Source organism: Meinhardsimonia xiamenensis, assembly GCF_900102905.1.
Taxonomy (GTDB): domain Bacteria; phylum Pseudomonadota; class Alphaproteobacteria; order Rhodobacterales; family Rhodobacteraceae; genus Meinhardsimonia; species Meinhardsimonia xiamenensis.
In genome coordinates this window covers 328,451-439,895 of sequence record NZ_FNFV01000002.1, presented here as the reverse complement: position 1 = coordinate 439,895, position 111,445 = coordinate 328,451, and the positions used below count along the sequence as shown (strand labels likewise).

Sequence of the window (111,445 nt, the reverse complement as noted above, 5' to 3'; positions counted from 1 at the left end):
GCCCGCTCGGCGAAGAAGGCATGGATGAGCGCGGCGCGCTGGGGGCTGTCGATGCATTCGAAGAAAAGCGCCCGCTCGCGCTTGAGCCCCTCGGCGAAGGGAAGGCCGGTTGCCGCCAGCGCCTCCACCGCCCTTTCGCGTGCAAAGAGATGGGGCCGCGCATGGCGGAAGCGCTCGGCCGCCTCCGCCAAGGCCTCGTTGTCGGGCGTGATGGGAAGCTCGCCCGTGCGCCGGGTCGGCAAGGCTCCCGCGAGCGCCTCGCGCGCGGCGCGCATGGCGATTTCGCGCGGCGCGCCATCCTCGATGCGGTCGATGAGGCCGAGCTCAAGCGCGCGCTTCGCGTCGATCCGCTTGCCGGAGGTGACGAGATCGATCGCGGCGGGGATGCCAATGAGCCGAGGCGCGCGCTGGGTGCCACCGGCGCCGGGGATAACGCCCAGCGTCACTTCAGGAAACCCTACGGTCGTGCCCGGCAGCGCGATGCGCGCATGCGCGGCCAGCGCCACCTCGAGCCCGCCGCCGAGCGCCACCCCATGCAGGACCGCCACCACCGGCTTGCCGCAGCCCTCGATGCGGTTGCACACCTCCGGCAGCCAGGGTTCCGCCGGCGGCTTGCCGAACTCGCGGATGTCCGCTCCGGCAATGAAGCTGCGTCCCGCGCCGTAAAGCGCGATCGCCTTCACCTGCGCGTCGGCTTCGAGCGCGTCGATCGCCCGCACGAGCCCCTCGCGCACCGCCCGGCTGGCCGCATTCACGGGCGGGTTGTCGATCTCGACGAGGCCAACCTCCCCTTCCCGGCTGATCCTCACCGCAGCCTCGGAACCTGTGGTCTCCTGCATGGCGCTACCTCGCGGCTGTGTTCCTCGTTCAGCCTTGTGTTTGCGCCAGGCCGTTCACGGCCACAAGGGCCGGGCGCGTTCACATCAGCCGGCCGACGAACTCCACGATGTGCAACGTGAGCCGATCGGGCAGGAGCAGCGCGGCGGCGGTGGCGCCCAACTCGCCGGCCTGCGCAAGCGGCTCGAGCATGCGCCCGTAGCCGACAATTCCCTTCTCGAGGATCACCGCGATCCGGAAGCAATAGAGGATCCCGGCCAAGGCCAGGATTATCTTGAGCGGAACACTCGGGCCGACGTGGCTCAGCCACTCCCGTTTGCGTCTGAGCGGAGCCCCACGCAGCTGCTGGCGGGAACGAGCAGAGGGCGACTGGTAAAGCAGCATGGTCTCACCTCTCAAGCGGGCCCCCACCCGAAATGCGGCAATCGTGGGAAAGGGTGCGGCACAAATGGGGCGGGCGCAACACGAGCGTCTCAATCCGGCCCGATTCCGGCCATGATGGCGATCGGCTGCGGCCGGGAACGGGACAACGCGGCCTGTCGGCCAGAATTGTTTCCACAGCCCGAGTTCGCTCTCGGCACGCGAATCGGCCCATCGCCCGGCACAAGGCGCGGACGGGCGAAAGAGAAGCGTCGCGGGGACGTCGCCCTCAATCAGGGCAGCCCGGGAGCGGTGCATAGGACAAGCGCCCGCCTCGGGTCGGGCAGCGTGGCTCATGGCCACTCCCGGCCCCGCAAGAGGGGCAAATTCGGTTCGACGCGGCGAGGTCTAGGTAAGAGGCTCGATCAGCGCGACCAGCATGATGGTCAGGCGGTCGGGCATGAGCAGCTCCGCGGCAAGATGGCCCGAGGGGCCGATCTCGCGAAGGGGGTTGAAGAGCGCCGAATAGCCCACTGTTCCGTATTTCAGCACCAGCGCGAGACGGAAAAGCCAGACGGCGATCACAAACGAGGCCAAAAGGCGCAGAAACCGCGCGAAAAAGCCTGCGCGCTCCACTTTCTCGGCGTGCTCGGTCTGAAGCCGCGCCGCCATGATGGGCGCCCCACGCCGGGTCCGCCCGCGCGCAAGTTCCGCCTGCCGCTGTCTGAAGAATTCCGAGGGAGGCATCGCCGGATTTCCTGCCTCAACATGTCCTTGAAGGCCGCGAGCATGGCAGAAAAATGTGGCGAAGTTTCGGCGCCGCGCCGCCCGCAACAACCTCAGCCGGGCTGTCGCGCCAGCGTCAGCGTCGTCCAGTCGCCGAGCGCCCGGCGCGCGAGCTCCTCGAAGCCCTCCGCGGCATAGGCGGCGGCGACCTCATCGGCCTGCTCGTTGAGGATGCCCGAAAGGATGACCCGCCCGCCCGGCGCCATGGCGGCGGCGATGTCGGGGGCAAGCATCACCAGCGGCCCCTTCAGGATGTTGGCGAAGACGAGATCAAAGGGCGCGGCCGCGGCGATCTCGGGGTGATCGAGCCCCGCGGCCTCGACGCAGCGCACGCGGCCTTCCATACCGTTAGCGGCAAGGTTGGCCTCGGCCACCTCCACCGCCACCGGGTCGATGTCGGAGGCGATCACCTGCGCCTCGGGCCAGACGCGCGCCGCGGCCATGGCGAGAACGGCCGTGCCCGCGCCCACATCGATCACGCGCCGGGGCGCAAAGCCCGAGGCGAGGAGATCGTCAAGCGCCAGAAGGCAGCCCTGCGTGGTGCCGTGATGGCCGGTGCCGAAGGCCATGGAGGCCTCGATGAGAAGCGGCACCACGCCCTCGGGCACCCGCTCGGCATCATGGCTGCCGTAGACGAAGAAGCGCCCGGCCACCACCGGCTGCAACTCGCGGCGGACATGCGCCACCCAGTCGGTCTCGGGCAGCTCGGAGACGGTGAAGTCACGCGCCCCGAAGGCCGCGGCGAGCAGCGCCAGGCCGGTCTCGTCAGGCGCCTCGGTGAAGTAGCCTCCCACTTCCCAGAGGCCCGAGCCATCCTCGATCTCGAAGACGCCCACACCGGTCGGCGCAGGCTCGAGCCGCTCCATCGCCTCGCCGAGGGCTTCGGCGGCCTCCTTGCCGGTGAGCGTCGTCAGCGCCGTCCAGGTGGGCATGCCATGTTCCCCTGTGCAGATGTGGCGCGGAGTTAGGCCCTCGCCCGCGCGCGGTCAAGCGGTGAGGGGGGCAGGCGGAGGGCGGCTCAGCCCTGCCCGAAAAGGCCCGAGAGCGCGCGCCGCACCAGCGATGTGACCGAGGGGCGCGGCGAGGCGCGGAAGGGCAAGGGGCGGCAGACCTCCATGGCCGCGACGCCGACGCGCGCGGTCAGCGCCCCGTTGACGATGCCCTCGCCGAAGCGGCGCGAGAGCTTCGAGACCACCCCGCCGCCGGCGATCGAGCCCAGCATGTCATCGCCCACCGCCACGGCGCCGGTGGCCACCAGATGGGCAAGCACCGAGCGCGCGAGCCGCCAGCTGCCGAGCGCCCCGCCCCGCCCGCCGTAGATTTCGGCCACGCGGCGGATCATGCGAAGATTGGCGACGAGCGCGGCGGCCACATCCGCCAGCGCCAGCGGAACGATCGCGGTGACGGTGGCCACCTGACGGGCGGCGGCCTCCACCTCGGCACGGGCGGCGGCATCGAGCGGGGCGAGAAGCTCGGCCTCGGCAAGCTCGAGCAGCGCATCGGCATCGAGGAGCTCGCCCTTGCGCTCGTCGAGGCGGGCGCGCGCCCAGGCAAGATCCTCCCGCCCGCGGTAGAGACGCTCGAGCCGGCCGACCACCGCGCGCGCCTCCTCGAGCGCTGCCGAGGCAAGCGCGGCATCGGCCGCGCGCCGCAGGCTGTCGAGGCGCGCGAGGCGGGCGACACCGGCGAGCTCGCGCAGCGCCATGCCGAGCGCAAGGAGAAGAAGCAGCCCCACGAGCCCGGCCGCCGCCCAGCCCAGAAGCGGGTTTCGGGCCAGAAGGCCGGTGACAAAGTCCCACGCTGTCAGCGACAGGATGAGGGCGAGCGTCGCCCCGAGCACACCCCAGAACCAGCGCGCGAGCCGCGCCGGGCGGCGCGCGGCGACGCGGGCAAGGCGCTGCATCGCCGCGGCATCGGTAGCTCCAACGCTGCCGGCCGGCTCGGGCACCGGCGGAGCCTCGGCCGGCGAGGCGGGCGCGCGCCCTTCCTCAAGCTCGATCACCACCGGGCCCTTGCGCTCGCCCATGCCGCGCCGTTCCGCCATCAGCCTTCCTTCCGCCACTCAAGCCTGATCTCGGGCAGGCCTTGGTCGTTGCCCGCGCCATCGCCCCGCCCGATCTCCCGAAAGCCTTGGCGCGCGTAAAACGCCCGCGCGCGCCAGTCCGCCGGGAAGACCCAGAGAAAAAGACGGGGCGAGGCAGCCTGCGCCGTGGCCATGAGGCGCGCGCCATGGCCACGTCCTTGGGCGGAGCGCGCGAGATAGAGCGCCTGCACCTCCTCGCCCTCGCGCGCGATGAAGCCAAGCATGCCGCGCCAGCCGCACAGACAGGTCACCTCGGCGCGCGCCAGGAGGCGGGCCATCGCCTCCCGGTCGGCCTCGGGTGTCGTGGCCCGCGGCAGCCAGTCGGTCCCGGCCGCCCATTCGGCGATGATCCCGACGAGCGCCGGCACATCCTCGGGCCGCGCCGGTCTGAGCCGTGGTGCGGGCCGCAGGAAGCTCACAGCCGGTCTCCGATGAGAAACTGCGCGGCGCGGTCAAGGCGGATGTGCGGCGGGCCCTCGCCGGGGCGCAGGGTGAGCGGGGCGGGGGCGAAATCCATGATCCCGAAATCGCCGTCGAGCCAGCGCGCCTCCCCCGCACGCGCGGGCTCGAGGATGAGGCGCGGATCCTCGGGCAGCTCGCCGGCCCAGAAGACCGCCTCCCGCCCCGTCGTGCTGAGCCGGCCGCGCACGCAGTCAAGCCGCCGGCCCTCATGGGTGATCGTCTCCTCCACCGTGGCGCGCAGCGCGGCAATCGACATGGCCGCAGTCTCGGCCCCGGCGAAATCGGCCCGCGCGCGGGCGTCGCTGACCAGCGCCTCGGTGATGGCGGTGAGCCGTGCGTGCTGGGAATGGTGCAGATAGTCGGCCTTGGTGGCGGCGAAGAGGATCTTCTCCACCCGCCGCCCGCGCAAGAGCCGCGCCAGAAACGGGTTGGTTCCGGGGCGGAAGGCGACAAGGATGTCGGCCAGCGCGCGGCGCATGTCCTCCACCGCCCGCGGCCCGGCATGGATCGCGCCCATGACATCGACAAGCACCACCTGCCGGTCGATGCGGGCGAAGTGATCTCGGAAGAAGGGTTTGACCACCTGCCGCCGGTAGGCCTCAAAGCGGCGCTCGAGCTCGCGCCAGAGCGCGCCGCGCGGCACGCGCTCGGGCCGGGGGACGGGCGCGAAGGTCAGCACCGGGGAGCCCTCGAGATCGCCGGGCAGCAGGAAACGGCCGGGCGTGCAGTCGGAATAGCCCGCTGCGCGCGCGGCCTGAAGATAGGCTGTCCAGGCGCGGGCGAGCCCCTGCGCCGCGCCTTCCTCGAAGGGGGCGGCGGCATCCACCGAGCGCAGCGCAGCGAGATAGGCGGCGGCCTCTGGCCGGGCCTCGATGCGCCTGAGCGTCGTTTCGGACCATTCGGCAAAGTCGCGGTCGAGAAGCGCAAGGTCCAGGAGCCATTCGCCGGGATAATCGACGATATCGAGATGCAGCGTGCGCGGCCCGCGCAGCCCGGCGAGAAGCCCCGCCGGACGGACCCGGAGCGACAGGCGCAGCTCGCTGATACGGCGGGTCGATTCCGGCCAGTGCGGCGTGCGCGAGGTGAGCGCGGCGAGATGCGCCTCGTAGTCGAAGCGCGGCACCGTGTCGTCGGGCTGGGGCTGGAGAAAGGCGGCGAGAATGCGCCCCTCGGCGGCGGCGGCGAGCTGGCCCATGCGCCCGCGGTCGATGAGGTTGGCGATGAGCGAGGTGATGAAAACCGTCTTGCCCGAGCGCGCAAGCCCGGTGACGCCAAGCCGGATCACCGGCTCGAGAAATGCCTCGCTGAGCTGGTCGCCGACCTCCTCGACCCCACGCGTCAGCGCATCGGCAATATCGCCAAGGATCACCTGCCCGCTCCCGCCTTGCCTTCTCCAGAGGATAGGCCCCTGCCTGCCGAAGGGCCAGAGCTCACGCGCGGGGTCACGCGCCCGCGCGTCGCGTCGGCGCGGAGGGCGACCGTTGACTAGCCGCCGATCCCGAGCCAGGCGGGCAGATGGCCGATGTCGGGCAGCACCGCTTCGGCCAAGGGGACCAGCGTTCCGGCCTCTGCCACACCGGTGAGCACGGCCACGGCGCGCATCCCGGCGGCGGCGGCGGCCTCAAGGTCATGGGTGCTGTCGCCGACCATCAGCACTTCTGAAGGCTCGAGCGCCACGCCGCGCGCGAAGGCAAGACACATGCCGGGCGCGGGCTTGGCGCCGTGGCCGCTGTCGCAGCCGAGAATCAGGTCGAAGGACTCCGCCACGCCGCTGCGACCGAGATGGGCCCGAGCCACCGCCTCGGCGTCATTGGTGGCCACTCCGAGCTTCAGTCCCGCGCGTCGCAGCCGCGCCAGCAACGGGGCAAGCGGCACCGCCTCGGCAAGCTCGACGGCGGCGGCGATGGCGTCGATCCGCGCCAGGAGCGCTTCGGGCGTCATGCCCGGCAGCGCCGGCAGAAGGGCGCGCGCCGCCTGCTCGGGCGTTCCGGCAATCACCGGGCTGTCGGGCCGGAAGCGCCGGGCCAGGGGATCGAACCTGATGGCCTCGGCAAGGCGGGCCGCGCGCTCGGCATTTCCCCCGCCCAGTTCGTCGAGAAGGCGGACGGCCCATTGCGACCAGGTCGCCTGAAAGTCATAAAGCGTGCCGTCCTTGTCAAACAGCACCGCCCGAACCTGTCTTCTCACGCGATTTCCTCCCGAACCCGAACGCCTCTGCCCGCGGCCACCCGCGTCCGCTTGCCACATCGGCGAGCCCGTTGACAGCCCCTGCGCAACACCGGAGACTTTCCCCATGCCTCAGGATGCCGCAACAAGACCCGACGCCATTCCCGACTATCGCCTGCACCGCTCGCTCGGCTACAAGCTGTCGATCGCCTCGCGCCTTCAGGAGCGCCGGCTTGACGAGGGCCTGCGTCGCCTTGGCCTGACCCGGGTGAGCTGGTGCGTCCTGCTCGCTGTCGGGGTCGAGGGACTCGGGCGGCCTTCCGACATCGCCCGCTTCGTGGGCATCGACCGCACCGCCACCTCGCGCGCGCTGCGCCAGATGGAGGCGGCCGGACTCGTCACGCGCGCCAGCGGGGCGAAGGACCGGCGCACCACCCAGGTCACCTGCACGCCCAAGGGGCGCGCGCTGATGAGCGCCGCCGCGCCGCTGGCCGTAGCCAACAATGCGGCGATGGAGGCCAAGCTGACCGCCGAGGAATGCGAAACGCTGCACCGCCTGCTCGAGCGGCTGCTCGAGGGCGAGGATCTGGCGCTGCGCGGCCTGTGAAGCCTCAGGTCCAGTGCAGCTCGGCCCCGCCGGGAAGCGCGCGGCGTGCCGCCGCCGGCGTCTCGTAGGAAAGCCCCTCGGCATCGCAGAAGGCGGTGATCCAGGCGTCATCGAGAAGCAGGAAGTCGAGCACGGCGACGAGGAATTCCGGCTCCCCGGCCCGCGCCGCCAGGTCGGCAGGGCTGGCGCCGCTCGCGCCGAGAAAGACGCGCAGAAGATCTTCCTCGCCGGCCAGCCAGGCCAGCGCGCGCAGCGCCACTGCTTCTGCCTCATCAGCCCCCATCATCCGTGCTCCGCAACCCTTCGTTAACCACGCCGCGCCTAGAGTCCGTCAACCACCGGAAGCGATGCAAGGGTCTCGGCGCATGGGCAAGCGAATTCTCCTCGTGGAAGCCGCAGCAAGCAGCCGCATCCTGTGGACGGTGCGCCTCGCCGAAGCGGGTCTCCTTGTCGCGCAGGCCAGCGGCATGAACGCGGCGCTGGCCACGGCGCGGCGCGAGCCGCCGGCGGTAGCGGTGATCGATGCCGATCTGGTCGAGGGCCAGCCCATAGGGCTTGCCCGCGCTCTGCGCGCCCTGCCCGGCCTGTCGCGGTTGCCGGTGCTGATGCTGGCGCACTGTCCGGGCGCGGCCTTCCGGCTGGCCGCGCTGGCCGCCGGCGCGGCCGAGGTGCTCGAAAAGCCGATCGCGCCGGATTGTCTTATCGCCTGGATCCGCCATCTCCTCCGCGCCAGCGCCCGTGAGGCGGAATTCACCGAGATCGGGCCGCTTCCCGCGCTCGAGGAGCCCGCGGAAAGGCAAGCGCCCGAGCGGCCGGGCCAGATTGCGCTGGTTGGCGCCGAGGGGCGCGCGGGCGACTGGGGCGGGCTGGCCGGGGCGCTCGCGCCGCATCCGTGCCAGCGGACCACCCCGGCCCGTGCGGCGGATGACTTGGCCGCCCTGCAAGGGCTGGAGCTGGTCGCGATCGAGGCGGCGGGAATGAGCGAAGACGGGCTCGTCGATTGCCTTGCGCGCCTGCATTGCCTGCCGGCGTGCCGAGAGGCCGCCTTCGTGGTTTTCGGCGCCTCTGGCGGGGGCCGGGCGCCGGTGCGGCTGCTGGAAATGCGCATTGACGACCTGCTGCCCCCCGGCGCCGGACTCGCCGAGCGGCGCTTGCGCATCCTGCGCGCGCTTGCCGCCCGGCGCCGTCGGGCGGAGCGGCGCGCGGCGCTGCGCCGGGGGCTCGAGCTTTCGGTCACCGATCCGCTCACCGGACTGGCGAACCGCCGCCTAGCCCTGCACCGGCTCGCCGAGCTTGCCGCCGCGGCCACTGCCGCGGAGCCGCTCGCGGTTCTGATGATCGACATCGACCATTTCAAGCGGGTCAATGACAGCCTCGGTCATCCGGCGGGGGATGCGGTGCTGCGTGAAGTGGCGCGGCGCATGCAGGCGGCGATGGCCGAGGGCGAACTTCTGGCCCGCGTGGGCGGCGAGGAGTTTCTGGCCATCCTGCCAGGCACCCGCGGCGGGGCGGCCAGAGACCGGGCCGAGGCCTTGCGCGAGGCGGTGGCGGCGCGGCCCATAGCGGTTTCCCCGCGGGTCGAGGCACGGGTGACGCTGAGCATCGGGCTTGCGGTGCACGCCGGTGAAGCCCGCACCGGCCCGGACAGGGCAGCCGGGGCCGCAGCCGAGGTCATGGAGCGGGCCGACCGCGCGCTCAGACGCGCAAAGGCCGCAGGCCGCAACACGGTGACGCTGGCGCGCCGCGCGGCCTGAGGCGGGCGCGGCAACGGGCAACGTCCGCCGCGTGCCAGTCCGCCGGCATCCGCCCCGCGCTGCGACGGCCCCGCTCCCGAGGCGGGCTCGCGCCTCTTCCGGCACCGGTCAGCGCCGGCCGTCGCGGCGCTCGCGCTCCCGCAATGGCTTGCGCAACAACGCTTCGAGCCGATCGGCATAACGGGCACGCTCGGCCGGGCTCATCGCCGAGAGCCGTTCGATCAGCAGCTCAAGCGCCAGTGCGCGACGCCGTGTTATGGCGGCATCCTGCTCGGCGAAGAGCGCGCGCAGACGGTCGGCCGCGAAGGGCTCTGTGCGCACCGCCTCCAGAAGCGAGCGAAGCTGGGCCCGCAGCGCCGCGCGCTCGGCCTCGAGTTCGGCCCGCCGCGAGGCCAGCGCCTCGGCGATGGCGCGGCGCTCATCATCCGGCAGGGCGTGATAGAACGGCCCGAGTCCGGGATCGCGCAGGAGTCCGCCGGCGCGCGGGCCCTCCTTCCATGGCACGCCACGGATGAGCGCTCCGACGACCACGCCCGCGACCAGCAGGTTGAGCGCAAGGCTGATCACCAGGGCGATCCGCGTCAGCCGCAATGCGCGGCGGCCGATCTCGCCGCCGTTCCGGGGCGTGCCATTATCCGTGTCAGGGGTTTCGGCCATCTAGCCTTCCTCCCACAAGCTTCCGTACCCGGCCCAGCCGTCGGCGAGGGTCTCGAGCGTCCATCCGGCCGCGGCCTCGCCGCCATCGCTGAGCACCGCAACCGCGACGCCCTCCACCGTTTCGGGCGCGCCAAGACCGATCGCCAGCCCCGCCACCGCCGCCGCCGACAACCCGGCCAGGGCCGGCCAGCCGCCCAGAACCCGCCCCACGAGCGCGGGGAGCGACGGGCGGCGGCGCGTGGCTCGGGCCGCCGCGGGGGCGGCAAGCGCGCCTTCGGCATCGGCGAGGATACGCGCCATCAGTCGCGAAGGCGGCTCCGGCGCCTGCGACCGGGCCGCCTCGAAGAACAGCTCGAGCTCGGCCTCGCCAAGCGCACGTCCCGGTGCGCGGCCGGAGCTGCCGCCGATGGAGCTCCCGGCCTCGCGTCCGTTCCGCCTGTTTCCATCAGACATCCTCATATCCCAACTCCTCGCGCCGGTCGGCCAGGATCCTGGCGAGCGCGCGCTTTCCCCGCGCCAGAAGACTCTCGACCGCCTCGACGCTGATGTCCATGATCTCGGCGATCTCGGGGTTGCCGAGTCCCTCGATATGGCGCAGCAGGACCGCCATCCGCTGGCGCTCGGGCAGCTCCGCAAGCGCATCGGACAATGCCCGTGCGCGTGCCTGATCCAGAAGCCTGCGCTCCGCACCGGGCCGTTCGTCCTGCGGCTCGTCGATCCCGTCGAGTCCGACCCCGCGCCGGCGCCGCAACCGATCGGTGCACAGGTTGACCACCACCCGGTAGAGCCAGGTTGAAACCCGCGCCTCGCCCTGCCGCCATTGCGGCGCGATGCGCCACAGCCGGAGCATCGCCTCCTGAGTCACATCCTCCGCCTCGGCCGGGTCGGCGAGCATCCGCACGGCATGGGCATACAGGCGCGGCGCAAGGCGCAGGGTGAGCGCCCGCGCCGCCTCCCTGTCGCCATTGCCGTAGGCGACGAGCAGCGCCTCGTCGGTCACATCGCTCAGACAGTCCTGCGCGGGCTCCATCATCCCCTCTGGCTATCGCGCATCGCCCCGTGACGGCAAACGGCACCTCGAGGCGGCGCGCCCCTCCGGCGGGTCCGAAGGCTGAGAGGCGCGCCGCCATCGGCCCGGCCCTGGCTCAGTTCTGGGCGGGCGCCGTGCCGGCGTCGCCCCAGAAGCCGCCAAAGCCGCCATGCCCGTGCTCCCGGCCGTGAGCGCCGCGAAGCCTCTTGCCATGGCGGCCGCCGTGAGCATGGGCATGCCGGCCCATCGCCAGCCGCGCCTCGTTCTGCGTGATCACGCCGTCACCGTCGACGTCGAGCCGCTCGAACAGGCGCGCCGAGCGGCTGGCCTGCAGTTCCTCGGCACTGAGCAGACCGTCACCGTTCTGGTCGAGCGCCTCGATCATGCGCGCGGCGCGGGCCGCCATTGCCTCGGTCCGGCGGGCCTGCTCGGCGGCCACGAGTTCCTCGGCCGAAAGCTGACCGTCTCCGTTGGCATCGGCGGCGGCAAACCGCGCCTCGGCCGCTGCGCGCGCCTCCTCGGCGGTGATGCGGCCATCGCCGTCGGCGTCGATCTCGGCGAAGATCGGAAGCGAGCGCGCTGTCGCTGCGCCGCGGTCGTCGGCGGCGGCGGGCAGCGTGGCGGCGAGACCGCCGGAGAGAGCCGTGGCGAGGACGAGCCCCGCAAGCATGGAGTGGCGTTTCATGTTCGTTTCCTTCTCTCGATGTAGCTTTTTTCGAAGAGAGGGCGCTCTCTGCTGCACTCTCGCAGGCTTGAACGCAGCGCGCGGCGGTTTCCGTCGCCACGGGCCGCGGATTTCCGCTTTGGCCCTGCCTTCCGCGCGACACGGCGCCGCGGGGCAATCTGTCAGGCTTTCATCGCCGGGGCCGCGGGCTAGATTGCTCGGGTGCAATCACCCCCGACCACCGGGTTGCGAAAGTATGACCGAGCTTGCCGTGAACGACGCCGAAGCCCACCGCCCCGCCGCCGTGCCTGCCGCCGTGCCCACCGAGGACCGCGCCGTATGGCCCGCCATCCGCCGGGGCTTGCGCCGACGCTGCCCGAGCTGCGGCGCCGGGCCGATGCTTCAGGGCTATCTGAAGGTGCGCGAAAGCTGCCCTGTCTGCGGCGAGGATCTCAGCCATCAGCGCGCCGATGACGGGCCGGCTTATCTGACCATCCTGATCGTCGGGCATGTGATGGCACCGCTCCTGATGTGGGTGTTCACCGCCTTCCGCCCCGAGCCGCTGGTGCTCGCCTCGGTGTTTCTCGTTGGCACGGTGGCACTGTCGCTGTATCTCTTGCCGCGATTGAAGGGGATGATCGTCGCCATCCAGTGGGCCAAGCGCATGCATGGCTTCGGGGGCGAGCGCTGACGCCACCCCCCGCGGGAGAGCGATGACCGACAAGAGCCGCATCCGCGACGCCGCCACGGTGATCGTCCTGCGCGATGCCGAAACGCGCCCCTCGGTGCTAATGGGCCAGCGCGGCTCCGGCGCGGCCTTCATGCCGAGCCGCTTTGTCTTTCCGGGCGGCGCGCTCGATGCGGGCGACGCGGCGGTGCCGCTGGCCGCGACCGTGGCCGAGCCCTGCGCCTCGCGGCTCGAGGAAGCGGCGCCTGCAGGCATCGCCAATGCGCTCGCCGCCTGCGCCATACGCGAGCTGTGGGAGGAGACGGGGCTCGTGCTCGGCGTGCCCGGCCGCTGGCCCGGTGCGCCGCCTCCGGACTGGGCCGGTTTCGCTGCCACGGGGCATGTGCCGAGCGCCGAAGGGCTCACCTTCGTCTTCCGCGCCATCACCCCGCCGGGCAGGCCGCGCCGGTTTGATGCGCGCTTCTTTCTCGTCGATGCGGAACGGATCGCCGGCGATCCTGACGATTTTTCGCGCGCCTCCGACGAGCTGTCGCACCTGCAGTGGATCCCGCTTGACGAGGTGCGCAACTTCCACCTGCCCTTCATCACCGAGGTGGTGCTGGCCGAGGTGGCCGCCGCGCTGCCCCGCCTCGGCCCGCCTGACGCGGTACCCTTCTTCCGCAACACCGAGGAAGAAAGCCTGTTTCTGCGGCTGGGCGGTGCGCGCCCGCTCGACGCCGTCACACGAAGAGGATGAGGCCCAGTGCACCGGCGCCCAGGAGCGCCATGCCGGCAAGCTCGCGCGCGCGGATCGGCTCGCGGAAGACGAGCGCCGTGACACCGATGCCGAAAATGAGCTCCACCTGCCCGAGCGCCCGCACATAGGCGGCGTTCTGCAGGGTGAAGGCGAGAAACCAGCCGAGGCTGCCGATCATCGAGGTGAGCCCTACAAGCCCCGCCACGCGCCAGTCGCGCAACACCGCGCCGATCTGGCCGGGCTCGCGCAGCGCAAGCCAGGGCGTCATTGCCACGGTCTGGAAGGCGGTGACGACGGCAAGGGTGGTCGCCGCCCGAAGCGCCGCATCGCCTGAGCCGAGCGCCAGCGAGGCGCCCCGATAGCCCACCGCCGAGATCGCAAAGAGCGCCCCCGCGGCAAGCCCGAGCGCGGCGGCGGGGTTGAGCACCCGCCGCCAGAGCGCCCCGGCGCTGCCCCCCGGCGGGTCGGAGAGCAGGATCACCCCGAGAAAGCCAAGCCCGATGGCGATGGCGCCCGCAAGCGCCACCCCCTCGCCCAGAAGCACAAGCCCGATCGGCACGGTCAGCAGCACCTCGGTGTTCTTGAGCGTCAGCCCAACGGCGAAGTTGCGGAGCGAAAACAGCGCCATGACGCACACCGTGGCGAGGATCTGCGCGAGCCCGCCCGTGAGCGCGAAGGCCCAGAAGCGCGCGCTCATGGCCGGAATCGCCTGCCCCGACGCCTGCGCCCAGGCGAGCGCCACGCCTGCGGCAAGCGGAGCGGACCAGACGAAGCGGGCAAAGGTCGCCCCCGCGCTCGTCAGCCCGGTGCCCTTCAGCCGTTTCTGCAGCGCAAAGCGAAGCGTTTGTGCCGCCGCCGCGCCGAGGGTGGCGATGATCCACAGATCCATGCGCCCCTCATCGCATGGGGCCCGCGGCAGCGCCAGTGGCCGCAAACCGGCAGACGCGCCCTCTTTCCCTTGCCCGCGACTCCGGTCTAGCCTCACCGCGATCACAGACCAAGACGAAGGGTCAGGATGTTCATTGCCAGCAGCCCCGAAGAGCTTGCCGACCGGGAAACGCTTCTCTCCATGTCGGGGCTCGAGTTCATGCGCGCCATTCTCGCGGGCCGGGTTTCCGCGCCGCCGATCACGGGCCGCCTCGGCTTTGCCCTCGAGGCGGTGGAGGAAGGCAAGGTCAGTTTCACGGGCGCGCCCGTCTTCGAGGTCTGCAATCCGATGGGCACGGTGCATGGCGGCTGGTATGGCACGCTTCTCGACAGTGCCATGGCCTGCGCGGTGATGACCATGGTGCCGAAGGGCAGCCTCTACACCACGCTTGAATACAAGGTGAACATCACCCGTCCCATCCCGCTCGGCACCCGCGTGCGTGCCACCGGTCGCGTCCAGCACACCGGGCGCAGCACCGGCGTCGCCGCAGGCGAGATCACCGGCATCGAGGATGGCCGCCTCTACGCCACCGGCTCCACCACCTGCCTGATCATGCGCGCCTGATCAGCCGCTCGCCGCGGGCTCGGCCATCTCCAGCCAGGGCTGGTTGAGGATCACCGCCGCCACCTTGCGCCCGCGCGCGCTGGGGTGGATCTGTTCGGAGGGATCGCGCCCCACCACGCGACGGCGCCGGGCAAGGAACAACCTGCCCCAGCCGCGATTGACGCCAACGGCAGGGGCATCAGGGTCGGTGGGAAAACGCGCCCGCCAGCCGCGCGGCAGGGGCAGGTCGCAGCCCGCGGCCTTCTCGAGCATCCAGACAAGCGGAATGTTGGAGAGCGGGCGGGCGGCATGAAAGCCGCCGAGCTGGCCGCCGATGTCGCCATGCGCGCCGCGAAACCACATCTGGACGACCTCCTCGCCGGGCCAGCCCGCCCAGCTTTCCCACAGCACCGGCGCGAAGGCCTCGCGGGTCTCGTCAAGGGCGAGCGCGTGGTAGCCGTGCCGGATCGAGGGTCCGAGGGCGTGGTTGTGGAACAGATGCCGCCCCTCGGTCAGCCGCCACAGGAACGGAGCGCGAAAGCCCAGCGCCTTGACCGTATCGAACACGCCGACCATCTCGATCGGCACCCGCTCGTGACAGTAGAGGCGGCGGAAGGCCGCGAGGCCACGGGCTGGCGCCTCGGCCGGATCCCGTCCCGCGTCCCACACCCGGTAATAGCGGTAGGCGAGGCGCACGTTGCGCTCAGTGGCGTGTTTCGCGCGAAGAAGACCCACCGTGTCGATCACGCCGGCGAGGGAGCGCGCGGCATAGGCCCCCCGCGAGTAGCCGAAAAGAAAGATGCGGTCGCCGGGCCGGTAGCGCGAGGCGATGAAGCCGTAGGCGCGCTGGATCTGGCGGTTGATGCCGCGCCCCTCGATCACGTTGAGCGTGTCACCCCAGCTCTCCCACTGCACGCCAGCCTCGTAGCGCAGCGACAGCCGCGCGGTCGGCGCCACCTCGCACAGCAGCTTGTAGATCAGGCCGATGTTGGTCTCGTGCCCCGGTCTGAGCGTGGACATGGTGCCGTCGAGCAGGACGACATGGTCGATCCGCCCGCGCGGGGTGGGCTGCGGCGTGGTCTCGACCCGGGGGCCGAGACCGAGCCAGCGCCTGAACGTCCTAGCGAGCCTGATCGCCTCCACCGTTCAGCATCTCCCACACCTTGAGGGGCGTGAAGGGCGGCGCCACCTGCCGCACACCCAGCTCCCACACGGCATCCTGTACCGCGTTCGCCACGGCGGCGAGCGCGCCCACGGTGCCAGCCTCCCCGCAGCCCTTCATCCCCATGGGGTTGTTGCGGGAAGGAACCGGCTCGAACTCCACCGTCATCATGGGGAAATCCTTGGCCCTTGGCATGGCATAGTCCATGAACGATGCGGTGAGCAGCTGCCCGCCCTGGTCATAGACCACATGCTCCATCATCATCTGCCCCGCGCCCTGTGCCACGCCGCCATGCACCTGCCCGCGCGCGAGCATGGGGTTGATGAGGTTGCCGAAGTCATCAATCACCGTATAGCGCTCAAGCGTTACGATTCCGGTATCGGGGTCGATCTCCACCTCGGCCACATGTGCGCCGTTGGGATAGCTGCGGCCCGGCAGCTTCGCCTTCTCCTGAAACTTCAAGAGATCGGTGCGCCCCGCCGCCCGCGCCATCTCGGCCGCCTCGAGGAAGGTCGGCGCCAGGTTCGAGCCTTCGGCGCGGAAGCTGACATCGTCGAAGGTGACGTCCTCGGGCTTCACGCCCATCTGCGGGGCGAGGAACTCGGCATAGGCCTTCACCATGTGCTGCACCGCAACCAGCGTGACATTGGTCTGCACCGTCACCGAGCGCGAGCCACCCGTGCCCCCGCCCTCGCGGATACGGTCGCTGTCACCCTGGATGACGCGGATCTTCTCCATCGGGATGCCGGTCTGGTCGGACAGGAAGCTTGCATAGACGGTTTCATGCCCCTGCCCGTTCGACTGCGTGCCGACATAGAGCGAAACGGTGCCATCCTCCTCGAACTCCACCGTCACGCCCTCGGACGGATCGCCGAGGATCGATTCGATGTAGTAGCAGAGCCCCAGCCCACGCAGCCGCCCGCGCGCCGCCGACTCCGCCCGCCGCGCGGCAAAGCCGGCACGGTCGCTCTCCTCCTCGACGCGGGCGAGAAGGCGCGCGAAGTCGCCCACGTCATAGGTCTCGCCGGTGATGGTCTTGTAGGGAAAGCGCGCCGGCGGGATGAAGTTGCGCCGCCTCAGCTCGAAGGGGTCAAGCCCGAGGGTCCGCGCGGCATTGTCCATCGAGCGCTCGAGCGCATAGATCGCCTCGGGCCGGCCCGCGCCGCGGTAGGCGTCGACCTGCGTGGTGTTGGTGAAATAGCCCTTCGTGTTCATGAAGGCGGCGGGGATGTCATAGACCCCCGTGAGCACCCGGCTGAAAAGCTGGGTCTGGATCGGCTGGCCGAACTGCGAGTTGTAGGCGCCCATGTTGGCGTGGTTCTCCACGCGATAGGCGAGGATCCGCCCCTCCTCGTCAAACGCCAGCTCGGTGATCGACAGAAGATCCCGCCCGGCATTGTCCGACATCATCGCCTCGCCGCGCTCCGAGTACCAGCGCACCGGCCGGCCGAGCCGGCGGGCGGCCTCCGCAACCATGAAGTATTCGGGATAGGCCATCGCCTTCATGCCGAAGCCGCCGCCCACATCAGGGGTGGTGACATGCACCTTCTCCTCGGGCAGACCGAGCACGCGCATGAGCTCCTTCTTCAATCCCCACACGCCCTGCCCGCCGAAGCTGAGGTGCAACCGCCCGCCCTCCTCCAGCTCGGCCCAGGCGCCGCGCGGTTCCATGGAGTTGACGATCACCCGGTTGTCGGGCACCTCGGTGCGCACCACATGGGCGGCGCGCGCGAAGGCCTCGGCGACTGCCTCCTCGTCGCCGATCACCCAGTCGAAGGCGACGTTGTCGGGCGCCTCATCATGCAGTGCCTCGCCGCCCGGCGCGAGGTCGAGCTTCACCGGAAGCTCCTCGTAGTCGATCCCGACAAGCTCGGCGGCATCGCGCGCCGCCGTACGGCTTTCGGCCACGACGAAGGCCACCGGCTCCCCCACGAAGCGCAGCTTGCCCCTGGCGAGAATCGGGCGCGTCGGGGCGGCGCCCTCGCTGCCGTCGCGGTTCTTCACGGTGGTGAACTCCATGCCGAGCTCGAGCCCCGCCGCGAGCCAGTCCTCGGCCGACATCGCCAGATGCACGCCCGGCACAGCACGCGCCTCGTCCAGATCGACGGCGAGAAGCCGCGCATGGGCCACCGGCGAGCGCACCACGGCAAGATGCAGCGCCCCGGCCGGTGCCTCGTCATCGATGTAGCGGCCATGGCCGGTCAGAAACCGCAGATCCTCAACGCGCTTCACTGGCTGGCTGCGCCCGAACTTCTCCATGCCTGCACTCCCTTGCCCGCAGTCTTTGTCTCGTCCCGAACCTCGCGGGAGAGTATCCAGCGCATCGGCGGTGTCCAGTCGATCGCGGCGGCGCCACATCACCCGCGCGGCGGCTTTCCCGCCCTTTCCCTTGCCGGCCGCTTTCGCTAGTGAGGCGCCGATTGCGGACAAGCGGCAGGGAGCTCAGGGCCATGCCCCTCGACAAGAAATTCGACGCGCGCGCGGCCGAGACGCGCATCTACGAGGCCTGGGAGAAGGCCGGCGCCTTCCGCGCCGGCGCCAACGCCTCGCGGGACGAGACCTTCTGCATCATGATCCCGCCGCCCAATGTCACCGGCTCGCTGCACATGGGCCACGCCTTCAACAACACGCTGCAGGACATCCTCGTGCGCTGGCACCGGATGCGCGGCTTCGACACGCTCTGGCAGCCCGGCCAGGACCATGCCGGCATCGCCACGCAGATGGTGGTGGAGCGCGAACTGGCCAAGGAAGGGCTCGACCGCCGCGAGATGGGGCGCGAGAAGTTTCTCGAGCGCGTGTGGGCGTGGAAGGAGCAGTCAGGCGGCACCATCATCAACCAGCTCAAGCGGCTCGGGGCCTCCTGCGACTGGTCGCGCAACGCCTTCACCATGGACGAGACCTTCCAGCGCGCGGTGATCCGCGCCTTCGTGGAATTCTACCGCAAGGGCTGGATCTACCGCGGCAAGCGGCTGGTCAACTGGGACCCGCATTTCGAGACCGCCATCTCCGATCTCGAGGTCGAGCAGGTCGAGGTTGACGGCAAGATGTGGCGCTTCCGCTATCCGCTCGAGGATGGCCTGAGCTACCGCCACCCCGTCGCCTTCGACGAAGAGGGCAACCCCACCGAATGGGAGGAGCGCGACTATCTCGTCGTCGCCACCACCCGCCCCGAGACGATGCTGGGCGACACCGGCGTTGCCGTTCACCCGGAGGATCCGCGCTATCGCGAGCTGATCGGCCGCCATGTGATCCTGCCGATCGTCGGGCGGCGCATTCCCATCGTCGCCGATGAATACGCCGACCCCGAGAAGGGCACCGGCGCGGTGAAGATCACCCCCGCCCATGACTTCAACGACTGGGAGGTCGGGCAGCGCTGCGGGCTGCGCGCCATAAACGTGATGACGACCCGCGCGGCGATGTGGCTGAAGGACAACCCCGATTTCGCCGAAGGCTGCCCGCCTGACGACGTGGCCCGCGCCATCCAGCTTCTCGACGGGCTCGACCGCTACGAGGCGCGCGATGCCATCGTCACGCTCGCCCGCGACGAGGGCTGGCTCGACGGCATCGACGAAGACCGGCACATCGTCCCCCACGGGGACCGCTCGAAAGTTGCCATCGAACCCTACCTGACCGACCAGTGGTTCGTTGACACGAGCAAGATCGTTCAGCCCGCCATCGACGCGGTGAAGACCGGCGAGGTCGAGATCCTGCCCGAGCAGGACAAGAAGGTGTATTTCAACTGGCTCGAGAACATCGAGCCTTGGTGCATCTCGCGTCAGCTGTGGTGGGGGCATCAGATTCCGGTCTGGTACGGGCCGGGCCGCACCGCTGACGGGCGCATCGACTATTCCGCCCGTGCCGAGCACGCCTTCTGCGGCGAGAGCTTCGAGGAGGTCGCGGCCGAGGCGCGCGCCTTCTACGGCGTCGACGAGGTGCACGAGAAGACCGACATCGCCGACGCGATCGAGGATCAGCTCGAAAGCCTGAGCCACGACAGCCGCGCCATCACGCTCTGGCGCGATCCCGACGTGCTCGACACCTGGTTCTCGTCCGGTCTCTGGCCCATCGGCACGCTGGGCTGGCCGGACGACACGCCGGAGCTGCGCAGGTATTACCCCACCGATGTTCTGATCACCGGCTTTGACATCATCTTCTTCTGGGTCGCCCGGATGATGATGATGGAATACGCCCTTGTCGGCCAGAAGCCCTTCTCGACCGTCTACGTCCACGCGCTGGTGCGTGACGAGAAGGGCAAGAAGATGTCGAAGTCGCTCGGCAACGTGCTCGACCCCTTGGAGCTGATCGAGGAGTTCGGCGCCGACGCGGTGCGCTTCACCCTCGCCGCGATGGCCGCGATGGGGCGCGATCTGAAGCTCTCAACCTCGCGCATCGCGGGCTACCGCAACTTCGGCACCAAGCTGTGGAACGCGGTGCGCTTTGCCGAGATGAACGGCGTCTACGAGGTCCACCGCGACGGGGCGGCGATGCCTGAGCCCCGCGCCACCGCCAACCGCTGGATCCTCGGCGAAACCGCGCGCGTGCGCGAGGAGGTTGACGCCGCGCTCTCCGCCTTCCGCTTCAACGATGCGGCGAATGCGCTCTACGCCTTCGTCTGGGGGCGGGTCTGCGACTGGTATGTGGAGTTTGCCAAGCCGCTTCTGGCGAGCGAGGACGCGGAGCTTGTCGCCGAGACGCGCGCCACCATGGGCTGGGTGCTCGACCGCTGCCTTGTGCTGCTGCACCCCTTCATGCCCTTCATCACCGAAGAGCTGTGGGGCGCGACGCTTCCGCGGGCCAAGATGCTCGTTCATGCCGACTGGCCCGAGACGCTTTCGGCGGCAGAGGTGGTCGATGCGAAGGCCGAGCGCGAGATGCGCTGGGTGATCGCGCTCATCGAGGAGATCCGCTCGGCGCGGGCGCAGATGCGGGTGCCGGCGGGGCTGTGGATCCCGATGCTTGAGCTCGAGCTTGACGCGCATGGCCGCGAGGCGCTTGCCTGCAACGAGGCGCTGATCACCCGCCTTGCCCGCATCGGCTCGATCGAGGAGGCCGAGGCAGCGCCGAAGGGCTCGGTGACGGTGGCGGTGGAGGGCGGCAGCTTCTGCCTGCCGCTCGAGGGCATCATCGACGTGGCGGCCGAGCGCGCGCGGCTCGAGAAGACCGTGGCGAAGCTCGAGAAGGAGCTCGCGGGGCTCAAGGGGCGGCTTTCCAACCCGAAATTCGTGGAAAGCGCCCCCGAGGAAGTGGTCGAGGAGACGCGCGAGAATGCCGCGGCGCGCGAAGAGGAACTCGCCAAGCTGCGCGCCGCGCTCGAGCGGCTGACGGAAGCGGCGTGAGGCCCGCGCCGGCTTTCGCCGCCGCCTGTGGCGCGCTGGAGAAACGCCCATGACCGGACCACGCCTCACGCCTCTTTCCGCCTCCCTGCCCTCGACCGTGCCCTTCGTCGGGCCCGAGGCGCAGGAGCGCGCGCGCGGCCGTCCTTTCCGCGCCCGGCTCGGCGCCAATGAATCCGTCTTCGGCCCCTCGCCTGCCGCCATCGAGGCGATGGAGCGCGCCGCCGCGCAAGTCTGGATGTATGGCGACCCCGAAAACCACGACCTGCGCCACGCGCTCGCCGGGCGGCACGGGGTGAAGCCCGAGAACATCGTGGTCGGCGAGGGCATCGACGGGCTTCTGGGCTATCTCGTGCGGCTGCTGGTGGCGCCCGGCGATCCGGTGGTCACCTCGGCCGGCGCCTATCCCACCTTCAACTACCATGTGGCGGGCTACGGCGGGGTGCTGCACACCGTCCCCTACCGGGATGACCGGGAGGATGCGCTGGCGCTTGCCGAAAAGGCACGCGAGGTAGATGCAAAGCTCGTCTATCTCGCCAATCCCGACAACCCGATGGGCACATGGCTGAGCGCGGGCGAGATCGCCGCGATGCTCGAGGCGCTGCCCGAAAGCACGCTTCTGGTGCTCGACGAAGCCTATGTGGAGTTCGCCCCTGAAGGCACGGCACCGCCGATTGACGCGGGCGATCCCCGGCTCATCCGCATGCGCACCTTCTCCAAGGCCCATGGCATGGCCGGGGCGCGGGTGGGCTATGCGATCGGGGAGGCCGGGCTGATCGCGGCCTTTGACAAGGTGCGCAATCACTTCGGCGTGGGCCGCATCGCCCAAGAGGGGGCGCTTGCGGCCCTTGGCGACAAGAGGCACTTGGCTTGGGTCATTGCGGAGGTGGAGCGCGCCCGCGCGCGCATCGGCGAAATCGCGCGGGAAAACGGCCTCACGCCCCTGCCCTCGGCCACGAATTTCGTCACCATCGACTGCGGCGGCGATGGCGACTTCGCCCGCGCCGTGCTGAAGGGCCTGATCGCGCGCGACGTGTTTGTGCGCATGCCCTTCGTTGCCCCGCAGGACCGCTGCATTCGCGTCACCGCCGGGCGGCCTGCCGATCTCGACATCTTCGCCGAGGCCCTGCCGGGCGCGCTTGCCGACGCGCGCCGCGGCTGAGGCTCAGCCTTCCGCCACCCCCGCCTCGGCGAAGGTCGCCATGCCGGAATGGCAGGCGAGGGCACCTTTCAGCACCTGAATCGCCAGCGCCGCGCCCGAGCCCTCGCCGAGCCTCAGCCCGAGCCGCAGCAGAGGCTCCTTGCCAAGCCGCGCGAGAAGCCGCGCGTGGCCCGGCTCCTCCGAGACATGCCCCGCCACCGCGTGATCGAGCGCACCGGGCCGCACGGCCTCCAGCGGTGCGACGGCGGCGGTGCAGATGAAGCCGTCAAGGATGACCGGGATGCGCGCCTGCCGCGCGGCGAGAACCGCGCCGGCCATGGCGGCAAGCTCGCGCCCGCCCAGCCGGCGCAGCACCTCGAAGGGGTCGGAAAGCGCCTCGGCGTGGCGCGCAAGACCCGCGGCCACAACCTCCCGCTTGCGTGCAAGCCCCGCGTCATCGACCCCCGTGCCGCGGCCGACCCAGTCCTCCGCCTCGCCGCCGAAGAGCCCGGCCGCAACCGCCGCCGCGGCGGTGGTGTTGGCAATGCCCATCTCGCCCACCACGAGGAGATCGGACGCGCGATCGACGGCCTCCCAGCCGGCCATCAGCGCGGCAAGAAACTCCGCCTCGCTCATCGCCGGCCCTTCGGTGAAATCCGCCGTCGGGCGGTCGAGGTCGAGCGCCACCACGTCAAGCCGTGCCCCGGCGAGCCCCGCAAGCTGGTTGATCGCGGCGCCACCGGCCTTGAAATTCGCCACCATCTGCACGGTCACATCGGCCGGAAAGGCGGATACCCCGCGCGCCGCCACGCCGTGGTTGCCGGCAAACACCACCACCTGCGGCCGTTCGATGCGCGGGCGCGGGTCGCCGCGCCAGCCGGCATACCAGATCGCCAGATCCTCGAGCCGCCCCAGCGCCCCCGGCGGCTTGGTCAGCTGGCCGTTGCGTTCCCGCGCCGCCGCGACCGCTTCTGGATCCGGACCGGGCAGATCCTTGAGAAGACTGCGGAAATCATCGATCGCGCGGGGTGCATCCAGCATCGTCCCTGCCCCTCTCCCGGTTGTCCCGCCGTTCGTTATCGCGCAAGCTTGGGCAGCGACAAGGCCAAAAGGGACACATCATGGCAATCGGCGACACGCACAGGCCACGAATGGAGGACATTGGCGCCGCACTGGGGCTTCTGACGCGCCTGCCGCTGCCCGCGGGGCTTGCCGATGGTCGCGCGCGGGGTGCGGCCGCGGCCTGGGCCTGGCCGCTCGCCGGGCTCGTCGTGGGGCTGATCGCGGCGCTTGCGGGCGCGCTTGCGCTCGCGCTCGGCCTGCCCGCGGGACTGGCTGCTGCGGCGGCGCTCGGCGTGCAGGTCATGGTGACGGGGGCGATGCACGAGGACGGGCTTGCCGACTGCGCCGACGGCTTCTGGGGCGGCTGGAGCCGCGAGCGCCGCCTCGAGATCATGCGTGACAGCCGCATCGGCAGCTTCGGGGTACTGGCCCTCGTGCTGACGGTCATCGCCCGCTGGTCGGCGCTTGCCGCGCTCTTCGCCGCCGGCAGCGTGGCCGCGCCGCTCCTTGCCGCAGCGGCGCTTTCGCGCGCTGCAATGGCCGCAATCATGGCGCTCCTGCCGGGCGCGCGGAGCGACGGGCTCTCGGCCTCCGTCGGCCGGCCAGCCGCGCGAATCGTATGGTGGGCGCTCGGCGTGGCCGCGCTCGCCGCGGTGCTCTTCACGGGCCTCTCGGGCCTGCTTGCCGGCGGGACTGCGGCGGCGCTTGGCGCCGTCGGCGTTGCCGCGCTCGCCCGGGCGCGCATCGGCGGACAGACGGGGGACGTGCTCGGCGCGGGGCAGCAGATGAGCGAGCTTGCTGCCCTCGCCGCCTTCGCCGCCCTCTTCACCTGAGCGCCAAAGGAAAACCGCCCGCACCTTGCGGCACGGGCGGCGCATTCTGTTGGCCGTATCGGCTTCAGGCGGCGGCGCGGCTCGTCAGCACCTCGTCCACCTGCGCCGCGGCGGTCGCCTCGTCAAAGCCCGAGACGGCCGCAATCTCCCGCGTCAGGCGCTCGAGCGCCGCCTCGTAGAGCTGACGCTCCGAATAGCTCTGCTCGCGCTGCTCGTCGGTGCGGTGCAGGTCGCGCACCACCTCGGCGATGGCGATGAGATCGCCGGAATTGATCTTCTGTTCGTATTCCTGCGCCCGGCGCGACCACATCGCTTTCTTGACGCGGGCCTTGCCCTTCAGCGTGTCCATCGCCTTCGACACGATGTCGGGCGAAGACAGGGTGCGCATCCCGATCTGCGCGGCCTTGTCGGTGGGCACGCGCAGGGTCATCTTGTCCTTCTCGAAGGAGATCACGAAAAGCTCCAGCTCGATGCCGGCGATCTCCTGCTTTTCGATCGAGACGATCCGGCCCACCCCGTGGGCAGGATAGACGACGAAATCATTGGGACGGAATTCGGGTTTCTTCGCTTTGCTCATGCAGACTTCCTCGCAAGGATCCCCTTGGCGGCAGCGACAGGATCCCGCCGGGAAACGTGCATTTCCCTTCGGCCTGTCGTATGTCGCAGCTTTACTCCCCGCGGGCGGCACACCCGCTGGCGGCATCAGGTTTCCGGTGTCGTTGTATCTGCATATATAGCAGAATCGCGGGCGATTTCCAAGCGCCCGCCTCTCCGATAGATCTTCGCGCCGCGATCATTCACGATCACCGACCAATCGGGAAGACTCCCAGAGCGTTGTCCATGGCGCCCCAGGCCGCGCCGCCATGCACCAGCGCCCGGCCGATTCGGCGCCCCTCAGCCACCCGGCCCCGGGTTGGGCGAGAAGTATTTCTCGAGCTTCCCTTCCTCGCCGTCATGCTTCTCGGCATCGGGCATCGGATCCTTCTTGGTCACGATGACCGGCCACTGTTCGGCGTACTTGCGGTTGAACTCCACCCAGAACTCGGTGCCGGGCTCGGTATCGGGGCGGATGGCATCGGCAGGGCATTCCGGCTCGCACACACCGCAGTCGATGCACTCGTCGGGGTGGATCACCAGCATGTTCTCGCCCTCGTAGAAGCAGTCCACGGGGCACACCTCCACGCAGTCGGTGTATTTGCACATGATGCAGTTGTCGTTGACGATATAGGTCATCTGGTGATCCCAACCGTTTGCACTGGCGCTCTAGCTAGTCCGATCGAAAGGATCATTCAAGCGCCGATCCGCCGCGCTGCGGCATCGCCCGCCGGGCCTTCTTGGTCGGGCGCCCGCCTGCCTCGCGGTGCGGCGCGCCGGCAGGCTCGACCGATGCCGGCGGCGAAAGATCCTCATAGAGCGCGCGCGCCTCGGAAGCGGGACCGCGGCGCTCGCCCAGCGCCAGGATGCGCACGACGCGGATCGCCCGGGCCTGTGGAAACGTCAGCGTGTCGCCAGGCGCCACCGACTGGGCCGGCTTGGAGACCTTGCGGGAATTGACCCGCACATGACCCGCCGCCACCACCCGTGCCGCGAGGCTGCGCGTCTTGAAGAAGCGCGCCTGCCACAGCCACTTGTCGAGGCGCAGTCTTTGCGGTGTCTCTTCCACCTGTGCCGACTAGTCTCCGCTCTTCAACGCCATGAGCGCCGCGGCAAAGGGGTTGTCGGGGTCGATGCCCTTTTCCTTCTTCGGCGGGCGCGCATGCCAGCTTGCGGGCTTGGCTGCACGCTCCTTGCCTGTGCCCTTTTGCCCCTTGCTGGGGCCGCGACCGGGCTTGGCACCCTTGGGGCGCCCGCCACCCTCGGCCCTGCCGCGCCCATCGCGCCGACCGGCCGAGCGCTTCCGCCGCGCCCAGGTGAAGGTGTAGAAGACTTCCGTGACCGGCGGCTCGCCTTCCGCGGGCGTCGCATCCCCGGCCATGCCGTCGTTCGGCGCGTCCTCGGCTGTCTCCGCCGTGATCGGCGCGTCGGGCCGCTCCGGCGCTGTCCCGGCCAAAGTCGCCTCTTCCGGCTCGGAGCCGTCCGCCTGCGGCGCGGAAGTCCCCTCCGGCGTGACGTCAGCGCCGCCTGCGCCCGGCGCGCCATCGGCTTGCGCAAGGGCGTCCTGCGCGCGCGCAGGCCGCGCCTTGGGCCGCTCGCCGCGCTCGGCGCGATAGCCGAGCCCTTCCATCAGCCCGGCGAACTGCTCGAGCGTGAGCCCGGTGATCGACAGCATGTCGGGCGTTGCCTCGAAACCGGCGCGGCTGTCCTGGCCGCGCAGCATGTCGGCGAGCCGCTCGAGCATGTCGATGCGGATCGCCCGCGCCCCGGCCGGACGGTAGCCCGACATCAGAAGCTGCTCCTCATCCGCACCCGCCGGCACCGGTATCGTCACCAGGCCCGGCGGCGGGCTCGAGGGAAACTCGTCAAGGCCCTTGCCAAGCGCCCACAGCAAGAGCCGCAGCCGCGTGGGCGCGGGCTTCAGCAGCGCCGGCAGAAAGATCGTGTATTGCCCGAAGCGTACGCCGTGACGGCGCAGACTCGCCCGGGCCTCCTGGTCGAGTTCCCGCACCTCGCCCGCCACGCGTTCGCGCGGGACGATGCCGAAGCCCTCGATCAACCGGAAGGCAAAGCCGCGCGCCAGCCCCGTCAACCCCTCATCCCGGGACATGGCAATCAGCGGCTCGAAGAGCGTGGCGATCTTGCGGTCAACGAAGTGCTGCAGCCGCCGCTCCACCTTCTGCGCCACGTCCGGCCCCGCCTCCTCATCAACGAAGGCCTCCACCCGAGGCTTCAAGGGCTCGGGGCCGGCAACGAGCTTGCCCACCGCATGCTCGCCCCACATCAGACCGCCCTGTTCGGTGAAGTCGATCTCGGTGTCGGGAGCGTTGTAGAACCGGTCGGCGCGCAGGTGGAATTCGGGCCTCAGCGCCTTTTCGCTCGCCTGGCGCAGGGTGCGCGCCTCCTCGCCGCGTGCGCTCGGATCCTGAATGAAGCGGAAGCCCTCGAGGCGTCCCGCGAACTGCCCCTCGACGCTGACCTCGCCCTTGTCGTTGACCTCGGCCACCAGGCTCTCCTTCTGCTTGAGCCGGCGCAGGAGCACGCTGGTGCGCCGGTCCACGAACCGTTGCGTCAGACGCTCATGCAGCGCGTCCGACAGACGATCTTCTACCGCGCGCGTCTCGCCGCGCCAATGACTTTCATCATCCACCCAGCCGCGGCGCTGGGCGACATAGGTCCATGTGCGGATGTAGGCGAGGCGCTTGGACAGCGTGTCGATGTCGCCGTCGGTGCGGTCGATGCGCCGGATCTGGCGCGCGAGCCAGTCATCGGGCACCTGCCCTCCGTCGTGCAGAAACCCGTAGATCCGCTCGAGGAGCCCGGCATGTTCGGCCGGCGAGATGCCGCGGAAATCGGGGATGCGGCAGACGTCCCACAACAGCCGGACTGCCTGCGGCCCGTCAAGGCGCGCCCGCACCTGCGGCAGCGCGGCGAGCGTTCTGAGCGCGACCAGATCGTCGGCTTCCCGCGCGCGGGTGAGCCAGGGATTGTCGGTGGTCTGCTCGAGCGAGGCGATGAGCCGGTCGGCCGAGCCGAAGTCGAGCCGGCTGTTGCGCCATTCCAGCTTGCGGATCGGGGTGAAGCGGTGGTTCTCGATCGCGTCGATCACCTCCGGGCCAAGAGGCGGTGCCTCGCCGGTGGTGCCGAAGCTGCCCGGCCGCATGTGCCGCCCCGCGCGCCCGGCGATCTGCGCAAGCTCGTTGGGCGCGAGCGGCCGCAGCCGGCGGCCGTCGAACTTATTCAGACCCGCGAAGGCGACATGGTCGATGTCGAGGTTGAGCCCCATGCCGATGGCATCAGTGGCGACCATGAAGTCGACATCGCCATTCTGGTAGAGCTCCACCTGGGCGTTGCGGGTGCGCGGGGAAAGCGCCCCCATCACCACCGCCGCCCCGCCCCTGAGCCGCCGGATCGCCTCGGCGATGGCATAGACGCCTTCCACCGAGAAGCCGACGATGGCCGAGCGCGCCGGCATGCGGGAGATCTTCTTCGGCCCCACATAGCTGAGTTGCGAGAAGCGCTCGCGGCCCAGAAAACGCACGCCCGGCACCAGCCCCGCGATCGCCCCGCGCATGGTGTCGGAGCCCAGAAACATCGTCTCGTGGCGGCCGCGGGCGTTCAGGAGCCGGTCGGTGAAGACATGGCCGCGCTCGGGGTCGGCGCAGAGCTGGATCTCGTCCACCGCCAGAAAATCGGGGTCGAGCCCGACAGGCATCGCCTCGACGGTGCAGACCCAGTAGGCCGCGCGCTCGGGCACGATGCGCTCCTCGCCGGTGACGAGCGCAACCACCGAGGGGCCGCGCAGACGCACGAGCCGGTCATAGACCTCGCGCGCGAGAAGCCTCAGCGGCAGGCCGATCACCCCGGTGCGGTGTGCCAGCATCCGCTCGAGAGCGTAGTGCGTCTTGCCGGTGTTGGTGGGGCCGAGAACGGCCACGATGCGCGACTGCCCCGCCATCGCTCTCTCGCCTCCTGCGCCGCCTCTTCCCTGCGCCAGCCCTTCGCCGCCGCCTCAGAGGGCGGTGCCGGCCGTGGCCTTCTCCAGCCGCTCGAGGGCCTCTCGTAGCTGCGGATGGTGGGGATGTATAGCCTCGAGCGCGCGCCAGGCTTCCAGCGCCGCCTCCTGCATGCCGATCTCCTCGAACATCACCGCAACCCCCACCAGCGCGCCGAAGTGGCGCGGGTTGAGCGCCAGCGCCCGTGCCAGATCGTCGAGCGCGGGGCCATGAAGCCCCTTGTGGAAATAGGCCAGCGCCCGGGCGTTGTAGGCTTCCGCGAAATCCGGAGCATGGTCGATCAGCGCGGTCAGATGCTCGATCGCTGCATCAAACTCCTCGGCCTCGAGCGCCTTGCGCCCGCGCTCCAGCAGAAGATCCATCGCCGCCGAGCCGGAACGTGACCAGATTGCCTCGATCTGGCGTTCGGTCGCCTCCCAGTTGGCGTTGTCGGGGTCGGCGAGTTCCTCGAGCAGCCGCTCCACGTCACGTTCCTGGGCCGCACCCCCGAACGGGACGAGCGCCAACACTGCGGCAAGAGCTGCCGCGACGACAGGTTTGAGAAATGCCGGGCGAGTATCCATACTGCGAATATAACCTCCCCCGGGAGGATTTCGACAGGCTGCAGAGCAGCCACCCGTCACAGGATCGAGAGAGTGTGAGATGAGCGATGTGATCGAGGCCGCGGTTGCGGCGCTGAAGGAACGGCTCGGCGAGGGATTCGACGGCTCGGTGAAATTCGTCATCGAGGGCGAGGGCGCGGTGGTGGTCGATGCCGCCGGCGTGCGCGCCGCCGACGAGGAGGCCGATGTGACGCTGACGGCCGATGCCGACACCTTTCAGGCGATGCTTTCGGGCGATCTGAACCCGACTGCGGCCTTCATGTCGGGCAGGCTCCGCGTCGATGGCGACATGGGCCAGGCGATGAAGCTCGGCGCGCTTCTGGCCTGAGGCCGGCCGGTGCCCGAGCCTGCGCCCTTTCTCGCCGACATCGCGGAGGGGCCGGCGGGGGGCCGCGCCTGCTGGCTCCGCGCTGCCGACGGCGTGCGGCTGCGCGCCTGTGTGTGGCCCGAAGGCGAGAAGGGCACCGTTCTGCTTTTCCCCGGCCGCACCGAGTATATCGAGAAATACAGCCGCCCCGCCGCCGAGCTTGCCGCGCGCGGCTGGCGCAGCGTGGCCATCGACTGGCGCGGCCAGGGGCTCTCGGCGCGGCTTCTCGATGATCCGGCCATGGGCCATGTGGTGCATTTCCGTGACTACCAGAAGGACGTCGCGGCGCTCAGCGAGTTCATCGTCGCAGAAGACCTGTCCGGCCCCTTCTTTCTCATCGCCCATTCCATGGGCGGGGCGATCGGGCTTGGCGCGCTGCACGAAGGGCTCGCCGTGCGGGCGGCGGCCTTCTCGGCGCCGATGTGGGGCATCCACCTCACCGCCCGCCAGCGGCCCATGGCCTGGGCGCTGGCGCTTGCGGCGCGCGCGCTCGGCCTTGAGCACCGCTATGCGCCGAGCACGAGCGCGGCAAGCTATCTCGCCGAGGCCGATTTCGCCGGCAACCTGCTCACCAGCGACCCCGAGAGCTGGGCATGGATGCAGTCTCATCTGAAGGCGCATCCCGAGCTCGCGTTGGGCGGGCCCAGCATCGGCTGGCTGCGCGAGGCGCTCTTCGAGACGCGGCGGCTGATGCGCCTGCCCGCCCCCGATGTGCCCGCGCTCGCCTTTCTTGGCAGCGAGGAGCGGGTTGTTGACCCCCGGCCCGTGATCAGGCGGATGCGCAGCTGGCCACGGGGCCGGCTTGAACTGGTGGAAGGAGCGCGTCACGAGATCATGATGGAGCGCCCCGAGATCCGCCGGCGCTTCTTCGACGAGGCGGACGCGCTGTTTTCGGCGTTCCTTTGAGAGGCGGCAGGACGCCGTCCTAGTTTTCTTGCCTCAGCGCCGCCACGGTCGCCCGCGCCGAGGCGGCCATGAACTGCAACTCGGAGGCGATGAAGAACATGCTCACCCCGTGCTTGCGCCAGGCCTCGGCCGCCGCGGCATCGGCAAAGAAGCTCATGTAAGTCTTGCCCGCCTTGCGCGCGGCCTCGCCGATCCGCGCCGCCGCCCGCTCGAGCGCCTCGCTGCCAAGCTGCGTCTCGCCCAGCGCAACGGTCATGTCCGCCGGCCCGAGGAAGAGCCCGTCGATCCCCTCGACCGCGGCGATCTCGTCGACCGCTTCGAGCCCCTCCGGCTCCTCGATCTGGGCGATGACCACCGTCTCGCGCCGCGACTGCTCCAGAAGCTCGGCCATCGGCCGCCCGCCGAGCCCCGCCCAGCGCGTGGCCCCGGCAAAGCCGCGCCCGCCGCGCCCGAAACGCGCCGCCGCCGCCGCGCCCTGCGCCCGTTCCACACTCCACACATGCGGCACGACCACGCCGACCGCGCCCGAATCGAGCGCCTGCAGGATGTCCTGCGGGGTGAAGGCGGGCACCCGCACAAGCACCGGGAAGTCGAGCGCGCGGGAGATCGCAAGGCAGGCATCCATCCGCGCCCGATCGAAGGCGGAGTGCTCGGCATCGAGGCAGACGAAATCAAGGCCGGTGCGCGCGAGCGTCTCGGTCACCTCGATCGCGGGGGTCTTCTGGAACGTGCCAACCAGCGACTCCCCTGCCCGCATGCGCTCGCGGAACCTCGCAATCTTCATCCGTAACTCCTCTGCAAGACGGTGCCCGGGCGCCAGCCTAGGCAGCCGCCTGCCATCCGCAAGCCGAAACTCACAGCGCGATCACCATTCCGTCCTCGGCGCGCTCGGCAGCGAGCGGGCCGGAGTGGGAGAGCATCTCCGGCCCCATGTGCACCAGAAGGATGCGCCGCGCCGACAGGCGGGGAAGCTCCGCGGCAAGCCGCTCGTGGCTCATGTGCCCGCCCTCGCCCGGCCCCGACCACAGGTTGCACTCGCACAGGAAGAGATCGGCGCCCTCGGCAAGCGCCACAAGGCTCTCGCACCAGCCCGAGTCGCCCGAGAAGGCGATCACCCGCCCGTCCGTTTCGAGCCTCAGGCCGGTGGCAGGCTCGGCCCCGGCGTCGTGGTTGACCGGCAGGCTCGTGATCCGCCGGCCGCCGCGTTCCATCGGCTCGCCCGGCGCAAGTTCCACAAGCTCCAGCGGAAAGCGCCACGCCGTGCGCCAGCTGCCGGGGTACATGGCCTCGTGCAGCGCACGCAGCCGCGCCGGCATGCCCGGCGGGCCGATCACGGTCAGCGGGTGGGCGGGATCGCCGTGAAATTCGCGCCAGAGCAGAAGGACCGGGAGCGCGCCGAAGTGATCTCCATGCAGGTGGCTCAGCACGATGGTCTCCACGCTGTCGGGCGCGATGCCTGCGCGCTGCAGCGACGTCAGGGCCGTCAGCCCGAAATCGAGCATCAGACGCCCCGCCCGATCCTCGACGAGATAGGCGGAGGTCATCCTTCCGCCGTCGGAAAAGGCATCTCCGCAGCCCAGAACGGTCAGTCTTACGGTCATCTGCGCCCCTCATGTGCCTGCAGCAACACGCGCCGGCGCCCCCTGGCCACGCATGGCGGCAACCGGCGCTTTCTCGTTACGCCGAAGGCGCCTATACTGCCACGCGAAACCCGCGCACAGGCAAGGACTGCGGGACGGGGACGAGTGGAAATGGCAGGCAAGCGCAAGACGGCAGGCAGGAAGCGTGTGCCCTTCAACGTGGCGATCGTGGGCCAGAAGGGGCGGCTTCAGTATGAGGCCGGGCTCTTTGTCGCCAGCCTGCGCCATGCCGACCCCGATTTCGCCGGCCGGCTGATCGTGCTCGAGCCGCAGCCGGGGCCGAGCTGGTCCTTCGACCCGCGGATGGACGATGCGGAGCTGCGCGCGCTGCTGCTCGATCTCGGCGCCGAGATCGTGCCTTTCGAGAACCGCCACTTCGGCGAGAGCTACCCGCAGGGCAACAAGATCGAGGGGCTGGCCGCCCTGCCCGCGGGCGAGCCTTTCGTCTTCTTCGACACCGACACGGTCATCACCGGACGGCTCAGCGAGGTGCCCTTCGACTTCGACCGGCCCTCCGCCTCGCTCCGGCGCGAGGGCACATGGCCAAAGATCGAGCTTTACGGCCCCACCTACCACCAGATCTGGAAGTCGCTTTACGACCGTTTCGGGCTGGACTTCGACTCTTCCCTCGACCTCTCCCAGCCCGAGGAATACTGGCAGCGCTTTCTCTACTTCAACGCCGGCTGGTTCTTCTACCGCGACCCGGCAGAGTTTGGCCGCCGCTTCACCGAATACGCGGTCTCGGTGCGCGATGACCCGCCGCCCGAGCTCGTCTGTCAGGAAATCTATCCTTGGCTTGACCAGATCGTTCTGCCGCTTGTCATCCACGGGCTTGGTGGGGGGCGGCAGACCATTCCGCCGGGGCTTCTTGACGGCTCGGTAAGCTGCCACTACCGGGTGTTTCCTCTGGCCTACGCGCGCGAGCCCGACCATGTGATCGACACCTTCGAGACGGTGATCTCGCCCAATCGCATCAAGAAGGTGCTCAAGCGTCACGAACCGATCCGCCGCTTCGTGCTGCAGGGCAAGGGTCGGCGCGCGCGGGCGCTGTTCGATCGCAACGACCTGCCCCCGCGCGAGCAGATGATCCGAAACCGATTGCGGCGCGAGGGGCTGTGGATGCGCTGACGGCTGCGCGCTGGCGCGGGGTCGGGGGCGCGCGCGGATCCGCCGCGGGCCATGGAGCAAAAGGGTGACGTCATGCGAAGACTTCGGCAAGGCGCTCTCTTCCTTCTGGCGCTTGTCCTGCCGCTGTTGGCGGCGCTCGCCGGGTCGGCAAGGGCCGAGCCGCGCGTTCCCGACAGCCGCGCCGAGATCACCCTGAGCTTCTCGCCGGTGGTCAAGGCCGCCGCGCCCGCGGTGGTGAACATCTACGCCCGAAAGATCGTGGAGACGCGCGTTTCGCCCTTTGCGCGCGATCCGTTCTTCTCGCAGCTCTTCGGTCTTGGCCCGACACGCCCGCGGGTGCAGAACTCGCTCGGTTCGGGTGTGATCGTCGACCCTGCGGGCATCGTGGTCTCGAATTACCACGTGGTGGGCGAGGCCGATGCCATCCGCGTGGTGCTCAATGACGGGCGCGAATTCGACGCCCATCCCCTCGTCGCCGACCGCGAGAACGATCTCGCGGTTCTGCGTCTCGAGGGCGCGCGCAACCTGCCCGCGCTGGAACTTGCCGATTCGGACGCGCTTGAGGTGGGCGATCTCGTTCTGGCCATCGGGAACCCCTTCGGCATCGGCCAGACGGTGACATCGGGCATCATCTCGGGGCTCGCGCGCTCGGGTCTGGCCGCCGGCAATCGCGCCGCCTACTTCATCCAGACCGACGCGCCGATCAATCCGGGCAACTCGGGCGGGGCGCTGGTGGACATGGCGGGCCGACTGGTCGGCATCAACACCATGATCCTGTCGCGCTCCGGCGGCTCCAATGGCATCGGCTTTGCCATCCCCTCGAACCTGGTGAAGCGCTACATCGAAGCTGCGCGCGCCGGCCAGAGGCGCGTGATCCGCCCCTGGCTCGGCGTCACCGTGCAGGATCTCGACGCCAGCCTTGCCGAAGCGCTCGGGATGGCCCGGCCGCAAGGCGTGCTGATCACCCGGCTCCACGCCCAGAGCCCGCTCGCCGCCGCCGGGATCAAGGAGGGGGACGTTCTGCTCGCCATTGCCGGCCAGCCGCTCGACTCGCCGGCGGCACTGGGATTCCGCCTTGCCGTGCTCGGCGTGGGCGGCAACGCGCGCCTCACCTATCTTGCAGATGGCCAGGAGCGGCAGGCCGAGATCACCCTCGCACCGCCCCCCGAGACGCCGCCGCGTGAGCGGATCGCACTGAACGCGGGAGGCATTCTGGACGGGCTGGTGATCTCCAACATCAATCCTGCGGTCATCGACGAGCTCGACTTGCCGCTCGACGCCCGCGGCGTGGTGGTCGAAGAGGTCCGCGGCCGCTCGGCGCGCACCGGACTCATGCCCGGCGACATCCTCATCGCCGTCAACGGGGTGGAGATCCGCGCGACGCGCGCACTCGAGCAGATCGCCCGCAGCCGCCCGAATGGCTGGGAGATCCTGTTCGAGCGTGGCGGTCAGCGCAGCCTGATCCGCATCCGCGGGCGCTGACGCGCGATGAGCGCCGGTTGCCGAGCCCGACCGCGCCGCGTAATCCTTGTGCCCGATTGTCATCAGGGAGAATCCCATGTCAGAAGGCCCCGCCTACGGTTTCGACACGCTGCAGATCCACGCCGGCGCCCGGCCCGATCCGGCCACCGGCGCGCGACAGGTGCCCATCTACCAGACCACGGCCTATGTGTTTCGCGATGCCGAACACGCCGCCGCCCTCTTCAACCTTCAGGAGGTGGGCTACATCTACTCCCGCCTCACCAACCCCACCGTTGCCGCGCTGCAGGAACGGGTGGCCACGCTCGAGGGCGGTCAGGGCGCGGTGTGCTGCTCCTCGGGCCACGCCGCCCAGATCATGGCGCTGTTTCCGCTGATGGCGCCGGGGCGCAACGTGGTCGCCTCCACGCGGCTCTATGGCGGCACCGTCACCCAGTTTTCCCACACCATCCGCCGCTTTGGCTGGTCGGCGAAATTCGTCGACACCGAGGATCTCGACGCGGTGCGCGCGGCGATCGACGATGACACCCGCGCGCTCTTCTGCGAGACCATCGCCAACCCCGGCGGCTACATCACCGATCTCGACGCGCTGGCGAAGATCGCCGACGAGGCCGGCATCCCGCTGATCGTCGACAACACCTCGGCCACGCCCTACCTCTGCCGGCCGATCGAGCATGGCGCGACGCTGGTGGTGCATTCGCTGACCAAGTATCTCACCGGCAACGGCACCGTGACCGGCGGCGCCGTCGTCGATTCCGGCAAGTTCGACTGGTCGGCGTCGGACAAGTTCCCCTCGCTCTCGGCGCCAGAGCCGGCCTATCACGGGCTCAAGTTCCATGAGACCTTCGGGCCGCTGGCGTTCACCTTCCACGGCATCGCGGTGGGCCTGCGCGACCTCGGCATGACGCTGAATCCGCAAGCCGCGCATTACACACTGCTCGGCATCGAGACGCTCAGCCTGCGCATGAAGAAGCATGTCGAGAACGCGGAAATCGTCGCGCGGTGGCTCGAGTCCGATCCGCGGGTCGAACACGTCACCTACGCGGGTCTCGAGAGCTCGCCCTACCACGAGCGGATGGCGCGGATCTGCCCCAAGGGGGCGGGGGCGCTTTTCACCTTCGCGGTGAAGGGAGGCTACGAGGCCTGTGTCAAGCTCGTCGACAGCCTGCAGATCTTCAGCCATGTCGCCAACCTCGGCGACGCGCGCTCGCTGATCATTCACTCGGCCTCCACCACGCACCGCCAGCTCACGCCCGAGCAGCAGAAGGCGGCCGGGGCGGAGCCGAACGTGGTGCGCGTGTCGATCGGGCTTGAAGACCCCAGCGACCTCATCGCCGATCTCGATCAGGCGCTGACGGCGGCCACCGGCGAGACGCGCTGAGAGCGCAGGCGCTGAACCTCGGTTCGAGGGCGGGCGGCGCGCCCGCCCGCTCAGCCCTGCTCGAGGGCGAACACCATGGTCACGGTGACCGACACCGTCACCTCCCCCGCGGCCACGGGCGCGCCGGGTGCGGCGGTACGCATCATCTCCATGGCCACCGGCGCGCCGCCGGAAGTCTCGGTGACGGAAACGACCGGACCAAGCCGCACCCCCGCCGCCTCGGCAAGCACCTGCGCGCGGCGCATCGCATCGGCCACGGCCAGCCGGCGCGCCTCCTCGGCGAGTGTCCCGGGCGCGTCGAGGCCGAAGCTCAGCCCGCGAAAGCTGTTCGCCCCGGCGGCAAGCACGGCGTCGAGCACGGCGCCGGCGCTTTCCACCGCGCGCAGCCGCACACGCAGCATGTTGCGCGCCTCGAAACCCGTGATCTCCATGTCCTCCGCGTCGCGCCCGCGCGCAATGCGGGGCTCCAGCGTGATCTCGCTTGTCTGCACATCGCGTGGTTCGACGCCGGCAGCCGCCAGGGCCTCGAGGATCGCGGCGGCGCCTTGAGACGCCGCCGCCATGGCCGCGCGCGCGGTCGGCGCGAATTCCTCGACGCCCAACGTCAGGTGCACGGTGTCGGGAGCGGCGCTCGCCTCGCCGTGGCCGGAGACGGTGATGGTCGCACGTTCATCTCCCGCCAATGCCGGCGCGGCGAACCAGAACAGCGCGAGCAGCGCGGAAAGCAGTTGTCGATGGTTCATGGGAAGTCCCTTGCCGTTGCAGATTGCATCAGTGGTCATCAGGGAGCAGATGTGGCCTCCGGACGGGCATCCCAACAAGGGGTCGGGTCGGGTTTTCTTTGCGTCGGCAATTTCATGCTGTACGATGGCGCGGATCTGGGGGCCTGACTCCAACTTGCTGAACGCGCTGTGCTAGACGGGAGCGATGACGCCCAATTTCGCCCTGAACCTCAGCCATGAGGGCATCACGCTTCTGCATCGCACCGGCGCGGGCTGGATGCGCGTGGGCGAAGTCGCGGTCGATGCACCCGATCTGGGCCGGCAGCTGCAGATGCTGCGCCGCACCGCTTCCGAGCTTGAAAGCGGCGGCATCACCACGGCACTGATCCTGCCCGACAGCCAGATCCTCTACACCGAAATCCACGCCCCCGGCCCGGGGGACGCGGCGCGCGAGGCGCAGATCCGCGAGGCGCTCGACGGCATGACGCCCTACGCGCTCGACGAACTCGTGTTCGACTGGGCGGGCGAGGGCGAGGTGGTCAAGGTCGCTGTCGTGGCGCGCGAAACGCTGGAGGAGGCCGAAAGCTTTGCCGTGGAGCATCGCTTCAACCCCGTATGCTTCACCGCCGCACCCGACCCGGCGAAGTTCCCGGGTGAGCCCGACTTCGGCCCCACACGGCATGCCGCACGACTGAGAAAGCCGGCGCAGGCCGCCGCGTCGCAGGTCGCGCCCGCAGCGCCCGCTGGCGCAGGCGCCGTCCCGCCCGGGAGCGAGGAGCCGGGCAGCACGGACACTGCCCCGCCCCCCGAGCAGGCAGCGCCTGTGCCGGCCGTGAGCTTCTCCGCCCGTCATCGAAAGGGCGGCGGCGACCGGCCGGCGGCCACGGGTGCCGGGACGCCGCCGAAGCTGTCGGCGCAGGCAAGGCTTTCCGTCGGCGTGAGCAACGCGCATCTTGGCCAGAAGCCGCCGGGGGATGAACCGGGTGCATCCTCCGGCACTGAGGTGTCTTCCCCATCCGTGGCGGCCGCACCGGGCCATGAGAATGGGAAGGCAAGGGATCAGCGCCCCGAAGCCGCCCTCGAGGAGACCACGCCTCCCGCGCCGCGGCTCGAGCACGCCAGGCCGCGCCTCGGCCCCGTCATCCCTGCCGGGTCCGGCCCCGCGCTCTCGGGGCGTTCCGGAAAGGCGGCGGAGACGACGGACAAGCCCGCACGCCCCGGGGGCCGGACGAAACCACGGGCTGCGGCCCCGAGCCGTGTGACACCGGCCGCATCCGCGACACCGGCCCCGCCCGTGTCGGCCAAGGGGGAGACTGCCCGTCCAGGCAAGCAGAAGCCCTCCGGCCCGAAAGAGGCAACGCGCAAGCCGCGCGGCCCTGCCGCAATTCTCGCTGGCTGGCGCGAGCGGCTCTTCCGCCCTGCCGGCCCGGACCCGAAAGAGGCGGAGGCGCTCACCATCTTCGGCGCGCGCGGCAGCCCACAGGCGAGCGCACGCGACACGGCCCGAACCATCGGCATCGCCATTTCCGCGACACTTGTCGTGGTGCTGCTTCTCGTCGCCGCCATCGCCTTGCTGAGGCGCGACGGCGGAGAGACCGTGGCGCCGGAAGGCGCCGAGGCGCCAACACTCCTGCCGGCAGCCCGCGAAGAGACGCCGGCGGCGGAAACGGCGACGGTGTCGCTGCCGGACTTTGACATCGCGCTGAGCGCGCCACCTTCGGAAGAGGGCTCCGGCGGCCTCGTCGGTGCCGACGAGGGCCCCCCGCGCGGCGGCGACGAGGGGGGCACGCCCGCGTCGCGCCTTTCCGAAGCGCCGACGCCAGAGGCGGAGATTGCGCTCGAGACGACGCCGCCAGCTCCCGCGCCCGGGGGCGCGGGCGCGCCAGTCGTGCCGGACGCGCCCGACGGCACGGCAGGCGGTGAGAGCCGCCCCCTCGACGTCGCGCGCCTCGACGACCGAGCGGCGCTGGATGCCGCGAACCCCGAGAGCCCCGACGTGTCTTCCGGGGCCGTGCCGCCGGCCAGCCTCATCCAACCGATGAGCCGCGAGCTGGCCGAGGCGCATTACGCCCGCACCGGGATCTGGCCGCTTGACCCGGATCCCGGCGTGAGCCCTCGGGGAGAGGCGCTTGACGAGCTCTACATCGCCTCGATCGACACGCGCATCGAGATGCTCGATGCCTACGCGCTGCCCGAGGCGGGGCTGCCCCGGTCCGATCAGCGCCCGGCGACGCCGGTGCCACCGCCACCGCCGGGCACGAGCTTCGAGCTTGACGAGCGCGGGCTCGTGCTTGCCACTCCGGAAGGCACGCTGACCCCGGAAGGCATCATCGTGCGCGCCGGCCGCCCCGTCGTGGTGCCGGTTCCGCGCCCGGAGGGGCTCAGCGGCCCCGCGCGAGTCGCACCCGATCTCGAACGGCTGCGGCAGGTGCGGCCCGTGCCGCGGCCGGCCGACCTCGTCGAGGGCAACGAACGCAGCCGGCTGGGCGGGCGCTCGCTGCGCGAGCTCGCGGCGATCCGGCCGCAATTGCGCCCCGACTCGCCGCAGGACTTCGCCGAAGAGGATGAGGATGAGCCGACCGCCCTCGCCGTGGCCGCCTCGGTGGTGCCGCAGGCCCGCCCCGGAGACTTCGCGCGCATCGTGGAGGAAGCGCGCGCGCGCCTGACGGTTGCCCCGCCCGCGCCCGATGTTGCGCCACCGGACACCCCTTCCGTGCCGACCCGGGCCAGCGTGGCGCGCGAGGCAACGCTTGAGGACGCGATCAACCTGCGGCGGGTCAATCTTATCGGCGTCTTCGGGACGCCTTCGAACCGGCGGGCGCTGGTGCGGCTGCCATCGGGACGGCTTGTCAAGGTCAAGGTCGGCGACAGTCTCGACGGCGGCCGGGTCGCCGCCATCGACGACGATGCGATCGTCTACGTCAAGGGCGGGCGCACGCTGACGCTCAGAGTGCCGAGCGGTTGAGCGCCGCGCGCGCCCCCTGCGCCCTCACGCAGCGTCTTAGGCCTTGAGCACCCCCCGCGCGATCTGATCGGCCTCGATCGACTCGAAGAGCGCCTTGAAGTTGCCTTCGCCGAAGCCCTCGTCGCCCTTGCGCTGGATGAACTCGAAGAAGATCGGGCCGATCACCGTCCTCGAGAAGATCTGCAGCAGGATCTTCGTCTCCCCGCCGCCGACGACACCCTCGCCGTCGATCAGGATGCCGTGGCGGGCGAGCTTCTCGATCGGCTCCTGATGGCCCTTCACCCGGTCATGCGACATCTCGTAGTAGGTCATGGGCGGCTTCGGCATGAAGCGGATGCCGTTCTCGGCGATCGTATCGACCGAGGAGTAGATGTCCTCGGTGCCGATGGCGATGTGCTGGATGCCCTCGCCGTTGTAGCGGCGCAGATATTCGACGATCTGGCCATTCTCCGAGCGGTCCTCGTTGATGGGGATGCGGATGCGCCCGCAGGGCGAGGTGAGCGCGCGCGAGTAGAGCGCGGTGTACTTGCCCTCGATGTCGAAGAAGCGGATCTCGCGGAAATTGAAGATGCGCCCGTAGAACTCGAACCACTTGTCCATGTTGCCGCGATGGACGTTGTGGGTGAGGTGGTCAATGTAGTAAAAGCCCGCCCCTTGCGGGTAGGCGGTGTCGATCCAGTCGAATTCGGCATTGTAGGGCGAGGCTTCGCGGTAGCCGTCGATGAAGTAGATCAGGCTGCCGCCGATGCCGACGATGGCCGGCACATCCATGGTCTTGCCGGAGCCTTCATAGGGCGTCGCGCCCTGGGCCACAGCGTGGCGAAAGGCGTGTTCGGCATCGACCACGCGCCAGCCCATCGAGGGCGCGCAGGGGCCGTGCTCCTCAATGAAGCGCGCGGCATGGCTGCCGGGCTCGGCGTTCAGGAGAAAGCTGATGCCGCCCTGCTGCCACAGCTCGATCGCCTTCGTCTTGTGCGTGGCGGTGTGGGCGAAGCCCATCTTCGCGAACAGCTCGCGCAGCTTCTCCGGCTCGGGATGGGCGAACTCCACGAATTCGAAACCATCGGTGCCGGCGGGGTTTTCCGGCGAGATCTCCGCCGGCGGTGCGTTGTGCGGGAATGGTCCCATGACTGTTCCTCCCAGGGCCTGAGAACTGATGTCGCAATTCTTGCGCGTCTCTGCCGCGTATTGTGCGCGAAATTGCACCCTTATCGCTTTTCGCATGCATGATGGTTGCATTTCATCTAAGGGACATGCATCTTTCCCGCATGAAGATCGATGCAACCGACCGGGCCCTCCTGGCTGCTCTTCAGCGTGATTCGACCCTCACGGCGGAAGCGCTGGGGCGCATGCTCAACCTGTCGCCAAGCCAGGTGGGGCGGCGGCGCCAACGGCTTGAGGCTGCGGGGCTCATCCGCGGCTACGGCGCGCGGCTCGATGCGCGCCGCGCGGGTCTCACGGTGCAGGCCTTTGTACAGGTGCAGATGGCCACCCACGCCCCCGACAAGGTGAAGGGCTTCATCCGCCTTGTGGAAACGCGCCCCGAAATCACCGCCGCCTGGACGCTGACCGGCGAGGCCGACTACCTCTTGCAGGTGCATTGCGAGGATCTGGCGGCGCTGAACCGGCTCATCCACGAGGCGCTGCTGCCCGATCCCGCCGTCGCCCGGGTGCAGAGCCAGATCGTGATGAACGTGCTGAAGGCTGATGCACCGTTGCCCGTCTAGGAGCGGGTTGCGAGCCGGGGACACAGGCCCGATACTTCACGAAATTCCGACGGGAGCGCGTGCGAGCATTGGAAGCCTTTCTCTTTCAGGCGACGATCTACCTCGGCGCGGCCGTGATCGCCGTCCCGGTCGCGGCGCGGCTCGGGCTCGGCTCGGTGCTGGGCTACCTCGCCGCGGGCGTGATCGTGGGGCCGGTGCTGGGGCTTGTCGGCGAGGAGGCGCACGACCTGCGCCACTTTGCCGAATTCGGCGTCGTGCTGATGCTGTTTCTCATCGGGCTCGAGATGCAGCCCGGCGTGCTGTGGGACATGCGCCACCGGCTTCTGGGGCTGGGCGGACTTCAGATCGCGCTGACCACGGCGGCGGTGGCGGCGGGAGCGATGGCGCTGGGCCAGCCGCTGCCCGCGGCGGTGGCGCTCGGCCTCAGCCTTGCGATGTCGTCAACGGCGATCGTGCTGCAGACGCTGAGCGAGAAGGGCCTGATGAAGACGAGCGGAGGGCGCTCGGCCTTCTCGGTGCTGCTCACCCAGGACATCGCCGTGGTGCCGGTGCTGGCGCTGATGCCGCTTCTGTCGCTGGGCGGCACCGAACCCATGCTGGCCCCCGATGGCTCCATCCGCCGGGCGTCGGAGCTCGAGAAAGCCGCTGAGGGCGCGCATGGGGCGCTGTCGCTGGTCGATGGCCTGCCGGGATGGGGCGTGACCCTTGTCACGCTCGGCGCGGTGGGGCTGGTGATCCTGGCGGGCGTCTATCTCGTGCAGCCGCTGTTTCGCTACATTCACGCCACGCGGCTGCGGGAGATGTATACCGCTCTCGCACTGTTTCTCGTCATCGGCACTGCCTTCCTGATGACGCTGGTGGGGCTCTCGCCCGCGCTCGGCACCTTTCTTGCCGGGGTGGTGCTCGCCAACTCGGAGTTCCGCCACGAGCTGCAGTCGGACATCGAGCCGTTCAAGGGGCTGCTTCTGGGGCTCTTCTTCATCACCGTCGGCGCGGGGATGGATCTGGGGCTGCTCGCGGACCGGCCGGGGCGCATTCTCGGTCTCGCGATCGGCCTCGTGGCGCTCAAGGCACTGGTGCTTCTCGCCCTCGCCCATCTTTTCAAGCTGAAGGGCCGCAGCCGCTGGATCTTCACGCTCGGCCTCGCGCAGGCCGGCGAGTTCGGCTTCGTGCTCATCGCCTTTGCCGCACAGCTCGGCATACTGGGCCAGCGCATGGCGCAGGAGACGCTGCTCGTCATCGCGCTCACGATGCTTTCGGCACCGCTGATGTTCCTGGCCATGGACTGGCTGGCGCGCCGGCAGAAGGATCATGCCCCACGCGAGGCGCCCGACGAGAACATCGACAGCGAGGGCGAGATCATCATCGTCGGCATCGGGCGCTTCGGGCAGGTCGTCAATCGCATGATCGAGGCGGCGGGCATGAAGGCCACCGTGCTCGACAACGATCTTCAGAAGATCCAGCTGATGCGCCGCTTCGGCTTCAAGGCCTATTTCGGCGATCCGACCCGCCCCGAGATCCTGCAGGCCGCGGGGCTCGACAAGGCGAAGGTTCTGGTCATCGCTCTCGACAACCCGGAGGCCGCGGTCAAGATCGTCCGGCTCGCCCGGCGCGCACGCCCCGATCTTTTCATCATCGCGCGCGCCCGTGACCGCGCCCATGTCTTCGCGCTGCACCGCGCCGGCGCCGACAAGATCGTGCGCGAGGTCTTCGACAGCTCGCTCAGGGCCGCGCGCTATGCGCTCGAGAGCATGGGGCTTTCCGAGTTCGAAGCCGCCGAGCTGGAACGGACCTTCTACCAGCACGACCGGCATGCATTGAAGGAACTGGCCGAACTCTGGGTTCCCGAGGTCCCGGTGGATCGCAACCCGGCCTACGTCAAGCGCGCCCAGGAGCTCGACAAGGCCCTCGAGACCGCGCTCATGGCGCGCGACAAGGCCCCGTTGAAGCTGGAGAGCGAAGGCGACGAGCCAGCGCGACCGCCGCGCGAAGAGGCCCCACCCCCGCGCCCGCGCGGCGGGCTCGGCTGAGTGGGCACGGCCCCGAAGCCGACGCGCCGGAGACGACGCCCCGGCGCAGCTTCCCCGAAGCGGCACGGTCGGCTAGCATGAATTCGCCGGCATCCCGTGTCGCCAGGTGGTTACGTAAGGGGACGGAAGGCGCGGACGATGGGCCACCGCCGCGACGACGATGACCTGCCCGGTGCTGGCCGGGTGGAGGATTACACCCTGCCCTTCCTTGTCACGGCGGGCTTCGTGATCTTCATGTCGCTGTGCGTGCTCTGGGCACTCTGGGGCCTGCCGGCCCCGATCCTCGCCGGGCTTGCCGCCGATCTCCTGCTGCCCCGCCGCTGACCGCCGCGCCTCAGCGCACCGCGCAGACCGCCGCAGCCGCCTCGAGCGCCCCTCGACCGTGGTCGATGCCAAGCGCGCGCATCCCGGCCTCGATCGCACCCAGCGTGCCGAGCACCATGTGCGCGTTGACATGCCCCATGTGGCCGATGCGGAAGAAGCCGTGCCAGGCAGGATCGCCCGGCGGCGCCATGCCAAGGCCGATACCCAGCGTAACCCCGGCATTCTCCGTCAGCCAGTCCCTGAGCGCGGTGCCGTGGGGCGCACCGAGCCGCAGCGAGGTGACCGCATGGCTGCGCTTCCACGGATCGGCGATGTTGAGCCGCAAGGGCCCGCCCTGCCCCCAGGCCTCCGCCGCCGCCCAGATCGCGCGCGCCAGCTGCGCATGGCGCTGCCAGACATGCTCGATCCCCTCCTCCGCGATCATGTCGAGCGCGGCGCGCAGGCCGAAGATGTGGTGGGTCGGCGCGGTGCCGCAGAAGAACTGGTAGTATTCCTGCGGATCGACACGCGGCTTCCAGTCCCAGTAGGGGCTGACCCGCGCCATCGCCTCGCGCGCCGCCGCCGCCCTCGGCCCGAAGAAGACGAAGCCGAGCCCCGGCGGCGTCATCAGCCCCTTCTGACAGGCCGCAACCATCACGTCGACGCCCCACAGATCCATCTCGAAACGGTCGCAGGCGAGCGAGGCGATGCAATCGACCATCAGAAGGGCCGGATGCCCGGCGGCATCGAGCGTGGCCCTGAGCCCGGCAATGTCGTTTCTGACCGAAGTGGACGTGTCCACATGCACCGCCATCACCGCCTTGTAGCGGTGCGCGCGGTCGGCGGCGAGAAGTTCGGCCACGCGCTCAAGATCAATGTCGGCGTCCTTGCCGAAATCGACGATTTCGGGCTCGGCCCCGAGCCGCCGTGCCACCTCCGCCCAGCCATGGCCGAAACGGCCCGTGGCCAGCACCAGCACCCGGTCGCCGGGGGCGAGAACATTGGCCACCGCCGCCTCCCAGGCGCCGTGACCGTTGGCGATGTAGATCGCGACTTCATGCGCGGTCCGGGCGATGGCCTTGAGGTCGGGAATGAGGCTCCTCGTGATCTCGATGAGCTCGCCGGCATAGATGTTGGGCGCGGCCCGGTGCATGGCCTGCAACACACGGTCGGGGATGACCGAGGGGCCGGGAATGGCGAGATAATGGCGTCCCTGGGCAAGCGACATGAAAGGTCTCCGCGTTGGCTGCGCGCGGCCCTCGCTACGCCGCGGGCGCGGGGCCGTCAACGGCGCGCGGCATAGCGCCGGGCGAGGCTCTCGGCGTCCGTGCCGAGCAGGAAGGAAAGCAGGGTCGACAGGTTGCGCGCCCCCCGGCGCAGCCACCCCTCTGCCTCGTAGCGCGCCGCCGAGGTCAGCGCCTCCGCATCCAGGGCCCGCAATCGCCCTCGGCCAAGCGTGCGGGCCAGCGCGACATCCTCCATCAGCGGAATCGCCGGAAAACCGCCGACGCTCTCGTAGAGAGCCCGCGAAATCAACAGGCCCTGATCTCCGTAGGGCAGGCCGAAGAGCCGCGAACGCAGGTTTGCCCAACCGGCCACAATCCGGGGCGCAGGGCCGCGGGCGCGAAACCGGAGGCGAAACCACCCGGCCTTGCCGGCGTGATGGCGCATGTGCGCAACCGCCGCCTGGGTCCATCCCGGCGCAAGTTGCGTGTCGGCATGAAGGAAGAGAAGCCACTCTCCGCCGGCTGTCGCCGCGCCGCGCGCAAGCTGTCCTCCGCGCCCCGGCGGACCCTCCACCCAGACCGCGCCGGCCGCCTCGGCGATGGCGCGCGTGGCATCCCGTGAACCGCCGTCGGAAATGATGAGCTCGCGGATCAGCCCGGCTTCCAGCCCTTCGCCGAGCGCGGCAAGGGTCGGCGGCAGATCGTCTGCGGCATCGAGCGTTGGAATGACGATGGACACTGGCGCGCGCATGGGTTTCTCTCCGGCCTGTGCATCACGCTATAGAGCGAGGCCAGAGCAGGGGAAACCGCAGCCATGACCGCACAAGACGACCGACAGGTCATCGCCGTATCGGGAAAGGACCGCGAACGCTTCCTGCAGGGGCTCGTCACCAACGATGTCGCGCGGCTCGCGCACGGCCCGGTCTATGCCGCACTCCTGACACCGCAAGGCAAGTATCTGGCGGACTTCTTCCTCGTGCCGGACGGAGAACGCATCCTCATCGATGTCGCTGCCGCCCTCGCCCCCGATCTCGCCCGCCGGCTGACCATGTACCGGCTGCGCTCCGATGTCAGCATCACGCCGACCGACCTTTCCGTCGCGCGCGGCCTTGAGAACGCCCCCGAAGGCGCCTTAGCCGACCCCCGGCACCCTGCCCTCGGCTGGCGCTGGATCGGCCCGGCCGATGAGGCGCGGCGTCTCGACCGCTCGGCCGGAGTGGATTGGGATGCGCTCAGGGTGGAACACCTCATCCCCGAGACCGGCGCCGAGCTCATCCCCGGCGAGAGCTACATCCTCGAGATGGGCTTCGAACGGCTTGGCGGGGTGGACTTCCGCAAGGGCTGCTATGTGGGCCAGGAGGTCACGGCGCGGATGAAGCACAAGACCGAGCTGCGCAAGGGGCTCACCCGCGTGACTCTCGAAGGCGCGGCAGAACCCGGCACGCCGATCACCCGCGAGGGGCGCGAGCTGGGCCGGCTTCATACCGTGTCGGGAGACCGGGCGCTGGCCTATCTGCGCTTCGACCGCGCCGGAGACGACATGCAGGCGGGCACCGCGCGGGTCATCTGGCCCGGATAGTTCCATCATCCTGGTCCAAATACCCGCGCCGCAGGCACGCGCGCGGCACGCGCGCGTCAAACCCGCCTCAGGCGCGCTCGGCGTATTCCATCGTCTCGGTGTTGACGACGATGTCCTCGCCGGGGCCCACGAAGGGCGGCACCATCACCCGCACGCCATTGTCGAGCACCGCCGGCTTGAAGCTGTTGGCCGCCGTCTGCCCCTTCACCACCGGCTCGGTTTCCACGACCTTGCACACGACCTTCTGCGGGAGGGTCACGCTCAGCGCCTCGTTCTCGAAATACTCGACCTGCACCATCATCCCGTCCTGCAGGAACGGCCGGCGTTCGCCGAGAATTTCGGCCGGAAGCTCGATCTGCTCGAAGGTGTCCATGTCCATGAACACCAGCATCCCGTCCTGTTCGTAGAGAAACTGCTGGTCCTTCTGCTCGAGCCGCACCCGCTCGACCTTGTCGGCCGAGCGGAAGCGCTCGTTGAGCTTGGAGCCGTTGCGCAGGTTGCGCATCTCCACCTGGGCATAGGCGCCACCCTTGCCCGGCTTCACATGCTCCACCTTCATCACGCTCCAAAGCCCGCCGTTGTGCTCCAGCACATTGCCCGGACGGATTTCGTTGCCATTGATCTTCGGCATCTGGAAAACCTTGAGAAAAGTTTGATCGGATTTGACGCGCCGCTATATCTCGCATGGCGCGCCGGAGCAACCTCAACAGATGCTGCGGGCGCCCGTGATTGGCCATGCACAGGGCGCATATGTGGTATTCCGATTCTGCATTCCCGAATCGGTCACATATCGTCATATTGGCCGCCACGCGAAAAACACAAGAGCAATAATGCAAAGGAAGCCGGTATGAAGGATCTCGTTGACACGACCGCTTACAACTATGAGCAAGGTCAACGGGCCCGCAAGCTGTTTGCCGCCGTCGTACTCGCCGCGCTGGACGACGCCATCGCCGACGACAAGAAATACGGCAACGGGCCGGAACAGATCGCGCGCTGGGCGCGTTCGCGCGACGGTCGCGAGGTGCTGACCTGCGCTGGCATCGACCCCAACGAGCGGGTGGTGCAGGGGCTGATGGAATTCGTCCGCAAGGGCGTGCGGACGTCGGTCGCACTCTCCCGCGAGGAGAGCGAGCGGCGTCAGGCCGCGGCGCAGTCGGCACAGGAAGCCGCCTGAGGCAAACGGCGCGATACCCCGAACAGGAACCACGAAAGACGCGTCCTGTGATCAGGACGCGTCTTTTGTTTTCCGCTTCACCGCCCCCCTTTCGCGGCGCTGCGCAAGCGGATAGGCAGGCAGTCTGAAGAGCAGCAATGGTAACGTCTCGACCCATGGCGCGGGCGATCATGATTCAGGGCGCGGGCTCGAATGTGGGCAAGTCGCTCATCGTGGCCGGGCTTGCCCGTGCCCTCGCCCGGCGTGGAGTGCGGGTCGCGCCCTTCAAGCCGCAGAACATGTCGAACAACGCCGCGGTCACGGTGGATGGCGGCGAGATCGGGCGGGCACAGGCGCTGCAGGCGCGGGCCGCGCGGATAGAGCCGGTGGCAGACATGAACCCAGTGCTGCTAAAGCCAGAGACCGATACCGGCGCCCAGGTCATCGTTCAGGGACGGCGGGCGGCGACGCTGAAGGCGCGGGACTATGGAAAGATGAAGGCACGGCTCCTGCCGCGCGTTCTGGAAAGCTTCCATCGCCTCGCCGCCCATGCCGATTTGGTTCTTGTCGAAGGCGCGGGCAGCCCCGCCGAGACCAACCTGCGCGCCGGAGACATCGCCAACATGGGGTTTGCGGAAGCCGCCGGCATTCCCGTGGTGCTTGTGGGCGATATCGATCGCGGCGGCGTGATCGCCCAGCTCGTCGGGACCCACGCGGTTCTCTCCCCGGCTGACCGGGCACGGATTCGCGGCTTTGCGGTAAACAAGTTTCGCGGCGAAGCGGGGCTTTTCGCCGAGGGCATGGCCGAGATAGCCCGGCGCACCGGCTGGCCGTCGCTCGGCCTCGTGCCCTGGTTTGACGATGCCTGGCGCCTTCCGGCCGAGGACGTGATGGATCTGGCCCGCCCCTGCCCCGTCAATCGCGCCGACGGCACCATCAGGATCGCCGTGCCCCGCCTGCCACGCATCGCCAATTTCGACGATCTCGATCCGCTCCGCGCCGAGCCAGGCGTGCAGCTCGAGATGATCCCGCCCGGCCGGCCGCTGCCCGGCGATGCCACTCTTGTCATCCTGCCGGGCTCCAAATCCACCGTGGCCGATCTTGCCGCCTTCCGGGCCGAAGGCTGGGACATCGACCTTGCCGCCCATCTGCGCCGTGGCGGGCATGTGCTTGGTTTGTGCGGCGGCTATCAGATGCTCGGCCGCGAAATCCGCGACCCCGAGGGCATCGAGGGTGCGCCAGGCGATCATCCGGGCCTCGGCCTTCTCGATGTCGTCACGGTCATGGCGCCCGAAAAGCGGCTGACCCGTACGCAGGCCACCGAGATCGCATCCGGCGAGGCCGTTTCAGGTTACGAGATCCACCTTGGCCGCACCGAGGGTCCGGACTGCGCGCGCGCCTGGCTTCGGATCGGCGAACGCCGCGAGGGCGCGCAGAGCGCCGATGGCCGGGTGCGCGGCACCTATCTGCACGGCATCTTCGGTGCCGACGGCTTTCGTCGCCGCTACCTGCGGGGTCTCGGCGCGACGGTTGCCGAGGGTCCGGGTCACGAGGCGCAGGTGGAAGCCACGCTCGATGCGCTCGCAGCACATCTCGAGACGCATTTCGACATCGACGCGCTGATGAAACTCGCGGCCCCGATCAGCCACTGACCGCCGGGGCGGCTGCGGCAGGCTCAGAGCCCCGCATCGCGCAACGAAAACGCCCGCTGGATTTCGCGCCGCACCAATCGACGGATGTTGCGGGTGATGCGCTCGCCCAGCACGCCCTGCAGTTCCTCGCGCACGATCTGCGCCACCATTCGCCGCAAGGTCTCCTCGTCGATGACGGCGTCGTCCTCGAGGGTCATCGCGCCACGGGAAGCCGCCACCGCCTCGAACCAGCTTGCCGGCTCGCCGCCCTCCGCCTCGTCCTCACCGGCATCGTCGCCGCCCTGGCGGGCGGAAACTCCTGCAGATCCCATATCGGTCTTTCCCCGGCGCGCCTCTGCATCCGGGGCTCCGTGGACGGCGGACGAATCCGGCGCGCCTTCCTCTGGCGCAAGCGCCTCATCGTCGCCTGCCGCCGTTTCCGCCCCGGCCCCGGCCGCATCGCCCCCCGCATCGCCCCGGACCGGCCCGCCATCGCCCCCTGGGGAAGCGACGCCTTCGGCCTCTTCGGCATCGCTCATCGCATCGCCGATCTCCGCGGCGGCTGGTCGGCTCGGCCCGGAACGAAAGAAGCTTGCCACATCGTCGCCCTCGCCTGCGCCGTCCTCCAGAGGCCCGCAATCCTGCACGGGAGAAAAACGCGGCACACCCGCGCCCTCGACCGGGCCATCCGCGCGGCCCGCGCCCCGAAACAGCGGCTGCGCCGCATCATTCTCGTCAGGCTCTTCGCTGCCGTCGGGTTCCCAGTCGCCGGCGGCCTGATTGATCGCCGCCTCGAGCTCGGCGATGCGCCTCTCGAGCGCCTCGTCAAACGCCTCGGATTCCCGCGGGGCGGATGGCGCTGAGGTCGAGTCAACGGCCACCGCTGCGTGGCTCGCCCACGCGTGACCCGTCTCGGAGGCTGTTTCGGAAACAGTCGGCGCGTCACCAGGCGGGCTGTCTTCCGCCCCACTTCGGGCATCACGCGAATCAGCGCGCTCCTCAGGCTCCGCCACCCGATGCGCCGGGGTCAGAACGAACTTTCCCCCGTTCTCCGGCGCGTCGGCCGCGGGGCTTCGGCGGCCGCGATCCTTGGCGACGAGCCGCCTGATCGAAGACAGCACATCCTCGATTTCGGTATTGGTGACGGGATCCGACATCTGCCTGCCTTCGCTTGTCCGGCCTGATCGGCCATGTCCTGCACTTGGACGCAATGGTAGCAGTGCCACGGTTTTCACACAACCGAAGCGGCCTGCGGAACGCCGTTACTTGCCGTAAACTTCCTTGAGAATGCGATCGAGCTTTCGGCCCTCCGGGCTGACGGCGCGTGAGGGCGCATCCTTGACCACATTGTAATAGGCTTCGGGGTCATAGGTGGCGACGCCGAGACCCAGATGCTCGACGGTCAGAAGCCCCATCGCAGACAGGAGCGCATAGTGGGCCACAAGCTGATCGGTACGGGCTGACACCTGGGCGACGCGGGCGTCGAGCAGTTCCTGTTCGGCATCGAGCACGTCAAGCGTGGTGCGCGCTCCGAGGCGGGCCTCCTCGCTCACGCCGCGATAGGCGACCGTTGCCGCCCGCACCTGCCGGTCGGTTGCCTCGAGGCTCGCGGTGGCGACCGCCAGCTGCGCCCAGGCATTGCCCACCTGCTGGGCAACTTGGAGGGTGGTCTGCAGAAGATTGGCGCGCTCAGCGTCACGCAGGGCGACGGCGCGCCGGTAGGCCGAACTCAGCCCGCCGCCGGCATAGAGCGGCACCGTCAGGTTGATGCCGGCGCTGTTCTGCCACGGCCCGAGGCTGTCGACCTGGGTGGAAAGGCTGCCGGTGATCCGCGGCTTCATCGCGGCGCGCGCCCGTTCGATGTTGAGTTCGGCCGCGGCCACGCTGTGCCGCACCTGCGCGATGGCCGGATGTTCGCGCTCGGCAATCGCCTTGGCCGCCTCGAGCGTGCGCGCCTCGAGCGGCTTCATCGAGGGGCTCGCCAGCTGCCCGGGATAGGTACCGATCGCTGCCTTGTAGGCCTCGCGCGCGACCTGCAGGTCACCCTCGGCCGCGGCAAGCGCCGAGCGCGCCGCAGCGAGTCGGGCCTCGGCCAGCGACACCTCCGTGCTGGTGATCTCGCCAACTTCGAAACGGTCGCGCGCGGCGCGCAGCTGTTCGGCGATGACGCGCACGTTGTTCTGACGCAGCACCACGAACTCGCGGGCGCGGATCACGGCCACATAGGCCTGGACGGCGCCCAGCAGCACGTTCTGCTCGATGAGCCTGAGCGCCTCGCGGGTGGCAAGCACCGTTTCCTTCGCCGCCTCGACAGCCAGCCTGCCGGCACCGGAGTCGAAGAGCGTCACGTCAAGCGTGATGCGCGCGCTCGAGGTGAGCGAGTCCGTCGCCGCGTGACGGATGGCGTAGCTGGAGCCGGCGACGAAATTGATCACGGGCCGAAGCTGGGCCACGGCGCTGGCAACGTCCTCGTCCGCGGCACGCAGCAGGGCGCGGTTCTGTGCCAGAAGATTGGAATTGCGATAGGCGAGCACCAGCGCATCGGCCAGCGTCTCCGCCGCGCCCGGCACCGGCGCGGCGACCAGCGCGGCGCCCAGCGCCACCGCCTTCACCCCGAGGCCGACGCGCCGCAGAAGGCGGCCCTTGCGCAGCTTACTCAAGCCCGTGCGAAGCTCCATCCGCCTGCCTCCCGCTGTGCGCGACCGCCGCGCGCGCTCTCACAATGCGAATTCGGGTTGTCGCTCGAAACCGGCCAGAACCGGCGCGGCAGCGTGGAAGACCGGCCGCCAGGCCAGCACCCCGGCCCGCTTGTGGCCCACCCGGCACTCGCCATACTCACCATCCATGAAGATCGCACAGATGCGCCCGCCTTCCTTGAGCTGATCGACGAGCGCCGCCGGGATCTCCTCCACGCCGCCCTCGATGATCACGGCGTCATACGGGCCATGCCGCGGCGCGCCGGACGCGGGCTCGGCGGTGATCACCGCCACATTGTCGGCGCCGGTCTGGGAAAGAATCCTCTGGGCCTCGGCGGCGAGTTCGGGATCGGCCTCCACTGCCACCACGGCTTCAGCGAGCCGGGCAATCACTGCGGAAGAATACCCCAGCCCCACGGCGAGATCGAGCACCAGCTCGTCGGGGCCGATGTCGAGCGCCTCGAGCATCTTGGCAAAGGTGCGCGGCTCGAGCAGATAGCGCCCCTTGGCGATCTCGAGAGTTTCGCCGGCATAGGCCGCCTGACGAAGGTTGTCAGGAACGAAGAGCTCGCGCGGCACCTCGAGCATGGCCTCGATGATGTCGAAGGACGTAACGTCGGAGGGCCTGACCTGGGTGTCGACCATGATCCGGCGCTGGGTGGCAAAGTCGATCATCGGCTGAACTCATCAGTCTGTTTCGCAAGCCCTCTTGCCACAGAAACCCTCCCCCGACAACTCACGCAGGCTGCATTCGGCGCAGCGAAGCAGGTGCCATTCATGCCGGCTCGTGGCGCGTGGCTCGAGAGGGCGATCGGGCCGGGCAGGCACCGCCCCTGCCCGATCTTTCGAGGCGGCCGCCGTCGGCTGCCGGCCGGCTCAGAAGGCCGCCACGTCCGCGAAGCGCTCGGGCAGTTCGCGTTCGGGCACGTTGACCAGATCCTTGGCCACCTCGGCGTAAAGCGCCTCCTTGAGGGGCCGGTCGAGAAGCTCGCGCACCAGACCCAGCACCTTGGGCGGCGCCGCGATCACCAGGCGGTCGAAATTGCCCTTCTGCCAGCGCTTGGAGAGATGCGCCATCGCCTCGCGCAGCCAGCGGTCGCGCTGCTGTTCCTCGACAGATTTCTCGGGCGACATCGCATGGCGCATCGCGCCAACCGATTCGAAGGACCGGCCGGGCTGGTCGGAGTACTCCAGCGCCTCGGCTTCCTTGCGCGAGAATTCGGCCTCCTCAAGCGGCTGAAGCCCCTTTCCGACGCCGTGGTTTTCCAGAAGCTTCATCTTTTCGTCGTCAATCAGCACAACGAGCGTTCGAACCGGTTTCATGGCCGTCTCCTCATTCCGTTTCCCGCCTCACATAAGGAGGGCTCAATCTGCCCGCAAGCTGAAGCCGGCCGCCTGCACACGCCTTGATCTGCCGCAAGCAAGGCGCCGCTCCGCGCCTCAGCCCGGCCGCCTGCCGGCCTTCTCCCAGACCATGTCGATCATCGCCTGGGTGCCGCGCGAAAATTCCAGCGGGCAGGGATAGGGCTTGCCCTCGCGCACCGAGCGGCAGAAGGCCTCCACCTGCAGCACATAATGATTGGCACCGGGAAAGCGCTCGGTCGTCACCGTGAGATTGCCGCGATGAAGCTCGATCTCCGCCTGCCCGAAGACCAGCGGATTGAACGGCGCGGTCAGGCGCATCACGCCCTCCTCGCCGTGAAAGGTCATCACCTGGCGGGGATGCATCCGCATCGAGGTGCCCGCCGAGAAATGGAAGGAAGGGAAGGCCGCGGTGAGGGAGGCGAACACATCCACCCCGCCTTCCCATTCGATGCGGGCCGAAAGGATCTCCTGCGGCTCCTCGCCGGTGACGAAACGGGTCGAACCCATGGTGTAGACGCCGATGTCGGGGATCGAGCCGCCGCCCGTGTCAGGCCGGTTGCGGATGTTGCCGGGATCGGCGCGGTTGTCATAGCTGAAGAAGCCGTCCACCTGCCTGAGCCGGCCGATGGCGCCCTCGCGGTAGAGCTCGCGCGCCCGCTGCCACTGCGGGTGGTGGACGATCATGAAGGCCTCGGCGACCACGAGCCCGCTCTCGTCGCGCAGGGCGATGAGCTCGTCGATCTCGCTTGCGCGCATGGCGATGGGCTTTTCACACAGCACATGCTTGCCCGCCGCAATCGCCTTTTTCGTCCATTCCACGTGCAGCGTGTTGGGCAGCGGGATGTAGACGGCGTCAACCTCGGGGTCGGCGAGCAGCGCGTCATAGCTGTAGTGCACGTTCAGCCGCGGCTGAAGGGCGCGAAAGGGCGCGGCCTTGTCCGAGGACGAGGTGGCAAGCGCGACGAGCTCCGCGCCGCGCGCAAGGTGGATTGCCGGCGCCATCTGCTCGCGGGCGAATTTCGCCGCCCCGAGAATGCCCCAGCGAACCGGATCGGTGGACATGAGCAAGACCCTCCTGACACTGTCGGCGCCACTTTAGAGGCCGGGCCGGCACTGGCAAGGCGGTGGCGGTTGAAGCGGCCCGCCGCGCACACTACCGTCAGGGCGAGGCCGGCGGCCGCCGGCTGTCCGCCCCCAAGGTCAGGAGAGCATGCGCATGAGGGATCGTGCCCCCCAGCCCGTCTATCTGAAGGATTACCGCCCGCCGGCATGGACGGCGCGGCACACGGCGCTGACCTTCCGCCTGCACCCGACGGCCACGCGGGTCATCTCGCGGATCCGCCTTGCCCCCGGCCCCGAGACGGCCGCGCTCCTCGCCGAGGGCAAGCCGCTGCCGGACCTGCGCCTTGACGGCGAGAAACTCACCCTCATCCGCGCCGCCATCAACGGCGCGCCGCTTTCGCCTTCCGACTTCATCCTTGACGAAACCGGCCTCACCGTGCCTGCGGCGCGCCTTCCGGCCGGCGAGTTCACCTGGGAGGCGGAGGTGGAGATCAACCCGGAGGCCAATACCGCGCTCGAGGGGCTCTACATCTCGCGCGGCATGTATTGCACCCAGTGCGAGGCCGAGGGCTTCCGTCGCATCACCTACTACCCCGACCGCCCCGACGTGATGGCGACCTTCGATGTGCGCATCGAGGGCGATGAGACCACCCCGGTTATGCTGTCGAACGGCAACCCGGTGGCGCGGGGCGAAGGCTGGGCCGAGTGGCGCGACCCCTGGCCAAAGCCCTCCTATCTCTTCGCGCTGGTCGCGGGCGATCTCGTCGCCCACCGCGACCGCTTCACCACCCGCTCGGGCCGCAAGGTCGATCTCGCCGTCTGGGTGCGCAAGGGCGACGAGAATCGCTGCGGCTATGCCATGGACGCGCTCAAGCGCGCCATGCGCTGGGACGAGGAAGTTTACGGGCGCGAATACGACCTTGACGTGTTCAACATCGTCGCCGTGGACGACTTCAACATGGGCGCGATGGAGAACAAGGGGCTCAACATCTTCAACTCGAAATATGTGCTGGCCAGCCCCGAGACGGCGACCGACGCCGACTACGAGCGCATCGAGTCGATCGTCGCGCACGAGTATTTCCACAACTGGACGGGCAACCGCATCACCTGCCGCGACTGGTTCCAGCTCAGCCTGAAGGAGGGGCTGACGGTATTCCGCGACCAGCAGTTCTCGGGCGACCAGCGCAGCCATGCGGTGAAACGCATTGAGGACGTGATCGCGCTGCGCGCCCGCCAGTTCCGCGAGGATGCGGGGCCGCTCGCCCACCCGGTGCGCCCCGAAAGCTACATCGAGATCAACAACTTCTACACCGCCACCGTCTACGAGAAGGGTGCCGAGCTCATCGGCATGCTGCGCCGGCTGGTGGGCGCGGAGGGCTACCGAAAGGCGCTCGATCTCTACTTCGAGCGCCACGACGGGCAGGCCGCCACCATCGAGGACTGGCTCAAGGTCTTCGAGGACGCCACTGGCCGCGACCTCTCGCAGTTCAAGCTGTGGTATTCGCAGGCCGGCACCCCGCGCCTGAAGATCACCGAGGACTGGGACGGCGAGACCTTCACACTGCGCGTCGAGCAGTTCACCCCGCCCACCCCCGGCCAGCCCGAAAAGAAGCCGCTGCACATCCCGCTCGCGCTGGGGCTTCTCAACCCCAACGGCGACGAGGTGATGCCGACGACCATTCTCGAGCTCAGGAGCGCGCGGGAGGAGTTTCGCATCCGCGGGCTCAACGCCCGGCCCATCCCCTCGATCCTGCGCGGCTTCTCGGCCCCGGTGATCGTGGAGCGCGAAAGCACGCCCGAGGAGCGCGCCTTTCTCCTCGCCCACGACACCGACCCCTTCAACAAGTGGGAGGCGGGCCGCGCACTCGCCCGCGACGTGCTGGCCAGCATGGTGCGCGACGGCTCCCAGCCCGGCCCCGCCTATCTTGACGCGCTCGAGCGCGTGGCCCGCGACGAGAGCCTCGATCCGGCCTTCCGCGCGCTGGCGGTGCAGCTGCCCTCCGATGACGACATGGCGCAGTGGCTCTTCGACCACGGCACAACGCCCGACCCGATGGCGATCCGCACCGCGCGCGAGCGGCTCAAGCTCGCGCTTGCCCGCAAGCTCGAGCCGCAGCTTTCCGCGCTCTACGAGTCCATGCGCGTGCCCGGCCCCTACACCCCCGATCCCAAGGCCGCGGGCTGCCGCGCGCTGCGCTCCACGGCGCTGGCGCTGATGACCCGGCTCGACGGCGGGCGCACCGCCGAGCGCGCCTTCCGCGAGGCCGACAACATGACCGAGACGCTCGCGGCGCTCTCGGCGCTGCTCGACATCGGCAAGGGAGAGGAACAGCTTGCAGAGTTCTACCGCCGCTGGGCCCATGACCGGCTGGTGATCGACAAGTGGTTCGCCCTGCAGATCGCCCACGCCCAGCCGCTCGATGCCGCGGTGCGGGCCGAGGAGCTCACCCGCCATCCCGATTTCGAGTGGAAGAACCCCAACCGCTTCCGGGCCGTCTTCGGCGCGCTCGCGGGCAATGCCGCTGGCTTCCACGCGCCGGGCGGCAAGGCCTACGAGCTCATGGCCGACTGGCTGATCCGGCTCGACCCCGTGAACCCCCAGACCGCGGCGCGGATGACGACCGCCTTCGAGACCTGGCGGCGCTACGACGCCGGGCGGCAGGCGGCGATGCGCGCCGCGCTCGAGCGGATCGCCGCCACGCCGGGCCTGAGCCGCGACACCACGGAAATGGTGGGCCGCATCCTCGCGGGCTAAGCGAAGCCGCAGGCCGGGCGGATGACCGCCGAACCCGGACCTTGCCCGCGCTGGACTGTCATGGCACGGTCATGGCAATCTGCAATCACAAGCCGATGCGAGACCGAATCGACCCCCTGATCGCCGAGAGGGCCCCATGGCTCTTCTCCGGCCGCCCCGGAACCCGCCTGGCGCGGGCCGTTCTCGAACGGCTGCTTGGATATCCGCGCACCCTTGAACTCGGCGAATATTACCGCGATCGCCCCAGCGAAGAGATAATGTCGGGCATGGCCGCGATGCTAGCGCACGATGTCCAGGCGACCGGCCTCGAGCATGTCCCCGCCGAAGGCGCGGCTCTGATCGTGGCCAACCACCCCACCGGGATCGCCGACGGCGTCATGCTGTGGTCGGTGCTCGCCCCGCGCCGGCCCGACCTCTACTTCTATGCCAATTCCGACATCCTGCGGGTGCTGCCGCAGATGGCCGATCTGGTGCTGCCCGTCGAATGGCGCCCCGAGAAGCGCACCATGGCCAAGACGCGAGAGACGATGACGCTCACGCGCCGCGCCGTCGAGGCGGGGCGGCTGGGCGTGATCTTCCCCTCCGGCCGGCTCGCCAAGCGCCGTGGCCTTCGCCTCCATGAACGGCCCTGGATGCCCTCGGCGGCGATGATCGCGCGCAAATACAACCTGCCGGTGGTGCCGCTCAACATTCGCGCCCGCAACTCGGCGCTCTTCTACCTCTTCGACCTCATCCACCCCACCCTTCGCGACATCACCCTTTTCCACGAGATGCTCAACAAGGACCGCCAGCCCTTCCGTCTCACCTTCGGCCCGCCCATACCGGCCGCCGCCCTGCCGGCGAAATCCGAAGACGGGATCGAGATGCTGCGGGCGGCGACGCTGGCGCTCGGCGGCCGCCACGCACCCACCGTGAGCCTCATCGACACCACCCGCCGCCCGGCCTGGGCGCGCCGGCTGGCGCCCCAGTCCTGACCTCCTCCCATCATCCTGGTGCAAATACCCGCGCCGCAGGCACGCGCCCGCAAGGGCGCGCCCATGCCCGGCCTTGCCCCGCCGCGCGCCCTCCACTAGAGAAGCGCCGGTCCCCCGAACCGGAAGGCAGGGAAGATGCTAGATCTCAGCTTTGAAGCCCCCAAACCCAAGGTCATCGCCGGCGCGAAACACGACTGGGAGATGGTCATCGGGCTCGAGGTTCACGCCCAGGTCGCCTCGAAAGCCAAGCTGTTCTCCGGTGCCTCCACCCAGTTCGGGGCCGAGCCCAACTCGAACGTCTCCTTCGTCGACGCCGCCATGCCCGGCATGCTGCCGGTGATCAACGAGTTCTGCGTCGAGCAGGCGGTGCGCACCGGGCTCGGACTGAAGGCGAAGATCAATCTCTGGTCGGCCTTCGACCGCAAGAACTACTTCTACCCCGACCTGCCGCAGGGCTATCAGATCAGCCAGCTCTACCACCCCATCGTCGGCGAGGGGGAGGTGATCGTGGACATGGGGCCGGGCATCGCGCGGCGGGTCAGGATCGAACGCATCCATCTGGAGCAGGACGCGGGCAAGTCCATCCACGACATGGACCCCAACTACACCTTCGTCGATCTCAACCGCACGGGCGTCGCGCTGATGGAGATCGTCTCGCGCCCCGACATCCGCGGACCCGAGGAGGCGGCGGCCTATGTCGCCAAGCTGCGCCAGATCATGCGCTATCTCGGCACCTGCGACGGCAACATGCAGAACGGAAACCTGCGCGCCGACGTCAACATCTCGGTCTGCCGGCCCGGCGACTACGAGCGTTTCCTCGAAACCGGCGATGCCAGCCATCTCGGCACCCGCTGCGAGATCAAGAACATGAACTCGCTGCGCTTCATCCAAGCCGCCATCGAGTTCGAGGCGCGCCGCCAGATCGCAATTCTCGAGGACGGCGGCGAAGTGGTGCAGGAGACCCGCCTCTACGATCCCGACCGGGGCGAGACGCGCTCGATGCGCTCCAAGGAAGAGGCGCATGACTACCGCTACTTCCCCTGCCCCGACCTGTTGCCGCTGGAGATCGAGGAGGAATGGGTGGAGGCCATCCGCGCCTCGCTGCCCGAGCTTCCCGACGAGAAGAAGGCCCGTTTCGTCAGCCAGTACGGCATCACCGAATATGACGCGGGCGTGCTGACGGCCGAGCTCGCCAACGCCGAGTATTTCGAGGCGGTGGCGCAGGGGCGCGACGGCAAGATCGCCGCCAACTGGGTCATCAACGAGCTCTTCGGCCGTCTCAACAAGGAAGGGCTCAGCATCGAGGAGAGCCCCGTCTCGGCCGAGCAGCTTGGCGGCATTCTCGATCTGATGGCCAAGGGCGACATTTCCTCGAAGATCGCCAAGGAGCTTTTCGAGATCGTCTGGACCGAGGGCGGCGATCCGGCCGAGATCGTCGAGGCACGGGGGATGCGCCAGGTCACCGACACCGCCGCCATCGAGGCAGAGGTTGACCGGATCATCGCCGAGAACCCCGCCCAGGTGGAAAAGGCAAAGGCCAACCCCAAGGTGGCCGGCTGGTTCGTGGGTCAGGTGATGAAGGCCACCGGCGGCAAGGCCAACCCCAAGGCCGTCAACGAGATCGTGGCGAAGAAGCTCGGGCTCTGAGCGGGTGAGGCGGACTTGCGTCCGCCTGCCTTCGGCGAGGGTATTTGGCCCAGGGTGAGGGGTGCTGGGGCGCTCAGCCCGAGGTGAGGCGCCTTGCGAAGCGCGGCAGGCGGGCAGCCTTGAGCATCGCGCGCATTGGCATTTCCGCCCCCATCAGCTCCGTGACGGTCTCGCGGGCGTCCTCGGCGGCCTGTCGAAGCGGTTCTTCGTCCCACGCCAGGCGCTCGGTGAGAAAGGCATCGGGATGGAGGGCGATGAGCCCGTGCGGCGCCAGCGCCGCGCGCGGGAAGTCGCGGGTGTTGAAGGTGATGATCGTCTGCGCCCGGCCGGCGATGGCGGTGGCGAGCACATGCACGTCGCTCTCATCCGGCAGCCAGTAGCGCGCCTCGAGATCGGGGCGCGGCGGCACCTCGCCCTCCGGCCAGCGCATGCGCATCACGACAGCGTCCGCCTCGGCGGCGGCGGCATCGACGGCGCCGCGCCGCTCGGCCACCCGGCGCCATTCCTCGAGAAGTCGCTGAGACCAGACGGGCTCGATGAGGCCCGAGGCGGCGAGCGAGAGGAAGATGAGCCGCGGCACCAGCGGCACGAGCACGCAGGCATCGAGGACGGCGCGCATCAGTCCAGACGGAAGAACAGCGCCTTCAGATAGCCCGATTCGGCCAGCTGCGGCAGTTGCGGATGATCGGGGCCTGCAAAGCCCACATGAAGGAGCTGTGCGGCGCGTCCTGCCCGACCAATGCCGCGGATCGAGGCGGCCGAGAAGCGCGTCAGATCGGCCGCGTGCGAGCAGGAACAGAGCACGAGAAAGCCGCCTCCCGAGACCAGCGGCGCGGCGAGCCGCGCGAGGCGCTCATAGGCCCGCAGCCCCCTCTCGAGCGCCTGCCGCGAGGGCGCAAAGGCAGGCGGATCGCAGATGACCAGATCGAAGCGCGCGCCCTCCCCGCCGATGGCGGCAAGGGCCTCGAAGGCATCGGCGCGCCGCGTGGTCAGCCGGTCGGCCACGCCGCTGGCCTCTGCGCCTCTCGCAGCGAGGTCGAGCGCGGCCTGCGAGCCGTCGATGGCGAGCGCCTCTGTCGCGCCGGCCACCAGCGCGGCGAGCGCGAAACCGCCGACGTGCGAGAAGACGTCGAGCACGCGTCCTCCCCCGGCCAGCCGGGCGGCGAAGGCATGGTTGTCGCGTTGGTCGTAATAGAGCCCGGTCTTCTGGCCGCCCATCAGATCGGCGAGATAGACGGCGCCGTTCATCGGCACCTCGACCGGCCCATCGAGCACGCCGCGCAGCAGGCGCGCCGCGTTTTCGAGCCCCTCGAGCCGGCGCGCGCGCGCCATGCCGTTCATCACCACGGTCTCGACACCGGTTAACTCAACCAGCGCCTCCGTCAGAGGCTCGATGAGCCGGTCCGCCCATGCGGCGTTGGGCTGAATCACCGCGGCCTCGCCGAATCGGTCGATGACGACGCCGGGCAGGCCATCGGCTTCGGCGTGAACGAGCCGGTAATGTGGCGTCGGATAGAGGCGCGCGCGCAGCTCCTGCGCCCTGGAAAGGCGCGCCGCAAACCATGCGGGGCCGACTTCGGCGGATGAATCGCGGTCGAGCAGGCGCGCGGCGATCTTCGAGGCCGGGTTGACCGCCACAAGCCCGAGCGGGTTGCGTTCACTGTCCTCGAGAACGGCAAGGCTGCCGGGCGGCAGCGCGCGCGTGCGCCTGTCCAGCACCAGGTCATCGGCGTAGGCCCAGGGATGGCCGTGGCGAATGTCGCGGGCGCGTGACTTCGGCCTCAGCCGGACAACGGGAAGGGAGGGATCGCTCATCCCTCCCTCCTATTGCGCATTCAGGCGAGGGTGAAGACCTCAGCCCTGATTGAGAAGCCCGATGATGCCGGTATTCTCGGCGTGATAGCCTTCGGGCCGGGTGAACTCCTGGCGGATCACCTCTGCCAGATGACGGGTGATTCGCACTTTCTGCGTGATGCCCTGCGCCTCGGCGGCCACGGCCGCCTGTCCGCCAAGCGCCTTGAAATCGGCCTTGATGAAGCGCCGCTCGACGATTGGCTCGCCGGTCTCGGCATCAAGCACGGTCAGGTAGAACTGGATCGCATGCACCCCGCCAAAGGTGTAGCGGGCCTTCTTTGTCAGCGCGTGGAACCGGGCCACCTCGACCAGGAGCTTTACGCCGCGCGGGCCGTTGAAATCCTTGACACCCTCGGCAAGGCCAGCCAGCACGATGCCGGCGACCTGCTCGTAGCGGTCACCGGGGGGATCCTCCTGCCAGACAATGTCGCCGCGCGGCAGATAGCTGTTGCGTTCCGAAACCTTGAGCGTGCGCGGCACCTTCACGTCGATCTCGGTGACGTGCACGGGCACGGCAACCTCGCTCGCCGGTTCCACCCGCGGGGTTGCGATGGGTCCGGCGGGGTCGAGTGCGCGGCTCACCGGCGGGGCGGTGCCCGCACTGTCGATGCTCGCGCAGGCCGAGAGCGAAAGCGCGGTCAGGGCGACGAGCCCGAGGCGCAGAATGGTTGCAGTCTTCGCCATCTTGTCCACCTCCGGGGCGGTTGTCTGTGATCGGTCACAGAACCTCGCCCCGGAATGTGGCACAGTTGCGGACAATTCGGCGCAAATCGTTGACGATCAGTCAACAGCGCCCGCGCACAAAGGCGTCAGGCGTGGCGATGGGCGCCAAAGCCCGGCAGGTGAGACGCGGCCCGGCGCAGTTGCCGGCCGATCCACCGGGATGCGGCGCGCAGGCCGGCGGCGGTCGTCTCGGCGCGCAGCTTGCGGGCGCGGGCCTCGATCTCGACCGGGTCGTAGGTGAGGATGTCTTCGCGGTTCATGGTGGTTGCTCTTCCGTTGGAGTTGTCAACTCCTCCCGGCCTCGAACGTAGGCGCTGCTGCCCCCGATGAGCACCGCCAAGCCTGCAAGCCCGGATTGCGCCTGTGTAATGGCGCCATTCTTTCCTCAACCCTTCGCATCCCGGCCTTGTTAGCGCTAACAAGGGCTGCTAAACGGGGGCCGGGCACCAAAGCCGGGAGCATGCCATGGGCCTTCACCCCGAGATCGAAGCCGTCACCGAACGCATCCGCGAACGCAGCCGCGAGAGCCGCGCCGCCTATCTGGAGCGCGTTGCCCGCGCCGCCGAGGAAGGGCCGCGGCGGGCGCATCTGTCATGCGGCAACCTTGCCCATGCGGTGGCGGCGGCGGGCGATGACAAGCCGCGGCTCGCGGAGGGGCGGGCGCCGAACCTCGGCATCATCACCGCCTACAACGACATGCTTTCGGCGCATCAGCCCTTTGCGGCCTTTCCCGATCTCATCAAGGCGGCCGCGCGGCAGGCGGGCGGCACGGCGCAGGTGGCCGGCGGCGTCCCGGCGATGTGCGACGGGGTCACGCAGGGGCGCGTGGGCATGGAAATGTCGCTCTTCTCGCGCGACGTGATCGCGCTCGCGGCGGGGGTTGGGCTTGCGCATGACTGCTTCGACGCGGTTGCCTATCTCGGCGTGTGCGACAAGATCGTGCCGGGGCTCGTGATCGCGGCGGCGACATGGGGGCACCTGCCGGCGATCTTCCTGCCCGCAGGCCCCATGCCCTCGGGCATCCCCAACGACGAGAAGGCGCGCGTGCGGCAGGCTTACGCCGAAGGCAAGGCCACGCGCGAGGAGCTGCTCGCCGCCGAGATGGCCAGCTACCACGCGCCCGGCACCTGCACCTTCTATGGCACCGCCAATTCCAACCAGATGCTGATGGAGGTGATGGGGCTGCATCTGCCCGGCGCCTCCTTCGTGCCGCCGAACACGGCCCTGCGCGCGGCGCTCACCGCAGAAGGCGTCCGCCGCGTGCTCGAGATCACCGCGCTCGGCAACGACTACACGCCGGCCGCGGAAGTGCTCGACGTGCCCGCATTCGTCAACGGCATCGTCGGGCTGATGGCCACGGGCGGATCGACCAACCTCGTCATTCACCTGCCCGCCATGGCGCGGGCGGCGGGCATTCTGCTTGATGTCTCCGATTTCGACGCCATCGCCCGCGTGACCCCGCTTCTGGCGCGGGTCTATCCGAATGGCCTTGCCGACGTGAACCAGTTCCACGCCGCGGGAGGGCTGCAGTTTCTCATCGGCGAGCTTCTCGACGCGGGGCTTCTGAACCCCGATGTGCGCACGGTCGCCGGCCCCGGCCTCGAGCGCTACCGCCAAGAGCCGCGCCTTGAGAACGGCACGCTCGTCTGGGGCGAGGGGCCGCGCGAAAGCCTTGATGCGCGCATCCTTCGGCCCTTCGCCGAGCCTTTTCAGCCCACCGGCGGGCTGATGGAGCTGTCGGGCAATCTCGGCCGCGCGGTCATCAAGGTCTCGGCCGTTGCGCCCGAGCACCGTGTCATCGAGGCGCCGGCGCGCGTCTTCGACAGCCAGGAGGCGGTGCGCGAGGCTTTCCGCGCCGGCGAATTCACCGAGGATTGCGTGGTGGTCGTGCGCTTCCAGGGGCCGCGCGCCAACGGCATGCCGGAGCTGCACGGGCTTACGCCGATTCTCTCCTCGCTGCTTGCGCGCGGGCTGAAGGTGGCGCTTGTCACCGACGGGCGCATGTCCGGCGCCTCCGGCAAGGTGCCCGCGGCGATCCACCTCTGCCCCGAGGCGGCGGCAGGCGGGCCGATCGCCCGGCTCAGGGATGGCGATGTGATCCGGCTTGACGCGACCGCCGGAACGCTCGAGGTTCGCGGCGCCGATCTCGCCACGCGCACGCCGGCCGCCACCCCGGCAGGCACCGGCGCGCCGGGCATGGGGCGCGAGCTTTTCTCCGCCTTCCGCGAGCGCGTGGGCGATGCCACCGACGGCGCGGCCGTGATCGTGTGAGATGCGCAAGGGAGCCTGAGCCATGCCCATCACCCCCCGTGAGGCCAGCACGCGCACGCTGGAAATCTGCCGCCTCGCGCCGGTCATCCCGGTGCTGGTGATCGAGGACGCGCGCCTCGCCCGCCCGCTCGCCGAGGCACTTGTCGCCGGTGGCCTGCCGGCGCTGGAAGTCACGCTGCGCACGCCGGCCGCGCTCGAGGCGATCGAGGAGATGGCGGCGGTGGAGGGCGGGATCGTCGGCGCGGGCACGCTGCTCACGCCCGAGGACGTTGCCGCGGCAAAGGCGGCCGGCGCGCGTTTCGGGGTCTCGCCCGGAGCGACCGACCGGCTTCTCGAGGCGGCCGAGGCCGAGGGTCTGCCGCTTCTGCCGGGGGCGGCCACGGCGTCAGAGGCGATGGCGCTTCTCGAGCGCGGCTACACGGTGCAGAAGTTCTTTCCCGCCGAAGCGGCAGGCGGCGCGCGCGCGCTCGGCGCCTTTGCCGCGCCGCTGCCCCAGATCACCTTCTGCCCCACCGGGGGCGTCTCGCCGCAGAACGCGCCGGACTATCTGAAACTGCCCAATGTCATCTGCGTCGGCGGCTCCTGGGTGGCGCCGAAGGCGATGGTCGCCGCCCGCGACTGGGCGGGCATCGAGGCGCTGGCCCGCGCGGCGGCCGCGCTGTCAGCCTGACCGCCGGCGGCCGCCCCGCCGCCGCGGCCGCGCCGGGGGCGCAAGACCGGCCCTGAGAATCGCCGTCATCGGGTGGTCGGGCGCCGCCTGCCCGTGGCGGGCAAGGAGCACGGCAATCGCCTCGCGCTCTTCGATGCCCGCAGGCAGGCGCAAGGCCCAGTCAAGAAAGATCGACCGGCACTCGGCCTCGCCGATGCCCTCGATGCGGTAGGCCTCGCGGATGAGCCCGACCGGGTCAACCTCACGCTCGTCCTGCATGCGTCATCTCCTGCAGCCGCGCCAAAGGCTAGCGGGGAGATCGGAAACCCTCAACCGCATGCCCTCGCCGGGCCGGGCAGTGATTCCCGGCCGCCTCACGCTGTCGCCAGATCCGATGCGCTCCAAGGTGAAACCGGGGACATGCGGCCGCCTGGGTGGGCGGGCGCATGCCCGGCGTGACGGCCGGTCGGCTCGGCCGATGACAGGCAAGAAAAAGGGCCCCGAAGGGCCCAGTTTCGCTGATCAGGTTCGTTCGTGATACCGCCCGGTTTCCGCCTGCGACCTGATCCGCGTCTGGGGCGAGCGCACCCGCCCCGTGAACTATTACGCAGCGCCTCATGGACATATTATTAAGGAGGTGAAAAAACCTTCATACTTCAAGTCAGGAAAAAACACTCCACAGATATTCGACAATTTTGCGAGCGACCTCCTTAGCGGACGCGTCATAAAAAGGTCTGAGTTTCTCCACTAGAAAGAGTATCGCCTTCGATTTTTTTCTGGGAACGTTGCTCACGATCCGATCTATATCCTGGGCCGAAATAATAGAAAGCTCGGGAACGCACTTCAATAATTCGGCATAATCATAGCGCATTCTCTTCTGGGCTTTGATGTCCTCAGCATTTACATTCTCGCAATCATTCGCTTCGATGGAATGATCGAATCCGACCGTAGTGATTTTTTTGAGGGTAACTCCTTTGCACCCGTCGAGCTTTATCGCAGCTGTCGCCATCGTTGGTCTCCTCAACTACACCCCGAGGTCGCACCGCAGGTGTTGCACTTCAGGCAGGTGCCGTTTCTGACCAGCGTGTAGTTGCCGCATTCGCCGCAGGGATCGCCCTCATAGCCCTGCATCTTGGCCTTCGTCCGCGCATCGACGGCAACGCTGCCGGTGGCAAGGGCGGTCTGGCTCTCGACGCTCGCGCTCACCATCGTGGCCACACCTGCCTCGGGACTGCCCGCGGCACCGCCGCCGGTGCGGGCCGAGACCCCCTGCCCGCCTTGCAGCACCACGAGCTCCTGCGGCACGCGCTTTCTCAGATAGCCCGAGGAGGAGATCTGCTTGAGCACCTCGATGGGGCTTGCCGCGGTGCTCTCGGGCACCTCGGTGAAGTTGCGCTTGCCTTCCTCCTCGCCGCGCCCGAGCTCGGCCCAGGGCGTGCCCTCGGGCTTCACATGCGCCAGATCGGTGCGGTCGAGATAGCTGATCGCAAGCTCGCGGAAGATGTAGTCGAGGATCGAGGTCGCGTTCTTGATCGAGTCGTTGCCCTGCACCATGCCCGCGGGCTCGAAGCGGGTGAAGGTGAAGGCCTCGACGAACTCCTCGAGCGGCACGCCATACTGGAGGCCCACCGACACGGCGATGGCGAAGTTGTTCATCATCGCCCGGAAGCCGGCACCCTCCTTGTGCATGTCGATGAAGATCTCGCCAAGCGTGCCATCCTCGTATTCGCCGGTGCGCAGGTAAACCTTGTGCCCGCCGACGATGGCCTTCTGGGTGTAGCCGCGGCGGCGATGCGGCAGCTTGCGCCTGAGCCCCCGCTCGGCCTCGCGCACCACCTCGCGGACGACGACCTTCTCCACCACCTTCTCGGCCAGCGTCGCGGCCTTCTCGGTGGGCGTGCCTGCGGCGAGCACCTCCTCGGCCTCCTCGTCATCCTCGATGAGGCTCGCGGCGAGCGGCTGGCTGAGCTTGGAGCCGTCGCGGTAGAGGGCGTTGGCCTTCACCCCCAGCGACCAGCTCAGCTCATAGGCGGCGAGGCAGTCCTCGATGGTGGCGTCGTTGGGCATGTTGATGGTCTTGGAGATGGCGCCGGAGATGAAGCTCTGCGCCGCGGCCATCATGGTGATGTGGCTCTCCACGCTCAGGTAGCGCCGGCCCTTGCGCCCGCAGGGATTGGCGCAGTCGAAGACGGGCAGATGCTCGGGCTTCAGATGCGGTGCCCCCTCGAGCGTCATGGTCCCGCAGACATGATCGTTCGCCGCCTCGATCTGGGCACGGGTGAAGCCCAGGTGCCGCAGCATGTCGAAGGTGGGGTCGGCGAGCTTCTCGGCCGGAATGCCCAGCGTCTCGCGGCAGAAGGCCTCACCCAGCGTCCACTGGTTGAAGACGAAACGGATGTCGAAGGCCGAGGCAAGCGCGGCCTCGATCTTCTCGATCTCGGCAGGGCCGAAACCGTGGCCCGCGAGGCTCACGTGGTTGATGTGCGGGGCGTTGGCCAGCGTGCCATGACCGACAGCGTAGGAGACGATCTCGTCTATCTGGGAGGAGGAATAGCCGAGCGCCTCCAACGCCGCCGGCACCGAGCGGTTGATGATCTTGAAATAGCCACCGCCCGCCAGCTTCTTGAACTTCACCAGCGCAAAGTCCGGCTCGATGCCCGTGGTGTCGCAGTCCATGACAAGGCCGATGGTGCCCGTCGGCGCGATCACGCTGACCTGCGCGTTGCGAAAGCCGTGCTTCTCGCCCAGCGCCAGGGCCTCGTCCCATGCCGCCGCCGCGATGCGGGCGAGCGACGGGTCGGGGCAGTTGGCGTGATCGAGCGGCACCGGCTTCACAGCGAGCCCCTCGTAGCCATCGGTCTCTCCGTGCGCGGCGCGCCGGTGATTGCGGATGACCCTGAGCATGTGCGCCGCGTTGGCCTCGTAGCGGGCGAAGGCGCCAAGCTCGGCGGCCATCTCGGCGGAGGTGGCGTAGGCGGTGCCGGTGAGAATCGCCGTCAACGCCCCGCACATCGCCCGGCCCTCGGGCGAATCATAGGGAAGGCCCATGGTCATCAGGAGCCCGCCGATATTGGCATAGCCGAGCCCAAGCGTGCGGAAGTCGTAGGAGCGCTGCGCGATCTCCCTCGAGGGGAACTGCGCCATCAGCACGCTGATCTCGAGCGTCAGCGTCCACAGCCGCACCGCATGCATGTATTCCTCGACCTGGAAGCGCCCGTCGCGCCAGAAGGCGAGCAGGTTGATCGAGGCCAGATTGCAGGCGGTGTCATCAAGGAACATGTACTCCGAGCACGGGTTCGAGGCGCGAATCGGCCCGTCCTCGGGGCAGGTGTGCCAGGCGTTGATGGTGTCGTGAAACTGGATGCCGGGATCGGCGCAGGCCCAGGCGGCATGTCCGATCTGCTCCCACAGCTCACGCGCCTTGACGACCTTGGCCACCTTGCCGTCGGTGCGGCGGATGAGCTCCCAGTCGGCATCCTCGCGCACCGCCTTGAGGAAGGCGTCGGTCACGCGCACCGAGTTGTTGGAATTCTGCCCCGAGACGGTGGCATAGGCCTCCGAATCCCAGTCGGTGTCGAAGACGGGAAACTCGATCGAGCTGTAGCCCTGGCGCGCGTATTGCAGCACCCGGTTGATGTAGGTCTCGGGGATCGCCGCCTTCTTCGCCGCGCGGATCGCCGCCTTCAGCGCCGCGTTGGCCTTGGGGTCGGTGGCGTCCTCGGCACGCCCGTCCCAGCCGCGGATGGCCGCGAAGATGTCGTTGAGCCGCGCCTGATGGATCTTCGAGCCCGCCACGAGCGAGGCAACCTTCTGCTCCTCGCGCACCTTCCAGTTGATGAATTCCTCGATGTCCGGGTGGTCGGCATCGACGATCACCATCTTCGCCGCGCGCCGCGTGGTGCCGCCCGACTTGATCGCGCCCGCCGCCCGGTCGCCGATGCGCAGGAACCCCATCAGCCCCGAGGACTTGCCCCCGCCCGACAAGGGCTCGCCCTCGGCGCGCAGGCTGGAGAAGTTGGTGCCGGTGCCCGAGCCGTACTTGAACAGCCGCGCCTCGCGCACCCACAGGTCCATGATCCCGCCCTCGTTGACGAGATCGTCCTTGATCGACTGGATGAAGCAGGCGTGCGGCTGCGGATGCTCATAGGCCGACTTCGACTTCACCAGTTTCCCGGTGCGGTAGTCGACGTAGTAGTGACCCTGACCGGGGCGGTCGATGCCGTAGGCCCAGTGCAGGCCGGTGTTGAACCACTGCGGCGAGTTCGGCGCAGCGCGCTGGGTGGCCAGCATGAAGCGCATCTCGTCGTAATAGGCGCGCGCATCGGCCTCGGTGGAGAAATACCCACCCTTCCAGCCCCAGTAGGCCCAGGCGCCGGCGAGGCGGTCGAACACCTGCCGCGCGCTGGTCTCGCCGCCGTAGCGCTTGTCCTCGGGAAGCTCGGCGAGCGCGGCCTCATCGGCCACCGATCGCCACAGGAACTCGGGCACGCCCTTCTCGCGAACGCGCTTCAGCCGCGCCGGCACACCTGCCTTTCGGAAGTACTTCTGCGCGATCACGTCGGAGGCCACCTGGCTCCAGCGTGCCGGCACCTCGACCTCGTCGAGGCGGAACACCACCGTCCCGTCGGGGTTGCGGATCTCCGAGGTGGTGGTGGTGAACTCGATACCCGCGTAAGCGTCTTCCCCCTCGCGCGTGAAGTGGCGTTCGATCTTCATCTGGCGTCTTCCCGTCCTTCGTTTTCCCTGCCCCGAGCGCGCCCGTCTTCGCGCGGGCCGCGCCGGTTCCTCAGCCGCCGGAACAGGACAGGGACCACCGGCCGGGCGGCGCACAGCGCGGTCGCCCTTGGTCCCGCAGCGGCGGGCAGTGCCTGAAGGTGATCCGTTCCTGCCCCGTCCAGGCCACAACATCTAGTGCAGCGCTGGCCGGCCCCTACAAACTGAGCCATCTCGGCCCCGCCGGTCAAGCGAAGAATTCACCCTTCGAGCGACGAATTCGGCTTGACGCAGGCGGACGCTGCGGCCGCGCAATCCGCGCGATTGATTCACCCCTGCGCGCCGCTTCCGCCGGCCCCGACCAACGGCAAGGCATAATCCCTTGCAGGCCAAGGGCATTGCCGCCTTGCCGCGCGTCGCCAAAGGCGGCTCAAACCTCATTCGCCGTTGTGGACAACTTCTGCGCCGCAGCGAATCCGGGGCTGCATTTCGCGGCCGCATATTGCGACGACGCAACATGTCGGGCGCCGGGAGAGGGCCCTGCCAGGCCAGGCACCGACCATGGTGCCATCACCCTGGTTCAAATACCCATGCGGCGCAGCCGCCAGCGCCGCATCAACGCCTGAATCCTGGCCGGTGGTCGGGGCGGCGAGATTCGAACTCACGACCTCCTGTACCCAAAACAGGCGCGCTACCAGGCTGCGCTACGCCCCGACACGGCGCCACGAATAGCGCGCGCGGCCGACAGAGAAAAGCGTCATCTGCAGGCTCTCACCCGCATGGCCATGCCGCCAGCCGCGGGTCGATGGCGGGATGGCGCATTTCGCTGCCGGGCCCGATTCCGAGCCGTGCCGCAAGTCCGCCGTTGATCTCGAGCACGAAGCGGATGTCATCGCCGCCGTGAACCGGCGTCTCATCGAGCGGGCGCGCCATGTGGTGGACCCTGCGCACCACGCCGTCGGCCCCGGCAAAGATCATGTCGAGCGGAATCAGCGTGTTGCGCATCCAGAAATACACCGTCTGCGGACGTGGATAGACGAACAGCATGCCCGCCCCCGAGGCGAGCCGCTCGCGATGCATCAGCCCCTGCGCCCGCGCGGCCGGCGTGTCGGCCACCTCAACCGTGAACCGCGCGCGCCCCCAGCCGCCGCGGAGCTCGACCACATGCCATCGACAGGCCTCCTCCGCCCGCGCCAGCGCCGGAAGTGCGACGAGCCCCGCCAGCACCGCCCTGCGCCTCACGGCCGGTGCTCCCGTTTCATCGCGCTCTCCCAGCTGAGCACCTGCACCGCCATCCGCCCGCGCCGCCCCTCGGCCACCCGCAGCACCACCGCCTCGCCGGGGGCGAGATCGGAAAACCCCGAGCGCCGCAAGATCTCCATGTGAATGAACACGTCACCGTCGCGCCCGAAGAGATTGGCAAAGCCGAAGCCCTTGCCCTTGTCGAACCACTTCACCCGCGCCGGCTCCAACGGCAGCGAGGCGATGTCCGGCACGGCGCCATCGGCAAGCTCGCCGGCGAGGATGCCGTCGGGATCCGGCTCGGGAGGATCGATGGCCAGCACCTCCACCGCCTGCACGCCGCGCGGGGTCTCCTGCACGGCCAACTCGATGCCCGCACCGTCAGCGACCGTGCTCTGACCGAAATTGCGCAGCACATTGGCATGCAAGAGCACGTCTCCGCCACCGTCATCGGGAATGACGAAACCGTAGCCCTTCGCGGGATCGAACCATTTCACCCGCCCCCGGACGTGCCGGGGTGTCGCGTCGCCATCGATCATGCGCTCGCACCTTGGCCGCCCATTCGCGCGGCCTCTTGCGCGAGGGTCAGCTCTTTCCGGCCATCATGCAAGACAATTCTCGCGCCACACGCTCAGGGGTTGAGCCGCATCACCTCCCATGGCGCACCGGGCGCCTCCCGCCGCCACTGAAAACGGTCGTGCAGCCGAAAGGCGCCATCGGCCCAGAACTCCACCTGCAGCGGAATGATGCGGTAGCCACCCCAGAAGGGCGGACGCGGCGGGTTCAGCCCCTGCTCGGCGGTCACCCGCGCCACCTCGGCCAGAAGCGTGGCGCGGCTTTCGAGGGGCTGGCTCTGGCGCGAGGCCCAGGCGCCGAGCCGGCTTTGCAGGGGCCGGCTCGAGAAGTAGGCATCGGCCTTTTCGTCCTCGACCCGCTCCACGAGGCCGCGGGCGCGAATCTGGCGGCGCAGGCTCTTCCAGTGCATCACGAAGGCCGCCTTGTGCGTGGCCTCGATCTGCCGGCCCTTGGCGCTTTCATAGTTGGTGTAGAAGACAAAGCCGCCACCCTTGCCCGTATCGGGTTCGATCTCCTTCAGGAGCACCATGCGCGCATCGGGCATGCCCGTCTCGTCGACAGTGGCAAGCGCCATGGCGCTGGGGTCGTTGGGCTCGGTGCGGGTCGCCTCGGCCAGCCATGCGCGGGCGATCTCGAAAGGGTCGTCGCCGGCGAAAATCCCCGTTCTGTCCGCCATGGCCTGTTCTCCCTGCGCTGCCTGCCCATCCGCCGCGCCAGCCTTGATGCGGCGCGGGCTTTGCCTTATGCGACGCATCCAAGGTGGCGATAGTCAAGGGGTGGTGCTGCGATGGAGCTGATGGCGGGAAAGCGTGGCCTGATCATGGGCCTTGCCAACGACAAGTCCATCGCCTGGGGCATCGCCCGCGCGCTGCACGGCGCCGGCGCCGAGCTTGCCTTCTCCTACCAGGGCGAGCAGCTGAAAAAGCGGGTTGACCCGCTGGCCGCGCAGGTCGGCTCGCAGCTCGTCATCCCCTGCGACGTGGCCGAGGATGACAGCATCGACGCGCTGTTCGAGCGGCTCAAGTCCGAATGGGGCGGGCTCGACTTCGTCGTGCACGCCATCGGCTTTTCCGACAAGAACGAGCTGCGCGGCCGCTATGTCGACACGAGCCGCGCCAATTTCCGGCTGACCATGGACATCTCCGCCTATTCCTTCACGGCGGTGATGCAGCGCGCAGCGCCAATGATGAAGGAAGGCGGCGCGGCGCTGACGCTGACCTATTACGGCGCCGAAAAGGTGATGCCGCACTACAACGTGATGGGCGTGGCCAAGGCGGCGCTCGAGGCGAGCGTGCGCTATCTGGCCGAAGATCTCGGCCGCGACGGCATCCGGGTGAACGCCATCTCGGCGGGCACGATCAAGACGCTCGCCGCCTCCGGCATCGGCGATTTCCGCTACATCATGAAGTGGAACGAGTACAACTCGCCCCTGCGCCGCAACGTCACCCAGGATGAGGTGGGGCGCGCGGCATTGTTCCTTCTGTCCGAACTCGGCAGCGGCGTCACCGGCGAGGTGCTGCACGTGGATGCGGGTTATCACGTCGTGGGGATGAAGGCGATCGACGCCCCCGACATCACCAAGGGTTAACCGCTCCTCGGCGTGCGGGCTTTTCTTTGCCGGAACCCTCGGCTAATGGCAGGGCAAAACCGGGGGATGGCGCCATGACCGACCGCTTGCCGCACGAGAAAGGCTTTCACGTCAGCTGGGACCAGATGCACCGCGACAGCCGCGCGCTCGCCTGGCGGCTCGATGGCAAAGGTCCGGGCGAAGGCGGCACCTGGCGTGCCATCGTCGCCGTCACCCGCGGCGGCATGGCCCCGGCGATGATTGTCGCGCGCGAGCTCGACATCCGCATCGTCGACACGATCTCGGTGAAAAGCTACAACCACCAGGAGCGCAGCGAGGCGGTGGTGTTGAAATCGCCTGACCGCGAGCTGATGGGCGACGGCGAGGGGGTGCTGATCATCGACGACCTCGTGGACACGGGCAAGACGCTGGAGCTTGTCCGCAAGCTCTACCCCAAGGCCCATTTCGCCACCGTCTATGCCAAGCCCGCAGGCCGCGAGCAGGTTGACACCTTCATCACCGAGGTGAGCCAGGACACCTGGATCTTCTTCCCCTGGGACATGGCGCTGCAATACGTCGAGCCGTTCCGCGGCTCCTCCTGAGCGCGGGCGCAGGCGAGCGGAAAATGAGCGCGCCCGTCAACCCCAACATGGCCCGCACTGCGCGCCCGCCGATCATGGAGGTGCGGCGCTGGCTTGCCGAAACACCCCTGCCCCCCGGCCTGCCGCTTCTCGATTTCAGTCAGGCCGCGCCTGCCGACCCGCCGCCCGAGCCGCTGCGCGCGGCCATGGCCGAGGCGGCACTTCACGAACCGGCGGCGCATCTCTACGGGCCCGTCCTCGGCCTTCCCGCGCTGCGCGAGCGCATCGCCGCCGCGTGGAGCATGGCCTATGGGGGGCGGCTCGGGGCGGACAACGTCGCCATCACCGCCGGCTGCAATCAGGCCTTCACCGCGGCGCTGGCGACACTGGCCGCGCCGGGTGACGAGGTGATTCTCGTCAGCCCGTGGTATTTCAACCACCGCATGGCGCTCGACATGGCAGGCGTCCGCTGCGCCGCCCTGCCCACGGGCGCCGACATGCTGCCCGACCCCGACGCGGCCGCGGCGCTGATCGGCCCGGCCACGCGCGCGATCGTTCTCGTCAGTCCCAACAACCCGGCCGGGGTGGAATATCCGCCCGCCCTCATCCGCGCCTTCTTCGAGCTGGCCCGCGCGCACGGGCTCGCGCTCGTCCTCGACGAGACCTACCGGGACTTTCACGCCGGCGAGGGCGCCCCGCATGATCTCTTCACCGATCCCGGCTGGGGCGAGACGCTGATCCAGCTCTATTCCTTCTCCAAGGCCTACCGCCTCACGGGTCACCGGGTGGGCGCGCTCGTCGCCGCGCCCGAGCGGCTTGTGGAGGTGGAGAAGTATCTCGACACCGTGCAGATCTGCGCCCCGCAGATCGGCCAGCGTGCGGCGCTGTGGGGGATGGAGCATCTGTGCGAATGGCTTGCAGGCGAGCGCGCCGAAATCCTCGCCCGCCGCGCGGCGATGGAAGCGGCATTCGCTCCGCTCGCAGGCTGGGAGATCGCCGGCATCGGCGCCTATTTCGCCTGGGTCCGTCACCCCTTCGCGGGCGACGACTCCGAGACCGTCGCCCGCCGCCTTCTCGCCGAGGCTGGCGTGCTGGCGCTGCCCGGCGCGTGGTTCACCCCGGCAGGTGATGCCGAAGGCGCGCGGGCGCTCCGCGTGGCCTTCGCCAACACCGGCGCGGCGGGCATCGGCGAGCTTGCGCGGCGGCTTGAGCCGCTTGCCCGCTGAGGCGGGCGCTTGCAGGCTGACACGGCCCCGCGTAGAGGTGGGCGCGAGCGTAGGACAAGCACCAGCGGGGCGGGAATGGCCGGCAAGAGAAAGTCACGCGAGACGGCGAAGGCAGCATCCGGTGAGGAGACCGGCCGCAGGAAGGGCGGCCTTTCGCGCGCCGTCGTCTGGATTATTCTGGCGCTCGTGATCGTCGGCCTCGGCGGCTACGGCGCGGTGAATTTCGGCGGGCGCATCGAGTCGATCGGCAAGGTCGGCGACACGCCGATTCCGATCGAGCGATACGCCCGCGCGCTCAACGAGGAGATGCGCGCGCTTCAGGCGCAGACCGGGCAGAACTTCACCCTTTCCCAGCTTCAGGCCTTCGGGCTCGACCGGGCGATTCTCGCCCGCGTCGTGGGCGAGGTGGCGCTTGAGGACGAGGCCGCGCGCGCCGGCATCTCGGTGGGCGATGTCGAGCTTGGCCGCCAGCTGCGCGAGATCGGCGCCTTCAAGGGACTCGACGGCAATTTCGACCGTCAGGCCTACGAGTTCGCGCTCGACCGGCTGGGGATGAGCGCGCGCGAGTTCGAAGAGCAGCTGCGCGCAGAGATCGCCCGCACGATTCTTCAGGCCGGCATCGTCTCGGCCATCGAGACGCCACCGGTGCTTGTCGATACCCTTGTCGCATGGCTCGGGGAGCGGCGCGACGTCACCTGGGCGCGCATCGGGCCCGAGGACATCGAGGGCGAGATTGGCCTGCCCACCGAGGAAGACCTCAAGGCCTATTACGAGGAACACGCCGAGCGCTACACCCTGCCCGAGACCAAGGTCATCACCTATGCCTGGTTGACGCCCGACATGCTGATCGACCGCATCGAGGTGGACGAGGCGGCGCTGCGCGAGCTCTACGAGGCGCGGCGCGACCAGTACGACCAGCCCGAGCGCCGGCTTGTCGAGCGCCTGGTCTTTCCCGATGCCGCAAGCGCCGAGGCGGCCCGCGCCCGGCTCGATGCAGGCGAGATCACCTTCGAGGAACTCGTTGCCGAACGGGGGCTGAAGCTCGAGGACATCGACCTTGGCGATGTCACGCGCGAGGATCTCGGCGAGGCGGGGGACGAGGTGTTTGCCCTGAGCGAACCCGGCATCGTGGGGCCGGTGGAAACGCCGCTTGGCCCCGCGCTCTTCCGCGTCAACGGCATTCTGCCGGCGCAGAAGGTGGGCTTCGAGGAGTCGCGCGAGGAGCTCCTTCAGGAATATGCAGCCGATCAGGCGGCGCGACTGGTCGGCGAGCAGATCGAACCCATATCCGACTTGCTGGCCGGCGGCGCGACGCTGGAAGAGCTGGCGCAGGAGACGGACATGGAGCTGGGGCACATCGCGTGGACACCGCAAAGCGAGGACGGCATCGCCGCCTATGAGGCGTTCCGCGAGGCGGCTGCCGCGGCTCAGCCGGGCGACTTTCCCGAGGTCCGCGAGCTTGACGATGGCGGCATCTTCGCGCTGCGCGTCGACGAGATCCGCCCGCCCACTCTGCCGCCGCTCGAAGAGGTGCGCGAACAGGTGATCGCCGACTGGCAGCGCGATCTGCGTGCCCTGCGCATGGCCGAAAAGGCCGCGGCACTTGCCGACGCCATCGAACGCGGCGCCGACATGGCCGCGCTGGGGCTTGAGCTCAGCGAGGAGAAGGGGCTCAAGCGCGATTCCTTCCTCGAGGGCGTGCCCGCGGATTTCACGCGCACCCTGTTTGCGATGAAGCCCGGCGAGGCGCGGGTGGTGCGCGGCGAGGACGCGGCCTTCCTGCTGCGGCTCGATGCGGTGCACGCGGCCGATCCCGACGACCCTGATCTCGCCGCGACCCGCGAGCGCATCAGCGAGCGCTACGCCCAGGCCGTGGCCCAGGACGTGCTGGCGGCCTTTACCGAGGCCGTCGAGGCCGAGGCCGGCATCTCTCTCGACACCGCGGCGATCAACGCCGTTCATGCCCAGTTCCCGTGAGGAACCCGCCGAACAGATGAAGCTCACTCCAGATTTCGAAACCTTCGCCGCCGGCTACGAGGCGGGGAAGAACCAGCTTGTCTACGCGCGCCTCGCCGCCGATCTCGACACGCCGGTGTCGTTGATGCTCAAGCTCACCGATGCCGGGCCCGACAGCTTCGTGCTCGAATCGGTCACCGGCGGCGAGGTGCGCGGGCGCTACTCCATCATCGGCATGAAGCCCGATCTCGTGTGGCGCTGCCGGGGCGAGCGCTCATGGGTTAACCGGCAGGCGCGTTTCGACCCCGAAGCCTTCGAGGAGATGGAGGGCAGCCCGCTTGCCGCGCTGCGTACCCTCATCGCCGAGTCGCGCATCGATCTGCCCGATGAGCTGCCGGCGGCCTCGGCCGGGCTCTTCGGCTATCTCGGCTATGACATGGTGCGTCTTGTCGAGCGGCTGCCCGGCGGCAACCCCGACCCGCTCGGCCTGCCCGATGCGCAGCTCATGCGCCCCTCGGTGGTGGTGGTGCTCGACGGGGTGAAGGGCGAGGTGATCGTCGTGGCCCCGGCATGGGCGGGTTCGGGGCTGTCGGCGCGCGCGGCCTATGCCCAGGCTGCCGAGCGGGTGATGGACGCCGTGCGCGACATGGAGCGCGCGCCCGCCGCCTCCACCCGCGACCTCGGCGAGGCGGCAGAGGCACCCGAGCCCGTGTCGAACTTCACCCGCGAGGCCTATCTCGAGGCGGTGAAGAAGGCCAAGGAATACATCGCCGGGGGCGACATCTTTCAGGTGGTGCCTTCCCAGCGCTGGGCGCAGCCCTTCACCCTGCCCCCCTTCGCGCTTTACCGCAGCCTGCGGCGCACCAACCCTTCGCCCTTCATGTTCTACTTCAACTTCGGCGACTTCCAGGTGATCGGCGCAAGCCCCGAGATTCTCGTGCGCGTCTTCAAGGGCGAGGTGACGATCCGCCCCATCGCCGGCACCCGCCCGCGCGGCGCCACGCCCGAGGAGGATCGCGCCCTCGAGGCCGAGCTGCTGGCCGACCCGAAGGAGCGGGCCGAGCATCTGATGCTGCTCGATCTGGGCCGCAACGACGTGGGCCGGGTGGCGAAGATCGGCACCGTGCGCCCGACCGAGCAGTTCGTGATCGAGCGCTACTCCCACGTCATGCACATCGTCTCCAACGTGGTGGGCGAGCTGAGGGAAGACGAGGATGCGCTCTCGGCGCTCCTCGCCGGCCTTCCCGCGGGCACCGTCTCGGGCGCGCCGAAGGTGCGGGCGATGGAGATCATCGACGAGCTCGAGCCCGAAAAGCGCGGCGTCTATGGCGGCGGGGTGGGCTATTTCTCCGCCGGCGGCGACATGGACATGTGCATCGCGCTCCGAACGGCCGTGGTGAAGAATGACACCCTCTACATCCAGGCCGGCGGCGGGGTGGTGCATGATTCCGACCCCGAGGCCGAGTATCAGGAGACGGTGAACAAGGCCAAGGCGATCCGCGCCGCCGCCGCCGAGGCGGGGCGCTTCGCCGGCGGGCGCGGCAACCGCTGAACGGCAGGTCAGGCGCCTCCGGCCAGAGCACCATGGGGTCGAGGTGGAACGGCCGGCTGCGCGGCATCGCGACCGTCCAATCGCTGCGTTCTCGCGACGAGGGCGGCGTCCGGCCCGAGGGTGGGCGCTGCGGAGCGCCCGCCCTGGGGGCGGGGCGGGCGCTGCCCGGCATCACGGCCGGGCGGAGAAGCGCGGCGCTGCGCCGCCTCTGCCGACGCAACCCGTCCTCATCTTGCGCTAACCCCCTGCCCCGGCCCTGAGCACCGCCGAGACCGGCGCCAGCGCAAGACTCGCTGCACGGTTGCCCAGCGCCCATTCGACGAGCGCGGTCAGCGTCTCGGGCCGGGCATGGCCGACGACGATTACCGCCCCCTCCTGCCGGGCGCGGAAGGCCGCCTGATCGAGAAACCGCTTCATCGCCGCCACGTCCCGCTTGCCGTCATCGAAGGCGCGGAAGACGGTTGCGGCAGGCAGATCCTTCTGGCGCGCGACCTGCAGGGCGGTGTTGAGCCCCCGCTCCCAGGTGACAAGGCCCCGGCCGTCGCGGGCGAGAATGTCGACGACCTGAACCGCGCGCGGCCGGCTCGCCTGCAGCGCCGCATCCTCGCTGTCGAGCACCGCCACCGTCTCGGGCAAAGCGGTGAAGAACCCCTCGAAGGCCACTTCCACATCGGCGGGCGAGGCCTCCTCGGGCAGAGGCGCCAGGACCAGAACCTCCACGCCGGCGGCGCGATAGGCGGCCATCGCCGCTGCTGCGCCTTCAGACGTGGGGTCGAGCGCCACGCTCACCGGAAAGGGCAACGACGCGATCTGCGCGGGATTGAAGGCGCCCTCGCGGTCGATGAGCACCACCGACATCAGCGGCGTCACACCGTCCCATTCGAAGGGCGCGGCATGGGCCTCGAGCGCGGGGCGCGCGGGCTGCGCCTCGTCTTCCGCCGCCGGGGCATCGGCGCGGCCGGGAAGGCGCGGCACGCCAAGTTCGGCTTCCGGTACCGGCAGGCGGATGGGCCCGATCTCGTCGGCCACCTCTACCCGATCGCCTTGCGCCTCGCCCGCCGGCGCGGTCGGCGTGGCTTCGGCAGCAGCCGGGGGGCGGGGCGCGGCCGGCTCTCCGGCAGCTTGCGGCCGCTCGGGCATTGCTTCGCCCGCACTGTCACGCGGCGCGGCGTCGCCACGCTCGAGCTCCGCCGGAGCCGCTGGCGGAGGCGCGGGCGCGGCTGTCGGCACCGGTGCCTGGCCTTCCCCTGGCTCGGCGCCTGAAGTGGCGCCGGCTTCCTCCCCGCTCCCCGGTACCATGGTCGGAGCCGAGGCGGTGGCGGTTTCAGGCCGCGAGGGCGCGGCGGGCAGCGAAACGGGCGGCACGTCGGTCTCCGGCGGGGCGATCTGCGGCGCGACACCACCGGGCGTGTCCTCCAGCCCGCGCGCCGCAAGCTCGGGCGGATCCTCCGCCGCAGCCGCCTCTGGCGGGGCAACCGGCGCCGGCGGCTCGGCCTCGGGCTGCGGCGCCACGGCCGGCGCCGTATCGGCGCGCGGCGGGGCGAGCGTCTCGTCCGTCTCCTCGGGCGGGGCGGGGCGCGCCGCCTGCGGCACCTCCGGAGGCGCCTCGGGCGCGGGCACTGCCGGATCGGTTTCCGCCGGCGGGCGGGCAAACTCCGACCCAGGCGGCGCCTTTCCCGCCTCGGCATCGGGAGCAGGCGGGCGCGCCATCTGCTGCGCCAGCCACGACACCGTGGCCAGCACCGCCAGCGACACCAAGGTGCCCCAGATCAAGCCAGACAAGAAACCCCGGCCCATCGCGCCTCTCCCGCTCATTCCGGCAAACTGCTCCCCGATCGCCCACGTCTCGCGCAACAACGGCGTTGCGGCAAGACCGCGCCCGGCCGCCCTTGACCCGCGCCATTGCCTCGGCCCATGTATAGCGCGACGGTCATCGGGGGTGCACCCCCCGAGACATCCTGGCGGACGCGAAAAGGGCGGATCGGGCGTGCTCCTGCTTATCGACAACTACGACAGCTTCACATTCAACCTCGTCCACTACCTCGGCGAGCTGGGAGCCGAGGTCGAGGTGCGGCGCAATGATGCGCTTGGCGTGGAGGACGCGCTGTCCATGTGGCCCGAGGCGATCGTGCTCAGCCCCGGCCCCTGTGACCCGGACCGTGCCGGCATCTGCCTTGAGCTCACCCGCGCCGCGGCCAAGGCCGGCGTGCCGCTCCTTGGCGTCTGCCTTGGCCATCAGACCATCGGCCAGGCCTTCGGCGGGCGGGTGGTGCGCGCGGGCGAGATCGTTCACGGCAAGCTCGGGGAGATCCACCATCGCGGTGCCGGTGTGTTCGCCGGTCTGCCCTCGCCGCTCCATGCCACGCGCTACCATTCGCTGGTGGTGGAGCGCGACAGCCTGCCGGACGTGCTTGAGGTCACCGCCGAACTCGCCGACGGCACCATCATGGGGCTGCGCCACCGCGAACATCCCATCGAGGGCGTGCAGTTTCACCCTGAATCCATCGCCTCGGAGCATGGCCACACGATGCTGAAGAACTTTCTCGACATGGCCCGCAGTCGGGCGCCGGTGCCGGCATGAGCGACGCACTCAAGCCGCTGATCGGTGCAGCCGCAGACCGGCCGCTCACCCGCGAGGAGGCCGAACGCGCCTTTACCATCCTCTTCGAAGGCGAGGCGACGCCAAGCCAGATCGGCGGCTTTCTGATGGCGCTCCGCACCCGCGGCGAGACGGTTGACGAATTCGCCGCCGCCGCGGCGGTGATGCGCGCCAAATGCCATAAGGTGCGCGCGCCCCGCGGCGCGATGGACATCGTCGGCACCGGTGGCGACGGCAAGGGCACGCTCAACATCTCCACCGCCACCGCCTTCGTCGTGGCCGCGGCCGGCGTTCCGGTGGCCAAGCACGGCAACCGCAACCTCAGCTCCAGGTCGGGCTCGGCCGATGCGCTCACCCAGATGGGGATCAAGGTGATGGTCGGGCCGAAGGTGGTGGAAGCCGCGCTCGACGAGGTCGGCATCGGCTTCATGATGGCGCCGATGCACCACCCGGCGATGGCCCATGTCGGCCCCACCCGCGCCGAGCTCGGCACGCGGACGATCTTCAACATCCTCGGGCCCCTCACCAACCCCGCCGGGGTGAAGCGCCAGCTCACGGGCGCCTTCTCGCCCGCCCTGCTGCGCCCCATGGCCGAGACGCTGCGCGAGCTCGGCTCGGAGACCGCCTGGCTCGTGCACGGCGGCGATGGCACCGATGAGCTCTCCATCGCCGCGCCCTCTAAGGTGGTGGAGCTCAAGGGGGGGCAGATCTCCGAGCGTGAGGTTGCGCCGGAGGATGCCGGGCTGCCGGTGCACCCCTTCGAGGAGATCCTCGGCGGCACGCCGGAGGAGAACGCCCGCGCCTTCGCCGCGCTCCTTTCGGGGCAGAAGGGCGCCTATCGCGACGCGGTGCTGTTCAACGCCGCCGCCGCGCTTCTGATCGCCGAGCGCGCCGCCGATCTGCGCGAAGGGGTGGAGATTGCGGCCGAGGCCATCGATTCGGGGCGCGCGCTGCACAAGGTGCAGGGGCTCGCGCGCGTCACCTCCGCCGCGGCCTGATGCGCCCCTCGCGCGAGGGGCTGGGCGAGTGGCTGTCCCTGCCCTTCTTCCGTGACGGTCACGCCGACGCCATCGAGGCCCGGCTCGAGGCCGAGGCGGTCGCGTGGCTGCCCGCGCCCGATCGCGTCTATGCCGCGCTGAGGCTCACCCCGCCCGAGGCGGTGCGTGTGGTGATCCTCGGGCAGGATCCCTACCCCACGCCGGGCCATGCCAACGGGCTTGCCTTTTCGGTGAATCCGGATGTGGCGCCGCTGCCGCGCTCGCTCGCCAACATCTTCCGCGAGCTCGGTGAGGACATCGGGGCCGTTCCAGGCACCGGCGATCTTTCCGGCTGGGCGCGGCAGGGGGTGCTTCTCATCAACACCGCGCTCACGGTTCCTGCCGGAGAGGCAGGCGGGCACGCCAGGCTTGGCTGGGCGCGGCTCGTCGCGGATGTGCTTGGCGCCCTTGACAGGGCGCCGCGCGCCTTCCTGCTCTGGGGGCGGCAGGCGCAGCAGGTTGCGGCGGCGCGGCTTGCCAATCCCGACCACCTGCGCATCGAGACCGCGCACCCATCGCCGCTTTCCGCCCGGCGCGGCTTCTTCGGCTCCCGCCCCTTCAGCCGCGTCAACGACTGGCTCGTGAGCCGCGGCGAGGCGCCTATCAATTGGGCCGGGGGGTAAGCCGACCGCTCAGGCGGCAGCGATCAGCCCGGGCAGCGACGCCTCGAGGCGGGCCATGCCGCCGGGCCGCCAGCCCAGCGCCCTTGTGGTGGCGCAGTCGAGAAGGCTGAGGGCGGAGGCATCGGCCGCCTCGGGCAGCGGGTGGCGGCAGCCGGTCAGCCGGGCCACGCGGGCGAGAAGATCGCGCCGGTCAAGCACGATGTCGGAGACGTGCCACGGCCCCCGCGCGCCCCGCTCGATGAGCATGAGCGCCGCGCGCGCAAGATCGGCGCCATGCACCTCGCTGCCCACGCGCGGCGCGATCGGCCGGCCGGCGAGATAGTCGGCGAAAAGCCCCGCCCATTTGTTCCGCCGGCCGGACCCGGCCGGGCCGTAGACGCCGGTGGCGCGCAGGCTGGCCACGGCAAACCCCGGCGCGACGAGCGCAGCGAGGCGCGCCTCCGCCTGCGCCTTCACCCGGCCGTAGAGTGTGGTCGGGCGCGGCGGCAGCTCGGGGGCGAGCCGGGTGCCGGGCGGGTAGCCGTCGAACACCGCACGGGAGGAGAGAAACAGCGCGCGCTTCACGCCCGCGCCCTCCGCTGCCGCGAAAAGCCGCAAGGTGCCGTCGAGGTTGAGCCTTGCGAAACCCTCGGGGTCGCTGCCCTCCCCGCCGCGGTAACGCCCCGGCAGATGCGCAAGCGCGGCATGAACGAGTCCGTCGCACCCCTCGAGCCCCGGCGCCTTGCCAAGACGCCATGCCCGCCATTCCACCGGCGCGGAGAAAAAGCCCTCGGGCGGCGGTGAGGGAGCAAGCAAGACAACTTCATGCCCGGCCGCGAGCGCGGCCTCGACGATGAAACGGCCCACAAGCCCCGTGCCGCCGGTGACGGCAAGCCTCATTGCGCCTTCGCCCCCGGCGGGGGTGGCAGATCCTCGGGCCGGGGCACCGGACCGTCGCCGGCATGGGCGCGCCACAGCGCGATCAGCGGCGCGAGCTGCCGGGCCTTCGCGTGATCCGCCCAGGGCTTTTCATACTGGAAATGCAGGATGCGGATCGATCCCCAGTCCCACAGTTCGGGCAGGTTGAACCACGCATATTGCAGCATGTTGTCGAACACCGGCAGCCCGTGCCAGTCGGGGAAGAAATGCTGCAGGAAGCTCTGGTCGGTGCGCCGCCAGAAGACGCCGGGGCGGTCGAGTGCGGCGAGCATCGCCGAGAAGGTGGCCTGCGCGGGCCGCGCGGTGAAGACGCCGGAGTTCATCCGGTGAAAGTCGCCAAGGCTCTCGTAGACATTCGGCGCGGCACAGAACTCGGGATAGTCGAAGAGCCGCTCGCAGGGCTTCAACATCAGCGCATCGGCGTCGATGAAGACGACGCGCTCGTATTCGACGAGCTGCCAGAGCCTGAGCTTGACGAAGTTGTCGAGCGGTGTGTGAAAGGGCGGCTTCTCGCCCTTGGTGAAGGGCGCCGCGGCATGGAGCGCGCCGCGGGCGTGGGTGGCGTTGAAGGCGGGCGAGGTGGGCAGAAGCCCGGTGTGCACGATGCGCGCGCCAACGGCTCTGAGCCGGGCGAGCGCGCTCTCGGGCACGGCCCCGGTGACGAGCACGACGCGATCGGCGGTCGAGCCCGTCCGCGCGATCGAGCGCAGGAGCGCCTCCGCCCCCAGCGCGTAATCGGCGTTGGTCACAAGCGTCACCCACGCCCGGTCGCTCTGGGCGGGGCGCTCGGCCCGCAGGGCGTCTTCGGGCGCCTCGGCCTTCGCCATCGCTTCAGGAGACCGACTTCAGCCGCCGCTCGGGGTCGCGCTCCACGCGCTGGGCGATCTCCTTCGTCCAGGCCGAGACGGCGGGCACGCGCTTGCGGTCGATGCGGTGGGCGTATTTGCGCGCGACATCCACGATCTCCTCCATCAGCCCCTGAGAAAGCGTGATCGGCTCGAGCCCGAGCGCAAGGAACTTCTCGTTTTCCACCACGAGCTCGTTCTCGTCGGCCTCCTTGCGCGGGTTGGGAAGATAAGCGATTTCGGCACCGGTCATGTCCGCCACCATGTGCGCCAGATCGCGCACCCGGTGCGTCTCGGTCATCTGGTTGAAGATCTTGACGCGCTCGCCGCGCGCGGGCGGGTCGGAAAGCGCAAGCTCGATGCAGCGCACGCTGTCCTGGATGTGGATGAAGGCCCGCGTCTGCCCGCCGGTACCGTGCACGGTGAGCGGATAACCGATCGCCGCCTGAATGAGGAAACGGTTGAGCACCGTGCCGTAATCCCCGTCGTAGTCGAAGCGGTTGATCAGCTGGACGTGAAGGCGCGTCTCGGCCGTGTGCGTGCCCCAGACGATTCCCTGATGCAGGTCGGTGATCCTCAGCCCGTCGTTCTGCGCGTAGAACTGAAAGAGGATCTGATCGAGGCTCTTGGTCATGTGATAGACCGAGCCGGGGCGCGTGGGATAGAGAATCTCCTGCCGCGCGGGCCCGCCCTCGAGCGTGTCGATCTGCACCTCCAGATAGCCCTCGGGAATGGCGGCACCCACCGTGCCGTAGCCATAGACCCCCATGGTGCCCAGATGCACGAGATGGGCGTCGATCTCCGTCTCCACCATCGCCGCCAAGAGGTTGTGGGTGGCGTTCACATTGTTGTTGACGGTGTAGACCTTGTGGCGGTCGGACTTCATCGAATAGGGCGCGGCGCGCTGCTCGGCGAAGTGGATGATCGCGTCGGGGCGGTATTCGGCCAGCCATGCCTTGAGCCGCTCGTATTCCTTCGCCAGATCGAGAAGGTGGAAGTGGATCCGCCGCCCCGTCACCTCGTGCCAGATGCGGCAGCGCTCCTGGATCGAGTCCATGGGCGTGAGCGACTGCACGCCAAGCTCGGTGTCGATCCAGCGGCGCGAGAGATTGTCGAGGATGTGCACCTCATGCCCCCGGTTCGACAGATGCAGCGTGGTCGGCCAGCCCACGAAGCCGTCGCCGCCCATGATCGCGATGCGCATGATTCTCTCCTTCTCTCCGGGCGCGCCGAGTCCAAGACGTGCCAATGGCATAGCCCGCTTGGTCCGTCGTGTCGAATGAAACAATTGCAACCCACGCGAGCATGAACCCGGCCCGGTTCCGGCCCGGTCGCGGCCCGGCCCCGTCCTGCGCGCGGCCGAGGCGCAAAACATTGCCGATCGGCGCTCTGCATTGGCGCCTGACTTGATTTTGCGCTAGCTTTGCGCCGGAAGGCCGCGCAAGACGGCTTCGGCGCGGGAACGCCGCGCCAGTGATGGCACCGGGGCAAGAGCAGAACTCATGGAAACCGAAACCCTCGTTCTGGCGGAACAGCTGGACTTCTCCTTTCTCGCGCTCTTCTGGCGCGCGACGCTGACCGTGAAGCTGGTGATGATCCTGCTGATCCTGGCGTCGGTCTGGGCATGGGCAATCATCATCCAGAAATTCCTCGACTTTCGCCGTGTCCGGCGGCAGGACGCGAGCTTCGAGGAAGCGTTCTGGTCCGGAGAGCCGCTCGACGAGCTGTTCGAGACGCTGGGCCCCGAGCCCGAAGGCCCGTCCGAGCGGATATTCGCCGCCGGCATGCTCGAGTGGCGCCGCAGCCACAGGCGCGACGGCGGGCTGATTCCCGGCGTGCAGCAGCGGATCGACCGCGCGATGAACGTGGCGATCACGCGGGAGACCGAGGCTCTGGGCCGCGGCCTTCCCTACCTCGCCACCGTCGGCTCCACGGCCCCCTTCGTGGGCCTGTTCGGCACCGTCTGGGGCATCATGCATGCCTTCGTGGAGATCGCCCGGAGCCAGAATACCAACCTTGCGGTGGTGGCTCCCGGCATCGCCGAGGCACTGCTGGCCACCGGGCTTGGGCTTCTGGCGGCCATTCCGGCGGTGATCTTCTACAACAAGCTGTCCGCGGACAGCGACGAGATCACCGCGGGATGGGAGGCCTTCGCCGACGAATTCTCCACCATTCTATCGCGCCAGCTGGACGGCTGAGATGGGGATGCAGACGAGCCAGGAGCCCCGCGCGCGCCGCCGCCGCGGCGCGGCCCGCGCGCGGGCGCGGGTCATGGCCGAAATCAACGTCACGCCCTTCGTTGACGTCATGCTGGTGCTGCTGATCATCTTCATGGTGGCCGCGCCGCTGCTGACCGTGGGCGTGCCGGTGGAGCTGCCGGAGACCGCCGCCGAGGCGCTGCCGGTGGACACCGAGGAGCCGCTTGCCATTACCCTGACGGCCGATGGGCGAATCCTGATCCAGACCACCGAGACGCCCGAGGACGAACTCGTCTCCCGCCTGCGGGCGATCGCCGGCGAGCGTCGCTCGGACCGCATCTATCTCAGGGCCGATGGCGCCATCCCCTACGCGCGCGTTGCACAGGTGATGGGCGCGCTCAATGCCGCAGGCTTCCGCAACATCGGGCTCGTGACCGACACCGGCGGCCCGCGGCTTGACGGCGGCCCGGTCGGCAACGGCGGATAGCGGAGCGGCCCCTTGCGCACCGGGCTCAAGATCTCGCTCATCGGCCATGCGGGGCTGCTTCTGGCCATCCTCTTCGGCGAGTGGCCGGCCACGCGCACCACGCCTCCGCCGGATACGGTGGATGTCGCCCTGATCAGTCAGGAGGAGTTCGCCGCGCTGACGGCCCGCCCCGAGCCCGAAGCGCTGGCCGAGCTTGCCGCGCTCGCCCCGCCGCCGACCGGGTCGCCGCCCGAAACCGCCACCGCGTCCGAGGCGGCACCGCCCGCCCCGCCGCGCCCTGTGGCGACGGTCGCGCCCCAGCCGCCCGAAACGGCGCCCGACAGCGCGCCCGTGGCGCCCGCTGCTCCCGCCCCGCAGGCCGAAGTGGAGGCTGCGGCACCCGAACCCCCGGTTCCGCCTTCCTCCGCCCCCGAAGCCGGTGCGCCGGATGCTCCTGCGCGCGCCGATCCGGCTCCCCGCCCCGCGCCGCGCGTCGCGCCGGTGCCCGCACCGCCGCCACCGAGCCCGGCGAACGCCCCGGACAGCGCCCCCGCCGTGGTGACGGCGCCCGCGCCCGAGGCGCCACCCGCGCCGGCACCCGCCCCCGCCAATCGGGAAGAAGCCGCCCCGGAAATCGTGACCGAAGCGGAGTTGCCGGCACGCGGGGCGCCAAGCACCAGTCTGCGCCCACCAGCGCGCCCTTCCGCCTCGGCGGCGAGCAGGCCGCAGGCACCGGCGCAGAACTCCCGCGCCGAAGCCGTGCCCGTGCCACAGCCCGCGCCAGAACCCGAGCCAGAACCCGAGCCTGAGCCCGCGCCGCGCGCCGAAGATCCTCTCGCAGCGGCCTTGGCCGAGGCGCTCGGCTCGGCGGCCGAGGCGCCGGCGGCGCCCGCACCCCTCGGCCCGCCGCTGACCCAGGGCGAACGCGAAGCGCTGCGCGTGGCCGTCTCGCGCTGCTGGAACGTTGGCTCGCTCAGCTCCGAGGCGCTCGCGACAACGGTGGTGGTTGCCGTCGGGATGCGCCCCGACGGCACGCCCGACGCCGCGACCATCCGCCTCGTCTCCTCCGAAGGGGGCGCCGGGCCGGCGGTGCGTCAGGCCTTCGAGGCCGCGCGTCGGGCGATCATCCGCTGCGGGGCGCAGGGATTCCCACTGCCGGCGGAGAAATATGACCGCTGGCGCGAGATCGAAATGACCTTTAACCCTGAAGCGATGAGGATCCGATGAACGCCACCGCCGCCATGGGTGCCATGAAGCTCGCCTTTCTCCTCGTGCGCAGCGCGCCGCTTGCGCTGAGCCTGCTCGCCGCGGCCGTTCCGGCGGCGCTTGCCCAGGAAGCCCGCGGCCCGCTCCGGATCGAGATCACCGAAGGGGTGATCGAGCCCCTGCCCTTCGCAGCGCCCGTCTTCGTTTCCGAGACGCCGGGGGCGGAGACCTACGCGCGGGACATCACGCGCGTCGTGGTCGATGATCTCACCTCCACGGGGCTCTTCCGCCCTATCCCCGAGAGCGCCTTCATCTCCCGCATCACCAGTTTCGACAGCCCGGTGCAATACGCCGACTGGAAGGCGATCAACGCCCAGGCGCTCATCACCGGCTCGGTGGCCATCGCCGGTGACGGGCGGCTCGTCATCCGCTTCCGGCTTCACGATGTGTTTGCCGAGGCGCCGCTCGGAGAGGGCCTGCAATTCGTCGCCCCGCCCGCGATCTGGCGGCGCATCGCCCACAAGGTGGCCGATGCCGTCTATTCGCGCATCACCGGCGAGGCGCCCTATTTCGACAGCCGTGTCGTCTTCGTCGCCGAGTCGGGTCCGAAGGACGCGCGAATCAAGCGGCTCGCGGTGATGGATCAGGACGGCGCCAATCTCGAGTTTCTCACCGACGGCTCGGCCCTTGTCATCGCGCCGCGTTTCTCGCCCGATGGCAGCCGGGTGCTTTACACCTCCTATCAGACGGGCTTTCCGCAGATCTATCTGCTTGACCTGGCCACGGGCCAGCGCCGCGCGCTCTCCAACCAGCCGGGCACGATCACCTTCGCCCCCCGCTTCTCGCCCGACGGGCGCACGGTGGTCTATTCGATGTCCTCGGGCGGCAACACCGACATCTACGCCATGGACATCGCAACCGGCACCATCCGGCGGCTCACCGAAACGCCCTCCATCGAGACCGCCCCGAGCTTCTCGCCCGATGGCCGCAGTATCGTCTTCGAGTCCGACCGTTCGGGCACCCAGCAGATCTACATCATGCCGGCCGCGGGCGGCGAGGCGCGGCGGATCTCGTTCGGCAAGGGCCGTTACGGCACGCCGGTGTGGTCGCCGCGCGGCGACCTCATTGCTTTCACGAAGCAGAACGAGGGGCGCTTTCACATTGGCGTGATGCGCACCGATGGCTCGGAGGAGCGGCTGCTGACCGCCTCCTTCCTCGACGAGGGGCCGACATGGTCGCCCAACGGGCGGGTGATCATGTTCACCCGCCAGACACGCGGCGCGGCCGGCGCGCCGGCGCTCTACACGGTGGACATCACCGGGAGAAACCTGCGCCGCGTGCCCATCGACACCGCCGCCTCCGACCCCTCATGGGGACCGCTTCGGCCCTGATGAGCAGGTCGGGCACATTTCCAAGCGTGGTGTGAAATGTTAATGTCCGCGAAAGCAAACCGAGAACAACAACCCCAAGGCTGAGGCATGACCCCCATGAGCACCCTGACCCGCATTCTGGCGCTCGCCGCCTTCTCGCTTCTTGCCGCCTGCACATCGCCCGGCGGCTTCTCCGGTTACGGCGGCGCAGGCGGCGCCGGTGGCGCAGGCGCCACGGGCGGCATGCCGGCGCCGGGCACGGTCGCCTATTTCAACGAGATGGTCGGCGACAGGGTCCACTTCGCCGTCGACGAGTCCGCGCTCTCGGAGGAGGCGAAGAGCATCCTGATCGCCCAGGCGCGCTGGCTCAATGACAACCCCGAGTTCAACGCCATCATCGAAGGCCACGCCGACGAGCAGGGCACGCGCGAATACAACCTCGCCCTCGGCGACCGCCGCGCCAATGCCGTGCGCGACTTTCTCATCGCCCAGGGCGTGGCGCCGCACCGGCTGAGGACGGTCTCCTACGGCAAGGAACGGCCCATCGCCATCTGCTCGGAGGAGGCCTGCTATGCGCAGAACCGCCGGGCGGTGACGGTGCTGATCGCGCCGGGCGCAACCAGCTGAGGCAGGAGCAATGCGCCAGGGAGCTCTTGCCGCGGGGCTGGCGCTGGCGCTGCTCGGCGCCGCGCCCGCACACCTGACCGCCCAGGAGACGCTTGCCGACCTGCGCCAGGAGCTGCAGGTGCTGAAGGTGGAACTGATGCGCCTCAACCGCGAGCTTGTCACCACCGGCGGCCCATCTGCCGGACTTGCGGGCAGCTCGTTGCCCGAGCGCGTGGCGCTGATCGAGCGCGAGCTCAGGCGCCTCACCGCCAAGACCGAGGAGCTTCAGCACCGCATCGAACGCATCGTGGCCGACGGAACCAACCGCATCGGAGACATCGAGTTCCGCCTCTGCGAACTCGACCCGAAATGCGATATTTCCACCCTGGGCCAGACTCGCCCGCTCGGAGGAGCGCAGATTGCCCCGGCCCCGGTGAGCCCACCGGCCGCGCCGCCGCCTTCGGGCGCGAGCGAGCTTGCCGTCGGCGAGCGGGCCGATTTCGACCGTGCACTCGCCGCCCATGAGGCAGGGGAACATGCCCGGGCCGCCGAGCTTTTCGCCGCCTTCCTCGAGACCTACCCCGGCAGCCCGCTGGCCACCGAGGCGCTGCTGTGGCGCGGCCAGGCCCTCGAGGCCGAGGGACGCAGCGCCGAAGCCGCGCGCGCCTATCTCGAGGCTTTCTCGTCGGCGCCCGAAGGGCCGGAAGCCGACGAGGCGCTTTACCGTCTCGGCCTGATGCTCGACGAGCTCGGTCAGCGCGAAGAGGCCTGCGTGACGCTCGGGGAGGTGGTGCGGCGCTTCCCCGACACCGAAGCCGCGGGCGAGGCGGAGGCCGCACGCGCGCGCATGGCCTGCCAGTGACGCTTGCCGGACGCTTCGGCAAGGCATTGGAGGCCCTTCTGCCGGCGCCCGATCTGCCGCGCCTCGGGCTTGCCGTCTCCGGCGGTGGGGACAGCATGGCGCTCATGCACCTCGCAGCGCGGTGGGCCCGGGCGCGCAGGCGACCGGACCTCTTCGTCGTGACCGTCGATCACGGGCTTCGGCCCGAGTCCGCCGCCGAGGCGGCTCAGGTGGCGCGCGCGGCGGCGGCACTTGGGCTTTCGCATGACACCCTGCGCTGGGAGGGCTGGGAAGGCCGCGGAAACCTGCAGGATGCCGCGCGTCGGGCGCGGCGGCGGCTCATCCGCGAATGGGCCGAGGCGCGGGGCATCGAGGCCGTCGCCACCGGCCACACGCTCGATGACCAGGCCGAAACGGTGCTCCTGCGCCTTGCGCGCGGCTCGGGGGTGGACGGGCTCGCGGCGATGGCCCCGGTCAGGCGCGAGGCAAGGCTGAGCTGGCTACGGCCACTTCTGGACCTTCGTCGCGAGGAGCTGCGCGACTGGCTCAGAGCGCGCAATCTCGGCTGGATTGAAGACCCCTCGAACGAGGACATGCGTTTTGACCGCGTGCGGGCGCGGCGGATGCTCTCGCCACTCGCCGAGCTGGGGCTCACTCCCGAGCGGCTGGCGGCCACCGCGCGCCACATGCAGGCCGCGCGCGAGGTGCTGCAGCAGGCGGCGGCGGCGCTCGCCCAAGAGGCGGTGCGCGAGGCGGCGGGCGCGCTCTTCCTCGACATCGCGCGTTTTCGCGCCGCCCCCGAAGAGACGCGCCACCGGCTGCTTGCGGCTGCCCTCGGCTGGGTCTCGGGCGCCGAATACCGCCCCCGCCATGAGCCGCTCGCGCGGCTGGCGGAGAGCCTTGAAGGCACGCTGCACGGCGCAAGGGTGGTCCGGCGGCGCGGCGAGGCGATCGTGCTGCGCGAAGCGGCGGCGGTCGCATCATGCCGGATCCCGCCACCCGGGCCCTGGGACGGGCGCTGGTGGCTCGAGGGGCCGGCCGAGGAGGGCCTCGTCATCGCCGCGCTGGGTGAACGGGGGCTTGCGGCGGTCGAGGACTGGCGCGCCACCGGCCTGCCCCGCGAGGTGCTCGAGGTCACCCCGGCGGTGTGGCGCAACGGTACGCTCGTTGCGGCACCCTTGGCGGGGCTCTCGGCGGGATGGCGCGCATCGCTCATCGATGGGCGCGACAGTTTCGTATCCGACGCGTTCAGCCGTTGAAGATGCGGGCTGCGGGTTTATGTTAGGGCCACGCTGCCCGCGGCGCGCCAGAGGCGCCACGGGTGCATCGCGATGGAAGGAGGCCTCCTTGGGCAACGCACGCAACATCGCCTTCTGGGTCGTTCTGTTTCTTCTGATCCTAGCGCTCTTCAACCTCTTCTCCGGCGGCCAGTCGACGCTGTCCACCCGCTCGGTGAGCTATTCGGATTTCATCGCCCGCGTGGAAAGCGGCGATGTCTCCTCGGTCACGCTTGACGGCGAGCGGGTCTTGTTCCGCGGCAAGGACGGGCAGGACTACATCACCATCATGCCCTCGAACACCGACATCACCGACCGGCTGATCGACCGGGGCGTGACGGTGCGCGCCGAGCCGCAGGAGCAGTCGGGCTTCACCACCGTGCTGATGACCTTCCTGCCCTTCCTGATTCTCATCGGGGTGTGGATCTATTTCATGAACCGCATGCAGGGCGGCGGGCGCGGCGGCGCGATGGGCTTCGGCAAGAGCCGCGCCAAGCTTCTGACCGAGAAGCACGGGCGGGTGACATTTGACGATGTTGCCGGCATCGACGAGGCCAAGGAGGAGCTTGAAGAGATCGTCGAGTTCCTGCGCAACCCGCAGAAATTCTCGCGCTTGGGCGGCAAGATCCCCAAGGGCGCGCTTCTGGTCGGCCCGCCGGGCACCGGCAAGACGCTTCTGGCCCGTGCCATCGCTGGCGAGGCGGGGGTGCCCTTCTTCACCATCTCCGGCTCCGACTTCGTCGAGATGTTCGTGGGCGTCGGCGCGAGCCGCGTGCGTGACATGTTCGAGCAGGCCAAGAAGAATGCGCCCTGCATCGTCTTCATCGACGAGATCGACGCGGTCGGCCGGTCGCGCGGCGTGGGCTACGGCGGCGGCAACGACGAGCGCGAGCAGACGCTGAACCAGCTTCTCGTCGAGATGGACGGCTTCGAGGCGAACGAGGGCATCATCATCATCGCCGCCACCAACCGGCCGGACGTGCTCGACCCCGCGCTTCTGCGCCCCGGACGCTTCGACCGGCAGGTTCAGGTGCCGAACCCCGACATCAAGGGCCGCGAGAAGATCCTCGCCGTCCACGCCCGCAAGGTGCCGCTGGGGCCGGACGTGGACCTGCGCATCATCGCGCGCGGCACGCCGGGCTTCTCGGGCGCCGATCTGGCCAACCTCGTCAACGAGGCCGCACTGATGGCCGCGCGCGTGGGCCGGCGTTTCGTGACCATGGAGGATTTCGAGAACGCCAAGGACAAGGTGATGATGGGTGCCGAGCGGCGTTCGATGGTCATGACCGAGGACGAGAAGAAGCTCACCGCCTATCACGAGGCCGGTCACGCCATCGTCGGGCTCAACGTTCCCCAGCATGACCCGATCCACAAGGCCACGATCATTCCCCGCGGGCGGGCGCTGGGGCTTGTCCTCAGCCTGCCCGAGCGCGACCAGCTTTCGGTGACCTACACCAAGTACAAGTCCAAGATCGCCATGGCGATGGGCGGGCGTGTGGCCGAGGAGCTGATCTTCGGCAAGGAGAACGTCACCTCGGGTGCGGCCTCCGACATCCAGCAGGTCACGCGCATCGCGCGCGCCATGGTCACCCAGTTCGGCTTCTCCGAGGAGCTCGGCATGGTGGACTACGCCAACGAGCAGGAGAGCTACCTTGGCACCTACAACACGCCGGCCCATGTCTCGCCCGAGACGCAGGAGAAGATCGACGCCGAGGTGAAGCGGATCGTGGACGAGGGCTATCAGACCGCCAAGCGCATCCTCACCGAGAAGATCGACGATCTGCACAGGCTGGCGCAGGGGCTTCTGGAGTACGAGACGCTCACCGGCGACGAAATCGTCAAGGTCATCAACGGCGAGCCGCTCAACCGGGGCGACGATGACGATGGCGCGCGGCCGGACAAGGGCAGCGCCCCGAGCCTCGTCGCGGTGCCGAAGACGCGGCCGCGCCGTCGCCCGCGCGACGAGGGCGGGATGGAGCCCGAACCCTCCACCTGAAATCTTCCGGATCGGAACCGGCTTTGCGGCCCCGCCCGGCAAGGGCGGGGCCTTTGCGCATGCAGCGGGGCCTGTGGCGCGGTTCGACACCGCGCCGCTTTCCCTGACCGTTTGCATCGCGGGCTCTGCTCCTCGATTGTAAACGCCACCGAGGACGAGATCAGGCGGAATTCGGTCGCGAAGGCGCTCTTGGACTCGGACCGGCGCCAGTATACGAGGGTCGGAAACAAGGGAGCCACACCGGGGCATTCGTCCCCTGGACCAGAAGCGAGGGGCAACATGACTCACCTGTCGGACATCGAGATCGCGCGCGCGGCGAAAAAGCTTCCCATTCAGGAGATTGGTGCAAAGCTCGGCATCCCTGCCGAGGCGCTGCTGCCCTACGGCCACGACAAGGCGAAGGTGCAGCAGAGCTTCATCAAGGGCCTGGCCGACCGGCCTGACGGCAAGCTCATTCTCGTCACCGCCATCAACCCCACGCCGGCGGGCGAGGGCAAGACCACGACGACGGTGGGCCTCGGAGACGGGCTCAGGCGCATCGGCAAGAATGCGGCGGTATGCATCCGGGAAGCCTCGCTCGGGCCCTGCTTCGGCATGAAGGGGGGCGCGGCCGGCGGCGGGCGCGCGCAGGTGGTGCCGATGGAGGACATGAACCTGCACTTCACCGGCGACTTCCACGCCATCACCGCTGCCCACAACCTGCTTGCGGCGATGATCGACAATCACATCTACTGGGGCAACGAGCTTGGCATCGACGAGCGGCGGGTCAGCTGGCGGCGGGTCATGGACATGAACGACCGCGCCCTGCGCGACATCGTCGTGGGGCTTGGCGGGGTGTCGAACGGCTTTCCCCGCCAGACCGGCTTCGACATCACCGTGGCCTCGGAGGTGATGGCGATCCTGTGCCTTGCGCGCGACCTCGACGACCTGCAGGAGCGGCTTGGCAACATCATCGTCGCCTACCGCCGCGACCGCTCGCCGATCTATGCGCGCGATCTGAAGGCCGACGGCGCGATGACCGTGCTTCTCAAGGACGCGATGCAACCGAACCTCGTGCAGACGCTCGAGCACACCCCGGCCTTCGTGCATGGCGGCCCCTTCGCCAACATCGCCCACGGCTGCAACTCGGTGATCGCCACGACCACGGCGCTGAAGCTTGCCGACTACGTGGTCACGGAGGCCGGCTTCGGGGCCGATCTCGGGGCGGAGAAGTTCTTCGACATCAAGTGCCGCAAGGCGGGGCTCAGGCCCGACGCGGTGGTTCTTGTGGCCACGGTGCGGGCGCTGAAGATGAACGGCGGCGTCGCGCGCGAGGATCTCGGCAGCGAGAACGTCAAGGCAGTCGCGGCGGGCTGCGCCAACCTTGGCCGTCACATCGAGAACCTCAAGCAGTTCGGCGTGCCGGTGGTGGTGGCGATCAACCATTTCACCACCGACACCGAGGCCGAGATCGCCGAAGTGAAGGAGCATGCCCGCCGGCATGGCTCGGAAGCGTATCTCTGCCGGCACTGGGCGGAAGGGTCGGCGGGAATCGAGGAGCTTGCCACCCGCGTCGCCGAGATCGCCGATTCGGGGCGGGCGCAATTCGCCCCGCTCTATCCCGACGAGATGGGCCTTTTCGAGAAGATCGAGACCATTGCCAAGCGCATCTACCGGGCCGGCGAAGTCATCGCCGACAAGAAGATCCGCGACCAGCTGCGCGCCTGGGAGGCGGCGGGTTACGGCAACCTGCCGATCTGCATGGCCAAGACGCAGTATTCCTTCTCGACCGACCCGAACCTGCGCGGCGCGCCGACCGGACATACGGTGCCGATCCGCGAGGTGCGGCTTTCGGCGGGTGCGGGCTTCGTGGTGGTGATCTGCGGCGAGATCATGACCATGCCCGGCCTGCCGCGTCATCCGGCGGCAGAGGCGATCCACCTCAACGAGGCGGGCGAGATCGAAGGTCTGTTCTGAGCACGACAGACGCGGTGCGACCGGGGCATCGAGCCCCGGTCGCACCGGCCTCCGGCGGGGGTATTTGAGCCAGGGTGATGACGTTGGGCAGCTTTCAGTGCCCGAATCCGCAACGCTCGAAAGGAGGGCGCATGACCGCGAAAATCATTGACGGAAAGGCCTTTGCCGCGCAGCTGCGGGCACGCGTGGCCGAAGAGGTGGCGCAACTGAGAAGCGCGCATGGCGTGCAGCCCGGACTCGCCGTGGTGCTGGTGGGTGAGGATCCGGCAAGTCAGGTCTACGTTCGCTCCAAGGGCAAGGCCACCGTCGAGGTGGGGATGAAGTCGGTCGAACATCGCCTTCCGGCGGACACAAGTCAGGTGGCGCTTCTCGAGCTGATCGGCGAACTGAATGCCGATCCCTCGATTCACGGCATTCTGGTGCAACTGCCCCTGCCCGCCCATCTGGACGAGACGCTCGTCATCAACGCCATCGACCCGGACAAGGACGTGGACGGGTTTCACATCTTCAACGCCGGGCGGCTGGCGACGGGGCAAAAGGCGATGGTGCCCTGCACGCCACTTGGGTGCCTGATGCTCCTGCGCGAAGAGCTGGGCACGCTTGCCGGACTCGAGGCGGTGGTGATCGGGCGCTCCAACATCGTGGGCAAGCCGATGGCGCAGCTGCTGCTGCGCGACAGCTGCACCGTCACCGTGGCTCATTCGCGCACGCGCGACCTTCCCTCCGTGGTGCGGCGGGGAGACATCGTGGTGGCTGCCGTGGGACGGCCGCAGATGGTCAAGGGCGACTGGCTCAAGCCGGGCGCAACCGTCATCGACGTCGGCATCAACCGCGTCGACCGGCCCGACGCGGGCACGCGGTTGGTGGGCGATGTCGAATTCGACAGCGCGGTCAAGGTTGCCCGCGCCATCACGCCGGTGCCGGGCGGCGTGGGGCCGATGACCATCGCCTGCCTTCTCGCAAACACGTTGACCGCTTGCTGCCGCATCCACGGATTGCCCGAACCCGAGGGGCTTACCGCCTGACGCGGCGCGCTCAGACGCGTGGACCAGGGGCAACGGCGCTGATCGCCGCGTCGAGGTGATCGGCCGGCAGAATCACCAGAAGCCCCGGGCCGGTGGGGGCGATCGTGACCTGCGAACGAACGGCCTCGTTCGAGGTTCCGATGCGCCCGAGCGGCGCGAGTTCGAGGTTCTCGAGCGGCCAGCGCAGACCGCTGGCAGTCACGCGCAGCGGAGCGAGCGGAAACAGCGAAACCCGCGCACCGGGAACGAGATCGAGCGCAATCGGCCCGGCGGCATGAAGGCAGATGTCGTGCGAGCCGATGACGATGCAGGGAGTCTCGCCGCGCCGCGCCAGCGTGCTGTAGACGGCCAGTTCGTGGTCGAGCCGTGCCCCGGTGAAGCCGACCGCGAGGACCAGCGGCGCGGCGATCGAGCGCAGCGCCTTATCGAAATCGGTGCTGTCCTGCTCGCCGAGATGATGCAGCCTCTCTTGGGGGATCTTCGCACGCGCCGCCGCCGAGAGGGAATCCATGTCGCCGATCACCGCCTGTGGCATGTGTCCCGCACGAAGCGCCGTCTCTGCTGCCCCGTCGGCAGCCACGAGAACCGGAGCGCGCGCGAGCGCCCGCTCCAGAGCCCCCTCGGGCAGCGCGCCGCCGCCCAGCAGCGTGACCGGCCTGTTGCTTTGCACAATCTTCCGGCTCATCGCCGCACTGTCCACCCAGCCGAAACTGAACACATTCTCACCCCGAAAAAATCAGCCGGATTTCTAAAGAATGTTCGGAATTCCGGTCAGAGAGGTGATAATGTTTTGGTATCCCCGGAAGGGTAGGTTGAAGCAATGGTTGGTTCCAGCAAGATTCTGACGGTTTCGTACGGAACGTTCTCCTGCACGCTGGAGGGCTTCGACGACCCCTTCTCGACGATGAAGTCGATCGCGGAGTATTTCCGCGACCTCGCGCGCGAAGACCGCTATTTCGGCGCCGAGCCTCCCACCCCCGACGCTGAGATGCTGCATCGCATCGCCGAGAGGGAAATCCGACAGAGGGTGGAAACGCGGGTCGAGGGCAACGCCGTCGTCCTGCGCCCGGCCGCCGCGGCGGAAGGCAGCGCGCCTGCAGAGCCCCCCGCCGATGCCGTGGGGGAGGCTTCAGCTGCTGCCACGCCGGCACCCGAGGGGCTGCACGGCATGGCCGGAACAGCGGGACGGGCCCAAGGCACCGGCGCGGCGGGCGCGGGAGCGAATCCCCCGTCCGCCGCTCTCGCGGCTGAGCAAGCGAGCAGTGGCGAGAGCGTGCTCGAGAAGCTCGCGCGCATTCGCGCCGCAGTTGCCCGCGCCCAGAGCGCGCCTCCCGCTCTCGGCACCTACGGCGAGGATGAGGGGGCGGCAGAGCTGTTCTCGGAGCCACCGCTTGCGTCGCCCGTGGACGAAACGGTGGAGGATGCGCCGTCCGCGCACCCGCAGAGCACGGAAGACGAGATCCTCGAACTCGCCCGCCTGTATGGCGCCGGGGAGGATGAGGTCACCGACGAACCGCCCGCGGAGCCGGCGGTGGAAGCCGCCGCGGGCGACGAGGCGTTGGAAATGCCGTCGCGGCGTGAAGAGGCGGAGGATCACGCGGCTGGCGGGTCGGCAGCGTCCGTCGAGGTCGAAAGCGCCGAAGCGGAAACGGCGGCAGACGAGCCAGACGAGACGGCCGACGAAGCCGGCCCCGATGCCAGACCTGAAGCGGACGGCGCCACGGCGACAGACACGGCCGAAACCGTGGCCGAGGCTGTCGACCTCGCCAGCGGGGCGGCACGTCCGCGTTCGGCGGATGCTGACGGGGAGAACGCTGACGGGGAGAATCCAGCCGAGGTCTCGGTCGCGGAGGACGGCGCCGAGACGGCCGCGGCAGGTGCGCCGCTGGCGGAATCAGACGAGCAGGAAAGCGGCGGGAGGGCGCAGGGGCCTCGCACGGAACCCGTCACGGAGTCGCCAACCTCGCTCGAAGGGGAGCGCCAGGAGACCGGCGAGACCGGCGAAATCGTTCCGCCCGGGCCAGAAGCCAGTGCCGAGGCCACCATTCAGGCGGCTGAGCCCGCCCCCGTGGACGCCGAGCCGAAAGCGCCCGAGACCGCGGGAGGCGAGGCGGTCTCCGAGGAATCCGAGGAGCTTGCTGCTGAAGTCGAGCGCATTCTTCGAGCCCAGCGCGCGGGCCCCGGCGATCCGGGCAGCCCCGCTGCCGAATCGCAGGACGGGACGCATGAGTCGCGGGAGGCGGTGCCCTCCGGTGAAGCTTCCCGCGAGGAAGATGGCATCGACTCGGCGCAGCACGCCGGCGGTGACGCGCACGTTCAGCCTCTCACCGGCGATGACGCCAAGGAGGGTGACACCACGGCCGCCGGCGGCGAGCGCGAGCCGGGCGGCATCCCTGCGCGCGAATCCGAAAAAGGCGCCGTATCTCTGCCGGCCGGTGAGGATCAGACCGGGCACGCGGAAAGGCCGCGCGCCAGCGACGGCCCGTTGCAACTGACGCCCGATCTGGCGGTTCCGGTCTCCCGGCCTCGTGTGCGGGTCGTCAAGATGTCGCGGGCGGCGTTCGAGGCGCGCTTCGTTGCCGAAGACGAAAGCGAGGCCGAGGACGGGGCGGTCGAGGCCACCATAGCTGCCGCCGACGATGAGACCCGCGAAATCGAGGCGCGCGTGAAGGCCGATCTCGGCAACACCGGCCTTGCACCCGAAGATGAGCGCGAGCTGATCGCCGAGCTTGTCGCCGCCGAACGCGAGGCGCGGCGCGCCGCCGCGCCCGACGAGGCCGCGGCCCCGCAGGAGGGCGAGGCGGCCGCGACGGGCTCGACGCAGGAAAGCGAGGCAAGCGCCGCGACAGAGGAGTCCGCCGCACCCGACGCACCCGGCACCGACACGGGCACGCCCACCGCCCACGGCGCCGCAGAGGCAAGCGAAGAAGGCGAAAGGACCCGTTCCGATGCCCAGGGCAAGGCAAAGCCCGAGGCGGAGCTTGCCGCACAGCCGCAAGAGGAGCAAGCCGACACGGAGGCGCCGGCCAGCCCAGGTGAGGCATCCGGGCCAGAGGAGGAGGCGGTCGGTGTCGCGAGAGCCGAGTCGGCCGGGGAGCGGCGAGAGACCGGCCCCATGCCGCTTGCGGGCGCCATGGCCGAACCGCCGCGACTTGGCCGCAGGCTGCCCGGCGCCGAGCCGGCGGTGGAACGCCTGCTGGAGCAGACCCGCAGCAGGCTCGACAGCGCCGAAGCCAGCCGCCGACGCAGCGCGATCGCCCATCTGAAGGCGGCGGTGGCGGCGGTCCGCGCCGAGCGCGGGCTTGGCGGCGAAAGGATCGCGCAGGCGCGCGGCGCGGCGCTTGACCGTTTCCGGCAGGATCTGGCCCAAGTGGTGCGCGACGGGCCCGCCGAGGCGCGACCACAGCGCGATGATGAAGGCCGTCCCATGACCCAAAACGCGGCGGAGCCGTCCGTCGTCACCGCGCGCCGCCGCGACGAGCCGAAGGACGATGCTGCTCAAGGTGCGCGCCACCGCCCCGAAGGCCGACGCGCGCCACCCCTGATGCTCGTCTCCTCGCAGCGCGTTGACCGGCCAGCGCCCGGGCAGATGCCGAAAGTTGCGCCAAGGCGCGTGTCGAGCGAGTCGATACTCGGTCGCACAGCCGATCGCGATGAAGGCTTCGCCCGCTTCGTCGAGGGATACGGGCTTTCCGAGCTTGAAGACCTTCTGGAAGCCTCGGCAGCCTATTTTGCCTTTGTCGAGAGTGAGCCGTTCGTCACGCGGTCGGACATAATCCGCCGTGTCCGCAGCTATCTCGGCCATGACAGGGTCAGCCGCGAAGACGCACTGCGTGCCTTTGGCACGCTGCAGCGCGAGGGGCGCATCGTGAAACTGCGCAGGGGTGTCTTCGCCGTCGCCGAGGATACCCGCTTTCAGCCCGCGGCGAAAACCGCCGCCGGCTGAACCGCGCCGGCCCAGGGACATCAGACGGCTGCAATCTTACCTGCGACCTCGCCCGAAGTGCGGCGGGCGGGGTGACCGGCGGTCACTCCGGCCTTTTTCCCGCCGTCGTCCTCTCCCGCGCGCGGCGCTCAGCCTCCGGCTCCTCGCGGCCCACCCCGCGGAACACCGCACGGAAGGGCAGCGCCCAGAGGATGCCAAGCCCGACATAGATTGCCAGCTCGACGAGGAAAGGCGGGCGCTCGAACAGGTTCACGAGGCTGATCGCCACGACGATGTAGAGCGGCAGGCCGACCAGCAGGATGACCAGCGCCCAGCGCCGGCGCGCTTTCCACGACAGCGCCATCAGTCGGCGAAGGGGTCGGTGACGAGGATCGTATCCTCGCGCTCGGGGCTGGTGGAGAGAAGCGCCACCGGGCACTGGATCAGCTCCTCGATGCGGCGGACGTATTTCACCGCCGCCCCCGGCAGATCGGCCCAGCTGCGCGCACCCTCGGTGGAGGCCGACCAGCCTTCCATCGTCTCGTAGATGGGGCGCACCCGCGCCTGCTGCTCGGTGGCCGTGGGCAGATGGTCGATCACCTCGCCGTCAAGCTCGTAGCCCACGCAGATCTTCAGCTCCTCGAAGCCGTCGAGCACGTCGAGCTTGGTCAGCGCGATGCCGTTGACACCGGACGTCACGCAGGTCTGGCGCACCAGGACCGCATCGAACCAGCCGCAGCGCCGCTTGCGCCCGGTGGTGGTGCCGAACTCATGGCCGCGCGTTCCCAGCCGCTCGCCATCGGCATCATGCAGCTCGGTCGGAAACGGCCCCTCCCCCACCCGCGTGGTGTAGGCCTTGACGATGCCGAGCACGAAGTCGATCGCGCCGGGGCCGATGCCGGTGCCGGTCGCGGCCTGCCCGGCGATGACGTTGGAGGAAGTCACGAAGGGGTAGGTGCCGAAGTCGATGTCGAGGAGCGCCCCCTGCGCGCCCTCGAAGAGAATGCGTTTTCCGGCGCGGCGCTTTTCGTTGAGCACGCGCCAGACCGGCCCGGCGAAGGGCAGGATCTTCGGCGCCACCTCGTCGAGCCGGGCCAGAAGTGCCGCCCGGTCCACCGGCTCGAGCCCCAGCCCGCGGCGCAGCGCGTCATGGTGGACGAGGGCGCGATCCACCCGCGCCTCGAGCGTGGCGCGGTCGGCGAGATCGGCCACGCGCACCGAACGGCGGCCGACCTTGTCCTCATAGGCGGGGCCGATGCCCCGGCCGGTGGTGCCGATCCTGGCCACGCTTGTCGCCGCCTCGCGGGCGCGGTCTAGCTCGCCGTGAAAGGGCAGGATCAGCGGCGTGTTCTCGGCGATCATCAGCGTCTCGGGGCTGATCTCCACCCCCTGAGCGCGCAGCGTGGCGATCTCCTCCACCAGATGCCAGGGGTCGAGCACGACGCCATTGCCGATGACCGAGAGCTTGCCGGGCCTGACCACCCCCGATGGCAGCGCGTGCAGCTTGTAGACCTGCCCGTCGATCACGAGGGTGTGGCCAGCATTGTGCCCGCCCTGGAAGCGGGCGATGACGTCGGCCCGTTCGCTCAACCAGTCGACGATCTTGCCCTTGCCTTCGTCGCCCCATTGGGCGCCCACCACCACGACATTGGCCATTGCACACTCCCTTGGCACTTGTCAGCGCGCCTGATACTGCCAGCGGCGTCCGGACGAAACCGGAAAATGCGCCGCGCCGGTCCCGCCACGGGCTGGACAGAGCCGCGCTGCAGGGCAATCATCGCGCGAAGCGCCAATTCTCAACTTTGCGGGAAGACAATGGGCTTCTTTTTCCGATGGCTGTTTGCCTTCGTGCTGCTCGCGGCCACATTCAACCCGACGGACTGGAATTATGTCAGCTGGGCCCGAACAAACTGGGAAAGCGACCCGCCGCTGACCATCTTCACCGGGCTGCTTCTGGTCGTGGGCTACATCATCTATCTGCGCGCGACGCTGCGCTCCATCGGTTTCGTCGGCATGATGCTCGTTCTCGCGATTGTCGGTTCCGCCCTCTGGCTGGCCTATGACCGCGGCTGGCTCGATCCCACTGACACCACGGCAAACGTATGGATCGGGATCTTCGCGCTCAGCATCGTTCTTGGCACGGGGCTGAGCTGGTCGCTGATCCGCCGGCGCCTGTCGGGGCAGTTCGACGTGGACGACGTGGAGGAGTGAGCGCCGCCTTCGGGGTTGCGATGCGCCGGTCAAGTCTCTAGATACCGCCCAGTCCAACGCTCGGGTCGGCTCATGGAAAACGTCATCCTCGTCATCCACCTCATCCTCGCGCTGTGCCTGATCGGCGTGGTGCTCCTGCAGCGCTCCGAAGGCGGAGGCCTGGGCATCGGCGGCGGAGGCGGCGGCGTGATGACCGGCCGTTCGGCTGCCACGGCGCTGGCCAAGATGACATGGGGATTCGCGATCGCCTTCATCATCACCTCGATCGCGCTCACCATCATCGCCGCGCAGAAATCCGCCGACAGCTCGGTGATGGATCGTCTCGGCACCGCCGCAACCGATACCCCGGCGCAAACGGCGCCCGGCACGCCGGCCCTGCCCAACGTGGACGAGCTTCTGCCGCCGCCGGCGAGCGAAGAGGAACCCTTGATTCTTCCGCGCGCCGACTGAACCCGGCGCGACACAACAGCTTGCGGCCGCCCTTGGGTGGCCGCTCAGCATTTTGGGGTTCGGTTGCGCGGGATTGCCGAATGCCCTATCATGAAAATCCCGTGAGACTGGCAGAAATCGCCCGCCCCTCTGGCCGTGACGGCCGCAGCGGGGCGGATCAGCACGGGGGAACAGGCGGCCCATGGCCCGTTTCGTATTCATCACTGGTGGCGTGGTCTCGAGCCTCGGCAAGGGCCTTGCCTCGGCGGCACTCGGCGCGCTGCTGCAGGCGCGCGGTTACTCGGTTCGCTTGCGAAAGCTCGACCCCTATCTCAATGTCGATCCCGGCACCATGTCGCCCTTCGAGCATGGTGAGGTGTTCGTCACCGACGACGGCGCCGAGACCGATCTCGACCTTGGCCATTACGAGCGCTTCACCGGCGTGGCGGCGCGGGCGACGGATTCGGTCTCCTCGGGGCGGATCTACTCGAACGTTCTCGAGAAGGAACGGCGCGGCGATTACCTCGGCAAGACCATTCAGGTGATCCCCCACGTCACCAACGAGATCAAGGACTTCATCGCCATCGGCGAGGACGAGGTCGATTTCATGCTCTGCGAGATCGGCGGCACGGTGGGCGACATCGAGGGCCTGCCCTTCTTCGAGGCAATCCGCCAATTCGCGCAGGAGCGGCCGCGCGGTGAATGCATCTTCATGCATCTCACGCTCCTGCCCTACATCGCCGCCTCGGGTGAGCTGAAGACCAAACCCACCCAGCACTCGGTGAAGGAGCTGCGCTCGATCGGTCTGCAGCCCGACATTCTGGTCTGCCGCTCCGAGCGCCCGATTCCACAGAAGGAGCGCGACAAGCTGGCGCTGTTCTGCAATGTCCGGCCCGATGCGGTGATCGCGGCCTATGACCTGAAGTCCATATACGAAGCGCCCTTGGCCTATCACCGCGAGGGGCTCGATCAGGCGGTTCTCGATGCCTTCCAGATCAGCCCCGCGCCCAAGCCCGACCTCTCGCGCTGGCAGGATGTCTATGACCGCATCGTCAACGCCGAGGGCGAGGTGCGCGTGGCTGTGGTGGGCAAGTACACCCAGCTCGAGGATGCGTACAAGTCCATCGCCGAGGCGCTCACCCATGGCGGCATGGCCAACCGCGTGAAGGTGCGGGCCGAATGGATCGACGCGGAGATCTTCGAGCGCGAAGACCCCTCCCCCTATCTGCAGGATTTCCACGCGATTCTCGTGCCGGGCGGCTTCGGCGAGCGGGGAACGGAAGGAAAGATCCGCGCCGCGCAATATGCCCGCGAGCACAAGATCCCCTATCTCGGCATCTGCCTTGGCATGCAGATGGCGGTGATCGAGACGGCGCGGAACCTCGCCAAGCTGCCCGATGCGGGCTCGGAGGAATTCGACCACGAGGCCGGCGAACGGCGCTTCACGCCTGTCGTCTATCACCTGAAGGAATGGGTGCAGGGCAACCGCACGATCGAGCGCAAGGTGGATGACGCCAAGGGCGGCACCATGCGGCTCGGCGCCTACACGGCCGTGCTCGAGCCGGGCTCGCGCGCGGCGCAGATCTACGGCACCACCACCATCGAGGAACGCCACCGCCACCGCTACGAAGTCGACATCCGCTACCGCGAACAACTCGAGGCGGCGGGGCTTAAGTTTTCCGGCATGTCGCCCGACGGCAAGCTGCCCGAGATCGTCGAGCGCCCCGACCACCCCTGGTTCATCGGCGTGCAATTCCACCCCGAGCTGAAGTCGAAGCCCTTCGAGCCGCACCCGCTCTTCGCCGACTTCATCCGCGCGGCGAAGGAGGTGGAGCGGTTGGTGTGAGCGCGCGCCATGCCCCTGGAGGCTGAACCATGTTCGCTGATCTCCTGCGCCGGCTGACCGCCGCCGCACCCGCCCCGCTGCCCCCCGAGGACGAGCGGCTTGCGCTCGCCGCGCTTCTCGTGCGCATCGCCCGCGCCGACGGCGATTATGCGGAGGTCGAGCGCGAGCGCATCGACCGCATCCTTGCCACGCGCTATGGCCTCTCGCCCTTCGAGGCGCCGAAGCTGCGCGCCGAGGCGGAGGCGCTCGAGGCGGAGGCTCCCGACACGGTGCGCTTCACCCGCGCGATCAAGGACGCCGTGCCATACGAGGCGCGCGCGGGCGTGATCGAGGCCTTGTGGGAGGTGGTGCTGGCCGATGGCGTGCGCGAACATGAGGAAGATGCGCTCTTGCGCCTCGTCGCGCCGATGCTCGGCATCAATGACCGCGATTCCGCCCTTCTGCGCCAGAAGGTCGAGGCGCGGCGCGCATGATCGCCGCCCTGCCGATGTATGACTGGCCCGAGGAACGCGAGGCGGTCGATGCCTTGTGGCGGGCAATCGCGGAGGCGCTGCGCGCGCGAGGGATCGCCGCGCCCCAAGGCCTCACCCGGGGGCGCAACCTCTGGGAAATCTGGGAAGATGGACGCCTCCTGCTCGCCCAGACCTGCGGGTTGCCCTATCGCCAGCGCCTGCACGGGCGCGTGGGGCTGGTGGGCGTGTTCGACCACGCCCTGCCCGGCACGCCGCCGGGCCATTACTACAGCGTGATGGTGGCGCGCGCCGACGATCCGCGCGAGCGGCTTGCCGAGTTCGCCAGCGCCACGCTCGCATTCAACGGTTTCGACAGCCAGTCGGGCTGGGTCGCCGCGCATGAGGTGGCGAGCGCCGCGGGCATCAGGTTCCGGCGATTCCATCACTCCGGCGCGCATCGCGCCTCCGCCACAGCCGTGGCCGAGAGAGAGGCAGACATTGCCGCCATCGATGTCGTGACATGGCGACTTGTGGAGCGCCACCTGCCGCAGGTCGCCGCGCGGCTGCGGGTGATCGCGCGCAGCGCCCCCACCCCGGCGCTGCCGCTCATCACCGCGCCGGGGCGGCCGGTCGAGCCGATTTCGCAGGCGGTTGCCGAGGCGGTCGAAAGGCTTGAGCCGGGCCTTGGCGAACGGCTGTCGATCGCGGGTTTCACGCGTCTTCCCGCCAGCGCGTGGCTCGCGGTGCCGACGCCGCCCCTTCCAAGCCAGGCGGAGGCCGCGGCCTGAGCCTTTCCGCAACGGAAGGCTTGCCAGACGCGGTCCAGATTCGCATTGCAAGGCAGGGCTGTTTCGGCCCAACGTTGCCGATACGGCATATGCGAGGGGGAAACCACGTGCACGAGGCTGAGCCGCCGGTCATCGAGATCCGCGACCTGCACAAGAGCTACGGGCCGTTGGAAGTGCTCAAGGGCGTGGACATGGTCGCCGAGCGCGGCCATGTGGTCTCGCTCATCGGCTCGTCGGGGTCGGGCAAGTCCACGCTTCTGCGCTGCGCCAATCTTCTCGAGATCAGCCAGAAGGGCGAGATCATCTTCGAAGGCGAGCCGATACGCTGGAAGGGCGCGGGAGCAAGCCGCCGGCCGGCCGACCCCGAACAGGTGCGGCGCGTGCGCACCAACCTTGCCATGGTGTTCCAGCAGTTCAATCTGTGGTCGCACATGACCATTCTGCAGAATGTCATGGAGGCGCCGGTGCACGTGCTCAAGCGCGACCGCGCCGAGGTGGAGGCAGCCGCGCGCGCCTATCTCGAGAAGGTCGGCATCGCCGACAAGGCCGATGCCTACCCCGCCCAGCTTTCCGGCGGCCAGCAGCAGCGTGCCGCGATCGCGCGCGCGCTGTGCATGGAACCGCGCGCGCTTCTCTTCGATGAGCCGACATCGGCGCTTGACCCCGAGCTTGAGCAGGAGGTGGTGAAGGTCATCAAGGCGCTGGCAGAAGAGGGGCGCACGATGATCCTCGTCACCCACGACATGCGGCTGGCGGCGGACGTCTCCGATCACGTCGTCTTCCTGCATCTCGGCCGCATCGAGGAGGAAGGCCCGCCCGAAGCCGTCTTCGGCAACCCGCAAAGCGAGCGTCTGCGCCAGTTCCTCAGCCATACGCTTGTGTCGTGAGCGGCGGCGCGGCAGATTTGAAAACCATGAAGTGAAACCCAGGAGGGGGAGAAACCGATGCTGAAGAAACTGATCGCGGCGGCGACCGCACTGGCCATGGGCGCAGGCGTGGCGCTCGCCGCCAGTCACTCGATGACAGTGCGGATGGGCACCGAGGGCGCCTACCCGCCCTACAACTTCATCAACGACAAGGGCGAGGTTGACGGCTTCGAGCGCGAGCTGGGCGATGAGCTGTGCCGGCGCGCGAACCTCACCTGCGAGTGGGTGACCAACGATTGGGATTCGATCATCCCCAACCTCGTCTCGGGCAACTACGACACCATCATCGCGGGCATGTCGGTGACCGAGGAGCGCGACCAGGTGATCGACTTCACCGAGGAATACATCCCCGCCTCGCCCTCGGCCTATGTCAAGCTGGCCGGGCGCGATGTCGATCTCGAGAACGGGGTGATCGCCGCGCAGACCGGCACCATCCAGGCCAACTACGTCGCCAACTCCGGCGCCACGCTGGTGGAATACGCCACGCCCGACGAGACCATCGCCGCCGTTCGAAACGGCGAGGCCGATGCCGTGCTTGCGGACAAGGACTATCTCGCCCCGATCGTCGAGGAATCGAACGGCGAGCTTGAATTCGCCGGCGAGGTGCGCATCGGCGGAGGCGTGGCCATGGGCATCCGCGAATCCGACCAGGAGCTGAAGGAGAAGTTCAACGCCGCCATCCGCTCGATGAAGGAGGACGGCTCGCTGAACGCGCTCCTGAAGAAGTGGTTCGGGGACGAAGCGCCCCAGTGGTGATGAGTTGAAAGAAGATCGGGGGCGCCCGCGCCCCCGGTCACACGCCTCATGTTCTCCTTCTGCACCGATCCCCAGAGCCTTGACGGGCTGCCCTGGCTTGCCTGCTACCTGACGACGGGCAAGCACATGGCCTTCTACGCCTCCTTCGGGACGGTGCTGATACTGCTCGCCATCACCGCGCCGGTGGCGCTTGCCTTCGGCTTTCTCGGCGCCACCGCGGCGCGCGCGCGCTTCCGGCCGCTCGCGTGGCTTGGCAAGGGCTATATCGCCATCGTTCGCGGCGTGCCCGACATTGCCTTCTTCCTCTTCTTCGTGATCGCGCTGGACCAGGCCTTCGAGTGGATCCGCCACAAGATCAAATGCCCCGACTGGGATCAGCCGATCCGCCAGGGCAATGACTTCGTCGTCTGCCCCGCCGCCAAGCTGCCGCTCTCGACCTCGCCGCAGATCTGGCACGAGATCTACGGCTTCTTCCTTGCCGTTCTCACCTTCGCCATCGTCTATGGCGCCTTCTCGGCCAATGTCCTCTACGGCGCCATGCGCGCGGTGCCGAAGGCGCAGCTCGAGACCGCCGAGGCCTACGGCATGACCCCGCGCCAGACCTTCTGGCGCATTCTCGTGCCGCAGATGTGGATCTACGCGCTGCCGGGGCTGTCGAACCTGTGGATGATCCTCATCAAGGCCACGCCGCTTCTGTTCCTTCTGGGGGTTGAGGACATCGTCTACTGGGCGCGCGAGCTGGGGGCGGCAAAGCAGGCCCGCTTCTCCGACTATCCGCACGGCGACTGGCGGATGTGGTATTTCCTCGCGCTTCTGATCTTCTACCTCGCCTTCACCAAGCTCTCCGAGGTGGTGCTCGCGCGCGTCACCGCGCGGCTCAGCCACGGGCAGGCGACACTTGGCGGCACTGGCCGGAGTGCGGCGCCATGAGCTGCTGGGAGACCATCGCCGACTATGGCCTGCGCTCCATCGGCATCGGCGAGCGGCTCCTGCCGCGCTCGGACTTCACGCTGTGCCAGCAGTTCACGCTGATCGGCTCGGGGCTGATCTGGAACATCTATTTCGGCACCTTCGCGCTCCTCTTCGGCTTCTTCCTCGCCACCGCCCTCGCGGTGGGCAAGGCAGCCAAGAGCCCCTTCATCCGCAAGCCTAGCGAGTGGTTCATCTTCGTCTTCCGCGGCTCGCCGCTCTTCATCCAGTTCTTCTTCGCCTATTTCCTGTTTCTCAGCCTCAAGTCGGTGAGCCCCGTTTTCGATCCGTTCACGGCGGCATGGCTCGGCGCGCTGATCGTGCTGTTTCTCAACACCGCCGCCTATTCGGGCGAGATCTTCCACGGCGCGCTGATGAGCGTGCCGAAGGGCGAGGTGGAGGCGGCCGATGCCTTCGGCATGTCGGGCTTCACGAAGTTCCGCCGGGTGATCTGGCCGACGATGCTGCGGCTCGCCTGGCCGGCCTACACCAACGAGGCAATCTTCCTCTTTCACGCCACCACGCTCGTCTTCTTCTCGGGCTTTCCGGCCTGGCAGCAGCGCGGGGATGCACTCTATTACGCCAGCTATTTTGCCGACAAGACATTCAACCCATTCGTGCCCTACCCCATTCTGGCGGGCTATTTCATCCTGCTGACGCTTGCCATCATCGGCGTTTTCGGCCTTGTGAACCGCCGCCTCAATCGCCACCTTCCCGACGCGCAGAAGGGCCGGATGAAGTTCCGCCCGAACGTCATCAGGTAAACCCATGAGCTGGCTCGACGACCACCCCGAGGTAGAAAGCCTGCGTGTTGTTGCGGCCGACCTGAACGGTCAGGCGCGCGGAAAGCGGGTGCCCCGCCAACACGCGCGAGACGTTCTGGAAAACGGGGCGCGTTTTCCGCTCTCGGTGATGAACCTCGACATCACCGGCGCCGACATCGAGGACAGCCCGCTTGTCTTTGCCACCGGTGACGCCGACGGGGTGCTGCGCCCCACCGGCCGCGGGCCGTTGCCCATACCCTGGCTCGAGACGCCGGCCGCGCTGCAGCAGGTGTGGATGTTCACCGACGAGGGCGCGCCCTTCGCCGGCGACCCCCGTCAGGCCCTCGCACGGGTGCTCGAGCGCTATGCCGCCCGCGGGCTCACGCCGGTGGTGGCAACCGAGATGGAGTTCTACCTCATCGACGACTCGGGCGGGGTGCCGACGGTGCCGAAGAGCCCACGCTCGGGCAAGCGCCGGCCGATCGCGGCGATCCTGTCGATGCAGGCGCTCGATGCCTTCGACAGCTTCTTCAACGCGGTCTATGCGGGCTGCAAGGCCATGGAGATTCCGGCCGACGCGGCAATTTCCGAGGCCGGGCCCGGTCAGTTCGAGATCAACCTCAAGCACCAGGCCGATGCGCTGAGGGCTGCCGACGACGCCTGGCTTTTCAAGCTGCTGCTCAAGGGCCTCGCGCGCCGTCACGGCTTTGCCGGCAGCTTCATGGC

At 69.2% G+C, this 111,445-nt stretch carries 105 protein-coding genes and 1 tRNA gene (2 of these 106 cut by a window edge); 54 read left to right on the top strand and 52 right to left on the bottom strand.

What is annotated here, in order from left to right:
• From BLQ14_RS06010 to BLQ14_RS05975, 8 genes are all read right to left on the bottom strand, one after another.
• Positions 1–839 carry the 5' portion of a 3-hydroxyacyl-CoA dehydrogenase NAD-binding domain-containing protein gene (locus BLQ14_RS06010; protein ID WP_092499165.1) on the bottom strand. It extends 1,264 nt beyond the left edge of the window, so the window shows 839 of its 2,103 coding nt (coding positions 1–839); its start codon is at positions 837–839; its stop codon lies off the left edge, out of view.
• 79 nt (positions 840–918) lie between these two features.
• On the bottom strand, positions 919–1,221 hold the full coding sequence (locus BLQ14_RS06005) for a hypothetical protein (RefSeq protein ID WP_092499163.1): 303 nt from the start codon (positions 1,219–1,221) through the stop codon (positions 919–921).
• A 384-nt stretch (positions 1,222–1,605) separates the two neighbouring features.
• The gene (locus tag BLQ14_RS06000) at positions 1,606–1,869 is read right to left on the bottom strand and encodes a hypothetical protein (protein WP_143004461.1); all 264 of its coding nucleotides are present in this window, start codon (positions 1,867–1,869) and stop codon (positions 1,606–1,608) included.
• 167 nt (positions 1,870–2,036) lie between these two features.
• On the bottom strand, positions 2,037–2,915 hold the full coding sequence (locus BLQ14_RS05995) for a 50S ribosomal protein L11 methyltransferase (RefSeq protein ID WP_092499161.1): 879 nt from the start codon (positions 2,913–2,915) through the stop codon (positions 2,037–2,039).
• 86 nt (positions 2,916–3,001) lie between these two features.
• Positions 3,002–4,027, bottom strand: coding sequence for a TIGR01620 family protein (locus BLQ14_RS05990; protein ID WP_092499160.1), 1,026 nt, complete (start codon positions 4,025–4,027; stop codon positions 3,002–3,004).
• Positions 4,027–4,485 (bottom strand): GNAT family N-acetyltransferase, encoded by a 459-nt coding sequence (locus tag BLQ14_RS05985; protein WP_092499159.1) that lies wholly within the window; start codon positions 4,483–4,485, stop codon positions 4,027–4,029. Before BLQ14_RS05985 ends, BLQ14_RS05990 begins: the two co-directional genes overlap by 1 nt.
• On the bottom strand, positions 4,482–5,897 hold the full coding sequence (locus tag BLQ14_RS05980; RefSeq protein WP_092499157.1) for a YcjX family GTP-binding protein: 1,416 nt from the start codon (positions 5,895–5,897) through the stop codon (positions 4,482–4,484). Before BLQ14_RS05980 ends, BLQ14_RS05985 begins: the two co-directional genes overlap by 4 nt.
• A gap of 116 nt (positions 5,898–6,013) precedes the next feature.
• Complete coding sequence (locus BLQ14_RS05975; RefSeq protein WP_245656958.1) at positions 6,014–6,715, bottom strand: HAD family hydrolase; 702 nt, start codon at positions 6,713–6,715, stop codon at positions 6,014–6,016.
• A gap of 106 nt (positions 6,716–6,821) precedes the next feature.
• On the opposite strand from BLQ14_RS05975, the gene BLQ14_RS05970 reads away from it, so the two are divergent.
• A complete protein-coding gene (locus tag BLQ14_RS05970; protein WP_092499156.1) occupies positions 6,822–7,301 on the top strand; it encodes a MarR family winged helix-turn-helix transcriptional regulator in 480 nt (159 codons plus the stop codon).
• A 4-nt stretch (positions 7,302–7,305) separates the two neighbouring features.
• On the opposite strand, the gene BLQ14_RS05965 is transcribed toward BLQ14_RS05970, so the two are convergent.
• Complete coding sequence (locus BLQ14_RS05965; protein WP_092499484.1) at positions 7,306–7,584, bottom strand: DUF3572 domain-containing protein; 279 nt, start codon at positions 7,582–7,584, stop codon at positions 7,306–7,308.
• A gap of 82 nt (positions 7,585–7,666) precedes the next feature.
• Here BLQ14_RS05965 and BLQ14_RS05960 point away from each other — a divergent pair, with 82 nt between their 5' ends.
• Positions 7,667–9,055 (top strand): diguanylate cyclase response regulator, encoded by a 1,389-nt coding sequence (locus BLQ14_RS05960; RefSeq protein ID WP_170068404.1) that lies wholly within the window; start codon positions 7,667–7,669, stop codon positions 9,053–9,055.
• 108 nt (positions 9,056–9,163) lie between these two features.
• Here the strand turns inward: BLQ14_RS05960 and BLQ14_RS05955 are convergent, their stop codons facing one another.
• The 4 genes from BLQ14_RS05955 to BLQ14_RS05940 all read right to left on the bottom strand — a co-directional run bounded on the left by BLQ14_RS05955 (position 9,164) and on the right by BLQ14_RS05940 (position 11,427).
• Complete coding sequence (locus BLQ14_RS05955; protein WP_092499154.1) at positions 9,164–9,712, bottom strand: periplasmic heavy metal sensor; 549 nt, start codon at positions 9,710–9,712, stop codon at positions 9,164–9,166.
• Positions 9,713–10,165, bottom strand: coding sequence for a hypothetical protein (locus tag BLQ14_RS05950; RefSeq protein WP_092499152.1), 453 nt, complete (start codon positions 10,163–10,165; stop codon positions 9,713–9,715).
• Positions 10,158–10,742, bottom strand: a complete 585-nt coding sequence (locus BLQ14_RS05945; RefSeq protein ID WP_092499482.1) for an RNA polymerase sigma factor — start codon at positions 10,740–10,742, stop codon at positions 10,158–10,160. The genes BLQ14_RS05950 and BLQ14_RS05945 overlap by 8 nt, the downstream gene beginning before the upstream one ends.
• Positions 10,743–10,857: 115 nt before the next feature.
• Positions 10,858–11,427 carry an EF-hand domain-containing protein gene (locus tag BLQ14_RS05940; RefSeq protein ID WP_092499150.1) on the bottom strand — a complete coding sequence of 190 codons (570 nt, stop codon included), beginning with the start codon at positions 11,425–11,427 and terminating at the stop codon, positions 10,858–10,860.
• Positions 11,428–11,662: 235 nt separating this feature from the next.
• On the opposite strand from BLQ14_RS05940, the gene BLQ14_RS05935 reads away from it, so the two are divergent.
• Both BLQ14_RS05935 and BLQ14_RS05930 read left to right on the top strand, forming a co-directional pair.
• Positions 11,663–12,097: a DUF983 domain-containing protein gene (locus BLQ14_RS05935; protein ID WP_092499149.1), complete on the top strand. Its 435-nt coding sequence runs from the start codon at positions 11,663–11,665 to the stop codon at positions 12,095–12,097.
• Positions 12,098–12,119: 22 nt separating this feature from the next.
• Complete coding sequence (locus BLQ14_RS05930) at positions 12,120–12,830, top strand: NUDIX hydrolase (protein ID WP_092499148.1); 711 nt, start codon at positions 12,120–12,122, stop codon at positions 12,828–12,830.
• Here the strand turns inward: BLQ14_RS05930 and BLQ14_RS05925 are convergent.
• On the bottom strand, positions 12,814–13,719 hold the full coding sequence (locus BLQ14_RS05925; RefSeq protein WP_092499146.1) for a hypothetical protein: 906 nt from the start codon (positions 13,717–13,719) through the stop codon (positions 12,814–12,816). The two genes, BLQ14_RS05930 and BLQ14_RS05925, sit on opposite strands and share 17 nt — an antisense overlap.
• 126 nt (positions 13,720–13,845) lie before the next feature.
• Here BLQ14_RS05925 and BLQ14_RS05920 point away from each other — a divergent pair, with 126 nt between their 5' ends.
• Positions 13,846–14,322 (top strand): PaaI family thioesterase, encoded by a 477-nt coding sequence (locus BLQ14_RS05920; RefSeq protein WP_092499144.1) that lies wholly within the window; start codon positions 13,846–13,848, stop codon positions 14,320–14,322.
• Here BLQ14_RS05920 and BLQ14_RS05915 read toward each other — a convergent pair whose 3' ends face one another.
• Positions 14,323–15,444, bottom strand: coding sequence for a DUF2235 domain-containing protein (locus BLQ14_RS05915; protein WP_425412083.1), 1,122 nt, complete (start codon positions 15,442–15,444; stop codon positions 14,323–14,325).
• Complete coding sequence (locus BLQ14_RS05910) at positions 15,422–17,722, bottom strand: xanthine dehydrogenase family protein molybdopterin-binding subunit (protein WP_092499143.1); 2,301 nt, start codon at positions 17,720–17,722, stop codon at positions 15,422–15,424. The genes BLQ14_RS05915 and BLQ14_RS05910 overlap by 23 nt, the downstream gene beginning before the upstream one ends.
• Positions 17,723–17,913: 191 nt before the next feature.
• On the opposite strand from BLQ14_RS05910, the gene BLQ14_RS05905 reads away from it, so the two are divergent.
• Positions 17,914–20,799 carry a valine--tRNA ligase gene (locus BLQ14_RS05905; RefSeq protein WP_092499142.1) on the top strand — a complete coding sequence of 962 codons (2,886 nt, stop codon included), beginning with the start codon at positions 17,914–17,916 and terminating at the stop codon, positions 20,797–20,799.
• Positions 20,800–20,848: 49 nt separating this feature from the next.
• Positions 20,849–21,958: a pyridoxal phosphate-dependent aminotransferase gene (locus BLQ14_RS05900; RefSeq protein WP_092499141.1), complete on the top strand. Its 1,110-nt coding sequence runs from the start codon at positions 20,849–20,851 to the stop codon at positions 21,956–21,958.
• A 3-nt stretch (positions 21,959–21,961) separates the two neighbouring features.
• Here the strand turns inward: BLQ14_RS05900 and cobT are convergent, their stop codons facing one another.
• On the bottom strand, positions 21,962–22,978 hold the full coding sequence (gene cobT / locus BLQ14_RS05895; RefSeq protein ID WP_092499140.1) for a nicotinate-nucleotide--dimethylbenzimidazole phosphoribosyltransferase: 1,017 nt from the start codon (positions 22,976–22,978) through the stop codon (positions 21,962–21,964).
• 80 nt (positions 22,979–23,058) lie between these two features.
• Here cobT and BLQ14_RS05890 point away from each other — a divergent pair, with 80 nt between their 5' ends.
• Positions 23,059–23,832, top strand: coding sequence for an adenosylcobinamide-GDP ribazoletransferase (locus tag BLQ14_RS05890; protein ID WP_245656956.1), 774 nt, complete (start codon positions 23,059–23,061; stop codon positions 23,830–23,832).
• Positions 23,833–23,896: 64 nt separating this feature from the next.
• On the opposite strand, the gene BLQ14_RS05885 is transcribed toward BLQ14_RS05890, so the two are convergent.
• From BLQ14_RS05885 to BLQ14_RS05865, 5 genes are all read right to left on the bottom strand, one after another.
• A complete protein-coding gene (locus BLQ14_RS05885; protein WP_092499138.1) occupies positions 23,897–24,409 on the bottom strand; it encodes a CarD family transcriptional regulator in 513 nt (170 codons plus the stop codon).
• Between the two features lie 317 nt (positions 24,410–24,726).
• Positions 24,727–25,065 carry a ferredoxin FdxA gene (gene fdxA / locus BLQ14_RS05880; protein WP_092499137.1) on the bottom strand — a complete coding sequence of 113 codons (339 nt, stop codon included), beginning with the start codon at positions 25,063–25,065 and terminating at the stop codon, positions 24,727–24,729.
• Between the two features lie 52 nt (positions 25,066–25,117).
• Positions 25,118–25,495 (bottom strand): RNA-binding S4 domain-containing protein, encoded by a 378-nt coding sequence (locus tag BLQ14_RS05875; RefSeq protein WP_092499136.1) that lies wholly within the window; start codon positions 25,493–25,495, stop codon positions 25,118–25,120.
• 9 nt (positions 25,496–25,504) lie between these two features.
• On the bottom strand, positions 25,505–28,384 hold the full coding sequence (locus BLQ14_RS05870) for a helicase-related protein (RefSeq protein ID WP_092499134.1): 2,880 nt from the start codon (positions 28,382–28,384) through the stop codon (positions 25,505–25,507).
• A gap of 54 nt (positions 28,385–28,438) precedes the next feature.
• Positions 28,439–28,906: a tetratricopeptide repeat protein gene (locus BLQ14_RS05865; protein WP_092499133.1), complete on the bottom strand. Its 468-nt coding sequence runs from the start codon at positions 28,904–28,906 to the stop codon at positions 28,439–28,441.
• Between the two features lie 178 nt (positions 28,907–29,084).
• Here BLQ14_RS05865 and BLQ14_RS05860 point away from each other — a divergent pair, with 178 nt between their 5' ends.
• Positions 29,085–29,372: an SCP2 sterol-binding domain-containing protein gene (locus BLQ14_RS05860; RefSeq protein WP_092499132.1), complete on the top strand. Its 288-nt coding sequence runs from the start codon at positions 29,085–29,087 to the stop codon at positions 29,370–29,372.
• A gap of 9 nt (positions 29,373–29,381) precedes the next feature.
• The gene (locus tag BLQ14_RS05855) at positions 29,382–30,317 is read left to right on the top strand and encodes an alpha/beta fold hydrolase (RefSeq protein WP_092499131.1); all 936 of its coding nucleotides are present in this window, start codon (positions 29,382–29,384) and stop codon (positions 30,315–30,317) included.
• Between the two features lie 19 nt (positions 30,318–30,336).
• On the opposite strand, the gene BLQ14_RS05850 is transcribed toward BLQ14_RS05855, so the two are convergent.
• Entirely contained in the window at positions 30,337–31,101 is a 765-nt protein-coding gene (locus BLQ14_RS05850) for an HpcH/HpaI aldolase family protein (protein WP_092499130.1), read from the bottom strand.
• A 70-nt stretch (positions 31,102–31,171) separates the two neighbouring features.
• The gene (locus BLQ14_RS05845; protein ID WP_092499128.1) at positions 31,172–31,918 is read right to left on the bottom strand and encodes an MBL fold metallo-hydrolase; all 747 of its coding nucleotides are present in this window, start codon (positions 31,916–31,918) and stop codon (positions 31,172–31,174) included.
• 150 nt (positions 31,919–32,068) lie between these two features.
• Between BLQ14_RS05845 and BLQ14_RS05840 the strand changes: the two genes are divergently transcribed.
• From BLQ14_RS05840 to BLQ14_RS05830, 3 genes are all read left to right on the top strand, one after another.
• Entirely contained in the window at positions 32,069–33,085 is a 1,017-nt protein-coding gene (locus tag BLQ14_RS05840; RefSeq protein WP_092499126.1) for a hypothetical protein, read from the top strand.
• Between the two features lie 72 nt (positions 33,086–33,157).
• Complete coding sequence (locus BLQ14_RS05835) at positions 33,158–34,567, top strand: trypsin-like peptidase domain-containing protein (protein WP_092499124.1); 1,410 nt, start codon at positions 33,158–33,160, stop codon at positions 34,565–34,567.
• 76 nt (positions 34,568–34,643) lie between these two features.
• Positions 34,644–35,945, top strand: coding sequence for an O-acetylhomoserine aminocarboxypropyltransferase/cysteine synthase family protein (locus BLQ14_RS05830; protein ID WP_092499122.1), 1,302 nt, complete (start codon positions 34,644–34,646; stop codon positions 35,943–35,945).
• 50 nt (positions 35,946–35,995) lie between these two features.
• Here BLQ14_RS05830 and BLQ14_RS05825 read toward each other — a convergent pair whose 3' ends face one another.
• Entirely contained in the window at positions 35,996–36,688 is a 693-nt protein-coding gene (locus BLQ14_RS05825) for an SIMPL domain-containing protein (RefSeq protein WP_092499478.1), read from the bottom strand.
• Positions 36,689–36,872: 184 nt separating this feature from the next.
• On the opposite strand from BLQ14_RS05825, the gene BLQ14_RS05820 reads away from it, so the two are divergent.
• Positions 36,873–39,632, top strand: a complete 2,760-nt coding sequence (locus BLQ14_RS05820) for a hypothetical protein (protein ID WP_092499120.1) — start codon at positions 36,873–36,875, stop codon at positions 39,630–39,632.
• A 36-nt stretch (positions 39,633–39,668) separates the two neighbouring features.
• On the opposite strand, the gene hppD is transcribed toward BLQ14_RS05820, so the two are convergent.
• Entirely contained in the window at positions 39,669–40,760 is a 1,092-nt protein-coding gene (gene hppD, locus BLQ14_RS05815; RefSeq protein WP_092499119.1) for a 4-hydroxyphenylpyruvate dioxygenase, read from the bottom strand.
• Positions 40,761–40,900: 140 nt separating this feature from the next.
• On the opposite strand from hppD, the gene BLQ14_RS05810 reads away from it, so the two are divergent.
• The 3 genes from BLQ14_RS05810 (at position 40,901) to BLQ14_RS05800 (ending at position 43,713) form a co-directional block, all read left to right on the top strand.
• Positions 40,901–41,359 (top strand): Lrp/AsnC family transcriptional regulator, encoded by a 459-nt coding sequence (locus BLQ14_RS05810; RefSeq protein ID WP_092499476.1) that lies wholly within the window; start codon positions 40,901–40,903, stop codon positions 41,357–41,359.
• Positions 41,360–41,427: 68 nt separating this feature from the next.
• Entirely contained in the window at positions 41,428–43,389 is a 1,962-nt protein-coding gene (locus tag BLQ14_RS05805; RefSeq protein ID WP_092499118.1) for a cation:proton antiporter domain-containing protein, read from the top strand.
• A 138-nt stretch (positions 43,390–43,527) separates the two neighbouring features.
• A complete protein-coding gene (locus tag BLQ14_RS05800; RefSeq protein ID WP_092499117.1) occupies positions 43,528–43,713 on the top strand; it encodes a hypothetical protein in 186 nt (61 codons plus the stop codon).
• Between the two features lie 10 nt (positions 43,714–43,723).
• Here the strand turns inward: BLQ14_RS05800 and BLQ14_RS05795 are convergent, their stop codons facing one another.
• Both BLQ14_RS05795 and BLQ14_RS05790 read right to left on the bottom strand, forming a co-directional pair.
• Positions 43,724–44,920, bottom strand: coding sequence for a pyridoxal-phosphate-dependent aminotransferase family protein (locus tag BLQ14_RS05795; RefSeq protein WP_092499115.1), 1,197 nt, complete (start codon positions 44,918–44,920; stop codon positions 43,724–43,726).
• Between the two features lie 56 nt (positions 44,921–44,976).
• Positions 44,977–45,669: a TIGR04283 family arsenosugar biosynthesis glycosyltransferase gene (locus BLQ14_RS05790; protein WP_092499113.1), complete on the bottom strand. Its 693-nt coding sequence runs from the start codon at positions 45,667–45,669 to the stop codon at positions 44,977–44,979.
• A gap of 63 nt (positions 45,670–45,732) precedes the next feature.
• Between BLQ14_RS05790 and ygfZ the strand changes: the two genes are divergently transcribed.
• Positions 45,733–46,497: a CAF17-like 4Fe-4S cluster assembly/insertion protein YgfZ gene (gene ygfZ / locus BLQ14_RS05785; RefSeq protein ID WP_092499111.1), complete on the top strand. Its 765-nt coding sequence runs from the start codon at positions 45,733–45,735 to the stop codon at positions 46,495–46,497.
• 67 nt (positions 46,498–46,564) lie between these two features.
• Here the strand turns inward: ygfZ and efp are convergent, their stop codons facing one another.
• Positions 46,565–47,128, bottom strand: a complete 564-nt coding sequence (efp, locus tag BLQ14_RS05780; protein WP_092499110.1) for an elongation factor P — start codon at positions 47,126–47,128, stop codon at positions 46,565–46,567.
• A 216-nt stretch (positions 47,129–47,344) separates the two neighbouring features.
• Here efp and BLQ14_RS05775 point away from each other — a divergent pair, with 216 nt between their 5' ends.
• Positions 47,345–47,671, top strand: coding sequence for a DUF6280 family protein (locus BLQ14_RS05775; protein ID WP_092499109.1), 327 nt, complete (start codon positions 47,345–47,347; stop codon positions 47,669–47,671).
• Between the two features lie 155 nt (positions 47,672–47,826).
• Positions 47,827–49,302, top strand: a complete 1,476-nt coding sequence (locus BLQ14_RS05770; protein WP_092499108.1) for a cobyric acid synthase — start codon at positions 47,827–47,829, stop codon at positions 49,300–49,302.
• 23 nt (positions 49,303–49,325) lie between these two features.
• On the opposite strand, the gene BLQ14_RS05765 is transcribed toward BLQ14_RS05770, so the two are convergent.
• From BLQ14_RS05765 to BLQ14_RS05745, 5 genes are all read right to left on the bottom strand, one after another.
• Complete coding sequence (locus BLQ14_RS05765) at positions 49,326–50,438, bottom strand: hypothetical protein (protein ID WP_092499107.1); 1,113 nt, start codon at positions 50,436–50,438, stop codon at positions 49,326–49,328.
• Positions 50,439–50,543: 105 nt separating this feature from the next.
• Positions 50,544–51,959, bottom strand: coding sequence for a TolC family outer membrane protein (locus BLQ14_RS05760; protein ID WP_092499105.1), 1,416 nt, complete (start codon positions 51,957–51,959; stop codon positions 50,544–50,546).
• Between the two features lie 39 nt (positions 51,960–51,998).
• Positions 51,999–52,652 (bottom strand): protein-L-isoaspartate O-methyltransferase family protein, encoded by a 654-nt coding sequence (locus BLQ14_RS05755; protein WP_092499104.1) that lies wholly within the window; start codon positions 52,650–52,652, stop codon positions 51,999–52,001.
• A gap of 201 nt (positions 52,653–52,853) precedes the next feature.
• Complete coding sequence (locus tag BLQ14_RS05750) at positions 52,854–53,300, bottom strand: baeRF12 domain-containing protein (RefSeq protein ID WP_092499103.1); 447 nt, start codon at positions 53,298–53,300, stop codon at positions 52,854–52,856.
• A 117-nt stretch (positions 53,301–53,417) separates the two neighbouring features.
• Positions 53,418–54,404: a Gfo/Idh/MocA family protein gene (locus BLQ14_RS05745; protein ID WP_092499102.1), complete on the bottom strand. Its 987-nt coding sequence runs from the start codon at positions 54,402–54,404 to the stop codon at positions 53,418–53,420.
• Between the two features lie 154 nt (positions 54,405–54,558).
• Here BLQ14_RS05745 and pepN point away from each other — a divergent pair, with 154 nt between their 5' ends.
• The 3 genes from pepN (at position 54,559) to gatB (ending at position 59,780) form a co-directional block, all read left to right on the top strand.
• Positions 54,559–57,159, top strand: coding sequence for an aminopeptidase N (gene pepN, locus BLQ14_RS05740; protein ID WP_092499474.1), 2,601 nt, complete (start codon positions 54,559–54,561; stop codon positions 57,157–57,159).
• Positions 57,160–57,230: 71 nt separating this feature from the next.
• Complete coding sequence (locus BLQ14_RS05735; RefSeq protein WP_245656955.1) at positions 57,231–58,133, top strand: 1-acyl-sn-glycerol-3-phosphate acyltransferase; 903 nt, start codon at positions 57,231–57,233, stop codon at positions 58,131–58,133.
• 135 nt (positions 58,134–58,268) lie between these two features.
• Complete coding sequence (gene gatB / locus BLQ14_RS05730; protein WP_092499101.1) at positions 58,269–59,780, top strand: Asp-tRNA(Asn)/Glu-tRNA(Gln) amidotransferase subunit GatB; 1,512 nt, start codon at positions 58,269–58,271, stop codon at positions 59,778–59,780.
• Positions 59,781–59,853: 73 nt separating this feature from the next.
• On the opposite strand, the gene BLQ14_RS05725 is transcribed toward gatB, so the two are convergent.
• From BLQ14_RS05725 to BLQ14_RS15365, 4 genes are all read right to left on the bottom strand, one after another.
• Complete coding sequence (locus tag BLQ14_RS05725) at positions 59,854–60,399, bottom strand: RSP_2648 family PIN domain-containing protein (RefSeq protein ID WP_092499100.1); 546 nt, start codon at positions 60,397–60,399, stop codon at positions 59,854–59,856.
• On the bottom strand, positions 60,399–61,595 hold the full coding sequence (locus BLQ14_RS05720) for an RSP_2647 family RNA methyltransferase (protein WP_092499099.1): 1,197 nt from the start codon (positions 61,593–61,595) through the stop codon (positions 60,399–60,401). Before BLQ14_RS05720 ends, BLQ14_RS05725 begins: the two co-directional genes overlap by 1 nt.
• 39 nt (positions 61,596–61,634) lie before the next feature.
• Positions 61,635–62,318, bottom strand: coding sequence for a DUF6778 family protein (locus BLQ14_RS05715; protein WP_245656953.1), 684 nt, complete (start codon positions 62,316–62,318; stop codon positions 61,635–61,637).
• A 125-nt stretch (positions 62,319–62,443) separates the two neighbouring features.
• The gene (locus BLQ14_RS15365; protein ID WP_170068406.1) at positions 62,444–62,617 is read right to left on the bottom strand and encodes an RSP_7527 family protein; all 174 of its coding nucleotides are present in this window, start codon (positions 62,615–62,617) and stop codon (positions 62,444–62,446) included.
• Between the two features lie 205 nt (positions 62,618–62,822).
• Between BLQ14_RS15365 and edd the strand changes: the two genes are divergently transcribed.
• Positions 62,823–64,628, top strand: a complete 1,806-nt coding sequence (gene edd / locus BLQ14_RS05710) for a phosphogluconate dehydratase (protein ID WP_092499098.1) — start codon at positions 62,823–62,825, stop codon at positions 64,626–64,628.
• Between the two features lie 22 nt (positions 64,629–64,650).
• The gene (gene eda, locus BLQ14_RS05705) at positions 64,651–65,298 is read left to right on the top strand and encodes a bifunctional 4-hydroxy-2-oxoglutarate aldolase/2-dehydro-3-deoxy-phosphogluconate aldolase (RefSeq protein ID WP_425412082.1); all 648 of its coding nucleotides are present in this window, start codon (positions 64,651–64,653) and stop codon (positions 65,296–65,298) included.
• Here the strand turns inward: eda and BLQ14_RS05700 are convergent.
• From BLQ14_RS05700 to pdxH, 7 genes are all read right to left on the bottom strand, one after another.
• Complete coding sequence (locus tag BLQ14_RS05700; RefSeq protein ID WP_092499097.1) at positions 65,290–65,556, bottom strand: hypothetical protein; 267 nt, start codon at positions 65,554–65,556, stop codon at positions 65,290–65,292. The two genes, eda and BLQ14_RS05700, sit on opposite strands and share 9 nt — an antisense overlap.
• 382 nt (positions 65,557–65,938) lie before the next feature.
• A complete protein-coding gene (locus BLQ14_RS15260; RefSeq protein ID WP_143004460.1) occupies positions 65,939–66,286 on the bottom strand; it encodes a hypothetical protein in 348 nt (115 codons plus the stop codon).
• An 11-nt stretch (positions 66,287–66,297) separates the two neighbouring features.
• Positions 66,298–69,993: a vitamin B12-dependent ribonucleotide reductase gene (locus BLQ14_RS05695; RefSeq protein WP_092499094.1), complete on the bottom strand. Its 3,696-nt coding sequence runs from the start codon at positions 69,991–69,993 to the stop codon at positions 66,298–66,300.
• Between the two features lie 634 nt (positions 69,994–70,627).
• A tRNA-Pro gene (locus BLQ14_RS05690) sits at positions 70,628–70,704 on the bottom strand.
• Between the two features lie 57 nt (positions 70,705–70,761).
• A complete protein-coding gene (locus tag BLQ14_RS05685; protein WP_092499092.1) occupies positions 70,762–71,232 on the bottom strand; it encodes a DUF192 domain-containing protein in 471 nt (156 codons plus the stop codon).
• Positions 71,229–71,771, bottom strand: a complete 543-nt coding sequence (locus tag BLQ14_RS05680; RefSeq protein ID WP_092499090.1) for a cold-shock protein — start codon at positions 71,769–71,771, stop codon at positions 71,229–71,231. Before BLQ14_RS05680 ends, BLQ14_RS05685 begins: the two co-directional genes overlap by 4 nt.
• 92 nt (positions 71,772–71,863) lie before the next feature.
• Positions 71,864–72,484, bottom strand: coding sequence for a pyridoxamine 5'-phosphate oxidase (gene pdxH / locus BLQ14_RS05675; protein WP_092499088.1), 621 nt, complete (start codon positions 72,482–72,484; stop codon positions 71,864–71,866).
• A 111-nt stretch (positions 72,485–72,595) separates the two neighbouring features.
• Between pdxH and fabI the strand changes: the two genes are divergently transcribed.
• The 5 genes from fabI (at position 72,596) to trpE (ending at position 78,690) form a co-directional block, all read left to right on the top strand.
• Positions 72,596–73,396 (top strand): enoyl-ACP reductase FabI, encoded by an 801-nt coding sequence (gene fabI, locus BLQ14_RS05670; RefSeq protein ID WP_092499082.1) that lies wholly within the window; start codon positions 72,596–72,598, stop codon positions 73,394–73,396.
• A 74-nt stretch (positions 73,397–73,470) separates the two neighbouring features.
• Positions 73,471–73,977, top strand: a complete 507-nt coding sequence (gene gpt, locus BLQ14_RS05665; protein ID WP_092499081.1) for a xanthine phosphoribosyltransferase — start codon at positions 73,471–73,473, stop codon at positions 73,975–73,977.
• Positions 73,978–74,000: 23 nt separating this feature from the next.
• Complete coding sequence (locus BLQ14_RS05660; RefSeq protein ID WP_092499080.1) at positions 74,001–75,182, top strand: aminotransferase; 1,182 nt, start codon at positions 74,001–74,003, stop codon at positions 75,180–75,182.
• A gap of 75 nt (positions 75,183–75,257) precedes the next feature.
• Positions 75,258–77,159: a peptidyl-prolyl cis-trans isomerase gene (locus BLQ14_RS05655; protein ID WP_092499079.1), complete on the top strand. Its 1,902-nt coding sequence runs from the start codon at positions 75,258–75,260 to the stop codon at positions 77,157–77,159.
• A 16-nt stretch (positions 77,160–77,175) separates the two neighbouring features.
• Entirely contained in the window at positions 77,176–78,690 is a 1,515-nt protein-coding gene (gene trpE, locus BLQ14_RS05650) for an anthranilate synthase component I (protein ID WP_092499078.1), read from the top strand.
• Between the two features lie 237 nt (positions 78,691–78,927).
• On the opposite strand, the gene BLQ14_RS05645 is transcribed toward trpE, so the two are convergent.
• Complete coding sequence (locus BLQ14_RS05645) at positions 78,928–80,487, bottom strand: divergent polysaccharide deacteylase family protein (protein ID WP_143004459.1); 1,560 nt, start codon at positions 80,485–80,487, stop codon at positions 78,928–78,930.
• A 190-nt stretch (positions 80,488–80,677) separates the two neighbouring features.
• On the opposite strand from BLQ14_RS05645, the gene BLQ14_RS05640 reads away from it, so the two are divergent.
• From BLQ14_RS05640 to BLQ14_RS05630, 3 genes are read left to right on the top strand one after another with little or no spacing between them, the layout of a single operon-like run.
• Positions 80,678–81,271: an anthranilate synthase component II gene (locus BLQ14_RS05640; RefSeq protein WP_092499076.1), complete on the top strand. Its 594-nt coding sequence runs from the start codon at positions 80,678–80,680 to the stop codon at positions 81,269–81,271.
• A complete protein-coding gene (gene trpD / locus BLQ14_RS05635) occupies positions 81,268–82,287 on the top strand; it encodes an anthranilate phosphoribosyltransferase (RefSeq protein WP_092499074.1) in 1,020 nt (339 codons plus the stop codon). Before BLQ14_RS05640 ends, trpD begins: the two co-directional genes overlap by 4 nt.
• A complete protein-coding gene (locus tag BLQ14_RS05630) occupies positions 82,287–82,949 on the top strand; it encodes a uracil-DNA glycosylase (protein WP_092499072.1) in 663 nt (220 codons plus the stop codon). The genes trpD and BLQ14_RS05630 overlap by 1 nt, the downstream gene beginning before the upstream one ends.
• Positions 82,950–82,958: 9 nt before the next feature.
• Here the strand turns inward: BLQ14_RS05630 and BLQ14_RS05625 are convergent, their stop codons facing one another.
• From BLQ14_RS05625 to BLQ14_RS05615, 3 genes are read right to left on the bottom strand one after another with little or no spacing between them, the layout of a single operon-like run.
• Entirely contained in the window at positions 82,959–83,828 is an 870-nt protein-coding gene (locus BLQ14_RS05625) for an NAD-dependent epimerase/dehydratase family protein (RefSeq protein WP_092499070.1), read from the bottom strand.
• Positions 83,825–84,694 carry a glycosyltransferase gene (locus tag BLQ14_RS05620; RefSeq protein WP_092499068.1) on the bottom strand — a complete coding sequence of 290 codons (870 nt, stop codon included), beginning with the start codon at positions 84,692–84,694 and terminating at the stop codon, positions 83,825–83,827. The genes BLQ14_RS05625 and BLQ14_RS05620 overlap by 4 nt, the downstream gene beginning before the upstream one ends.
• 4 nt (positions 84,695–84,698) lie before the next feature.
• Entirely contained in the window at positions 84,699–85,916 is a 1,218-nt protein-coding gene (locus BLQ14_RS05615; protein WP_092499067.1) for an NAD-dependent epimerase/dehydratase family protein, read from the bottom strand.
• A gap of 298 nt (positions 85,917–86,214) precedes the next feature.
• Between BLQ14_RS05615 and tolQ the strand changes: the two genes are divergently transcribed.
• The 10 genes from tolQ to folD all read left to right on the top strand — a co-directional run bounded on the left by tolQ (position 86,215) and on the right by folD (position 97,653).
• Positions 86,215–86,910, top strand: a complete 696-nt coding sequence (tolQ, locus tag BLQ14_RS05610) for a protein TolQ (protein ID WP_092499066.1) — start codon at positions 86,215–86,217, stop codon at positions 86,908–86,910.
• 7 nt (positions 86,911–86,917) lie between these two features.
• Positions 86,918–87,397: a protein TolR gene (tolR, locus tag BLQ14_RS05605; RefSeq protein ID WP_425412081.1), complete on the top strand. Its 480-nt coding sequence runs from the start codon at positions 86,918–86,920 to the stop codon at positions 87,395–87,397.
• A gap of 12 nt (positions 87,398–87,409) precedes the next feature.
• Positions 87,410–88,603 (top strand): hypothetical protein, encoded by a 1,194-nt coding sequence (locus BLQ14_RS05600; protein WP_092499064.1) that lies wholly within the window; start codon positions 87,410–87,412, stop codon positions 88,601–88,603.
• A gap of 23 nt (positions 88,604–88,626) precedes the next feature.
• Positions 88,627–89,973 carry a Tol-Pal system beta propeller repeat protein TolB gene (gene tolB / locus BLQ14_RS05595; protein ID WP_092499466.1) on the top strand — a complete coding sequence of 449 codons (1,347 nt, stop codon included), beginning with the start codon at positions 88,627–88,629 and terminating at the stop codon, positions 89,971–89,973.
• Between the two features lie 96 nt (positions 89,974–90,069).
• Complete coding sequence (gene pal, locus BLQ14_RS05590; RefSeq protein WP_092499063.1) at positions 90,070–90,579, top strand: peptidoglycan-associated lipoprotein Pal; 510 nt, start codon at positions 90,070–90,072, stop codon at positions 90,577–90,579.
• Between the two features lie 10 nt (positions 90,580–90,589).
• On the top strand, positions 90,590–91,420 hold the full coding sequence (gene ybgF / locus BLQ14_RS05585; RefSeq protein WP_092499061.1) for a tol-pal system protein YbgF: 831 nt from the start codon (positions 90,590–90,592) through the stop codon (positions 91,418–91,420).
• Entirely contained in the window at positions 91,417–92,658 is a 1,242-nt protein-coding gene (tilS, locus tag BLQ14_RS05580; RefSeq protein WP_245656950.1) for a tRNA lysidine(34) synthetase TilS, read from the top strand. Before ybgF ends, tilS begins: the two co-directional genes overlap by 4 nt.
• 88 nt (positions 92,659–92,746) lie before the next feature.
• Positions 92,747–94,672 carry an ATP-dependent zinc metalloprotease FtsH gene (gene ftsH, locus BLQ14_RS05575; RefSeq protein ID WP_092499056.1) on the top strand — a complete coding sequence of 642 codons (1,926 nt, stop codon included), beginning with the start codon at positions 92,747–92,749 and terminating at the stop codon, positions 94,670–94,672.
• 279 nt (positions 94,673–94,951) lie between these two features.
• The gene (locus BLQ14_RS05570; RefSeq protein WP_092499053.1) at positions 94,952–96,628 is read left to right on the top strand and encodes a formate--tetrahydrofolate ligase; all 1,677 of its coding nucleotides are present in this window, start codon (positions 94,952–94,954) and stop codon (positions 96,626–96,628) included.
• A 131-nt stretch (positions 96,629–96,759) separates the two neighbouring features.
• Positions 96,760–97,653 (top strand): bifunctional methylenetetrahydrofolate dehydrogenase/methenyltetrahydrofolate cyclohydrolase FolD, encoded by an 894-nt coding sequence (gene folD, locus BLQ14_RS05565; RefSeq protein ID WP_092499052.1) that lies wholly within the window; start codon positions 96,760–96,762, stop codon positions 97,651–97,653.
• A 10-nt stretch (positions 97,654–97,663) separates the two neighbouring features.
• Here folD and BLQ14_RS05560 read toward each other — a convergent pair whose 3' ends face one another.
• A complete protein-coding gene (locus tag BLQ14_RS05560; protein WP_342670229.1) occupies positions 97,664–98,371 on the bottom strand; it encodes a thiamine diphosphokinase in 708 nt (235 codons plus the stop codon).
• A 102-nt stretch (positions 98,372–98,473) separates the two neighbouring features.
• Here BLQ14_RS05560 and BLQ14_RS05555 point away from each other — a divergent pair, with 102 nt between their 5' ends.
• Positions 98,474–101,599: a hypothetical protein gene (locus BLQ14_RS05555; RefSeq protein ID WP_092499051.1), complete on the top strand. Its 3,126-nt coding sequence runs from the start codon at positions 98,474–98,476 to the stop codon at positions 101,597–101,599.
• Positions 101,600–101,681: 82 nt separating this feature from the next.
• On the opposite strand, the gene BLQ14_RS05550 is transcribed toward BLQ14_RS05555, so the two are convergent.
• Positions 101,682–101,942 carry a DUF2842 domain-containing protein gene (locus tag BLQ14_RS05550; protein WP_092499050.1) on the bottom strand — a complete coding sequence of 87 codons (261 nt, stop codon included), beginning with the start codon at positions 101,940–101,942 and terminating at the stop codon, positions 101,682–101,684.
• A complete protein-coding gene (locus tag BLQ14_RS05545; protein ID WP_092499049.1) occupies positions 101,942–103,234 on the bottom strand; it encodes an adenylosuccinate synthase in 1,293 nt (430 codons plus the stop codon). The genes BLQ14_RS05550 and BLQ14_RS05545 overlap by 1 nt, the downstream gene beginning before the upstream one ends.
• A gap of 159 nt (positions 103,235–103,393) precedes the next feature.
• Here BLQ14_RS05545 and BLQ14_RS05540 point away from each other — a divergent pair, with 159 nt between their 5' ends.
• The 10 genes from BLQ14_RS05540 to BLQ14_RS05495 form a co-directional block, all read left to right on the top strand.
• A complete protein-coding gene (locus BLQ14_RS05540; RefSeq protein WP_092499047.1) occupies positions 103,394–103,789 on the top strand; it encodes a DUF6524 family protein in 396 nt (131 codons plus the stop codon).
• A gap of 72 nt (positions 103,790–103,861) precedes the next feature.
• Positions 103,862–104,239 carry a preprotein translocase subunit SecG gene (secG, locus tag BLQ14_RS05535; protein ID WP_092499046.1) on the top strand — a complete coding sequence of 126 codons (378 nt, stop codon included), beginning with the start codon at positions 103,862–103,864 and terminating at the stop codon, positions 104,237–104,239.
• Between the two features lie 181 nt (positions 104,240–104,420).
• Positions 104,421–106,064, top strand: a complete 1,644-nt coding sequence (locus BLQ14_RS05530) for a CTP synthase (RefSeq protein WP_092499045.1) — start codon at positions 104,421–104,423, stop codon at positions 106,062–106,064.
• 29 nt (positions 106,065–106,093) lie between these two features.
• Entirely contained in the window at positions 106,094–106,537 is a 444-nt protein-coding gene (locus BLQ14_RS05525; protein ID WP_092499044.1) for a tellurite resistance TerB family protein, read from the top strand.
• Positions 106,534–107,304: a phosphate/phosphite/phosphonate ABC transporter substrate-binding protein gene (locus BLQ14_RS05520; RefSeq protein WP_092499043.1), complete on the top strand. Its 771-nt coding sequence runs from the start codon at positions 106,534–106,536 to the stop codon at positions 107,302–107,304. The genes BLQ14_RS05525 and BLQ14_RS05520 overlap by 4 nt, the downstream gene beginning before the upstream one ends.
• A 107-nt stretch (positions 107,305–107,411) precedes the next feature.
• Complete coding sequence (locus tag BLQ14_RS05515) at positions 107,412–108,191, top strand: ABC transporter ATP-binding protein (protein ID WP_281220839.1); 780 nt, start codon at positions 107,412–107,414, stop codon at positions 108,189–108,191.
• A gap of 60 nt (positions 108,192–108,251) precedes the next feature.
• Positions 108,252–108,986, top strand: coding sequence for a transporter substrate-binding domain-containing protein (locus tag BLQ14_RS05510; protein WP_092499460.1), 735 nt, complete (start codon positions 108,252–108,254; stop codon positions 108,984–108,986).
• A gap of 48 nt (positions 108,987–109,034) precedes the next feature.
• On the top strand, positions 109,035–109,916 hold the full coding sequence (locus BLQ14_RS05505; protein WP_092499041.1) for an ABC transporter permease: 882 nt from the start codon (positions 109,035–109,037) through the stop codon (positions 109,914–109,916).
• Positions 109,913–110,719, top strand: coding sequence for an ABC transporter permease (locus BLQ14_RS05500; RefSeq protein ID WP_092499039.1), 807 nt, complete (start codon positions 109,913–109,915; stop codon positions 110,717–110,719). The genes BLQ14_RS05505 and BLQ14_RS05500 overlap by 4 nt, the downstream gene beginning before the upstream one ends.
• A gap of 4 nt (positions 110,720–110,723) precedes the next feature.
• Positions 110,724–111,445, top strand: partial view of a glutamine synthetase family protein gene (locus BLQ14_RS05495; protein WP_092499037.1) — the 5' portion only. 610 nt of this gene lie beyond the right edge of the window; 722 of the gene's 1,332 nt are visible here — the first part of the coding sequence; the start codon lies at positions 110,724–110,726; the stop codon falls past the right edge of the window.

What these genes read in the sequence shown, in the direction of transcription:
- BLQ14_RS05995 (WP_092499161.1), bottom strand. Translation starts at nt 2,915, where the DNA reads ATGCCCACCTGGACGGCGCTGACGACGCTCACCGGCAAGGAGGCCGCC.
- BLQ14_RS05900 (WP_092499141.1), top strand. Translation starts at nt 20,849, where the DNA reads ATGACCGGACCACGCCTCACGCCTCTTTCCGCCTCCCTGCCCTCGACC.
- BLQ14_RS05620 (WP_092499068.1), bottom strand. Translation starts at nt 84,694, where the DNA reads ATGGCGAAGGCCGAGGCGCCCGAAGACGCCCTGCGGGCCGAGCGCCCC.
- BLQ14_RS05800 (WP_092499117.1), top strand. Translation starts at nt 43,528, where the DNA reads ATGGGCCACCGCCGCGACGACGATGACCTGCCCGGTGCTGGCCGGGTG.
- BLQ14_RS05725 (WP_092499100.1), bottom strand. Translation starts at nt 60,399, where the DNA reads ATGCGCGCCGTCCTCGATGCCTGCGTGCTCGTGCCGCTGGTGCCGCGG.
- ygfZ (WP_092499111.1), top strand. Translation starts at nt 45,733, where the DNA reads ATGACCGCACAAGACGACCGACAGGTCATCGCCGTATCGGGAAAGGAC.
- BLQ14_RS05555 (WP_092499051.1), top strand. Translation starts at nt 98,474, where the DNA reads ATGGTTGGTTCCAGCAAGATTCTGACGGTTTCGTACGGAACGTTCTCC.
- BLQ14_RS05970 (WP_092499156.1), top strand. Translation starts at nt 6,822, where the DNA reads ATGCCTCAGGATGCCGCAACAAGACCCGACGCCATTCCCGACTATCGC.
- BLQ14_RS05530 (WP_092499045.1), top strand. Translation starts at nt 104,421, where the DNA reads ATGGCCCGTTTCGTATTCATCACTGGTGGCGTGGTCTCGAGCCTCGGC.
- BLQ14_RS05525 (WP_092499044.1), top strand. Translation starts at nt 106,094, where the DNA reads ATGTTCGCTGATCTCCTGCGCCGGCTGACCGCCGCCGCACCCGCCCCG.
- BLQ14_RS05765 (WP_092499107.1), bottom strand. Translation starts at nt 50,438, where the DNA reads ATGTCGGATCCCGTCACCAATACCGAAATCGAGGATGTGCTGTCTTCG.
- BLQ14_RS05550 (WP_092499050.1), bottom strand. Translation starts at nt 101,942, where the DNA reads ATGGCGCTGTCGTGGAAAGCGCGCCGGCGCTGGGCGCTGGTCATCCTG.
- BLQ14_RS05545 (WP_092499049.1), bottom strand. Translation starts at nt 103,234, where the DNA reads ATGGCCAATGTCGTGGTGGTGGGCGCCCAATGGGGCGACGAAGGCAAG.
- BLQ14_RS05505 (WP_092499041.1), top strand. Translation starts at nt 109,035, where the DNA reads ATGTTCTCCTTCTGCACCGATCCCCAGAGCCTTGACGGGCTGCCCTGG.
- BLQ14_RS05520 (WP_092499043.1), top strand. Translation starts at nt 106,534, where the DNA reads ATGATCGCCGCCCTGCCGATGTATGACTGGCCCGAGGAACGCGAGGCG.
- ybgF (WP_092499061.1), top strand. Translation starts at nt 90,590, where the DNA reads ATGCGCCAGGGAGCTCTTGCCGCGGGGCTGGCGCTGGCGCTGCTCGGC.
- BLQ14_RS05945 (WP_092499482.1), bottom strand. Translation starts at nt 10,742, where the DNA reads ATGGAGCCCGCGCAGGACTGTCTGAGCGATGTGACCGACGAGGCGCTG.
- BLQ14_RS05570 (WP_092499053.1), top strand. Translation starts at nt 94,952, where the DNA reads ATGACTCACCTGTCGGACATCGAGATCGCGCGCGCGGCGAAAAAGCTT.
- edd (WP_092499098.1), top strand. Translation starts at nt 62,823, where the DNA reads ATGGGCCTTCACCCCGAGATCGAAGCCGTCACCGAACGCATCCGCGAA.
- trpD (WP_092499074.1), top strand. Translation starts at nt 81,268, where the DNA reads ATGAGCGACGCACTCAAGCCGCTGATCGGTGCAGCCGCAGACCGGCCG.
- BLQ14_RS05625 (WP_092499070.1), bottom strand. Translation starts at nt 83,828, where the DNA reads ATGAGGCTTGCCGTCACCGGCGGCACGGGGCTTGTGGGCCGTTTCATC.
- BLQ14_RS05735 (WP_245656955.1), top strand. Translation starts at nt 57,231, where the DNA reads ATGGCAATCTGCAATCACAAGCCGATGCGAGACCGAATCGACCCCCTG.
- BLQ14_RS05870 (WP_092499134.1), bottom strand. Translation starts at nt 28,384, where the DNA reads ATGGCGGGGCAGTCGCGCATCGTGGCCGTTCTCGGCCCCACCAACACC.
- BLQ14_RS05700 (WP_092499097.1), bottom strand. Translation starts at nt 65,556, where the DNA reads ATGCAGGACGAGCGTGAGGTTGACCCGGTCGGGCTCATCCGCGAGGCC.
- BLQ14_RS05680 (WP_092499090.1), bottom strand. Translation starts at nt 71,771, where the DNA reads ATGATCGATGGCGACGCGACACCCCGGCACGTCCGGGGGCGGGTGAAA.
- BLQ14_RS06000 (WP_143004461.1), bottom strand. Translation starts at nt 1,869, where the DNA reads ATGGCGGCGCGGCTTCAGACCGAGCACGCCGAGAAAGTGGAGCGCGCA.
- BLQ14_RS05775 (WP_092499109.1), top strand. Translation starts at nt 47,345, where the DNA reads ATGAAGGATCTCGTTGACACGACCGCTTACAACTATGAGCAAGGTCAA.
- BLQ14_RS05840 (WP_092499126.1), top strand. Translation starts at nt 32,069, where the DNA reads ATGGCAGGCAAGCGCAAGACGGCAGGCAGGAAGCGTGTGCCCTTCAAC.
- BLQ14_RS05660 (WP_092499080.1), top strand. Translation starts at nt 74,001, where the DNA reads ATGAGCGCGCCCGTCAACCCCAACATGGCCCGCACTGCGCGCCCGCCG.
- BLQ14_RS05935 (WP_092499149.1), top strand. Translation starts at nt 11,663, where the DNA reads ATGACCGAGCTTGCCGTGAACGACGCCGAAGCCCACCGCCCCGCCGCC.
- BLQ14_RS05960 (WP_170068404.1), top strand. Translation starts at nt 7,667, where the DNA reads ATGGGCAAGCGAATTCTCCTCGTGGAAGCCGCAGCAAGCAGCCGCATC.
- BLQ14_RS05965 (WP_092499484.1), bottom strand. Translation starts at nt 7,584, where the DNA reads ATGGGGGCTGATGAGGCAGAAGCAGTGGCGCTGCGCGCGCTGGCCTGG.
- BLQ14_RS05795 (WP_092499115.1), bottom strand. Translation starts at nt 44,920, where the DNA reads ATGTCGCTTGCCCAGGGACGCCATTATCTCGCCATTCCCGGCCCCTCG.
- BLQ14_RS15365 (WP_170068406.1), bottom strand. Translation starts at nt 62,617, where the DNA reads ATGAACCGCGAAGACATCCTCACCTACGACCCGGTCGAGATCGAGGCC.
- BLQ14_RS05745 (WP_092499102.1), bottom strand. Translation starts at nt 54,404, where the DNA reads ATGTCCACCGATCCGGTTCGCTGGGGCATTCTCGGGGCGGCGAAATTC.
- BLQ14_RS05810 (WP_092499476.1), top strand. Translation starts at nt 40,901, where the DNA reads ATGAAGATCGATGCAACCGACCGGGCCCTCCTGGCTGCTCTTCAGCGT.
- BLQ14_RS05790 (WP_092499113.1), bottom strand. Translation starts at nt 45,669, where the DNA reads ATGCGCGCGCCAGTGTCCATCGTCATTCCAACGCTCGATGCCGCAGAC.
- BLQ14_RS05630 (WP_092499072.1), top strand. Translation starts at nt 82,287, where the DNA reads ATGCGCCCCTCGCGCGAGGGGCTGGGCGAGTGGCTGTCCCTGCCCTTC.
- BLQ14_RS05890 (WP_245656956.1), top strand. Translation starts at nt 23,059, where the DNA reads ATGGCAATCGGCGACACGCACAGGCCACGAATGGAGGACATTGGCGCC.
- BLQ14_RS05920 (WP_092499144.1), top strand. Translation starts at nt 13,846, where the DNA reads ATGTTCATTGCCAGCAGCCCCGAAGAGCTTGCCGACCGGGAAACGCTT.
- tolR (WP_425412081.1), top strand. Translation starts at nt 86,918, where the DNA reads ATGCAGACGAGCCAGGAGCCCCGCGCGCGCCGCCGCCGCGGCGCGGCC.
- eda (WP_425412082.1), top strand. Translation starts at nt 64,651, where the DNA reads ATGCCCATCACCCCCCGTGAGGCCAGCACGCGCACGCTGGAAATCTGC.
- BLQ14_RS05940 (WP_092499150.1), bottom strand. Translation starts at nt 11,427, where the DNA reads ATGAAACGCCACTCCATGCTTGCGGGGCTCGTCCTCGCCACGGCTCTC.
- BLQ14_RS05720 (WP_092499099.1), bottom strand. Translation starts at nt 61,595, where the DNA reads ATGAGCGATCCCTCCCTTCCCGTTGTCCGGCTGAGGCCGAAGTCACGC.
- tolQ (WP_092499066.1), top strand. Translation starts at nt 86,215, where the DNA reads ATGGAAACCGAAACCCTCGTTCTGGCGGAACAGCTGGACTTCTCCTTT.
- trpE (WP_092499078.1), top strand. Translation starts at nt 77,176, where the DNA reads ATGAAGCTCACTCCAGATTTCGAAACCTTCGCCGCCGGCTACGAGGCG.
- fabI (WP_092499082.1), top strand. Translation starts at nt 72,596, where the DNA reads ATGGAGCTGATGGCGGGAAAGCGTGGCCTGATCATGGGCCTTGCCAAC.
- secG (WP_092499046.1), top strand. Translation starts at nt 103,862, where the DNA reads ATGGAAAACGTCATCCTCGTCATCCACCTCATCCTCGCGCTGTGCCTG.
- BLQ14_RS05500 (WP_092499039.1), top strand. Translation starts at nt 109,913, where the DNA reads ATGAGCTGCTGGGAGACCATCGCCGACTATGGCCTGCGCTCCATCGGC.
- BLQ14_RS05820 (WP_092499120.1), top strand. Translation starts at nt 36,873, where the DNA reads ATGACGCCCAATTTCGCCCTGAACCTCAGCCATGAGGGCATCACGCTT.
- BLQ14_RS15260 (WP_143004460.1), bottom strand. Translation starts at nt 66,286, where the DNA reads ATGGCGACAGCTGCGATAAAGCTCGACGGGTGCAAAGGAGTTACCCTC.
- BLQ14_RS05905 (WP_092499142.1), top strand. Translation starts at nt 17,914, where the DNA reads ATGCCCCTCGACAAGAAATTCGACGCGCGCGCGGCCGAGACGCGCATC.
- pepN (WP_092499474.1), top strand. Translation starts at nt 54,559, where the DNA reads ATGAGGGATCGTGCCCCCCAGCCCGTCTATCTGAAGGATTACCGCCCG.
- BLQ14_RS06005 (WP_092499163.1), bottom strand. Translation starts at nt 1,221, where the DNA reads ATGCTGCTTTACCAGTCGCCCTCTGCTCGTTCCCGCCAGCAGCTGCGT.
- pal (WP_092499063.1), top strand. Translation starts at nt 90,070, where the DNA reads ATGAGCACCCTGACCCGCATTCTGGCGCTCGCCGCCTTCTCGCTTCTT.
- BLQ14_RS05645 (WP_143004459.1), bottom strand. Translation starts at nt 80,487, where the DNA reads ATGGGCCGGGGTTTCTTGTCTGGCTTGATCTGGGGCACCTTGGTGTCG.
- gpt (WP_092499081.1), top strand. Translation starts at nt 73,471, where the DNA reads ATGACCGACCGCTTGCCGCACGAGAAAGGCTTTCACGTCAGCTGGGAC.
- BLQ14_RS05760 (WP_092499105.1), bottom strand. Translation starts at nt 51,959, where the DNA reads ATGGAGCTTCGCACGGGCTTGAGTAAGCTGCGCAAGGGCCGCCTTCTG.
- BLQ14_RS05655 (WP_092499079.1), top strand. Translation starts at nt 75,258, where the DNA reads ATGGCCGGCAAGAGAAAGTCACGCGAGACGGCGAAGGCAGCATCCGGT.
- BLQ14_RS05950 (WP_092499152.1), bottom strand. Translation starts at nt 10,165, where the DNA reads ATGTCTGATGGAAACAGGCGGAACGGACGCGAGGCCGGGAGCTCCATC.
- BLQ14_RS05850 (WP_092499130.1), bottom strand. Translation starts at nt 31,101, where the DNA reads ATGAAGATTGCGAGGTTCCGCGAGCGCATGCGGGCAGGGGAGTCGCTG.
- BLQ14_RS05845 (WP_092499128.1), bottom strand. Translation starts at nt 31,918, where the DNA reads ATGACCGTAAGACTGACCGTTCTGGGCTGCGGAGATGCCTTTTCCGAC.
- BLQ14_RS05750 (WP_092499103.1), bottom strand. Translation starts at nt 53,300, where the DNA reads ATGAAACCGGTTCGAACGCTCGTTGTGCTGATTGACGACGAAAAGATG.
- hppD (WP_092499119.1), bottom strand. Translation starts at nt 40,760, where the DNA reads ATGGGACCATTCCCGCACAACGCACCGCCGGCGGAGATCTCGCCGGAA.
- BLQ14_RS05925 (WP_092499146.1), bottom strand. Translation starts at nt 13,719, where the DNA reads ATGGATCTGTGGATCATCGCCACCCTCGGCGCGGCGGCGGCACAAACG.
- BLQ14_RS05835 (WP_092499124.1), top strand. Translation starts at nt 33,158, where the DNA reads ATGCGAAGACTTCGGCAAGGCGCTCTCTTCCTTCTGGCGCTTGTCCTG.
- gatB (WP_092499101.1), top strand. Translation starts at nt 58,269, where the DNA reads ATGCTAGATCTCAGCTTTGAAGCCCCCAAACCCAAGGTCATCGCCGGC.
- BLQ14_RS05930 (WP_092499148.1), top strand. Translation starts at nt 12,120, where the DNA reads ATGACCGACAAGAGCCGCATCCGCGACGCCGCCACGGTGATCGTCCTG.
- folD (WP_092499052.1), top strand. Translation starts at nt 96,760, where the DNA reads ATGACCGCGAAAATCATTGACGGAAAGGCCTTTGCCGCGCAGCTGCGG.
- BLQ14_RS05615 (WP_092499067.1), bottom strand. Translation starts at nt 85,916, where the DNA reads ATGCGCATCGCGATCATGGGCGGCGACGGCTTCGTGGGCTGGCCGACC.
- efp (WP_092499110.1), bottom strand. Translation starts at nt 47,128, where the DNA reads ATGCCGAAGATCAATGGCAACGAAATCCGTCCGGGCAATGTGCTGGAG.
- BLQ14_RS05885 (WP_092499138.1), bottom strand. Translation starts at nt 24,409, where the DNA reads ATGAGCAAAGCGAAGAAACCCGAATTCCGTCCCAATGATTTCGTCGTC.
- BLQ14_RS05910 (WP_092499143.1), bottom strand. Translation starts at nt 17,722, where the DNA reads ATGGAGAAGTTCGGGCGCAGCCAGCCAGTGAAGCGCGTTGAGGATCTG.
- BLQ14_RS05825 (WP_092499478.1), bottom strand. Translation starts at nt 36,688, where the DNA reads ATGAACCATCGACAACTGCTTTCCGCGCTGCTCGCGCTGTTCTGGTTC.
- BLQ14_RS05955 (WP_092499154.1), bottom strand. Translation starts at nt 9,712, where the DNA reads ATGGCCGAAACCCCTGACACGGATAATGGCACGCCCCGGAACGGCGGC.
- BLQ14_RS05755 (WP_092499104.1), bottom strand. Translation starts at nt 52,652, where the DNA reads ATGATCGACTTTGCCACCCAGCGCCGGATCATGGTCGACACCCAGGTC.
- BLQ14_RS05830 (WP_092499122.1), top strand. Translation starts at nt 34,644, where the DNA reads ATGTCAGAAGGCCCCGCCTACGGTTTCGACACGCTGCAGATCCACGCC.
- fdxA (WP_092499137.1), bottom strand. Translation starts at nt 25,065, where the DNA reads ATGACCTATATCGTCAACGACAACTGCATCATGTGCAAATACACCGAC.
- BLQ14_RS05540 (WP_092499047.1), top strand. Translation starts at nt 103,394, where the DNA reads ATGGGCTTCTTTTTCCGATGGCTGTTTGCCTTCGTGCTGCTCGCGGCC.
- BLQ14_RS05770 (WP_092499108.1), top strand. Translation starts at nt 47,827, where the DNA reads ATGGCGCGGGCGATCATGATTCAGGGCGCGGGCTCGAATGTGGGCAAG.
- BLQ14_RS05695 (WP_092499094.1), bottom strand. Translation starts at nt 69,993, where the DNA reads ATGAAGATCGAACGCCACTTCACGCGCGAGGGGGAAGACGCTTACGCG.
- cobT (WP_092499140.1), bottom strand. Translation starts at nt 22,978, where the DNA reads ATGCTGGATGCACCCCGCGCGATCGATGATTTCCGCAGTCTTCTCAAG.
- BLQ14_RS05860 (WP_092499132.1), top strand. Translation starts at nt 29,085, where the DNA reads ATGAGCGATGTGATCGAGGCCGCGGTTGCGGCGCTGAAGGAACGGCTC.
- BLQ14_RS05715 (WP_245656953.1), bottom strand. Translation starts at nt 62,318, where the DNA reads ATGGCGAAGACTGCAACCATTCTGCGCCTCGGGCTCGTCGCCCTGACC.
- tolB (WP_092499466.1), top strand. Translation starts at nt 88,627, where the DNA reads ATGAAGCTCGCCTTTCTCCTCGTGCGCAGCGCGCCGCTTGCGCTGAGC.
- BLQ14_RS05990 (WP_092499160.1), bottom strand. Translation starts at nt 4,027, where the DNA reads ATGGCGGAACGGCGCGGCATGGGCGAGCGCAAGGGCCCGGTGGTGATC.
- pdxH (WP_092499088.1), bottom strand. Translation starts at nt 72,484, where the DNA reads ATGGCGGACAGAACGGGGATTTTCGCCGGCGACGACCCTTTCGAGATC.